The organism is Paraburkholderia sediminicola, assembly GCF_046026855.1.
Taxonomy (GTDB): Bacteria; Pseudomonadota; Gammaproteobacteria; order Burkholderiales; family Burkholderiaceae; genus Paraburkholderia; species Paraburkholderia sediminicola_A.
The window spans coordinates 1-115,112 of the sequence record NZ_JAQQET010000029.1 but is presented as its reverse complement, the minus strand read 5'-3'; the positions used below and the strand labels follow the sequence as shown (position 1 = coordinate 115,112).

Here is a 115,112-nt window from a genome sequence, read left to right as displayed (position 1 = left end):
ATCGTAGACGCGCGCGGTCAGGATTTTCTTCAGGTAGTCGTGGCGCAACGCCACGCTGTCTGCGGGTTCCGCAACCTGATTGAGTTCGTGTAACGACAAGGCAAGCTCCTGTGCGGCAAGGGCAAATCAACAGAGAGAGATCACCAGGAGGCAGGCAGAAAGCGGACATAAAAAAACCCGCCTCGTGGGGCGGGTTGATGTCGCTGCTATCAGACGCGCGCTAACCCACCATTCGATGAATGGTGCTAATAATCAGCGCAATACGGATGTCGAGGCAGTTCATGCGTTTGATCATCGTTGACTTGGCGGCCTTTGTCAATCCCTGTTCGTTACATCGGGCAACGCCGCCAGTGAGCCGCGTGGCTCGGCGATATCTCGGGGTATGGCTAACCGCTGCAGCAAACGGTGTAGCGACCCCAGCGGTAAAAAAGGAGCCGCGAAGGGAGCCGCAAACTCATGGTTGCGGCACTTCCGCGACCCGCAAACCGGGATTCGGCGCGACGGTTTCACGCCGCGGACTCAGCACTCTTTCGCGCAGAAACACGTCGAACTGTGCCATCACCGCATCACGGGCAGCGCGGGAAAAGAGCGCGTGATCCACCTTGCCGACCACCTTCGCGGTGATGTTCCTCAGCTTGCCAAGCTGACTGCCGTTCGGTCCGAAATGAATCTCCAGCTCGTCCAACCCCTCGTCGAGCGGACCGTACATCAGCGAGGTTTGCACTCCCTTGCGCTCGAGTTCCAGCGCGATTCTGCGGACGGCGCCCCCTGGCGTCGACTGCCCGAAAAGCCGTTCGACCGCCGTGCTGGCGCGCGCAGTGATACGCGCGCATAGACGACGCGTGAGTTCGGCAGTGATCGCGCGGCCGTTCACCTGCCCGGTCAACAGCCGCAGCCATTTGCGTGGATTGCGCATTGCACGCCGGTAGACGACACTCGACGCCACGTGCTGCGCGCCGGGCCGCGTCCGCGCCCCACCCCACACGAACAGTGGTGGATTGACGGCGGCGCAACCCACCACGCCGGGATGGGTGAGCGCCGTATGAATGCTGACATACGCACCCGTGCAAACGCCGAACATGACGGTTTTCGGATAACCGGCCCCCGCCAGCCAGTCGACGCCCGAGCGGGCATCCGAGACGGCATATTGGGCGTACACCCTATCGAGCGTCAGCGCTTCGTCGCGACGCAGACTATCGCCGAGACCGCTAAGGTCCATGCGCAGCGATGCGATGCCCTGGGCCGCGAGATGCCGCGCCATCAGCACCGTGAAGCGGCCGTCGCCGATCCGGTGCACGCCGCCCGTGTTGACGAACAGTACCGCCGGCGCCCCTTCAAGCGCGCGCAATGGCTGACAGAACACCCCTGCGTAGCACCCATCATCGAACACGACGGGCACCTCATGACCGTGCGCGAACTCGATCCGCGCCGCCGCTGCGCAGCCCAGCAGTTCCACCGCCGGCCCCGTCGCCATGGCTGCCCTTGCGCCCAACCATTCGAGCACACTGCCAAACGCCTCGGCCGGCGGCTCGCTATAGCTGGGATCGAGCAGAAACCTGCTGTACTCGCTGAAAATCTGCAGGCCAATCTGAGCGCCCTGAGCCTGATAATGCCTGGCCAGCCGCTTCAGACGCGCACTTTCGCTCAGATCGTGCAGCAGCACACGCCGCGCGGGACATTGCATGCTCTGTTCGAGGTCGACCTTCGCGAGCATCTCGAGCGAGTCCGGATAGAGACGGAAGCCGTGCGCACCGATCGTTTCCGCGGCCTCGGCATCGAGGCTGACCCCGAGCGCTTTTTGCGCACTGAGCCAGCTTTGATGCTGAATTTCCAACTCGCGGATGTAGTTCTTGCCCGAACTCAGCGGCATGAGCAGCACGAGATTCTCGACGTCGCCTAACTCTTCGGCGGCCAACGCCGCGAGCGTAGCGCCCAGGCGGAGCCCACATAGGCTCAGCCGCGTCACACCGGTTTCGGCGCGCAGCCACGCTGCGGCCGCCTTGATGCTGTCGAGCCACACGCGCAAGCGCTGCGGGTCTTCCTCGCTACCGCTCGAATCGCCCGTGCCAGGGTAGTCGAAGCGCAGCGTGGGCGTACCGCGCGCAGCGAGCGCCTCGGCAAATTCCCGCCAGCCACGATAGGTGCACAGTGCTTCGTAGCCGAACGGATTGCATAGCACCACACCCATTTCCGCCTGAGCGCCGGCCGGTCGGTGCAGCCATCCGAAACAACCGTTGAACGTTACCGGCGTCATGGTGGACGGATTCGTCATGATCGGTCGCTGCAACGCCGCTTCAAATTCGCGGCGCAAGCGATTCCTCCGGCACGAGGTGCGCAATCGTGCGCGCGAGAGATTCGATGCTCTGAAACAGTTCGTGGGTAATCTGCGCGGCTGGAATTTCGATGGCGAGTTGTTCTTCGATGGCCATCATGACGCGAACCGAGCCGAGCGACGACAAACCTGCCGCATAGAGATCGTCGTGATCACCCAGCGAGTTGACGGGTACGTCGAGACAGGCGGCCTCTTGAAGAATGCTGCGCACGTATGTTTTCATTTGATACCCCGAAAATCTGAATTTTTTGGCTACAGCATCAATGCATCGATTCATCAAGAGCGCACGCGGATGCGCCATCATCAATAACCTGGTCTGGAACAAACGCTAACGCGAGAAAATCGTCGGCACTTTAAAATAATATTTCGTTATACAGATCATGCTTGTCTACGAAAATCAGGCGATCGCATTGCTGCCTGCACAGCATTCGGCGAGCGCCTTCCTGTCGATCTTGCCGTTCACATTGAGCGGCAACGCTTCGAGCATCACGATTCGCTGTGGTACTGCATACACGGGCAATCGCTGACGGCACGCCTGCAGAACGTGCAGCGCGCTGCCTTGCGCGTTGGTCACGAAGGCAATCAGGCCACCGGCACGGCCCGCATCGTCGACGGGCCAGGCGATCACCGCGCAGAGCGCCGCATGGCTGCATGCCTGCACAACATGCTCGACTTCTTCGAGCTCGATCCGATTGCCACGAATCTTGATCTGCGTGTCCAGCCGCCCTTGAAACACGATGCCCTGCCCGGGCACTTCGCGTGCGGCGTCCGAGCTTCGATACCAGCGCTGCGAGGTATGGCCCGGATAGGCCATGGAAACGAAGTGGCGATTGCCCGCTTCGTCCGGCGACAGATAACCCTCGGCCAACTGAGGGCCGCCGATCAGCAGTTCGCCGCTTTCGCCGGACGCGACCGGCGCGAGCGCGGCGTCGACGATCAAGAGTTCCATCCCCGGCAATGCGCCCCCGAGTGGCATGACCGCATGCTGCGGATCGTCGGCAAATTCTGGCGTGACTTCGAAAGCAGCACAGGCCACCGTGGTTTCGGTTGGTCCGTACATATTCAACACCCGGCTGTTCGGCGCGGCGCGCAACCACGCCTGTACCAGCAAACGCGGCAGCGGCTCGCCGCCGAACTGGGTGACACGCACGCTCGGAAATTCGTTCGACCCCAGTTTGCGAAACTGCTGCATGAAGCCGGCCGCCGAAGGCACGCTGCTCCAGTGCGTGATCGCGTGTTCCTGAATGAACGCCGCGTTGTAGATCGGCTCGACGGTCTTCGGCACGTACAGACATCCGCCGTTTGCCCAGCACACGAACATGTCGTGTACCGACGGATCGAAGGTGAGCTCGCACAATTGCACGTAGCGCGCGCGATGCACGCTGCCCAGCAATTGCAGTTGTCCTGTCACGTAAGCGTCCGCGTTGGCGTGCGAGATCGGTACGCCTTTGGGTGCACCGGTCGAACCGGACGTGAAGAGAATGTAGGCCAGATCGTGCGACGCGCGTAATGCCGGGGCTTCTGTGACGGATGATTCCGGATGGAGCCCGACCTGGTCACCGGCGGCAGAGACTGAAGCCGCGCGCGTGCGCTGAGCATTTTCAGCGTCTTGCACGCCTTCACCGCCTGCCTCATCGAGCAGCAAAATCCGTGGGCAGTCGTCGAGCAGCGACAACGCTTCTTCGAGCAACGCCGTGCAACGCCGATCGACCAGCAGCAGCGGCGCGCCCGACTGCTCGATCACGGCCGCAATGCGCGCGGCGGGCACATTGGGATTGAGCGGCACGTAAGCGAAACCAGCCTTCAGGATCCCCAACAGGCCGGCGTAGGCGGCCACGCTGCGATGCGCGAACAGCAGGCAGCGCCCGGGCCGGCCGGCCGGCATTGCATCTGCCAACCCGGCTGCAATCCGGCGCGCCCGCGATGCAATCTCACCGTAGTCATAGAGGCGTTCATCGACCCATAGCGCAGGACTATCCGGCTCGCTCGCGGCAGTATCGAAGAAGAAGGAGTCCAGCATTGACAGCCTCGGTCCATTGGGCACTAAACCGGCGCGCGCATCGGCTAACCCGAACAAGCGCGAGAGCAACTGCCGGTCATGCCGAAAGCACGCCGCGAGGCAGCAGAGCTACCCGGTGGCGCGCTGCGTTGCAGCAGAAGAGTTTCAAGAAAGATCCGCGGACGACACCGAGGAGTAGCAGTGTTCTCACACAATTTTGCGTAAGAACACTGTCATCCAGGGCTTCGTAAGAATCATAGAATCCGGCAGGGCCGGTATATGTGCGATACCGCTCTCAACAGACGAATGAGGGTATGCAGGGCAGGCGCGCCGCGGCTCCGGCGACGCGCTTCAAACAGATGCTCTAATCACGCACGCCGCTTTGCTTCCTGAAGGCGTCCAGAATGCGGCGCTCCAGCGCGTTGTAATCGCCGCCGAAGTGATGATCGCCCGACGTGCGAATCACCGTGATGCCGGTGTTGGTGAGCGCCGGACACAGGGTGTCTTTCTCGTTCCCACCGTAGAAGCATTGCACGATCGCGGGCGGTATGCGCGTCAATTCCGGCTGCACCTTCAAGGCTTTATCGCTCGCCGGCATACCGAGCCAGCCACCCACGCGGATCTGGAAATCGGCATCCGGCGCGAAGCCGAGCAGCGCAATCAGCGACACTTTCGCGCGCAGCGCGTCAGGCAGCCGGTTATAAGCGAACGGCATCACGTCGGCGCCAAACGAATAGCCGACGAGCGCAATGTGTTCCGCATGCCAGCGCGCCCCGTAGGTTTGCATAATGCGCGCCAGATCGCGGCTCGTCTGCGCCGGCGTCTTCTCGCTCCAGAAATAGCGCAGGCTATCCACGCCGATCACCGAGATGCCGTCTTTCTGCAAGGCGAGAGAGATGGTCTTGTCGAGATCGCGCCAGCCGCCGTCGCCGGAAATCACGATCGCCATGAGGCCGTTCGGATGCGCCGCCGGCAATTCGATCAGCGGCAGATCGGAGACGTCGTCATCGTTCGTCGACGCCGTTTGCAAATGCGGCGTGATCATGGCAACGAGTCGCGTGCGATCGCCGTTGCCAGGCGTCGTCTTTTCGACGAAGCCCGGCACCTTGTCGCGAATGATCGTCGGGTCCGGCGGGCACGGTTGAAAGCGCGGATCCAGATTGCGCTCGGCATCCACCGAGACCGCGCCGGCAACCGTATTCGACGGCGCCTGTTCAAGCACACGCATTGCGAGCGTTGCGCCCTGCCCCGTACCGGCGACGATCGGCGCGAAATAGCGGCTCGACTGTGATTGCCGTTCGAGTTGATGACTCAAGGCTTCAGCATCGCCCACCAGTTGATGGCAGGTTTCTTTTTTCGCGCTCAGGTTGGCCGCATAGCGCGCCGTATCCACACCGACGGTCAACGCGCCGGCTCTCGCGAGCGCATCGGCGGTTTGCTGGTCGGCGGCGCTCCAGCCGGTGGCCGGCGAGTAAAGCACCACGAAGCCGCGCAAGGGGCCGGCCGGTTGCGTCACCGTCACGTCGCCATAACGGCCGCCGGGCACGGTGGTGGTTGCGGCAAAGGCGGCCACGCTGCAAACAACGAGGCTCGCCACTGCGGCGAGCTTGAAAAACGGATGCAATGTCATGAACGCCGGCCTCCTGCCAGCAATGACAGGTCCGCGAGCGTGAAGAACACGCCCACCGAACCCGACGCCGCGAGATAGCGCGGCTCCCAATGCGGCTGGAACTTGCTCTTGAAAGCGCGCAGTCCGCGGAAGTTATAAAAGCGGCCGCCGAAGCGCCACACGATCCCCGCCAGCCGATGCCAGCGCGACGCGAGTGGCGTCGACTGCATGCCGGAGAGCGGCGCGATGCCGAGACTCAGCGAGCGGAAACCCGCCTGCTTCAGATGCAACGCCAGTTGGGTGAACAGATATTCCATCGCATACGGCGACGCGCTTTCCACGTGCCGCATCACCCCGACCGTCGCTTCGGTATTCATATCGGTCGTCATGAAAGTCACAAAAGCGGCCGGTTCGCCGTTCTGGCGCACCAGCATCACGGATTGTGCCGCAAGGTACTCGTCGGTAAACGCGGCCACCGAAAAGCTCTTTTCGCGCGCGTCGCGGCTATCGAGCCAGCCGTCGGAAATCTCGCGCAGCGTTTCGAGCGACGCCGGCACATCGGCCTGATCGATCACTTCGACGGTAAAGCCGTCACGCTCGCCACGCTTGAGCGCATAGCGAAGATGCGCGCGATGCGAGCCCTTCAGGTCGAAATCGTCGAGCACCACGTGCGCTTCTTCGCCGAGCTTCATCAACGTGAGGCCGGCGTCCAGATAGAGCGGCAACGCGTTGGCGCGCACCTGATAGAACGCCGCACGGCCGCCATGCGCATGCGCGAGCGCGACGAACTTGCTGATCAAGCCGGCCCACTCCTCGCGCGGACCGACCGGATCGTGAAGCGCGGCCCACGTGCGGCCATTTTTCGCGTACATCAGGAAGGCTTGACGCGACGCGGAAAACAGAAAGCTCTTGTCACCCATCAGTGCGAGACCGGCGTCGCTACGCTCCTGGGCGCGCACGATGCGCGCCGCGTCCTGCAGATCCTGGGCAGGGGGCATGACGAATCGCCCCGCCGCCGGGCGCAGCAACTGCCAGAAAGAGAACGTGGCGGCGAACAGACTGGCGGCCAGCGTCGCGCGCAGCGCACGCGGCGCGCGTTCGTCGAAAGCGAATTGCCACCACAGGTCTTGCGTATACGGTACGTCGCGGAACGCAAACAGCATGACCCACACGGCCAGCATCAGCACCATTGCCACCGACACCAGCCAGCCCGCCGTAAAGCGCTCGGCGAACAGCGACGAATGACGGTTGAAACGGCGACGCGTGGACAGCAGCAACGCGATCAGCGTACCGAGCACGCCTGCTTCCACGAACGCAAGACCTTTGGTCAGCGAGAGCGCGAGGCTCAACACCGCCAGCAGCAAGGTCACCCACCACGCGGCATCCAGACGCCGCAGCAAACCGCGCGCGACGAACAACAGCAACACGCCGAGCACGCTGCACAACATCTGCGAGCTCTCGAGCACCCATAGCGGCAGCACGTCGCGCAGAATCAGAATGCGTTGCCAGAACGCCGGCGTCGCGCTGGAAATCACCAGCATGCCGCCGACCACGAAGGTGACGAGGCTCAGAAACAGCGGCGCGAGTTTATACGCGCCCGCCGCATGACGCAGCGGCAAACGGCTTCTCAGCGCGCGGCCTTCGAAGCCGGCGAGCAGTGCCGCCGAGACGATCAGCGGGACGCCGAAGTAAATCGCGCGATAGGCGAGCAGCGCCGCGACCATCTGATGCGTTTGCACGCTGCCGTTCAGCGTGAACACCATCGCTGCTTCGAACACGCCGACGCCACCCGGCGTGTGGCCGATCATGCCGAGCAGCATCGCGGCGGCATAGACGGTGATGAAGGTCACGAAACCGACGTCCGCATGCGGCAGCAGCGCCCACAACGCGAGGCCCGCAGCCACCACGTCGAGCACGGCGAGAGCCACTTGCGCGACCAGGTCGCGACGCGCCGGAATATCGAACGACAGCCACTGCCAGCGCGCGCGGATCGGGCGCGTGTCGCGACGGCAGGCGGCCGCCGCGAGTCCGAGCGCGACGAGCAGCGCCGCGCCGCTCCAACGCAACGTGGGCGGCGCGAGATGCAGCATCGTCGCAAGACGGTCGGCGAGGCACACCATGCCGAACGCCGTCATCAGCACCAGCGCGAGCGCCAGCGAAACGCTCGTGAACACGGTCATGCGGCCGATCTGTGCGGGTGACACGTTCGACACCCCGTACACGCGTGCGCGCACGGCGCCGCCCGTCAGCGCGCCGAAGCCGGTCGCATTGCCGAGCGCCGAGCCTGCGGTCGCGCCGATCCACAGCGCCGCGCGCGGCACCGCAGCGCCCAGGTAGCGCAAGCCGACAGCGTCGCGGCCGATCAGCGCGATATAGCTGAGCGCAGTCGCACCGAGCGCCGCGGCCCACTCGCCCCCCGTCAGGTGACGCAGTTGGCGCATGACCGAGCGATAGTCGACCGCTTGCGAGAGATGTTGCAAGACGACCAGCAACAGCCCGCAAATGACGAGCGCGAGCACGGGCGAGAGGACGCTTCGCTTGCCAAGTGTCTTCGATGCACGGTCGAACATCGCGCCTAGCAGGTCGAATTTATTGTTATAGCGGTGGAACATGGTCAATGCAGGCCTTGCGTAGAGCTGTCGCGGCGACGGGTCGTCTGCCACGGCGTCGCCTTGCTTCGGCGATTACAAATGGATAACGGCAAAGCGTAAAAAAGGTTGACAGTGTTAGCGAAGGCCAATCAATTTGTCGGGTTTTAACCTAGGCCGGCAGTTGAAGTGGAACGCGCTTCGTGACGTGGCAGAGCAATATGCGTCGATAAAACGGTCGATATTGCCGATTGACTTGCCGCGCTGATGAGGACCGCTGCGCTCGGCAAGGGCTCGAATTTTAAACGTTTATTGAAGATTGCGAGATAAAGATTCGGTATCGCGTGAGGCCTGCCCGATCGCGCACCGTTTTAAAGGACGATGGACTCCATCAAGGTTTCTGCTTTGCGTGCCGTAATCGAGAGCAATGGCATGGCGAAATGTTGAATTCTCGCCGCGCGAAAACCGCTACTTGAAGGGGAACGATGATGACAGATCAGGATTGGGTGATGGCCGGTATCTATCTGGTGGGCTTGGTGTCGACAGCGCTTCTGATGAGCGCGTTATCCGCACGCGCGGCCAAAGTACAGCGCGCAGTGGCGTCACGTATCCGCGAATAACGCACAGACGCTGCGGGTCGGCGGACGCTGCGCAACTCGGCGATCCAGAGGTGGCCCTCCAGCGCCCTGAAGCGGTTTGATGCTCTAATCGATGACGATGCATCGATTCCGAAGCATGCATGCCTCAGGACAGGAGACACGGATTGACGAACGAACAACAACTCGAACGCTGGCTCGCACGCGAGCAGGAAGTATTGGCGACACTTAAAGCCGGCCCGGGCCCGGGCGTCGCGCGCCCAGAACAGGTGGCAGGCAAGAGCGGCCTGGAAGTCATGCAGGCGATGTTGAACGCGGAACTGCCCTACGCAGCGATCGCGCGCACACTTGACTTCACGATTGTCGAAATCAGCGCGGGGCATGCGGTGTTTCAGGGCACCCCGCTCGCGCAGCATCTGAATCCGCTGGGCACCGTGCACGGGGGCTGGATCGCCACCCTGCTCGATTCCGCGCTAGGCTGCTCGGTGCATACGATGATGCCGCCGGGTCGTGGCTACACCACGGCCGAGCTGAGCGTGAATTACGTGAAAGCTGTGACGCCGCGCGTGCAACGCGTGCGTGCCGAGGGCAAGGTGATTCATTGCGGACGGCAACTGGCGACAGCGGAAGCTCGCTTGGTCGGCCCCGACGGCACGCTCTACGCGCATGCCACGACGACCTGTCTGGTGTTCGAGATTCCCAGCCGATGAGGATACGGCCAATACTGTCGGTTGCTCGCCACGACTGGCGCCCCGGTAACAATCCGGCGCTAATCTGGCAACACGAGCGGACCACCAGGCAGGTAGCCCGGCGCATGCGCGCCTCGGCTTTGCCGTACAGCGCCTGCGCCGACTCTGGTACCTGCTAACCCGTTACTAGCGCGCTTACTGCGGGCGGCGATGCGCTTCAGCGATCACCGCGCAGTTTTGCAGATGCAGATTGAGTGCATGCAGGGCCAGGGCGCGGATCTTGCCCAGCCACGTGGTGTTAGCTGCGGTAGCAGTGCGGGCGGTAGCGACGTTGGAAGCAGTGTTCATGGTGGACTCCTGTATAGGGTTTATACCTAGGCAATAACCCGATTATAGTCCTCTCATGCCGCGCCGCAACAAATATCAATAATGTCGTTGAGGTGTTGTGCGAGGGTCACATCCGGAACTTGAGCAATTCAGAAAAAGGGAAGCATCAGACGCAGCGCTATTAACCATCCGCACCGTACAGGTGCAATAATGGCCCCTTTGTCTGCGACCATCCGCCGCAGACCGATCGCCCGCCTGCTCCCATGACTGTCGTCCAGAAAGCCCTGATTGCGCCTCTCATCGTCGCGTGCGCGATGTTCATGGAAAGCGTCGATGCGAACGTGATCGTCACCGCGTTGCCCGCCATGGCGCGCGACTTCGGGCGCGATCCGGTCACGCTGAAAATCGCGGTGACGAGCTATGTACTCGGTCTTGGCGTGTTCATCCCGGTATGCGGCTGGCTCGCGGATCGCTTTGGCGCGCGGACAATTTTTCGCACCGCGATCGGCATCTTCGTGACTGGCTCACTCTTGTGCGCTGCATCGAACTCGCTGGCCACCTTCACCCTCGCCCGTTTCGTGCAGGGCGTTGGCGGCGCGATGATGGTCCCGGTTGGGCGAATCATCATCTTCCGCGTGGTCCACAAATCCGACTTCATTCGCGCGATGAACTATCTGAGTGTCCCCGCGATGCTCGGACCGGCCGCCGGGCCGCTGCTCGGCGGCTTCATCACGACCTATCTGCACTGGCGCCTGATCTTCTTCATCAACGTGCCGATCGGCATTCTCGGCATCTATCTGACCAACCGGCACATCGCCAATACACGCGAACCGGACCCCGGGCCGCTCGACTGGATCGGGTTTTTTCTGTCGGCGGCGGGCGCGGTGTTGCTTCTGCTCGGACTGTCGCTAGTTGGCGGTGAACTCATTTCGAATCGGGACGCGTTCGGCATGTGCGCGAGCGGCGCAGTGCTGCTCGTGGGCTACGTCCTGTACGCCCAGCGCGTCAAACTGCCCTTGCTCGATCTGAGCTTTTTCAAGGTACCGACATTTCAGGCGAGCGTGCTCGGTGGCTCGCTGTTTCGCATCGGTCTCGGTGCACTGCCGTTTCTGCTGCCGCTGATGCTGCAGGAGGGACACGGCATGAGCGCGTTCGAGTCCGGCCTGATCACCTGCGCGTCCGCGTTCGGCGGCATGTTCATGCGCACGATCGCCTCGCGCGTGCTGCATCGCTTCGGTTTCCGTTCGGTGCTGGTGGTGAACGCGGCGCTGTCAGGTATTTCAATCGCGGCATGCGGACTGTTTTTCCCCGGCACGCCGACCTGGATCATCTGGTTCGTCGTGTTGCTCGGCGGCTTCTTCCCGGCGCTGCAATTCACGAGTCTCAACTCGCTGACTTACGCGGAAATCGCCAGCCGCGATGTGGGACGCGCGACGAGTCTCGGCAGTGTCGTGCAGCAGATGTCGCTCGGCCTGGGCGTGACCGTGGGCGGTATCGTGCTGCAGATTTCGCGCGTGCTGCACGGACATCCAAGCATCACGTGGTCGGATTTCTGGCCCGCGTTTCTGGTGGTGGGCTTGTGCTCGTTCGCGTCGATCCCCGTGACGCTGCGCATGCCGCATCGCGCCGGTGAAGAGATCGCGCGAGGCGGTCGCGGGTAAAGTACCGCCCCCCCTCAATCGATTTACCGGACCAGCGCCAGGCATCAAGCGGGCTAATGACGCCGCGCTTCCGCCTGCTCCAGCAACGCGTCGAACAATGCGAGTTCTACTGGCTTGACGAGATGAGTGTCAAAACCGGCCACTCGCGTCTGTTCGCGATCGCTTGCATGACCGAAACCGGTCATAGCGGCGAACACGGTGCCGGCCAGCGCGGGCATTTCGCGCAACGCCGCCAGCGTGGCGTAACCGTCCATTTTGGGCATCGCAAGGTCGATCAATGCAAGGTGGGGCGCGAGGCGCGGTGCGACCTCGAGCGCCTGTGGGCCGTCGTAGGCAATGCGGACCTCGTGGCCTTTGAGTTGGAGCAGCATGGCGAGGCTGTCGGCGGAGTCCCGATTGTCGTCCACCAGCAGGATACGCAGCGGCGACACCTCGCTTGCCGCAGCGCCAGCCTCATCAACCCGCTTTTCGGCGGGCGCCGCGGCCAACGGCAGACTGAGCGTGAACGAACTGCCACACCCCTCTCCCGCGCTGCTCGCGATGATGCTGCCGCCGTGCAGTCCAATCAGCGATTTGCACAACGTGAGGCCGATGCCGAGGCCGCCTTCGCCGGAGCTTTGCTTGTCCTTTTCCTGGACGAACAACTCGAAGATCGCATCGAGCGAACGTACGGGAATGCCGCGGCCGTGGTCGCGCACTTCCAGCACAGCCATGTGATGATCGAGACGCCCGAAGATCTCGATGCGGCTGCTGAACGGCGAAAACTTCGATGCGTTATGCAACAGGTTTTGCAGTACCTGCACAAGTCGCGTCGTGTCGCCGTCGACGATAAGCGGCTCGGCCGGCATGTGCTGCGCCACACTCTGCTCCCGCGCATCGGTAAACGGCCGCGCAGCTTCGATCGCGCGCACCACCACTTCGGCCAGATCGACGCGTGCAAGGCGCAACTCGACCTTGTCCGACATGATGCGGCCGACGTCGAGCAGATCGTCGACGAGGCGCGTGATGTGAGTCACCTGGCGGTCGATCAGATCGCGTGAACGCGCCAACGTGGGACTCAGACCCGCTTCGAGTTGCATCACCCCAACCGCATTGCGCACCGGCGCGAGCGGATTGCGCAGCTCGTGAGCGAGGGTCGCGAGAAACTTGCGCATGTGCTCGCCGGAGCGCTCCAGTTCTTCGCGTTCACGGCGCTCGGTCAGATCGCGCGTGACCTTCGCGAAGCCGCGCAACTGGTTCGATTCGTCATACATGGCGGTGATGTTGACGTTGGCCCAGAAGGTCGTGCCGTCCTTACGCACGCGCCAGCCTTCGTCTTCGACATGGCCGATCTGCTTCGCGATCGCGAGTTCGCGCACCGGCTTGCCGGCCGCCACGTCTTCGCGCGGGTAGAAAGTCGAAAAATGCCGGCCGATGATTTCGTCGCGCGTATACCCTTTGATGCGCGCGGCGCCAGCATTCCAACTCACAATATAACCATCCGGATCGAGCATGAAAATCGCGTAGTCTTTCACGCTGTCGACCAGCAGACGGAAACGCTCCTCGCTTCGCCGCAATGCGTCCATATACTCGCGCTGCGCGGTCAGATCGCGGGTAATCTTGGCGAAACCGGTCAGTAGCCCAGCTTCGTTGCGCACCGCCGTGATGACCACGTTCGACCAGAAGGTCGTGCCGTCTTTGCGAACCCGCCAGCCTTCGTCCTCGAAGCGGCCGGTAAGTGCGGCCTGTTGCAACTCATAACCCGGCCAGCCACGCTCCACGGCTTCGGCAGTGTAGAAACGGGAGAAGTGCGCGCCGATGATCTCGTGCGCCGCGTAGCCGTTCAGCTTCTGCGCGCCGGCATTCCAGCTGACGATACGCCCGGCCGGGTCCAGCAGGAAGATTGCGTAATCTTCGATCGACTGGACTAGTGCCCAGTAGTCGACCTCGAAGGGCGTGTTCGCACGGAGCGCAGGCGGCTCGTGGGCGGACTCGCCGTGACCGCTTGCGGAAGCGGCGTCAGTCTCGTTCATAGCAGGAGGACTTAGATGGTTTGCCCAAAAGCATACACCGGCCCGTCTTCATATCCTGTTTGTTGTCCAACGTTACCGCTTCGACAACTGAAAACGCCACCTTGCCGCCGTGTGTGCAGCAAACTCGGTACCTGGAGGGACCCTTAACCCGCCGCTCCGACCTTTTCCGCCAGCTTCGCGTCGTAACTCGAATGGACATGGACCCGCTTTTTCTCCGGAAACGCGTACGTGTATGCCTTGCGCAGCGCTAGCGATGCCTCATGAAAGCCGGACAGAATCAGCTTCTGCTTGTTCGGATAGTTGGCGATGTCGCCAACCGCGAAAATGCCGGGCCGCGAGCTTTCGTAGTTGGAGGTATCCACATCGACGCGACCGCCGTGGGTCGACAGATTCCATTGTGCGATCGGCCCAAGATCGGCGACCAACCCGTACAGCACGACGAGTTGCTCCGTTTCGAGCTGCGTTTCGCCTTCGATATGCCGCAGCGCGATCGATTTCAACGCATCGCCCTCAACGCCGAGCCCTGAAATCGCGCCGACAATAAAGTCCATCTCCCCCGCCTCGACCGCCCGGCGCATCGACTCCACACTCGAATCCGCCGCACTAAAGCCGTTGCGACGATGCACCAGCGTCACGCGCCGCGCGACCTGGCGCAATGCCAGCGCCCAGTCGAGCGCGGAGTCGCCGCCGCCGGCCACCACCACGGTCTTGTCGGCGAAATCGGCGAGGCGTTGCACGCTGTAGTGCACATGGCGCGATTCCAGCGGCACGGCTTCAGCCAGCGCCAGTTTTTGCGGGACGAACGCACCGTTCCCGGCGGCAAGCAGAATCGCCGCCACGTCGAATACGAGACCGCGGTCGGTGCGCACAGTCCAGCGCCCGTCGTCGCGCTGCTCGACCGACTCGACTCTCTGCTCAAGATGGATCGGCACATCGAACGGCTTGCATTGCGCCATCAAACGCTCGACCAGCTCGCGCGCGGTACATGACGGAATGGCGGGAATGTCGTAGATCGGCTTGTCCGGATAGAGCTCCGTGCACTGCCCGCCGATCTTGTCGAGCGCGTCGACAATCTGGCATGACAGGCCGATCACGCCCGCTTCGAAAGCGGCAAAGAGACCCACGGGGCCGGCGCCGATGATCAGGATATCGGAGCGAACCGGTTGCGGAAGCTGGTCTGCGGGGAGCGTCATTCGGGATCTCATCGGGTAGGTGAATGACCCACCATACAGAATCGACCGAAACCCGGCAACGATGCCATTACAAGCGGTAAGGATAGTGTTCTGTAGGTCTGGAACGAGGAAGGCTGTGCCACCGGACGTTGGCGCCGTTTCCAGGACTATCGACTCGGCACCGGAGTTCCGACGACCCCGCCGATTTCTTTGTAATGGTAAAAATGCGCCTGCATGGCAGACGCAGTAATGGGAACCGCGACAGACGCGAGCACAACTACAGTTGAATGGCCGAGCGAAAAGAAGAAACTGGACTGTCACTTCCGAGTCTCAGCAAGCTATCTAATAAGGATAACTATGCTTGAGCCAAACAGGTAGTCTACAGCCGTCAACTTGACAAAGCCATCGGTCAGGATCCTCGACAACGGACATTTACATGCGTTAGTGATTTGCCTCCCTAAGCACGTCTATGAACGCCCGCAGACCAGCAGGCACGTGGCGATGCCCAGGGTAGTACAGGCAGAGCCCCGGGATGAACGGGCACCAGTCCTCCAGCACGGTAACCAGCCGGCCGTCGTCCAGCCAGTCGTGGGCCGTGGACTCCGGTACATACGCGAGGCCCAACCCATCGGACGCGGCCTCAACCATCAGACCGTTGTGATCCAGCGTGAGCACCCCGGAAACATCGATTGCCACTTCCTGCCCGTGCTTGCGGAACTCCCAGCGGTAGCGTTTGCCGCTCGGCAGACGTTGACGAATACAGTCGTGGCTACGAAGGTCGTCGGGCGTGATGAGTGGTGTGCGACCCGCCAGATACGAAGGCGCTGCAACGACTACGAAGCGAAGATCATCGCTGATGCGCACCGCCACCATGTCGCGCGGGATCGACTCGCCAAGCCGTACTCCGGCATCGAAACCTTGCTCGACGATATCGACGAGCCGTCCCTCCGCGACCAGGTCGAGCGCCATGCCCGGAAAGCGCTTCAGAAAAAGCGGCACCACTGTTTTCAATAACAGCCGCGCCGCACTCTCATTTGCATTGATCCTGAGCGTGCCGCTCGGATTGCCGCGCGCATCGGCGACGGCATCCAGTGCGTCGTCGAGATCGCGGAGCACGGGCGCAAGCCGAGCGAGCAATGCTTCGCCGGCTTCTGTCGGCGCTACGCTACGTGTCGTGCGATTGAGCAGGCGCACGCCCAATTCGCGCTCCAGTGCGAGCATGGCGTGACTAAGCGAGGAGCGCGAAACGCCGAGTGTATCGGCGGCACGGCGGAAACTCCGATGCGCTGCGACAGTGGAAAACGCGGTCAGATCGGCAAGTGTCGGCTTGGTCATTGGTGGCGAATTTTCACGGGGTCATACGCACTATAGAGACTTCTCTGACCAACGACGGGTACCTAGACTGGTAATCAGGCAATGCCATTCCATACACTTTGTGGAGAGACACACCATGATGAAGACCTGGTTTATCACCGGCACGTCGTCAGGCCTCGGTCGACTACTCGCTGAGCGCCTGCTGCAACGCGGCGATCGGGTCGTCGCGACGCTGCGGCGCGAGGGGGCGCTCGATGAGCTGAAAAAACAGTACGAAAACCGGTTGCATGTGCTGACACTCGATGTCACCGACATCCGCGCGGTGCACTCGAATATCGCTGCCGCATTCGAAGCGATGGGCCGTATCGACGTGGTCGTGAACAACGCGGGCTACGGGTTGTTCGGCGCGGCCGAGGAAGTGACTGATGAACAGATAGTCAGGCAGATCGCTACCAATCTCACTGGATCGATTCAGATCATCCGTGCCGCGCTGCCTCACCTGCGCCGCCAGGGCGGCGGCCGGATCGTCCAGGTCTCGTCCGAAGGTGGACAGATCGCTTACCCAAATTTCAGCCTCTATCACGCTACGAAATGGGGCATCGAAGGTTTCGTCGAGTCAGTAGCGAAGGAGGTTGCACCATTCGGCATCGACTTCGTGATCGTGGAGCCGGGGCCGACGAGCACGCAGTTCGGTGCCGGTCTCGATCACGCAGTGCCGATGCCTGAGTACGACGATACCCCGGCAGGCAACGTCAGGCGGGCGATTGCGTCCAACAGCTTTGCAATTCGGGGCGATGCAGGCAAGACAGTCGCCGCAATGATCGTTGCGGCGGACTCGGTGCATCCGCCGTTACGCCTGACGCTTGGCGGCGGTGCCTACGACTCGATCAGGGCTGCGTTGGCTGAGCGCCTGAGGGTGCTTGAAGCACAGAAGGACATCGCGTTTTCAGTCGACTCGATAAGCTAGGCGGACCGGCACAGAGGGGCGCGATGCTCAAGTGCCGGGAGCGTTCGTGCAGCCGCACCTGCTCCCGGAGAAGTCGGTTACCTGGGCGGTGGCAGCGAAGGATCGAGCTTCGCCGATTGCCTGACGAGCTGATCCGTCATCGCGGCCGCGACCGGGTTCGAGCCCGTGCCTGGCTTCGAGCTACGTTGGTCCATGGCGGTGCGAGCAGCGGACATATCCGGCGGAGGCAATGATGGATCGAGCTTCGCCGATTCCCTGACCAGTTCGTCCGTCTCCGGTGTCGAGCCTTGAGTCGTTATCGCGCGACGGTCCGGACCATCTCCTCCACGCTGGGCGCGCTGCGCCGGAACCACCTTCGGCGCTCCCGAGTCCTGCACGTTCACCGACGCGACTGCCGTCGACGGCGCCTGCTTCGGTTGTGCCTCCGGTTTCGGTTGCCCGGTGACTTGTGAGGCGGCCGGACTGGATGCGCGCGCGGCCGTCATGGGCGCAGGTGCCGCTGCCAGAGCGGGAGCCGGAGCGGGAACCACCGGCTGCTGCGCGTTGGCAGTACTTTTCGTGATTGTGCCGGATGACGGCTTCGACTGGCCGATGCTGCCGTCCGTCACGTGATCGCCGACGCGCGAATCCACGACCGGAGGGCGTGCGGATTTATCCATGGCGGCCGTGACTTCTGCCATTGAGCGGCGGTCCGCCTGAAGGAGCATCAGGTACGTGATCCCTGCTGCTCCGAGCAGGAGCCCTCCAATAATCATCAAAATCTTTCGGGTATTCATCATACTTACTGACGGATCCTGCAAATGATGCGAGCCAGCCGTGATAAACGACTGATCCCGGTTTTAATCAGACAAATGACGGCATTGGCGGACCTGACGAGCAGGAACGGGCGAGCGATATCCAGAGAATTGCCGGGTCGTCCGTCCGTGCTGTAGAAACGGGCATTCGCTCAGGCTGGCTGTTCTGATCGGTCTAACGACTGCGAACGCCATCCGACGCACAGAGCCACGCGAGTGACCGACGCTCGAGCAGTAAGCGACGGTCAAATGCCTTCAAAGACGCACGGACGTTTGGCCGCCGCCTGACGCCTGACGCCTGACGCCTGACGCCTGACGCCTGACGCCTGACGCCTGACGCCTGACGCCTGACGCCAATGGTACCGAAAGTGTTTCACTAAAAAACCATCGGATCATTTTGTTACACCTCTTACCGAGGCCCCAACCGGCAAGTTACAAAAACCTTTCGGTGGGCGGTTATACTCGGCGCCGTCCCAAAAACTAAAGACCTTTTATGTCGAAGAAAATCTTCCAGATTGTTGCCATTGCAGCGCTCGCCACTGCAACGTCGTTACCGGCGGTGGCCGGCGACATGAACAATGCCCTTGGCGGCGCGCTCGGCGGCGTAGCCGGCGCTGCCCTGGGTGGCGCGATAGGCGGCAGCACAGGTTCGGTCATTGGCGGTGCAGTCGGCGGCGGCGCCGGCGGCGCAGTCACGTCAAACCGCAGGGAACGCACGGGCGCCATCATCGGTGGCGCGCTCGGGGGCGGTACCGGCACAGCGGCAGGCAATGCGATGGGCGGCCGCACGGGCGGCCTCGTCGGCGCGGCCGTGGGCGGCGGCGCGGGTTCAGCGCTTGGCGGTAACATTTCGCGGTCCAATTCGTACGCGGACGACTATGCCCGCGGCTACCGACCGAACAAGCGCCATCACAAGCATCGCCACTATGACTGAACGTTGAGCAAAAAACAGCGTGGTTCAATCAAAGGTTAAGCCCGAAACGCCGAATACCTTTCGCAGCGCTGCACGGGCGATTCTCATGTGGGCCAGAACCGGCGCTTGATGAACCACGCCAGCCTCTTCAATCGCCATAGCGGCGCAAAACTCCGACCGCAGCGAACGACTCCGCGATTCCCTCCATCGCGCCTTGTCTGACGCCAGCCCGCATTACCAAATTCCTCGTCATAGCCTCCGGCGCACCACCAGATAACGGCTCCGGACGGTTCACACCACTTTTACACGGGTAAGGGCAAGGACGCTTGCGCTGCGGCCGTCCCCATGTTTCGCCGATGGCCGGCCAAGGCCCATTGAATAGATTAAATTTATGGAACTATAAAAAAACAACATTATTTTTATAGTCGACGACTTCGTATAGTCGAGCCCAGTTTGAATGCGCCCTACGCTCGGTGCCCTCCTTTCCCGCTACTGGACCACGATGAAACTACTCAAGTTCGCCCCTCTCGCGATCGCCGGCGCGCTCTCCAGCGCCGCCCATGCGCAAAGCAGCGTGACGCTGTACGGCCTGATTTCGGCGGGCGTCGGCTATGCGACGAATCAGGGCGGCAAAAACGCGTGGCAGGCGCTCTCGGGGACCAACCAGAATCCGCGCTGGGGGCTGAAGGGCATTGAAGATCTGGGTGGCGGCACGACCGCGATCTTCCAGCTGGAAAACGGCTTTAACGTGATGAGCGGCACCGCGTCGCAAAACGGCCGCGAATTCGGCCGCCAGGCGTTTGTCGGACTCGCCAGCAAGACGTTCGGTACGCTGACGTTCGGTCGTCAGTACGACACGGTGCACGACTACGTCGGTCCGGTGATCATTGCGAGCAACGGCGTGAACATCGGCGACAACGACAACGGCTATAACGACATCCGCGTGCAAAACGCGGTGAAATACGTGACACCCGACTATCGCGGCCTGAAGGCCACGGCCGAGTACGGTTTCAGCAATGCCACCGGATTCGCCAATAACAATGCGTACAGCTTCGGCGCCGGTTACGAGAACGGCCCGCTGAAGTGGAGCGTGGTCTACGCGCAGTACAACAACCCGTTTAGCGCGACCAACCCGGACGGCGCGATTTCGAACGACTATGCCTCGTCGCTGCTGATCTTCGCGAAGAGCGCGCTGCATCCGGCTGCGTATGCGAGCAAGCAGCGCATCTTCGGCACGGGTGGCTTCTATACGGTAGGCCCCGCGCAATTTGCAGCGCTCTTCACCGATGTCCGCTACGATTATCTCGACGGTTCCCATCTGCATTTGCAGAACTACAATCTGAACCTGAACTACCACGTGACGCCCGCGTTCATTCTCGGCGCAGCGTATGCGTTCACGGACGGCAAATACGATGTGATCAACACGAGCCCCAAATGGCATCAGGTCAATCTGCAAGCCGACTATTTCCTGTCGAAACGCACCGACGTCGCGTTGACGGTGATCGCGCAGCAAGCCGCCGGCGACGCGCAACATGCGCAGATTTTTGCCTACGCTCAATCCACCGGCATACGTCAGATGATCGCGACGGTCGGCATGCGCCACGTGTTCTGACAATGACGAATTCATTCGATTCAACGCAAGACCGGCGCGCGTTTTTGCGCACGGCCATGGGACTGGCTGCGGGTGCATCGGCCTGGCCGATGCTGGCCGCCGCGTCGGGTGCTGCCGGGGCGGATAGCGCGACAAGTGGCACGTCATCTTCGAGCGCTCCCGCTTTGCAAAGCGGCGCGCGCCGCAGCGTGATCATCGATTGCGATCCCGGTCAGGATGACGCGATTGCCATCCTGTTCGCCCTCGGCGCGAGCGACCGGCTCGATGTGCGTGCGATCACGGCGGTCGCGGGCAACGTGCCGCTCAATCTCACCGAACGCAATGCGCGCATCGTGCGGGACTGGGCCGAGCGTACGCAATCTCTGCCGGTGTATGCGGGCTGTCCACGCCCACTCACGCGCGAACTGATCACGGCCGCCACCGTGCATGGCAAGACCGGCCTCGAAGGCGTGCCGCTGCATGAACCGCTCGCGCCTCTCGCGCCGCAGCACGCGGTTGCTTTTCTGATCGACGCCTTGCGCGCGGCGCCGCCGCATAGCGTGACGCTGTGCGCGCTCGGCCCGTTAACCAATCTCGCCACCGCGCTCATCGAGGCACCGGAGATTCGCAACAGCATCCGCGAAATCGTGCTGATGGGTGGCGCGTTCTTTGAACGCGGCAACATCACGCCCGCGGCCGAATTCAATATCTACGTCGATCCGCAGGCCGCGCAAGTCGTGTTTGCCAGCGGTGTGTCGATCGTCGTGCTGCCGCGCGACGTCGCCGTGAAAGCGCCGATCACGCCGGCACGGATCGCGCCGATTCGCGCGCTCGGCAATCGCTGCGGCACGATGGCCGCCGATATCATGGCTGCGGAAGTCGCGTATCAGAAGGGACGCCGGGGCGTTGAAGAAGCCCCGATGTACGACCCCTGCGCCACTGGCTACCTGATCGAGCCGTCTCTATTCAAAGGACGTGAGGTCAACGTGATGATCGAGACAGTCGGCGAATGGACGCTCGGTGAAACCGTGGTGGACTGGAGCGGACACAGCGGCCGTAAGCCGAACGCGACCTGGATCACCGAAGTCGACGCGGACGGTTTTTACGCCACCTTGCGCGCCCGGCTCGCCACACTGCCCTGAGTCCGTGAAAGACTCGACAACGCTCATGCATTCAGCACACGTTGCGTCAGATATGCGCGGCGATCCACTCGCGGCAAGCCCGCACGTGCGGACCGCGATCGTCGCCGGCGAGCGAAATCAGCGCGATCGAACGGGTGACAGGCGGTTTGTCGAGGCGCAACGCGACCAGTTCCGCGTCATGCAGATGCATGGTGTAGAGACTGGGCAGCACCGCAATTGCCAGACCGTTGCGCACCAATTCGTACAAAGGCTCCGTGTACTCGACGCGGTATGCGACCGTCAGTTGCAAACCTTCGGCTCCGCCGGTGCGCCGCAATGCATCGCTGACGCTGCCGCGCACGAACACCGCCAGATCGCGGCCTACCAGCTTTGCCCACGCAAGGCTCTTCTTCTGCGCGAGCGGATCGTCACGGCGCACCACCCCCACGATCTGATCCTCGAACAGATCCTGGTAGCGCAGCGCGGCTTCGCCGTCGTTGTCCGCCGCGATCGCATCGGGTTCGTGCACGCCGACGCCGAAATCGACCGCGCCCTGGCGCACGGCATCGATCAAGGCGGTGTTCGGCATGTCGTTCAGCGTGAAGCGCAACGAGGGTTTTTGTGCACGCAACAAGGCGAGCGCGGGCAACAGGCGTGCCGCAGCCGATGGAATCAATCCGATGCGCACCGTCTGCACACGTTCGGCGAAGGTGCTCGCCATATCGTCGAAGGTGCCGCGCGCCTGATTGAGCAGCCGTTCCGCGAGCGGCAGCACGCTGGCGCCCGCATGCGTCAGCGTCAGCCGGTGCGCGGAACGCGCGAACAGCGGGCCGCCGAGCAGAAATTCGATCTGCCGGATCGCTGCGGTCAGCGCCGGCTGCGTCAAGGCGAGCGATTGCGCGGCCTGCGTGAAACTGCGTGCATGCGCAAGCGTGACGAAGTACTGGATTTGCCGCAGCGTGAGCGCGGGCAGCAGGGACGAACGGTCGGTCATGGAGTGCAATGCATCGACGCAATGCGCAGCAGTATAAATGGCGTAGTAACAGGATGAATCAATTGATCAATAACGAATCTTCAATGCCGACAACAAACAACCCGGCCAGGCTTGCGCACAGCGGGTGGCTCGAACGGCGTTTCGCGCTCACCGCGCGCAAGACCAGCGTGCGTATCGAAACAATCGCCGGCATCACGTCGTTTCTCGCGGCCGCCTATCTGCTGGTGGTCATTCCGTCGCTGCTGTCGGCGGGCGGCATGGATCGCGGCGCGGCGACTACCGCAACGATTCTCGTGTTCGTGCTGAGCACGGTATTGATGGCGCTGTATGCGAACCTGCCGTTTCTCGTGGGACCCGGCATCGGCGGCTCTGTGATTCTGGGCATCACGCTCGCGGGCGAGCACGTCGCATGGCAAACGGGTCTGGGCATTGCGTTCGTGTCCGGCGTGCTGTTCCTGATCCTGACGCTGGTGGGCGCGCGCAGTCTCGTGGTGCGCCTGATTCCGGCGCAGATCAAGCTCGGGCTCGGGGCATCGATCGGTTTGTTCATCGCGGTGCTCGGCTTCCGTAACGCCGGGATGGTGATTGCCAACGCGAAGACCAATGCGCTGGCACTCGGCGATTTCTCGCGTCCCGGCACCCTGGTTGCATTGATCGGTCTCGGCGCGGCTGTCGTGCTGCAAGGCCGCCGCGTCCCCGGCGCGATTTTGTGGGCAATCCTGATTGCGGCCGGCGCCGGTGTGCCGCTCGGCGTCACGCATATGCCCACGTCGTTTCTGTCATGGCCACATAGCATTGCGCCGATCGCGTTCAAGCTCGACATTGCGAGTGCATTGAGCGTGGCTGCAATTCCGTATCTGTTCGTGTTCTTCGCGGCAGAGTTTTTCTCGACGCTCGGCACCACGCTCGCGGTCGGCGCCAAAGCGGATCTGCTCGACGAAAATGCGAATCTGCCGAACATCAATCGCCCGTTTCTCGTCGATTCGATTGCCGCAACGCTCGGTCCGATGCTCGGTATTCCGGCGCTCACCGCGCTGGTGGAATCGGCGGCAGGCGTTGAAGCGGGTGGGCGTACCGGCCTCTCCTCGCTCGCTGCGGCCGCGATGTTCGCGCTGATGCTGTTGTTCGTGCCGGTCGCGCTGGCCATTCCGAAAGAAGCGACTGCCCCGGCGTTGATCCTGATCGGGCTGTCGATGTTCAGCACGATTCGCCATACCCATTTCGACGACTTCAGCGACTCGCTGCCCGTTCTTTCGATGGTGCTGCTCACGCTGATGTCGAACAGTTTCGGCACCGGCATCGCGGGCGGCCTGCTCTGCTATGTCCTCGTCAAGCTGCTCGCCGGACGTTTCCGTGAAGTACCGTGGGGCCTCTACGTGCTGGCCGTGCCGCTCGGCTATTACTTCTATACCGTGGTCAAGCCGCATTGAGCTCTTCATTTTAGTGACCCAGCGTAGCTGCACGTTTCATCCTGCATTTGCACTAAACTGAATTTTCGTCGAGTCTTACGCACTACCGAAAACCATACCGACATGAAAGAGACATTGGGCAACGTGCCCGCATCGCGCCTCGGCATTACGCTCACCGACGCCCATCGCGCCTTCTTCACCGCCCTGCCGAAGGTCGAGTTGCATTGCCACCTGCTGGGCGCGGTGCGTCACGAGACTTTCATCGCGCTCGCCGAAAAGAGCAACGCGCCGATCGATCGCGAAGAGATCGACGCGTTCTATACGCGCGGCGAAAAACCCGTCGGTGTGCTGCGCGTGCTGCGTGCGCTCGACGAGCATCTGCTTACGCATGCAGACGACCTGCATCGCATCGCGTATGAATATCTCGCCGATGCCGCCTCGCATCAGGTGCGCCATAGCGAATTCTTCTGGAATCCTACCGGCACCGTACGTGTCTCGAAGATTCCCTATGCGGATGCGCAAGCGGCCATCGTCACCGCAATTCGCGACGCCGCGCGCGACTTCGGCATCAGCGCGCGACTGATCCCGAGCATCGACCGCGAAGCCGATCCTGACGAAGCGGTCGCACTGGTCGACTGGATGTGCGCGCATCGCGCGGACGAAGTGGCTGGCCTCGGCATCGACTACCGCGAGAATGACAGACCGCCTGAGTTGTTCTGGAAGGCGTACCGCAATGCACGTAACGCCGGCTTCAAAACCACCGCGCATGCGGGCGAATTCGGCATGCCATGGCGCAATGTCGAGACGGCCGTCGACCTGCTGCAATGCGACCGGATCGATCATGGCTACACGATCGTCGGCAACCCGCAGTTGGCGGCTCGCTATGCGGAGCGCGGCATCGTGTTCACCGTAGTGCCGACCAACTCCTACTATTTGCGCATGCTCGCCCCGGAAGTCTGGGCCGAACAGCATCCGATGAGACGCATGCCGGGCCTGGGCCTGAAAATCCACCCGAACACCGACGACCCGACGCTACACAAAGTAACGCCGAGCGAAGCATGGCAATTGATGCATAGCCACTTCGGCTTCAGCATCGCCGAGTTGCGGCAGTTCATGCTGAACGGTATCGACGGTGCATGGGTCGACGAAACAACACGCCACGCATGGCGCGCAGCGTGGGGCGCGGAGTTCGACGTGTTGGCGGCGGCCCTGCCCGCTTAAGCGGAACAGCACCTCGGGTTAAGCGACTCGCTCAGGCGCCGCCCACGCGGCGTCATTCACCAATCCACGAACCGCGCAAATCGCTATCGTGCAGCAATTGCAGCAACGTGCCCGCCGGACGGCTCAGCCGTTTGGCGGCAAGCGCGATGAATTCCACCGAGGGCAGCGTCGGCAGACTGGCCGCATTAAGCGGCGGCGCCAGGCCCCGCGCGGCCAGATACTGCGGACGAACCGTTATGCCAAGCCCGCCCCGCGCGGCCGCGATGCAGCCCGCGTGACTGCTGCTCGTGCACACCACCTGCCAGCTGAAACCGGCTTCGGCGAGTGCATCGAGCACCACGGCCCGTGTCACACTCGGCTCGGCGACCAGAATGAGCGGCAAGGGCTGGCTGAGATCGACCAGCGTACCGGTGCGCGCCAGCCACTCCAGCCGCCCCGTGAAAAGCGGTACGCCGCGGCGGTCGCCCAGACGCCGCTTACCGACCAGCAAATCGATCGAACCGGCGTCCAGCAACTCATACAGCTTGCCGGTCATACCGATGGTGATTTCCAGTTCGACGTCGGGGTGCGCGTCGCGAAACGCCGCCAGCACCGTGGGCAGCGGCCCGAGCGCGACGTCGTCCGATGAGCCGAGCCGCACGCGCCCTTTCAGACGCGGCGCGCGAAACTGCGATTCGGCCCGCGCGAGCGCCTGGAGGATCACGCTGGCGTGCGCGAGCATGGCCTCGCCGTCCGGGGTCACGGCGAGCGAATGGGTGTCGCGCACGAACAGGCGCCGCCCGACGCTCTGTTCGAGCCGGCGGATATGTTCGCTGACGCTGGACTGCGTGAGATCGAGTCGCCGCCCCGCCTCGGTGAAGCTATGGCAGGCCGCGACTGTCGCGAAGGTCTTGAGCCAGATGGGATTGAGCATGCGCCATTGTCGCCCTGGTTATCGGCAAAGTCGATAACAGTCAATGTCCCTAGTGGGGTTCCCGATTGACGGTAATGTCAATATCATGACGGAATCCCCCCAACGACTGCTTCGAGCACGGCCCGCCGGTCTGTCCGCCCCCGCCGCCCCGTAGCTCAATTGAACAATGAACAAGGATTCCGCCCAGACAGCGCTACTCTGGATCGTCGCCGCCGGCTTTTTCATGCAGTCGCTCGACACGACGATTGTCAACACGGCGTTGCCGTCGATTGCGAACAGCCTGCACGTCGCGCCCCTCGCAATGCAGCCGATCGTGGTCGCCTACACGCTGACAATGGCGATGCTCACGCCCGCTTCGGGCTGGCTCGCCGACCGCTTCGGCACGCGGCGCGTCTATTTCGTGGCGATCCTCGTGTTCGTACTTGGTTCGATCTGCTGCGCGAGCGCGCATACGCTCGGTCAACTGGTGATGGCGCGGGTCCTGCAAGGGCTGGGCGGCTCGATGCTGCTGCCGATCGGACGGCTCGCCGTCCTGCGCAGCGTCTCGAGTGAGCAATACGTGTCGGCGCTTGCGTTCATTTCGATTGCCGGCCAGTTGGGGCCCATCGCCGGGCCGACGCTCGGCGGCTGGTTCGTGCAGGCCATTACATGGCACTGGATTTTTCTGATCAACGTGCCGATCGGCGCATTGGGGCTCTACGCGGTACAGCGGTATTTACCGGCGCATGGCGAAACTCAGGCGCCGCCGTTCGACTTCGTCGGTTGCGGGCTGTTGTCGCTGTGCATGATCACATTTTCGCTGGCCTTCGAAGCACCGGTCGAGACGCACCGCGCGGCATGGTCGGCGGGTCTCTTCGCGCTCGCCGTGGTCAGTGCGCTCGCCTACATTCCACACGCCAGGCGCCGCAGCAATCCGCTCTTCAAACTCTCGCTCTTCAGCGAGCCGAATTTCAGCGTCGGTCTGATCGGCAACCTGGTGTGCCGCATCGGCTCGAGCGCCGTGCCGTTCCTTGTGCCCTTACTGCTGCAATTGCAACTGGGTTACTCACCGCTGCATTCCGGCCTGATGATGCTGCCCGCCGCACTGGCCGGCACCCTCACCAAACGCTGGATTGCGCCGCTCGTGCGCCGCTATGGCTACGACACGTTCCTGCTCGTCAACACGGTGATCGTGGGGTCGGCGATCGTTGCGTTCGCATTGATTACGCGTGGTACGCCCCTCATCGTCGAGATCGTGATTCTGGCTGTGTTCGGCGGCGCCAACTCCATGCAATTCGCGGCGATGAACAGCGTCACGCTCAAAGGCCTCTCGCATGAAGATGCCGGCAGCGGCAACAGCCTCTTTTCGATGGTGCAGATGCTCGCGATCGGGTTGGGTGTTTCCATCGGCGGCGGGCTGGTGAATCTGTTCACGGCGCAATGGGGATCGGCGGCGCTTGGGTTCCGCCTGAGCTTCGTATGCGTGGGTGTCATCACGCTGGTGTCCGCCTGGGTATTTCGTCATCTCGACGAGGCGCCAGTCACGCGCGAGGTGCCTGGCCAGGCAACCCAGGGCTGATATGCCTGACGCATGACGAGCAGCGCAGTCCATCCATGCACCAGGTGAGATCATCCGGATTAGCGCCTAAGCGGGCACCTGACGCGATAGCGTGACTGCCGTTCCACTCATGATGCAGCGTCATCGATCCGCTCGGACAGATGGCCTTTCCCAACGTCGACACATGAATTCAAACGGCGTTTCGCGTTAGCATGTCACGCATTAATGCGTAACAAGGGAATATCACATGCCATTTGACGAGCGCATGCTGAACGGCATGGGCGTGCTGACGGCGATCGTCGACTGCGGGAGTTTTGCGGCAGCCGGCGAAGCGCTCGACATGTCGCAATCCGGGGTCAGCCGTTCGGTTGCCCGGCTCGAAGCGCGTCTCGGTATCCGGCTATTCGACCGCACTACCCGCTCGGTCACACTGACGGATGAAGGCCGGCACTTTTACGAACAGATCGTGCCGCTGCTCGGCGGACTCGAGGAAGCCGCGGCTTCGGCGGTTCTGGGCGCCACTGCGGTTCGCGGACGGTTGCGCGTGAACATGGACCCGTTCTTTTCGCGTCTCGTGCTGGGGCCGAGGCTGGGTAGCTTCATCGATAAGCATGCCGATCTGCAACTCGAGTTGGTTACGCGTGACCAGTTAGGCGATATGGTCGCGGACGGCTTCGATCTGGCGATCCGTTTCGGCGACCCGCCGGTTTCGACGCTGATTGCACGCAAGCTGCTCGACACGCGGATTCTGACCGTGGCTGCGCCGTCGTATCTGAAGAAACACGGACATCCAGCGAGCCCGGCCGAACTCGAAAGTGGCAAACACGTGTGCATCAAGTTCCGTGATCCGCTAACGGGTTACCCGTTCAGTTGGGAGTTTCACCGCGGACGCAAGAGAATCGTGATTACGCCGCAAGGCCGCTTGACCGTGAACGACGTCGGCACCTTGCATAGCGTGTGCGCCGCGGGCCAGGGTGTCGCGCAGATTCTCGCGCTCGGCGCCGAGCCCTTGCTCGCCAATGGCAAACTGGTCGAACTGTTTCCGGACTGGGGCGACGAGGTTTATCCGCTGTATGCGCTCTACCCTTCCCGACATCATCCGCCGGCCAAGGTGCGGGCATTCTTCGACTTTATCGTTTCGCTGACGGGGGGCCCGATACGCGAAACGGTTGCTTGAGTTGCGGTGGGCTGAGCGCGATGCGCTACCGAAAACCACCGATCGCCGACCACGCGTCTGTCAGCGCAGAGGGCGCCACTTCGCATCCTGTACGGTAGCGTGCAGACATAAAGCCGCCCCGCGCGCACGCTAGGTGAAGGTACTCACAGCGCGTACGGACGATCTATGTCGAACTACCCATTTGAGAGCGAGCTTGCTCATCTCGAACAGATTATTCCATTTCTCATGACAGCCCCACCGCTGGGTTTGCCCTATTGGCGGCGGCGGATTCTCGCCTTGTCACCCCTTGAAGGACAACTGCCGCGTGACAGCGCCCAACGTATAGGCAGATTGATGGACGTATTCGAAAAGATCGAACGCAAGGCGTTAATGGACTCAACGGCAACGGCGGTAGCGACGGCAACGGCGCGGTAGCGCGCCCACGGCGCGGCGATGCATTGATCTGCGAAAACGGCGCAAGCATTCGTTCCGCTGCAACGGTAATGATGGGTCGCGCGCTGCAGGCACGGAATCGGGTAAAGCGCGACTGTGCTGCGACCGGAAGCGCAACTGGGCACGGCACAAATAGAAAAACCGGCTTTACGCCGGTTATTTTCGTTCCGCACGTTTAAAGAGCGGCGGGTTTCTTCTTGAGTATCAATGGGCGACGCGCTTGCATCAGCGTACGCTTCGCGCCCAGCCACTTCGTCACGTGCTTGACCCATTGCTTTGGTGCGGGCTCATTGCCCTCACCTTGCGGTTCGTTTGCCGTGGTTGTGGCCGTTTTTTCGCTTTCAGCGAGACGTGCTGCTTCACGCTGCCGTTTGCTATCGGCGATTTCTTCTAGGTTGACCTGGTCATCATCCATGCTGGAACTCCCGCGACAAAACAAGGCGAGGCGCCGGTAGGCGCCGCACTGCTTCGGCTGTGGAACAAGGCGGCGAACGGCAGGTCCGGTTGGACGTGCCGCGCCGCGCTGCGTCAAGCAATCGTATAGCGGTTTTGCGGACCGCCGACATACAGACCGCGAGCGAGCGTGAGGATTTGCTCGCGATGACGGTCGAAAGCCGCCAGCACTGCCGGTTCGTCGGAGCCCGCACTCGGGCTCAGATTCGAAATGACCGAATCGTTGACAGTGAAGGCGATTTCGCGCGCGTTGTCATAGCCCCAGAAATTGACGCAGTGACGGAAGGCGTCATAGCTGCGGCTCGGGTTCGGGAAGTTGAGAGACATGTCACGCTCCCGTGGTTTTGCCTTCTTCACGGTGCGCCGAATGTGGGGCGCGGTCAAGGTGTTGTTTGTAAGTGTCAGGGTTTGGCCCTGCGGGGCGCTTTGGTTGTCTGTATGCCTGCGGTGGTGGGCTTTTCTTGATCTGTTTGCCTGCGCAGCGCTTATTATTGTGTGCCTATGGCGTTGGCCTTTCCTTGAATTCTTATTGGTTTATTAGCGTTGCCCCTGTGCGGGGCGGCACTTACTTCTCTTTGCCGCCGCAAAGAGAAGTAAGCAAGAGAAAGCGGCTCACACCGCTAATTCTTAAGCGGGTCCCTCGCACAGTCGCGGTAGTGGTGCATCTGGAATCCGTGTTCCCGCACATTCAGCCCTGTGACAAGGCAGTCATACTTCCCGCCTCGCACTACGTGCTCGCCGGAAGGGTCCATCAGGAAACATGGGCTTCGTTTGGGCATTGTGGGGGCCAGCGGCTTCACCTTGGCGACGGCGGAATTGCATGAGAAAGCTGGGCTTCGTTTCGGCGCGGAGGGAGCCATCGGCTTCGTCTCGGTGAAATGCCGATTAAGCGTGAGTGCTAAAACACAGCAATGTTTTAAGAAGTGCGCTTCGGCGCGCGCAGCGCCGCCGGAAGTATGACGGCCTTGTCACTCACGCCGAATGTGCGAGAACACGGATTCCAGATGCACCACTACCGCGACTGTGCGAGGGACCCGCTTAAGAACTAGCGGTGTGAGCCGCTTTCTCTTGCTTACTTCTCTTTGCGGCGGCAAAGAGAAGTAAGTGCCTGCCCCGCACAGGGGCGACGCTAATAAACCAATAACAAAACAAGGAAAGGCCAACGCCATAGGCAACCAGACAAGCAAGCGCCGCGCAGGCAAAAAACCCCCATCACTTAACTTCATCCAGCAACGCCTTCACCGCCCCCCGAGCCTCTCGCGCAAGCTCCTTTAGATCGACACCTTCAATCTGATCATCAACAACAACCCGCTTCCCAGCAGAGAAAAGCGCCGCCAGCGAAGGCCTCCCACCGGAGGCAACCGGTCCAATCGCCGGATCATGCAATCCAAAATACCTCGGATCATCGAGCCGATAAACCGCAAGGTCCGCGGCATAACCCACGGCAACCTTCCCGATTTCATCCAGGCCCATAATCCGGGCGCCACCCGCCGTCCCCCAATGAATCACATCGGCCACACTCGCCGCATCCGCTCCGCCTTCGAAGCTGCCGCCGCGATACTTCGGCTGCGCCAGCATGCCGCGCCGCGCGCGCTGCGCAAGCCACGTCATGTGCACTTCGGAAATCATATCGGCCGCTTCGTTCGAAGCCGCTCCGTCGACGCCGATCGACACCGGCACACCCGCATCCGCCATCTCCCGCACCGGGCAAATACCGCTGCCCAGCCGCCCGTTGCTCTGCGGACAATGCGCGACGCCCGTGCCTGTCTGCGCTAGCAGCGCGATTTCGTCGGCGTCGACTTTGACGAGATGCGCGTACCACACATCGCTGCCGAGCCAGTCGTGCTCGCCGCAGAACGCGACCGGCGATTGCCGGTACATCGAATGCGCACTGTCCTGATAGCCGACCGTCTCCGATAAGTGACTGTGCAACCGCAAGCCCAGCCGGCGCGCAACCGCCGCCGTCTCACGCATCTCTGCAGGAGAGATCGAATACAACACCGTGGTCGGCGCCATCACGACACGCTGCATCGCTCGCGGTGAAGCATTGTGGTATCGGGCAGCGAGCCGTTCGATATCGGCGACGTAGGCGTCAAGGGTCTCGGGTCGTAACGCCGTCGGCAATTCGGCCTCGAGTTGCCGTGTTTGCGTCGCGCCGCCGCGCAACAGTACGAAACGCAAACCGAGTTTCTCCGCTTCTTCGAACAGAATCGCCGAACTGTCGAACGGCATGCCCGGGTAATACACGTAGTTGTGATCGGCTACCGTCGCGCAGCCCGAACGCGCGAGTTCGATCAGGCCGATGCGCGCCGCGAGCCGGAAGCGCCGCTCGTCGAATAGCGCACGAAAGCGATACGGCGTCGCGGCAAGCCACGGTGTGAGCGTCGCATCGAGTCCGGCCGTGTCGCCCTTGAGCAGAGACTGGAACAGATGGTGATGTGTGTTGACCCACGCCGGATAAATCACGCAATCGGTGGCGTCCACTATCGTCTCGTCAAGCCGCGGCGTGAGCGCGCCGATTGCGTCGATCGTATCGCCGACGATGCGAATGTCGGGACCAGGCACACGCGATGGATCATCTGCCGTACCACGTCCGCCTGTCATGATCGCAGCCGCGTTGCGAATCAGCGTGGAGGGTTGGGTATCGTATGTTGTCATAAGCCTGAGCGTGAAAAATCAAAGTTGGCTATCGTGCCAGCCACGCAAACCGATGCGTGACACCCATGCCGTGATGGCGAACAAGACCACTCCCGTCACGGTGATCAGCAGCAACGCCGCAAAGAGCCGGGGAATATTCAGCTGAAAACCCGCCTGCAGAATCTGATAGGCAAGCCCTGCACCACTGCCCCCCGTTCCCGCGACGAACTCGGCGACCACCGCGCCGATCAGCGACAACCCACTCGAAATCCGCAGGCCCCCGAAGAAATACGGCAACGCGCTCGGAATCCGCAAGCGCACCAACGTCTGCCAACGGGTCGCCCGATTGATCCTGAAGAGGTTGATCAATCCCGGATTCACGCTACGCAAACCGAGCGCCGTGTTCGAGATGATCGGGAACAGGGCCACTAACGTCGCGCACAGCACCAGCGCCACATTCATGTCCTTGACCCAGATGATGATCAGCGGCGCGATCGCCACAACCGGCGTTACCTGCAACAGAATCGCGTACGGAAACAGGCTCGCTTCGATCAGCGGACTCTGCACGAACAGCAAGGCGATAACGACGCCCAGCACGGTGGCAAGCGCAAACGCCAGCAGTGTGATTTTCAACGTCGCCAGCAAGCTGCCGAACAGCAAAGGCGCGTCCTGGACCAGCTCGGTTACGATCGCCGACGGCGACGGCACAAGATACGCCGGCACCTTCATCAGCACGCACCAGCTCTGCCACAACGTCAGCACCACCATCCCGACAACCCACGGCGCAATCGCTTTTGTCACACCTGGACGTTGCAACCACGGTCGACGTTCGGGCTTCGCAGCCGCAGGGCTCCGCGTGCCGTTAGTGTTGGCCGAATGACCCGCAAGCGCTTCGCCTGTCATGATTGCACCCCCGTTTCCTCATTCTCGAACGACGCGCGATGCGCATCGGCAATCAGCTCTGAGAGCGTCTTGCAGTGCTGCATGAACGGCTCACTGACGCGGAATGCGTCGTCGCGTTCGAGCGGACCGTCGATCGGTACTTCAGCGATGATGCGGCCCGGCCGCGCCTGCATCACCACCACGCGACTCGACAGATACACGGCTTCGTAAATGCTGTGTGTGACGAACACCACCGTCATGCCGCGCCGCTGCCACAGCGCGCGCAAATCGCTGTCGAGGCGGTTGCGGGTGAATTCGTCGAGCGCGCCGAATGGTTCGTCGAGCAACAGCAGATCCGGCTCGGTGACGAGCGCACGCGCCAGCGAGGCGCGCATCTGCATGCCGCCCGACAACTCGCGCGGCAGCACCTTACCGAACTTCGCGAGCCCCACGCCGTCGAGTGCCTCGGCGACACGCGCATCGGCTTCAGTGCGCGGCACGTGCGCGAGATCCAGCGGCAAGCGCACGTTATCGGTAACGGTTGCCCACGGCATCAGGGTCGCTTCCTGAAACACCATCGACATGCGCCGCCCTGTCGAGCCGACCGTGTCGAACGGCTGACCCCACCAGCGCATATGGCCGTGCGTCGGCGTTTCGATGCCGGCGAACATCTTCAGCAAGGTGCTCTTGCCGCAACCGGACGGCCCGAGCAAGGAGATGAATTCGCCGGGTTCGATCGAAAGCCGCACGTCTTCGAGCGCGACTGTGCCGTTCGGATAGCGCTTGTCGACGCGCTGCACCGACAGCAACGGTACAGGCGGCCTCGGGGAATAAGTTTCGGTCGACGCCATGATCATTCCTCCACGTTGATGGGGAACACTTCGCGAAATACTTCAGACTCGCCGTTATCGTTCAACAACTTCAGTAACATGCGGCGCATCAGCAAACCGGGCTGATCCGATTCCATATGACATTCCTGCTGACGGCGTACGTCGACGCAGGCGTCGTAGTCCGTGGCTTCGAGAATGTCGCGGTCTTCGTCGGTGATCGGACGGTCCCAGTCGATCAGTTCCTGCGTCGAGCACGCGTCTTCGGTGTCGTTGCGATAGAGCCACTGCGACAGCATCAGCGTGTGGTCGTCGATCGGCGTCGCGCAGTTATAGATGATGTGATGGATGCCGCTCGCCGGATACACGCAGCCGAAGCGGCGTGCAAACGGCATATACCAGCGGTTGATCAGATGGCGTTCGGTAATTTCCTCGGTCGTGCCGGTGATGCGATAGCTCGCGGGTGGATTGCGCACGGGCACATGCGTCTCAGCTTCGAAGCCCCACGCGTTCGGCCGGAATTCGTACTTCGACGGCTTCGGGTTGTCGAACAGGCCAAAGTTGCCTTTGTGCACGAAGCTGAAGTGCGAGTTGTCGAATGAGTTTTCCATCATGCGCAGCGGGCTCGTTTCCCAACGCTCGTAGAACTGCAGGATGCGGCGACAGCCAGGCGCGCCTTCTTCTGGAAACTCGGGAATCGGCTGCAGCGGATCTTCGAGTGCAACCCACGCGTAACCGTAGCGTTCTTCGCAGTGATACGACGGCACGATCGCGCGCGACGGAATCGCGCTGCCGTTGTTCTGCGGAATCTTCACGCATTGACCCGTGCAGTCGTAAGTCCAGCCGTGATAACCGCAGGCAATATTGCCGTCGCTGTCGACAAAACCTTTCGACAGTTTTGCCGTGCGATGACAACAGCGATCGCGCAGCGCATGCGGCTTGCCGCCTGCGCCCTTCCATAGCACGATCGGCTCACCCAGCAAAGTGAACGGCTGCGGACCGGCATCGAGTTGCGTCATCGGCATGATTGCGTACCAGAAGCGGCGCAAGACTTTTTGTCGGGTGACCAGCATAGTGAAACTCCTTCTTTGAGCGTTCAGGCGTATAAGCGGCACAGGCGTTAAGGAACCCTTAGGGCATAACCTTGGCGTTCTGGATGTATTGAAGCGTGTAGGCCGCGTGATAGTCGGTCGCGGGCTTGAGCAGCTTCGCCCCAACCATGTAATCGAAGGTCTTCTTCCAGCGCGCGTCAGTCATCGTGCCAATGCCTTGCGTGGCTGCATCGCCGCCCGTCACGAGCTTGAGCTTCTTCAACTGGGCGACGCCGTACGCGAGTTGCGCGTCGCTCATCTGCGGGTTGTCTTTCTTGATCAGCGCATTAGCGGGCGCCGGATCGTTCAGATAGCTCTTCCAGCCTTCCATCGATGCCTTCACGAAACGCGCCACCATGTCCGGCTTGTTCTTCATCGTGTCGCGCATCGTCACGATGGTCGAGTTGTACGGCGGATAGCCGTCGTCGGCGAACAGGAAGAAGTGCGCGTTCGCATGCGCCTGCTCGGCCTGAAACGTTTCCGACGACGGATACGCCTGCATCGCCACATTCGGATCGGCGAAGAACGGTTGCAGGTTGAAGGTGTACGGACGTGCCTGCGCTTCCGTGTAGCCGTACTTCGCTTTGAGCCACGGCCACCAGGTCGTGCGGCCCGAGCCCGCGACCAGAATCGTCTTGTTCTTCAGACCCGCGAGGCTCGTCACGTCGGCGTGGGTCATCATGCCTTGCGGGTCGAACTGGAAAGCCGCGGCGACCGTCGTTACGGGAATGCCGGCTTCGACGCTGGAGAGGACCTGGAAGTCGTAGCCCATCAGGAAATCCGCCTGGCCCCCGGCGAGCAATTGCATGCCATTGACTTGCGGACCGCCCATTTTGATCGTGACATCCAGCCCGTACTTCTTGTAGATACCCGTCGCGACGGCCTGATAGAAACCACCGTGTTCGGCTTGCGCGTACCAACTGGTCAGCAGCGTCACGTGATCGTCGGCGTGGGCCGACGGTACGGCGAGCGTGACACTGGCAAGCACCGCGGCGCTTGCCGCGCGTGCGACTAACAAGCGAGACGGGGAACGAAGCGAGCGGCCACCCAAGGCAAGTCGGGCAATGCGGGAAAGAAAACGCGTAACGCGCATGACTGAACTCCGTGTGAACGTGGGGATAGTTGGGATCGTAAGAAAGCAATGCGATAAAGAGCGCTCGACGTGACCCATACGACGTGCGTGAACGACACCACGCGCGAACGAACGCAGATCGCCTCGCGCAATAGCGATGGCGCACAAAAGCCGGGTAAAAATTTGGGGCAACTGCATCGCACGCTCCTTGTTGGCGGAACCGGACGGTTCCGTTCAAACGCCGAATCGCTTCGACGTGGGCGCACGATGCGCCCCAAGAGCAATGCCCCACGATGACCGGCATATATCCATGCCGGTTCGCTAGCCGCTTCTACTCTGGTTTCCTGTTAAGCGAATGTTGTGCCAGTTGTGGCGAACTACCCCATGACGTGGCGATTCAGGCCTTTGGTGTGCGGCACCTCGACCAACGCGCCGGAATTTTGCACTCGCGCGAAGCGACTCAGCACCGCATGGGTGCATCCCGTGCGCTTTTGACGCCCGCCCGGCGCAGGGCGAGGCGTGAGAACAGCAGCCTCGGGTCCACGCCTTGCTGCGGCACAGGTGTTCTCGAACCAGGAGCACATCATGAACGAAACGAAAGGAAGCAAAGCCACCAAACCAGCCGACATCGAGCATCCACAACCGGCCATTCACAACGACAACGAAAAGAGCAAGCTGCCGGAGCGCCACGATGAGGGGCGCAAACAGTCACCGGCGGACCGGCCGGGGAAAAAACCCGGCGAGGGTGAGCCGTCAGTAAGTTGAAACATATTGAGCGTAAGCCCACAAGCGGCTTTGCTGCGTTTTTGCACCAAAGTCGCACAATTTTTCCCCTTCGGAGCGCTTTCAGAAAAAAGACATTTTTTCCGACTTATTACCAATTATTTTTTTTGCGTAATGGACTATTTTCCTGCTTGCAGCGACGTGTGCGCCAAGCGAACCGGCTGCCGCCCCTCAACAGATAAGAAAGGCGAAGCTCATGTCCAACGCATCTACCGCCCCCATTCCCCCCATCCCGCGGGTTTCCATTTGCCTGCCCACCTGCAATCGCCCTGATCTCCTCGTCGAGTGCATCGACTCCTGCCTCGCGCAAAGCTACGGCAATCTGGAAATCGTGATCGGTGATGATTCGAAGGACACGCGCACGCAACAATTGATGGCGACGCGCTATGCGAATGAGCCACGCATCCGCTACGCGATGAACCAGCCACCACTCGGGCAGGCGCGCAATGTCGCGAGCCTGTTCGAGCGCGCCCGCGGCGACAAGATCCTGCTGATTCACGACGACGATCTGCTCACCACCGACGGGGTCGAAAAGCTCGTCTCGCTATGGGCGCTTCATCCGCAACTGGAGGTGGCGTTCGCCGATCAGTACGAAGCCGATCACAGCGGCGCAGTCGACTTCGACGAGAGCACGCGCCTGAACACCGCGTTTCGCCGCACGAAGGACGCCGAAGGCTTGCAGCCTTTGCCAGGCAGAACCGGGCTGGTCCAGATGTTCCCGAACAACGGCTGGATGGCCAACGCGGACCTCGTCAAGCGGATCGGCTACAAGGATCAGTACGGCATGTGCTGCGATTTCGTGTTCGGCACCGAACTCTGTCTCGCGGCACGCGAGGTGTTCTATCTGCACGAATACGTGTCGGTGTATCGGAAGACGGCAACCTCGATCTCGCATAGCACGCGCGGCACGGCGATTGCCGCGACCGTCAGCGCGTATGCGTTCGTCAAGGCGCTGAACCTGTCGCCGCAACTGGAACCCTCACGCAAGCTGGCGTTGCGCCGGCTCGCGCCGATCGTCGTGTCGGTTCATGCGAAGAATCACCAGGCGGCGCTCGGGTTGAAGATCGCGCTCACGCATCTCTTCGCCTACAACTATGGTTTCAGCATGCGGCTCTATTACCACCTGCTCATGCTCTCACGTGCGGCCGTGAGCGTGCGGCAGCGCGCAGCGGTGGCCGCCGTGGTCGCGGCAGCGCCTGCTGTCGTCGCCGAGCCGGTCGCCGCCGTGACAGAACTCGTCACGGACCTCGTGAGCGATCGATCCGAACTGATCTGACGCTGCGGTAGCTTGACGCGACCGCCGATTCCTTCGCCGCTGCCTGGTTCAGAGCCCGATTACCGGGCAAACATCGCCGCGGCTTTATCGTTAGCCGGTCAGTCGCCTGACAAGGCCTGAGCGCTGGCCTGTGCGAGAGGTCGCGCGATGCGCCTGCGCCGCGTCAACGCATACGTGGCGACGCGGTCAAGCGCCGTGCACAACACAAGATAGATCAAGCCGACGAACAAAAAGATCTGCGCGGGATAAACCATCAGCCGGTTGCTGACCTGCGTCGCGACGAACGACAACTCGCCGACGCCGACGATATACGCGAGCGAGGTGTCCTTCACCAGCGACACCCACTGATTCACAAACGAAGGCGCCATGATGCGCTTCGCTTGAGGCAACAACACATAGCGCAGCGTTTGCATCCGCGTGAGGCCGAGCGACAGCCCGGCTTGCCACTGACCGTCCCCGACTGCGCGAATGCCCGCGTGCACCGAATGTGCAAGGTACGCACCGCCGATCAGTGAGAGCGCACAGACGACCGTTGCGAGTCCGGGCACATCGATCTGGAAGACCACCGGCAACAGGAAATACGTCCAGAAAATCAGCATCAACACGGGAATCGCGCGGAAAAAACCGATCACGAGTAGCAAGGGCACCCGGGTAACGCGCCCCGCCATCGTCAACGCGATGCCGCCCGCGACACCGAGCACCGCCGACGCAAGCGCGGAACACAATGCAAGCACCAGCGTGAGCGCCGCGCCACCGAGCGGTCCCTGCGGAAATGCGCCGATCAGCAGATACGGCAGGTTATTGGCGAACAGCGTCCATGTCATGCTCAGCGCCTCGCGAATGAGCGATCGCGCACATGCGCCACCGCATGCGCGACGGCTTCGATCAACGCGACAGCGGCGATATACAACATGGTTGCCACGCCGAACGCCTCGAACGTCTTGAAGGTTTCAGTTTCGACCTGACGCGACGCGTACGACAGTTCAGCAAGACCGATCGCCATGGTCAGCGATGAATTTTTCACGAGATTCATGTATTGGCCGAAGAGTGTCGGCAGCGAAATACGCACCGCCTGCGGCAAAACGACGTAAAGGAACGCCTGCAACGGCGTGAGACCAAGAGCCGCGGCCGCAGCATGCTGACCAGGCGGCACGCCGCGCAAACCCGCCTGGAACTCTTCGGCGATGAAAGCCGCCGTATAACACGTGAGCCCGACCCACCCGGCGACAAATTCGAACGACGGCCAGCGCAATGCGTACGCGCCGACGTGCACACCATGCGGCGCGTTCAGCCATTGCATCAACGTGTCCGGCATCAGTGTGGCCGCGCCGAAATACCAGAAGAACAGTTGCACCAGCAACGGCGTGTTGCGAAACACAAGCACATACGTGGCCGTCGCGCGACGCAGCCAGCCGTATCGGGCATGACGCAAGATCGCCAGCACAAAGCCGAACAAGGTGGCCGCGAGCGCTGCCGTCACCGCGAGTCCGACGGTTACGCCGAAGCCTTGCCACAGCCACATCAGATACTTTGGAGCGAGCCACGCTTGCATCTTTAAACCTGCTTCTTTAAACCGCTTCTTTCAAAAATGCCGACGGGCACGTTGCCAACGTGCCCGTTCATTCCAGGGTGCTATCGCGACACGGAGATCAGGTCTTGTCGCCGATCCTGAAGATGCGCGCGAGCGGCGTCTTCGTTTGCGGACCGAACCAGCGGTTGTAGATCTTCGCGGCCGAGCCGTCGGCTTCCAGCCCCTTCAGCGTGTCGTTCACGAAGCCGACAAGGCGTGTCTCGCCCTTCGGGATGCCGACGCCCATGTAGTCGTTCGAAATCGTGAACGCCGGAATCTCGTAGTTCTGCTTGTCCGGGACGTTGGCGAGCAGGCCGACCAGCTTCGGACCGTCCTGCGTAATCGCCTGCACGTTGCCCGCGCGCAAAGCCGCAAACGCGAAAGGCGTGTCGTCGTACGCGACGATTGTGGCTTGCGGGAATTTCTCGCGCAGCGTGATCTCGTTGGTGGTGCCCTTGTCGGCGCCCACCCGCAGGCTGTTGATCTGATCCGCCGACTTCAGCACCCCCTTCTTCGCCAGAAACTGCTGACCCGACGAGAAATACGGAGTGCTGAAATCGACCTGTTTGGCGCGCTCGTCGGTGATCGTGAAGTTGGCGAGCACCAGGTCTACTTTCTTCGACGTGAGGAACGGAATGCGATTGGCCGGATTGGTCGGCTGCAGTTCGAGTTTCACGCCGAGCTTGTCCGCAAGTGCCTTCGCGTAGTCGACGTCGAGGCCGACGATGTGGTTGCTTGTTGCGTCGACGTAACCGAACGGTGGGTTGCTGTCGAAGGTCGCGACGCGCAGTACGCCGGCCTTCCTGATGTCGTCGAGGCGGTCGGCGTGGGCGAGCCCCGATACCGTCATCGTCAGTCCCGTCATTGTCATTAACCAGGCAGCGAGTATTTTTGACTTCATTTTTATGGATCTCTTTGATTGTGTGCGATGCGTATGCGATGTTTCAGAAACGGTTGCGTGGCGGCGATATCCGTCACAACCGCAAGGTGCAACCGATAGCCACGCATGGGCGCCACATTAGCAGCGGCGCAACGCGTACCGAACCAAGAAATGCTCCTGTAATAAGCGTGTTTTCTGCTAAGCATCCGCTCATTAGCAAACGTGTATTTGTCGGTTGGTCCTGGGCCTGCGGCTGATTACGATGAATCTCGTACCGTCATCATTCAAGGTGATTCGCCATGTCCGACAGTGCCTGTTTCAAGCCGCGCGTCATCGAACCGGTCGCCGTCAATCAGCCGGAAGGATTGGGGCTAGCTGTGGAGTTATGGCTCGCGCATCCCGTCGATGGGATCGCGGGGCGCGCGCTGCAGATTTATCTGCGCAGCGACGCGAAGATGGCGCAAGCCGAGGCGCTGCGCGATCTGCTGCATGCATTGGGGACGGAGATTGTGGTGGCTTGAGCGCGAGCTCCTCCGCAGGCTTGCCGTGCTTGCCGATGAGATAAAAAAACGGCGGCCGGGTTGCCCCGGGCCGCCGTTCTCAAGCAGCGCTTACGCATGCTGTTCGAGCGTGTTGCTCACGCTCAGGGTTCGTGACGCAGGTACCCTTCTTTCGAAGGATCGCGCATGCGCAGCGACACGATGCCGGCGATCGCGCACAGCGCGGTCACATACCAGTAGAACATCGACTCGTTGCCCACTGACTTCAACCACAGCGCGACATATTCCGCCGAGCCGCCGAAGATCGCATTGGCCACGGCATACGACAAACCCACACCGAGCGCGCGCACTTCAGGCGGGAACATTTCGGCCTTGATCAGGCCGCTGATCGACGTATAGAAACTGACGATCGCCAGCGCCACCACGACCAGGCCGAAGGCCGCATACGGACTCGTCACGTCTTTCAATGCGTGCAGCAGCGGCACGGTACCGATGGTCGCGAAGAAGCCGAAGAACAGCATCGAACGACGGCGGCCGATACGGTCCGACAAAGCGCCGAACGCCGGTTGCATCAACATGTAGACGAACAGCGCCGCGGTCATCACGTTGCTGGCCGTCTTGGCGTGCATACCGGCAGTGTTGACCAGGTACTTCTGCATGTACGTGGTGAACGTATAGAAAATCAGCGAGCCGCCGGCCGTGAAACCGAGCACCGTCACAAATGCGCCCTTGTGCAGCCACAAGCCGCGCAGCGTGCCGGCTTCCTTGCGCTGGCGCGTTTCAGCCGTGGTCGTTTCTTCGAGCGATTTACGCAGATACAGCGCGACCAGTGCCGCCAGCGCACCGATCACGAACGGCACGCGCCATCCCCATGCTTTCAGTTCTTCGGTAGAGAGCGTTTGTTGCAGGATCACCAGCACCAGCAACGCGCACAACTGTCCGCCGATCAGCGTGACGTACTGGAACGATGCAAAGAAACCGCGGCGGCCTTTGAGCGCGACTTCACTCATATAGGTGGCGCTGGTGCCGTACTCGCCGCCTACGGACAAGCCCTGGAACAGGCGCGCGGCCAGCAGCAGCGCCGGCGCCAACGCGCCGATTTGAGCGTAAGTGGGTAGCACCGCGATCACGAGTGAGCCGCCGCACATCATGAACACCGACACCATCATCGCGGTCTTGCGCCCGTGCTTGTCGGCGAGCCGGCCGAAGAACCAGCCGCCGATTGGACGCATCAGGAAGCCCGCGGCAAAGACGCCCGCGGTGTTGAGCAACTGCGTGGTGGTGTTGCCGCTCGGGAAGAATGCCGGCGCGAAGTACAGCGCGCAGAACGAGTACACGTAGAAGTCGAACCACTCGACTAGATTGCCCGATGAAGCGCCAACGATCGCGAAGATGCGGCGCCGGGTGTCGTGGGCGTCGTGAGCCGTGGCCACGGTTTGATCGGATAGGTCGGTCATGCTGTTGTCTTTCCTTGTCTTTAAACGGAGATGGCGGTCGTGGCGCCGCCTTCACAACGCGCGCATCGAGGTGCCGCAGTGGCATCCATCGCGCGCGTGCGCGAATTTTACAGAATTGCAAGGAGAAGATGGGGATTTGTTAGGTGGCGAGGGCGCTGCCCGGTGCGATGCTGCGACGCGGCAGCGGTTATGCCTTATCGGCTTTCAGCGCGTACCAACCTGCACATTGCTGCCTGATCAATGCCTCGACGCTGCCCACGCTCGCGATCAGGTCTTCGACAGCTTTTACCGACGGTGGCGGAGCAGGCGATTCATAGATTTTCTCGTTACGCTGCCGCGTCGCGTATTCAATCTCCGAGCGGTCGTCGAGGTCGAGGTCGAGGTCCGGTTTGACATGATCGAGCAAGGTTCCGATTACCTTAATACGGTGGCCGTCCCCGCCTCCTGGCGCCAAGCCATGAATGTAAATAAATCCTACTGCCAACGCGTGCACCGCTTCATAGGCATTGGCATAGCGAACGATGGGCGGATGCTTGCCGTCCTTCGCCGCCAGGAGAAAGGACGCCGCGTTCCGACGGAACTGCACAGCGTTCGCCGCAGTGAACGGCGTTTTACGGACATAGCCGGCGTTGAGCATGCCGGTTAGTTTTTCAGTCAGTTGAAGTGGAAACATCGAGCACGATTTTTGGCCCTTGATCAATTGACTCTAGCACGGGATCCGAACAGCGCTTTTGCTCCCACTCATGTTCCGAGTACACGTTCACGTGGACTTCCCTGCCAAGCACCTCACCTGCTGCGTCGAGTTCGCGTTGCACGCGGCCGAGCCGCGCGTCACCGATCACCATGATGTCGATATCGCTAGCGGGCCCCGCCGTTCCGGCTGCCATCGAACCGAAGATGAACGCATGTTTTATTTTGTCACCGATCACCGCCAACGCGCGCTCGATCGGCTCCTTCAGACCGAAGCTCTTGACCGCGATTTGTCGTAGCTCCGGGTAAAGCGGATGCTGGGTGTTCGCCTGGTAGAGCGCACGTCCACCGGGCTGCTGAAGGATCACGTCGCCGTTAAGCAACTTCGCGACAAAGTCCTGAGTGGAGCTTCGGCCACCGCCGCTCAACTCGAACAGTTCAGACAGCGAATATGCACGCTCCGGGTTCAGAACGAGCGCGCCCAGGATACGCTGCTGTTTAGGCGTGAGAAGAAAATCTGCGAGCATCAAATACCCTTCTTTGGCACCTTGTTACCGGAAACCGGCATTCTAAATTTAATACCGGAAACCGGTAAAATAGTACCGCTTTCCGGTAATTGATGCAACGTGACGTCGGCAGCGCCATGGTCAAAAAAAGCCAGCTCGAAAGCTGGCTTTTCCATCGAATCGATCGTGTTGCGCGCGAACCGCTCAAACCCTCACCGCCGGCGGCACATACTTACACTCATACCGCTTCCTCACCGTGCCATTCTCATCGACGCTTTCCAGGTAAACATCAAACTGCCACAACCGCGCCATGTGCTTGAGCACCTCATCGCTGTCGCCGGACAGATGCCGGTTGTCGCTCATGAAATGCCGCAACGTCAGACTCCGGTCGCCACGCGTGTTCACCGCCCACACCTGAATATTCGGCTCCCGATGATGCATGTCGTACTGCCGCGATAACGCTTGACGCACGTACTGATACCCACTGTCGTCATGAATCGCGGACACTTCGAGCGCATCGCGCATATCGTCATCCAGCACCGAGAACAGACGCATTTCCCGGATCAGATGCGGCGACAGATACTGCGCGACGAAACTCTCGTCCTTGAAGTTGCGCATCGCGTAGTGCATCGCGGGTAGCCACGGACTGCCGGCCAGTTCCGGGAACCACTTGCGATCCTCCTCCGTCGGCGCTTCGCAGATCCGGCGGATGTCGCTCATCATCGAAAAACCGAGCGCATAGGGATTGATCCCGCTGTAGTACGGTTTCGTGACCGGCGGCTGGTAGACCACATTGCTGTGCGAATGGAGAAACTCCATCATGAAACCGTCTTCCAGCTTGCCCTGCGCGTACATCGTGTTGAGCAAGGTGTAGTGCCAGAACGTGGCCCAGCCTTCGTTCATGACTTGCGTTTGCCGTTGCGGATAGAAATACTGACCGACCTTGCGCACGATGCGGATCACTTCCCGCTCCCACGGCTCGAGTAACGGGGCATTCTTCTCTGCAAAATACAGCAGGTTTTCCTGCGGCTCCGGTGGATAACGCTCCTCGGTTTCCTCCGGCAACGGCGTATGCCGGGTCGGCAAGGTGCGCCACAGTTCGTTGACCTGCGATTGCAGATAGGCCTCACGTTCGCGGCGCGCCGCGAACTCCTTTTCCAACGAAAGTTTCTGCGGCCGCTTATAACGGTCCACGCCGTAATTCATCAACGCATGGCACGAGTCGAGCAATTCCTCCACCCGGTCGAGCCCGAAGCGCTCTTCGCACTCCGCGATGTAGTTCTTCGCGTAGACGAGGTAATCGATGATTGCGTGCGCATCCGTCCACAGCTTGAACAGATAGTTGCCCTTGAAGAACGAGTTGTGACCATAGGCCGCGTGCGCGATGACGAGCGCCTGCATCGTCATCGTGTTCTCTTCCATCAGGTACGCGATGCAAGGGTTCGAATTGATGACGATCTCATACGCCAGCCCCATCTGCCCACGACGGTAGCTTTTTTCGGTCGAGAGAAAGTGTTTGCCGAACGACCAGTGACGGTAGTTCACCGGCATGCCGACGGACGCGTAGGCGTCCATCATCTGTTCGGCACTGATGAGTTCGAGCTGGATCGGATACACGTCGAGTTCATATTGCTCCGCAACACGGGCAATATGCGAGTCGTACTCTTCGATCAATTCGAAGGTCCAGTCGGACGGGCACGGCAGAGGCCGTCTATCGGCTACGTTCATACGGACTTCCCTTTGCCCCTCAGTGGGCGTTCCGGTGTGTCCCCGTGCTGCAGCGGCATCGACTGCTCCGGCTGCGGCGGCTCCCGTATCGTCCGCCTTCGCCTCGGCATGCCCCGACTGTTGCTGCTGCGGCACGCCTTTCCCGCGCGCCGGCTGCTTGCCGCGCGCTTCGTTGGGCAGGTGCTTTGCCGTCATGACGACGCCACCTGCTTTTCAAACAACTCCCGAAACACCGGATAAATGTCAGCCGCGGTTTCGACCTTCTTCATCGCCATGTGCGGCTGGCTCAGCGCCAACTGTGCATATTCGAGCCACAAGTTCTGCTCTTCCGGCGTGACCTGGATATATGCAAAATAGCGCACCTTCTCCAGGATGTCATCCGAAAGTATCTTGCGGCACTTGGGCGAATCGTCGGTCCAATTGTCGCCGTCGGAAGCCTGAGCGCCGTAAATATTCCATTCAGTCGGCGAATACCGCTCGTCCATCACCTTCTGCATCAGCTCCAGCGCGCTCGACACCACTGTGCCGCCGCTTTCCGTCGAATGAAAGAACGTGTCTTCGTCGACCTCCTCGGCGCGGGTGTGATGACGAATGAACACCACTTCGATCTTTTCGTAGTTGCGCTTGAGGAACAGATACAGCAGGATGAAAAAGCGCTTGGCGAGATCCTTGCGCTGCTCGTCCATGGAACCCGACACATCCATCAGACAGAACATCACCGCCTGGCTGGACGGCGTGGGTTGCTTCACACGATTCACATAGCGCAAATCGAACGGATCGATAAATGGAATGCGCCAGATGCGTCCGCGTAAATGGTGGATTTCCTCTTCGAGCAGTTTGATCTCGTCGCGACGGTCGTCCGGATCGGCTTTCATCACTTCGAGTTGCCGTTCCATCTCGTGCAACTGATTGACGAGCGGCGCACCGAGCGCAATACGGCGGCCGAGCGCGCTGCGCAGCGAACGGACCACGTCGATATTATTCGGCGTACCCTCGGCCGCCCAGCCGGCGCGGATGCTTTTCCACGTAGGCACGGCCATCAGATGGGTTTTGACGAGGCGCGGGAGTTCGAGGTCGTCGAAGAAATACTGCATGAACTCTTCGCGGCTCAGCTCGAATACGAAGTCGTCCTGACCCTCGCCCTCATTGCTGGCCTGGTTGCCCCCGCCTCCGCCACCGCCCCCTTGCGGGCGCTGGATCTTGTCGCCGCGGATGTAGTCCGAGTTGCCCGGATGCACCATTTCCCGCTTGCCGCCGGGGCCATGCCGGAACGACGGTTCCGCGATGTCCTTGCGCGGGATGGTGATGCTCTGGGTGTTCTGAATATCCTTGATGCTGCGGTCGCGAACCGCTTCCGAAACGGCTCGCCGAATGTAGTTCTTAACGCGGCGCAGAAAGCGCTCGCGGTTTGCAATGCTCTTGTTCTTGCCTGCTAACCTGCGGTCGATGATTTGATGAAGCACGCCCGGTCTCCCGTGTCGACCAGAATTTGCGCTTTAGCTGTCAATCGGAGTTTGCGCTTTAGCACTTACTCCGATCCCATGCAAAGCACTTACTCTGATCCCATGCAGCTGCACTATTTCAGGTGCGCGAGACGCACGTTGCATTCGCATGGCTACAAACGCAACGCTATGTCCATGCAGCTCGCGCCTCGCAAGGTGCCCGCGCGGTCGGACCGCGCGGGCGGCACGCAGTGCGTATCATGACGACTTGCGCACGCGCAGATACCAGTCACACAGCAAGCGCACCTGCTTCGGCGTATAGCCCTTCGTCACCATCCGGTTGACGAAGTCTTCGTGCTTGCGTTGCTCTTCCGCCGAGCCTTTCGCGTTGAACGAGATCACTGGGAGCAGTTCTTCCGTGTTCGAGAACATCTTCTTTTCGATCACCACGCGCAGCTTCTCGTAGCTGATCCAGGCAGGATTTTTCCCCGCATTGGCAGCACGCGCACGCAGCACGAAGTTGACGATCTCGTTGCGGAAGTCCTTCGGGTTGCTGATACCCGCAGGTTTCTCGATCTTCTCCAGTTCGGCGTTCAGCGCCGCGCGGTCGAAACTCTCGCCGGTGTCGTGGTCGCGGAACTCCTGATCCTGAATCCAGAAGTCCGCATACGTCACGTAGCGATCGAAAATATTCTGACCATACTCGGAATACGACTCCAGATACGCGGTCTGAATCTCCTTGCCGATGAACTCGGCATAGCGCGACGCCAGCACGTCCTTGATGAACGACAGATACTTCTGCTCGGTTTCCGGTGGGAACTGCTCGCGCTCGATCTGCTGTTCGAGCACGTACATCAGGTGCACCGGATTGGCCGCGACTTCGGTCGAATCGAAGTTGAATACACGCGAGAGGATCTTGAACGCGAAGCGGGTCGACACGCCGGTCATCCCTTCATCCACGCCCGCGAAGTCGCGGTACTCCTGATACGACTTGGCCTTAGGATCGGTGTCCTTGAGATTTTCACCGTCGTACACCTGCATCTTCGAAAAGAGGCTGGAGTTTTCCGGCTCCTGCAAGCGCGTGAGCACCGACATCTGCGCCATCATCTTCAGCGTACCCGGCGCGCATATCGCATTGGCCAGCGACGAGTTACGCAGCAGCTTGTCGTAGATCTTGACCTCTTCGCCGTAGCGCAGGCAGTACGGCACCTTCACCACGAAGATCCGGTCGAGTAGTGCTTCGTTATTGCGGTTGTTGCGGAACGCCTTCCATTCCGACTCGTTCGAGTGGGCGAGAATCACGCCGTCGAACGGGATCGCGCCGAATCCTTCCGTGCCCTTGAAGTTGCCTTCCTGAGTGGCGGTCAGCAGCGGGTGCAAGACCTTGATCGGCGCCTTGAACATTTCGACGAACTCGAGCAAGCCCTGATTCGCGAGGCACAGGCCACCGGAGTAGCTATATGCGTCCGCATCGTCTTGTGCGTACTGTTCGAGCTTGCGGATGTCGACCTTACCGACCAACGACGAAATGTCCTGATTGTTTTCGTCACCCGGCTCGGTCTTGGCAATGCCGATCTGGCGAAGGATCGACGGGTAGCGGCGCACCACGCGGAATTTGCGGATGTCGCCGTTGTATTCGTGCAGGCGTTTCACCGCCCACGGGCTAAGAATGTTTTTCAGGTAGCGGCGTGGAATACCATACTGCTCTTCGAGGATCGGACCGTCCTCGTCGTAATCGAACAGACCGAGAGGCGACTCGTTCACGGGCGAGCCCTTGATCGAGTAGAACGGCACGCGTTCCATGAGTTGCTTCAGACGTTCCGCGATCGACGATTTACCGCCGCCGACCGGTCCCAACAGATACAGAATCTGCTTCCTTTCTTCGAGCCCCTGGGCCGAGTGCCGGAAGTAGGCGACCACCTGCTCGATCACCTCTTCCATTCCGTAGAACTCACGGAATGCGGGGTATACCTTGATGACCTTGTTCGCGAAGATACGTGACATGCGCGGATCGTTGCGAGTGTCGATCTGTTCTGGTTCGCCGATTGCCGTCAACATGCGTTCGCCAGCTGTGGCGTACGCGGCGGGATTGTCTTTGCAGAGCGCGAGATACTCCTCGAGCGAGAGTTCATCTTCTCGCGTTTTCTCGAAGCGGGTCGCGAAACTGCTGTAGATATCCATGCTACCTCCTCGCCGAAGTCTAGACCGATGTCGTGCGCGGCGCGCTATTCGGAAACGACATCGCTCGAATTCATCCTAAACCCTTTTAAATTTTTTTTCCATGAACTACGTTGCGAAAATCGCGCCGCATGCGCCTCCCGACATTCCTCACTTGGAAACACAGATTCGCTCACCTACAATTTTGCGCTCGCATCACAGCTATTGCGTAACGATTGCAGACCCACGTTGCTGCCTCTCCACTGCCATTGCGCTCTGAGCGCACCCCCGCTTGCAGTGCTGTTCAGCACAGATCGCCATGCGCCGTTACACGAATCATCCCGTTCATCGAACAATCTCACTGTTACACCGGACAGCCTGTCTGCGCGCGCACGTTTTGTCGCATCGAGCGCGGACGTCATGCGTTTTCCCGTGCCCCGGTACCTTTTTCAACAACGCGCGGCACCGCCATTCCGTCTACAACGACAGGCACTGTGTTACATGTTCGTTCACCGTGCTGAGCTGGCGGCGCTCCTCACCGGCGCGCCGTCAAGCGATTCGTCAATGCGCGAGCGGTTTTGTTCCACACTGTTTAACATCAGTCACGGAAGGCCGCTGGCGTTACCGCACTTGCCTGCCCCCAGTATTAACCGCATCAGCGGCATGGTTAGTCGCGCGTATAACTGAATCACGGCAGCGCATCGGGTCGCTTCATAGGTGTATACGGCAAAGCGCCCAATGCAGATGCGGCAAATGTAAAACGGCCGCCCGCGGGCAGCCGTTTGCTTGATGCTTCCTGATGCCTCCCGAGGTCCTGAGGCTTCGTAATCGACGATTACAGTCGAGCCGTTACCAGCGCGCCGTTACAACTACGCGGTGACACGCTCAGGTCAGTTCAACTTCCACTTCCCCGAGACCGTCGATGTGGCCGCGCACAACCCCCGGTTTGTCCACATTGTGCGCACCAACGTACGATCCGGTGGTAAGGGTCCATTCCGGCTCGATGGTGATGCCCATGGCGGCGCAATGGTTGACGAACCACACCAGCAGTTCGCGCGGATCACCGGCCGGATTACCGGTGGCTTCCGGCACCAGCGAGGTGCCGTCGAAACTCAGCTCCAGTTCAGGCGATACAAAATCGAAGCCGCGTGCGATGCCAGCATAGGCAACCGGATGACCGGTGATCAATGCGCCGTTGTTCTGCGCGTCGGCCAGTTGCGCGAGCGGCGCGACATTGGGCCACTCGGCAAAGCGGCTATCGACGATCTCGATGGTCGGCAGCACAACGCCGACCTTCGACAGGACCTCGTCGCGCGCATAAGCCCGGCCACGCGGCTCGATCGCCTCGGCGAAACGAAAGGCGATCTCCAGTTCGACCAGCACCCGGAAGAAGCCGGTATGGGCCACCCGCGCCGGCGAAGGCAGCACCAGCGAAGCCGGAATGGGCGCGCCTCCGGCGGCCCCGCCGGGCGCTCTGGCGCCGATCTTCCATGCGCCCGTCGAGTCGCCGAGGCCCGCAATGACAGCCTGCTGGATCGCGTAGGCGGTTGCCGCGTCAGGCGGCAGGCTGTCGGGAGGGGGCGCATCGATCGGGCGATGCTGCCGGCGGGCTTCGACGAGGCGGTGCGCGAGGTCGTATTGCGTCATGTCGGTCCTTTATGGCTGGCGCGTTGCGCGTTGGGTTGCCGCGCTGAGTTGCAGCAGTTGAAAACAGCGGGCTAACGGTCCGCGCGCTGACTGCCTGAAGCGGCGACGTTGCCGATGCAGGCCGTAGTCGCGTCCGTCAATGTACCGGATCACGACGCTCGCCAGGGCGCGGACAACACTTGTGAACGTTACTTAGTGCGCAGACCGTAAAAAAAGACCGCGGTTGCATGCGCAATCGCGATCTTTATCGTCATGCGGTCAATCCGCATAAGCACGCTTTTCGTCTAATGCTCCAGCGGGAACGAATGTTGCAACGTCGTGGCTGTCGCATGACCGATCGGAGGCCATGGCGTCGCGTTCAAAACGCGGCGCTGACGTCGCACGTCCCTAAATATTGCCGCGCATTAGCGTGCCGCGCTGGTCGTACGCTCCCGATCAGAAGGTTTCCCAATCCTGATCGCTGCCCGCGCTTGCTATGGCCTTCGCCGGCGTCCTCGCCGGCGTGGCGGCAACCGGTGCCGCAGCGGGTGCAGCAGAGGCCCTGGCGACCGTGGCGGCCTGCGCACCGGATTGTGACAAGGGTCGTGACACTTTACGCGGCGCCGCCGTGCGGGCCGGCGCGGCCGCGCGCTTCGGTGCCGCGCTGACCGGCGCCTTGACGCCGCTTTCGTCGAGGTGGAACACCGCAACCGCGGTACGCAGCTTGCCGGCCTGATCTTCGAGCGAAGACGCCGCGGCGGCCGCTTCTTCAACCAGCGCGGCATTCTGCTGTGTCACCTCGTCCATCTGCGTGACCGCGCGTGCTACCTGGTCGATACCGCTGCTTTGCTCTTCCGAGGCCGCCGCGATCTCACCCATGATGTCGGTCACGCGCTGCACCGCGCCGATGATCTCGGTCATCGTACGGCCAGCTTCGTCGACCAGGGCCGAGCCGGACTGCACGCGTTCCACCGAGGTGTCGATCAGTTCCTTGATTTCCTTGGCCGCCGCCGACGAACGCTGCGCCAGGCTGCGCACTTCGCCTGCCACCACCGCGAACCCGCGCCCTTCTTCACCGGCCCGCGCCGCTTCCACGGCGGCGTTCAGGGCCAGGATGTTGGTCTGGAACGCAATCCCTTCGATGATCGAAATGATGTCGGCAATCTTCGCCGAGCTCTGGTTGATGTCGCCCATCGTGCCGACCACCTGGCTGACCACCGAACTGCCTTTATTGGCAATCTCCGATGCATTGGCGGCCAGCGCGCTCGCCTGGCGGGCGTTGTCGGCATTCTGCTTAACCGTGCCGGTCAATTCTTCCATGCTGGACGCGGTTTCCTGCAGCGCTGACGCCTGCTCTTCCGTTCGCGAGGACAGATCGATATTGCCGGCCGCGATCTGGCGCGTGGCCGTCGCAATGGATTCACTGCCGCTGCGCACAGCGCGCACCGTTTCGGTGAGACTGCGCTGCATCCTGGCGATGCCTTCAAGCAACTGCCCCATTTCGTTACGCGAGGTGACCATGATCGGACGGCGCAGGTCGCCTGCGGCGATTGCGTCGAAATGGCCAAGGGCCTGATCGAGCGGACGGCCAATTGCGCGACTCAGCGTCAGATAGGACAGCACGGCCGCAAGCACGCCGACCAGCAGAGCACCGGCGCTCACGATGCGGAACACTTCAAAGTTGTTCTGTGCGGAGTCGTAACCTTGCTTGGCCGATACAAACTGGTACTTGCGCAACGCGTCGTCGGCATTGCCGAGATCGTTGTACGCGACCTGCATGCTTTTGGCACCGTCGACGATCTTGCTCGGGGCGTTCTCCGTGATAATCGCCGCAAACGCGTCCATTTGCTGATGCAGTGCGTCGCGTTTAGCAATGACGTTCTGCGCAAGACGGTCTTCCTCGGCGTCGCGCGGCAGATCCATATACTTTTTCCACCACGCGTCAGACGTAATCCGCATCGAACGCGCGCGCTCGAGCGTCGGCGCCGCTTCCGGCGTGCCCATCATGAACGCCGCCCGGTCGAGCGCCATCCGCTCGCGCGCCGCATAGATCTCGGCGTTGCCGATATCGACCGCGCTCGGCATGGCGTTAGTGAACGTGTCCTGATAAGCGCCGTTCGAACGGCTCATGCCGAACAGACCGAAAACGCCGATAGCGATCAGCAGTGCAGCGAGAAAAGCCGTCGTGAGGCCAATCCGTGCCTTGATCGTAATGCCTTTGTTCAACATGCTTGTTCCTGTACCTGGCAAATGAGAGGCTGTGTGCGCAGCGCGAGATAGCGTGAGGCGTCTGCGTGCAGGGCGCTTTTTGATATGGCGCTCTAATACTCTCGTTTACGGCACTCGATCCGCATACTTGAAGGATTTATATGGTACGAAGAAAGACGTTGTAAGGAATTGGACAGAATTACAAAGCACTGACAGGCAGCGCCGGCGCGGAAGTCGCGCAGCGCTTCTGGGTATTCAGGGAATGGATTTCAGGCTGAAGCTGTACGAAAAAGCCGAACGCGAAGTCGAAAGACCGGACACGAAGTCTTTTGGTTCGGGTCCGGCAACGCGGCGCGGGATGCCCGCCAACCCAGTGCTGGATCAGGCGGCCAGATCGCGCCTCGCCGAGCCGGCCCAGGTCGCGGTGGATTCGCGCACGATCAGCCGCGGCGACACGACGCGCCGGCGGGCCGGCGCACGCACGGTGCCGGCCGAAGTCCCGGCGATCCGTTCGATCAACGTCTGCGCGGCCATATCGCCGAGCGCGCGGACCGATTGCCCGACGGTCGAGAGCGCGGGATAGGTGAAACGTCCCAGTTCGATATCGTCGAAACCGATGATCGAGCAATCGCGCGGCACGCTGATATTGCGCTCCGCGGCGGCGCGCAGCGCGCCGATACCCATCATGTCGTTGCCGGCAAAAATCGCCGACGGCTTCACGGTGTCGAGCAGTTGCCCAGCCGCGCGATGGCCGCCCGTCCCCGAAAAATCGCTTTCGACAATCGCACCGGCTGGAATCTCGATGCCGCGCTCCGCCATGGCGCGAATGAAACCGTGCACCCGCATGGCGCTCACCGCCGTTTTCACCGGCCCGGTGATGCAGCCGATCCGCACATGCCCCAGTTCGAGCAGATGACGCGTGGCGAGATAACCGCCCTTCTCGTGGTCGATCTGCACCAGATCCGCATTCACGCCTTCAATATTGCGGTCCACGACGACCAGCGGCTCACGGGCGTCGGCGAGGGCCTGCGCCAGCACCGCGTCGTCGCCCGCGGAGGCGACAATCAGTCCGTCGATACGTTTTTCCTGCAGCACGCGCAGATAGTTACGCTGCTTGGCCGGATCGTCGTCCGAATTGCAGAAGAACAGGCAGTAGCCGTTGCGCGAGCAACCATCCTCGATACCACGCGCCATCTCCGCGAAATACGGGTTCGTACTGTTCGGCACCACCAGACCGATCGTCGCCGTCGCCCGCGCCTTGAGCGAGCGGGCCACCGCCGACGGTACATAGTGAAGCTGACGGATCGCGTGTTCGACCTTCGCGCGAACGTTGGCCGACACCGGCCGTGAATTGTTCACCACGTGCGATACCGTCGTGAACGACACGCCCGCCACGGCCGCTACATCCTTGATCGTCGCCATAACCTGTTGCTCTCCTGCCTGTTGTTCCCGCCGGCCACGCCACCTGGCGACCTACCGGACGTCTTCATCGAAGACAGACCAAACCCATGGATACTTACGCTTTACCGCTTTACCTGCTTCGACTGCTCCTGATACGCTGCGCGGCTGACACCCGGCATCGGCTTCATGCGCGCTAACGGCGGCTGCGATAGGTATCCAGCACCGCTGACAGACAGTACGACAAGCAAGGCGCGTGATCAGTTGAATCCATCGCAATCCCGGTTCCGTGACTCCCGGCGCGGCTTCATGCGAATCGCTCGAATGAGGCAGCCAACGACAGCCACGTGTCATGCCGGCCCAATGCGCCGAATGTGCAGGTGCTGTCGGCCACACCCGCTCCCGCCGCGCAGCCACCGTCATGACGCTTACCTCTGGAATTAACGGCGGCGCAGCAGGTTTCTTGAGCGTTTATTGAATTGGCGCGGATTCGCGTGTTTTTGCCGTGCATTCAGCATGCAGCGGCGTCGGTGCGAACCCGCGTGCCCTGGCGTGTTGCGGTGCTTCCCGTCGTGCTTCCTGCGGTTGCGGTGCTTCCGGTACTTACTGCCCGGCGCTTATTTGGTCACCAGATCACACGGCGTTTCCACCACACCGGACAACTGCGACTGCTTTTTGTGCTCGCTGATCGCCTTCAGCGCGGTGTCGATGCCGAACACGGCCTGCTTGGCGGCGTACTGGTCGGCGGTGGCGAGCACGCGGCCGTCCTTGAGCATCGGCTTGATCGCGCCGATGTTGTCGTAGCCGACCACCATCACCTTGCCCTGCTTGCCCGCCGCGCGCACAGCCGAGACTGCGCCGATCGCCATGTTGTCGTTGCCGGCCAGCAGCGCCTTCAGGTTCGGATACTCATTGAGCATGGCCGACGCCACCGCGTTGCCCTTGTCGATTTCCCATTCGCCCGATTGCACCGACACGACCTTGGCGCCGACGGTCTGCATGGCGTCCTTGAAACCCGCGGTGCGCTGCTGCGCGTTGGTGGTGGTCGACACGCCTTCGATAATGCCGACTTCGTCGCCCGCCTTCAGCTTTTTGGCCAGGTAATCGCCGACCTTCTGCGCGCCCTTGCGGTTATCCGGGCCGACGAACGGCACGTTCAGGTCCTTCGACTTGAGCACGTCCGGGTCGAGCCGGTTGTCGATGTTCACGACGATGATGCCTGCGTCGATAGCTTTCTTGACGACCGGCACCAGCGCCTTCGAATCAGCCGGGGCCAGCACGATTGCATCGACCTTCGAGACGATCATCTGCTCGACGATGCGGATCTGGTTCGCGGTATCGGTTTCGTCCTTGATACCGTTGGTGATCAGGTCGAACTGGGAGGCATTGTGTTTCTGATAGTCCTTGGCGCCGGTTTCCATGGTCAGGAAGAACTCGTTCGCGAGCGACTTCATCACCAGCGCGACCTTCGGCTTATGAGCGGCTGTGGTTTGCGCGTAAGCGGAGGAAAACGGCAAAGCGGCGGTGGCAGTGACGAGAACTGCGGCCGCCAGCATGCGGCGGCGAATGCGATGGCTCATGCATATCTCCAGGGTTTGTCGGGCTCGCGGTCGAGCCGTATTTTTAGTTGCGAGCAAACGTTTGCGAGGGCCTATTCTCAGCGTGCCCTGTTCGGATTGTCAACGAATCGCGGCGTTACTGTGCACCGGCACGCAAAAAGTGCGTCGATGCTGCGCGCTCGATGGGGTCGACCCAGCGCGGCGCCTAAGCGTGCCGGCAAGCTGCGTCTTGGCAAAGGTCCCTCGCTTGGTCCGTGCGTGGCGAATTTGCCACCGGCTGCAAACTCAGCAGCCGGCGGGCCGCTTATGCTGGACTTTTATTGCGTACGGTGCAAGCGGGAACAACGCAGGGAGATGGGGCGCGGCTTGTCAAAGCCAGCCAGCCTTGCGGAAGCGCCAGTACAGGATGATGTCCACGGTGAGCATCACAGCCAGACAGACCGGATAGCCAAACCGGTAATGCAGTTCAGGGATACTCTGGAAGTTCATCCCGTAGATGCCGGCGATCATGGTCGGCACCGCGAACAAGGCGGCAAACGAGCCGAGCCGCTTGGTCACCTCGCTCTCGGCAAGCGAGATCATCCCCAGATTGACCTGCACTGCGGTAACGACCATTTCGCGCCGGCCGTCGATGATTTTAACGATCCGTTCGAGATGGTCGTAGACGTCGCGAAAATAGGCTTGCATGCCTTCGCAGATGCTCGGAATGCGCCCGCCCGTCAATTTGCTGATCGCTTCCTGCAACGGCGCGATGTGGTGCTGCAGGATCACAAGGCGGCGTTTCAACGAGTACAGATCTTCGATGATCACGCGCGACGCCGCCGAATTGTTGCGTTCGAAGATGCGGTCTTCGAGTGCTTCGATCTCGGTATTCATCGCCTCGACGATCGGAAAATAGCGATCGACGATGTCGTCCGCCAACGCGTACAGCACGAACGCCGAGCCCTCCTTGAGCAATTGCGGCTCGCGTTCGCAACGGGCGCGAACGTTCTGGAACCCGGCGCGCGTGCCGCGGCGTACCGACAACACATAGTTGTGCCCGACGAACACGTCGACCTCGCCGATCAGCAGTTCGCCCTCTTCGTCCATTTCCACGGTATGCATGACCGCGAAAAGCGACTCGCCGTACTCCTCGATTTTTGGACGCTGATGGCCATTTTGCGCATCCTCGATCGCGAGTTCGTGCAGGCCGAACTCGTGTTTCATCACCGCCAGCTCCTCCGGCCCCGGGTCTTTCAGCGCGACCCAGACAAAGCACTCGGGCCGCGCTACATAGTCGCTGATGCTATCGATATCGATGTCAGCCAGCTTCCGGCCGTCCTGATAGGCGGCGCAATTGATCAGCATGTTGGATTACCTTGAAAACGAAACAGTCCGGCCGGCTTCGCACCGCGCGTAAGCCCGGCGGCGGATCTGCATGAACGAATACACGACAGCCGCCATGTTAAAGGCTGCGCGTGACCGTCATGTATCCAATTGTTAAAGCGCTCCGCTATCGCGCAACCCTGCGCAAAGCGACGCGGTGATCTTCCCCGAAGATGATCGACGCACGGTTCGTATAGCGGGTATCGGCCGTGACTGTAAAGCGCATTTCCACGACCGGGTCGAATTGCGTGGAGACGCCGATGCGGTGCACGCCCGTGCTCAGATAGAAGACCACATGTTCGCCGTTCATCAGATCGGTGACCTGCTCGCCGTCGATATACACCAGGGCATCGCGAAACCGGACGATAACGTCGCGGGAACGTTCGCGCCGCACATCCACCGCAACGAGGCCGGTTCCGGGCTGCGTATAACCGGGCTGGACGATGCGCGCTTGCGGCACCTCCTTGAACGGGACGGGTTCGGCAGGTGTGGCGGCGCAACCGGCGAACAACGCGATGGCAAGCGCAAGCAACGCGGCTTTGCAATGGAAGTGCTGGCGCATCGGCATGCTGGGTCTCCCGTGTTATTGCTGGTATTGCTCTTGTTATAGGCGCATTGCGCCATCCCGGCCGAACGGCCAGACTCCGCGTCCCCTCTTGCACAGGACCGTATTCTTCTTCATGATCGCTGCAAAGCGCTGCGTTGTGGGCGCTGCGCGCTGCGGATTTACCCTCAGATCCTCCGCGTGCCACTTTTGTCTGCCAGCAGGTGCTTCTCTGTGCCGGCTATGCGCCACGCTTCATCGCCGGCCTCGCCGGACATACGATCAAGGAGACTGCAATGTGGTATTTCACCTGGATTCTCGGCATCGGTGTGGCATTGGGCTTCGGCATCATCAATGTGATGTGGCTGGAAGCGAGCGGCAAATTCGCGCGTGACCCGCAGCATGCCGGCACGCCGCCCGAGGACACGTCTGCGTGACGCATCTGGTTTTCTTCTGCGGTCACGCAGGCACCGGCAAAACCACCCTGGCGAAGAAGCTGATCGGCCCGCTCATGCAGGCGAGCGCGTCGCCCTTCTGCCTGCTCGATAAAGATACGCTGTTCGGCGGCTACAGCGCGGCCGCCATGGCCATGCTGACCGGCGATCCGAACGACCGCGACAGCCCGCTTTTCCTGCAGCACCTGCGCGATCCCGAATACCGCGGCCTGCTCGATACGGCGCGCGACAATCTCGAGCTCGGCATCAGCGCGCTGGTGGTCGGGCCCCTATCGCGCGAAGTACGCGAGCGGCGCCTGTTCGATCGCGCCTGGCTGGGTATCGGCGCGCACGTGGCGCTGCGGGTGGTGTGGGTCACCACATCGGAAGAGATGGCGCATCAGCGAATTGTCGATCGCGGCAATCCGAACGACACCTACAAACTCGCGCATTGGGACGAGTACCGGCAGCGCCGCTTCCTGCCGGGCGATGATATTTGCGAAGACCTGTTGATGTTCGACAACACAGCGCCAACGCACGCGGATTACGAAGCGTTGCTCACACGCATCGTAGGCGACCCGTATGCGTCGTCTGCGATGTTGCCGCCGCTGCCTGTGTAGCACGGGCGTTTCAAACGCAAAAACGCAAAACGCCCCGCATGGCGGGGCGTTCATAAGACGGCCTTCTGCGAGGCCTGCTTCATTACTCGCGGCAGCCATTGCCACGTCGTCGCACGGCCCCCGGTTTTGAGCCTCAACGCGACAGCCGCGGCCTACACCGTCGCCATCGCATCCAGTGACTGCCCTTCATACAACTGGCCAAAGCGGTTCGCGAGGAAATCGCGCAGCGATACTTGCTCCTGACGCACGAAGCCGCTTTGCGGCAGTTTCTGCTCGCGGAACAGATCGAGCACCGCGCACATCGCGCCGGCCGTGGTGATCTGGATCGCACTCATCGCCACGCCACACACCGTCTTCGCGAATATCTTGCGGGTGAAGACTTCCTGCACCAGTTGGCCGTCGCGCATGCCGCTCACGGTGATGAACACCAGCACGACATCTTGCGCAGTCGCGGGCACCGAGCGGCGCATGATGGTCTTGAGCGTATCGCGGTCGCTCGAAAGACGCAGGTCTTCCAGCAGGAATTGCATCAGGTTACGGTGGCCCGGATAGCGCACCGACTTGTAGTCGAGCGATTCGACACGGCCCGACAGGGTTTCACATAGCGTACCCAGCCCGCCGGAAGTATTGAACGCCTCGTACTCGGTACCGTCGAGCGAGAAATGCTCCAGGCCTTCGAGCGGCTGCACCCATTGCGTGCGGCTGTCGCGGATCGCTTCGCACGGTTGACAGTACTCGTTGATCAGACCGTCGACACTCCACGTCAGGTTGTACTTCAGCGCATTGGTCGGGAACTCCGGCAGCGCGCCGACGCGCATCTTGACGTCGCGGATTTCAGTGAAACGGTTTGCCAGTTCGTGCGCGGCGATGCCGATGAAGCCCGGCGCGAGACCGCACTGCGGCATGAAGGCGTGATCGGCGTCGTCGGCGATCGCGCGGATCGCGCTGGTGGCGCGCACGTCCTCGGTCAGATCGAAATAATGGACGCCCGCGCCCTTGGCCGCCGCGGCCACGTTCACCGCGAGGTAATACGGCAGCGCGTTGACGAGCGCGTCGAAGCCCTGAATGGCGGCGCGCAGCGCGGCGGCGTCGGCGGAATCGACACGGCGGGTCGGGATGCCCTGGGCGGCGAGATTATCGAGCGCGTGCTGATCGCGGTCAAACGCGACGACGTCGTAGTCGCCGGTTTCACGCAGCATGTGGGCGATGGTGTGACCGATCAAACCTGCGCCAACAATGGCTACTTTCATGCGCTTCTCCTTGTTCTGTGTGCTGTCTCCAGCTTGGAAAGTGCGCGGCGCTTAGGCGCTGCGCCCGGCGGGCTGAACCCTTGAGACACAGTTTAGGGAGAAGCAAAAACAGTTCATACACGCAAAATGCTGCGCTATGACCATAAACTTCGACATTATGACGACCTGATTAGTCGATAAGTCGAAAATATATAAAAATAGCGTAAAAACTGGGCAGCGGAATTACGTCATGCCGCGGTCGACCTTGCGCGCAAGAATGATCGATGTCGTGGTCCGCTCCACCCCTTCCAGCCCACCGATCTCATCGAGCAGATCGTTGAGGCGGTCGGGCGAATCGGCACGCAACCATGCGACATAGTCGAAATCACCACTCACCGCGCATAGCAACTGCACCTCGGGCATCTTGCCGAGACGCTTCTGCACGGCCGGCCCGTACTTCGGCGCGATGATGATGCCGACGTACGCCTGGATGCTCGAGTCGAGCACGTCCTGACCGAGCCGTACGCTATAGCCGCCGATCACGTTGCTGCGCTCGAGCCGCGCAATCCGGGCGATCACCGTAGTGCGCGCCACGCCCAGTTGGCGCGCGAGATTGGCGACGCTCTCACGAGCGTTGGCTTGCAGCAGCGCAACGAGGTTGCGGTCGAGATCGTCGAGTTGGTCGAGGCGCGGAGGTCTCATCAAGGGCGAAAGAAGTTGGTCAGCAATGGGCGGATTATCGCGCGTCTTTGGCATCGGGCGGCAGGCAGCAGGCGGGAACGCCGAAAGATCACACCCCGAACCGCCCGATGACGAAATCGATGAAACTGGTGAGCTTGGGCGTGGCACGGCGATCGCGCGGATAGACCAGATGGACCGGCGCGCCCTCGGGAAGATAGTCTTCCAGCACCGACACCAGTTCGCCGCTCGCGATCTCTCTCGCAAGCAGCGCCTCCGGCTGCAAGACCAGCCCGAAGCCGCTCAAGGCGGCAACCTTGAGCGCCTGGCCGTTGTTCGCCCGGAACCGTCCGGCGCGCAGCTGGTTTTCGTTCGCGTTCTCGCCGCCTAGCCGCCACAACCCTTCGCGGCCCCAGTGCAGAAAACCCAGACATTCGTGCTGCATGAGATCGGCCGGCGTGCGCGGCGTGCCGGCCCGTTCCAGATAGGCAGGCGACGCACACGCGCGCATCCGGTAAGGCTTCAACGGCCGCGCGACGAAACTGGAATCCGGCAAATGGCCGATTCGCACCGACGCGTCGAAGCCCTCTTCCACCAGGTCGATCATGCGATTCGACAGATCCAGTTCGAGGCTCACGTCTGGCCACGCGCTCAGGTAGTCGGTCATCGCCGGGGCAAAAACTTCGACACCGTACGTCAACGGCACCGTCACCTTCAGCACGCCACGCGGCGCAGTTGCCATTGCTTCGGCGAGCGACTCCGCCTCCTTGACGTCTGTCAGAATGCGCCGGCACTGCTCGTAATATTGCCGGCCGATTTCAGTCAGACTCTGACGGCGCGTGCTGCGCGTCAGAAGCCGCGTCGCAAGCGAGCGGATGTGCTTGCCCACCATCGCCGACGAAATGTCAAAACGCTCGGCAGCCGCTGTGAGACTGCCCGCCTCAACCACGGCAACGAAGATTTCCATGCTGACGAATTTGTCCATCCGCTATTTCCTGTTCGTTTCGGTTGTAAGCGTTTGTCGCACTGCAGCCGCATTGTAGGGATATCGTGATACAAATAGCGGCGACGGCGAAGTGGGCAGCCGGCCGCCTTGCGTCGCCATGGCGCCGCGCATTGGGCCGCTCGCCATGCTCGCCTTGTCATAATTCGAACAGACATCAGGAGTTTCGATGAAAAAAGCACTCGTAATGCTGGCCACAGCAGTCGCCATGAGCGGCGCATTCGCACAAACTTCCGCACCGGCTTCGGCACCGGTTGCCGCCGCAGCTTCGGCGCCTGCCGCAAAAGCTGGCCACGAGCGCAACGTCGAAGACCGCATTACCTACCTGCACAAACAGCTGAAGATCACTTCGGCGCAGGAATCGCAATGGAGCGCGTTCGCCGACGTCATGCGCAACAATGGCGAGACGATGGGGCAGTTGTTCCAGCAGCGCAAGGCTGATACGAACCTGTCGGCGCTCGACGACATGAAGCAATACGCGACGATCGCGCAAGCGCATGCGGACGGCATGAAGAAACTGGTCGATGCGTTCGATCCGCTGTATAGCAGCTTCTCGCCGGAGCAGAAGAAGCTGGCCGACGTGACGTTCCATCAGGGCGGCCCTGAAGGCGGCCATCGCCACCATGGCAAGGGCAGCAGCAAGAAGGCGCCGGCCGCAGCCGCCGAGTAAGTGATGCAGTTGTGAAGCCTTAAGAGCTTAATTGCGCGATTGATTGCGTAGCTGATTGCACGCGGCGCGGGTTCCCGTGCTGCGCGCCCGGTTCTTGTGCCGCCGCCAGTGGCAAAAGAAGCCGATCTTCACATGCGTCTGGCATGATGCGAGTACGTCGGGACGTAACGTTCTGGCGCGGTTGTCAATATCTCCACACCGACTCGCTTCATGACCGAACTCAAAAATCTCGACCTGAGTAAAGATGCAAACGCCCGGCGCGTCGTCAAAAACGAAACCGTGAGCGTTGAATTCGCCGCCGCCGAAGGCGAACTGATGAGCCTGGAAGGCCCGAACCGCTATGCCAGCGGGGACGCGCTGATCACCGGATCGACCGGCGACCGCTGGGTCGTCTCACGTGCACGGTTCGACGCCAAATACCTCCCGGAAGACACCGCTCTCGCTCACGGCGAACCCGGTGCATACCGCAACCGTCCGGCCGTCGTGCTAGCCAAACAGATGAATGAAGCGTTTTCACTCGCCCGCTCAGCGAGTGGTGGCGACGTGCTGCACGGCGCGGCCGGCGACTGGATCATGCAGTACGCCCCCGGCGACTACGGCGTGGTGCAGGCCGCACGCTTCGCGAAGGTCTATCGGCTCGCCGATTGATTCGCAGCCGGTGGCTGACGGCCTGTGACTGACGGCCTGTGACTCATGGCCGATGAGTGGTGGCCGCCCCGGCGGGTGAGCCCTGCCCCATTCGGGCCCGCCTTCCAGCCAATGGCCTGAAGGTCTTGAATCAACCGTTTCAGGCAAACTCGTCGCCGAGATCCACCGTCACATCGCGCGCCACCGCCTCGCCGTTCGCATACTGCTCTTCGAGCGAGCCGATGCTTGCTTCGACATACGCCCGCAGCACCGCGAAACTCCGGCCACGCAAGCGCGCCGGCAACGCGCGATAACGCGCCAATGCCGTCGGCGCAATCACCACGGTCATCACGATACGGCGCGCGGCCGCACCGAAACGCATTGCAACCCAACGAATCGCCAGCGTCGGCGTGCCATCTTCGCCCGCCTGCTGGATGAACTGCGTCTGCTCGGGAAACAGATCGCTGATGACGCGCGCCAATTCCTCGAACTCGGGATTCGCGCAGTCGTATTGGTAAGCTTCTTCCATGAGGTGCGCCGAAAGGATGAGCCTGAACGGTGTACCGAAAGGGTACGCCGAAAGTTAGTGAATCACGGATGGTCTGTGTAACAAGCGGCTCACAACAGGCTTACGCGGCAACCGCCGGGCGACGGAACACTCTGAACAGCCAGCCCGCGACAATCAGCGCCCCCAGCGCATACATACCGTCCACTGCGGCGAGCGGCATGAGCTGCGCCTGAAACAACGCAGCCGGCACGTCGACCAGCGCGTGCAGCGCAATCGCGAGCGGCAGGATGCCCCGCCAGCCCGCCCGCACGCCGCGCCACATCAACACCGACAAGCCGATCTGGAACACCAGCGCGGCCACCCGTTCGAGCGCGAAAATGCCGGCCGTCTGCGGCGTCAGGCTGGCAAGAATCAGGTGGATGCGCATCACCGAGTCGGTCGGCAGATTGCTCAGGTAGCCATCCAGCTCGCCGCGATTTTCGAAGACGGCAAACAGGATCCATTGAATCTGCACCAGCACGCCGACGAGCCAGGCTTCAGCGCCGCCGTGGCCAAGGCCATAAGTCAGTGCTGTGCCGTCGCCCTGGCCCGCCACGGCAGACGCGGACTTCGCTGCCGCGCGCCTGAGCAACAGGCGCATCCCGATGAAACGCCCCACTTCCTCGCAGATACCCGCGACCAGCGCGCCGTACACGACGAAGGCCAGCGGCTTGGACAGGAAGGTGGCCGTCGCTTCGTTCCGATGCAGCACGTAGTCGTTCAGCGCGCGCTCGATCACCATGGCGAACAGCGCGAATATGGCGATGCCGATGATCGCGTCGCGGGGATTCAGCGCGAGCGGCCGGCGCAGACGACGGTAGATCAGGAACGGTAAGGCGGCGACGAACAGGGTCGCGACGGCGAGGCTCGAGAGAGTAATCGGTGCAACAACCATGAGTTTCCTTGCGATAACCGGCGCGCACCCGCTGCGCGCCGCAGCCCGAATGATCGCAGATCAGCGCGAAGTTGACGCGCGGACGATCAATTCGCCCGGCAAGAGGCAGTCGCGTGCTGTGGTTTGAATCCCTTCGATGCGCTCATGGAGGAACTCGACCGCGCGGTAGCCGATCTCGTAGGTCGGCTGACGGATCGTGGTGACACCGGTCAATTCGGCCCATTCGGGATCGTCGATCGACAGCAGCGCGACGCGCGCCTGCCAATCCGCGCCGTAGCGCGCTTTCAGATGCAAGGCGAGGCACAGCGCGACGGGCGCGTTCGCCGCGAACAAGGCGATGCGCGTGGTTTTGCCAGTGGCACTAGCCGAGGCATTGCGCGCGGCGTCGGCTGCGGCATTGCCTGTGGTGTCATCTGCGGCATTGCTTGTAGCGCCATCCAGGGTGTTGCGCGCGGCGCTACCTGTCGCCCTGGCCATGGCCCTGGCGCCGCCAGGATCGCCGACTGCATCGATTGCGCGGTCCAGTTCGGCGAGGGCGCGCTCAACCGCCGCAGGCTCCGCAAGATTCAGCACCAGCGTGTGCCCACGCGCGCCGCCCTTGCTGCCTTCACCCTTTCCGCCGTTTGTACCGCCTTCGCCTTTCCCGCTAATCCTGCCTTCGTGGCCCTCGCCGCTCATCACCTCGCGAAACGCCGCCTCACGCAGTTGCCGCGAACTGACCTGCTCGAAGGGCTGCACGACAAACCAGATATCGTCGAAGCCATTTTCGAGCAGATGCCGCGTGCCGAGCTCAGCGGCCGCCCGGTTGTCCAGCCCGACCATATCGGCGACGAGCCCATCCACCGAACGGTCGACCAGCACCGCCGGAATCCCCCCGCCGCCTACCGGCCGCAATGTTTCCTCGCGCACGCCGAGCGCGTTCACGATCACGCCTTCCACGCGATACGTGGTCAGCAGTTGCAGATAGCGCCGCTCCATTTCGACTTCGTTGGCCGCGTGGCAGATCAGCGGCATCAGCCCGAGCGCGTGGCAAGCGGCCTCCACGCCCTGCAGCACTTCGACGGTGTACGGGTTCGTCAAGTCGGCGAGCAGCATGCCGATCAGGCGATTGCGGCCACGCTTGAGGCCGCGCGCCATCTGGTTCGGCTGATAGTCGAGCCGCTCGATGGCAGCCTCGATGCGCGCGCGCAATTCCGGCGACAGCACGCTCATCTCGCCATTCAGGTAGCGCGAGATGCTGGTCTTGCCGGTGCCGGCTTCGCGCGCGACGTCGGTGATCGTCGCGCGCCGGGCCGCGGCAAGCGGCGGCGTGCTCATTTCTTCAACACTTCGCGGTTGACGATGTTCGTCGCGAGCGTACCCTCGAGCGCGGCGACGAGATTTTCCGCCGCATTGCGCGCCATCGCATGACGGGTCTCGTGCGTCGCCGAACCGATATGCGGCAGCGCGACCACGTTGGCCATTTTCAGCAGCGGCGAATCGGCCGGCAGCGGTTCGGTCTCGAACACGTCGAGACCCGCGCCGTGAATCGTGCCGTTTTGCAGTGCGTCGATCAGCGCCTGTTCGTCAACCGTGGCGCCGCGCGACGCGTTGATCAGGATCGCGCTCTTCTTCATCGACCTGAACTCTGCCGCGCCGATCATGTGCTTCGTTTCAGGCGTAAGCGGCACCTGCAGACAGACGAAGTCAGCAGTGGCCAGCAGCTCCGCCAACTCGACGCGGCGCGCGCCGTACGCCTGTTCCGCCTGCGCGTTTGCGCTGCGATTCGTGTACAGCACCTTCATGTTGAAGCCGAGCGCCGCGCGCCGCGCGACCGCACCGCCGATCCGTCCCAGCCCGACAATGCCGAGTGTCTTGCCTTGCACGTCGACGCCGAAATGCGCCGGCCCGATGCTGTGCTTCCACTGGCCGGCCTTCACCCATTCCGCCAGTTCGACCACCCGCCGCGCCGACGCGAGAATCAGCGAAAACACCGTATCCGCCGTGGACTCGGTCAGCACGTCCGGCGTGTGCGCGAGCACAATGCCGCGGCGCGTGAGGTCGGCAACATCGAATTGGTCGAAACCCACCGAGATGGTCGACAAAGCCTTCAGCCGGCTCGCGCCCTCGAGCATCGCCGGTGTGATTTTTACGCTCGAACCGATGCCGCCGTCCGCATCCTTCAATGCGGCGACGAACGTGTCGTGCTGTGCGGGGTCGACCTGCACGACTTCCGCATGCTGTTGCAGATACGCGAGCACATCCTCAGGCAGCGACTTCCAGGCGACGATCTTCTTCATCAGCTTATTTTCCTTGCAACGGTGTAGCGAGCGTGGCGGCCTGGGTCTGCGCTTGCTGCTGTGGTTTGACGATCAGCGTCAGAATCACGGCAGCGACCAATGCCACGCTCATGAAAGCATACGATGCCGCAGGCGAGCCGGTCGCGCCGTTCAGATAGCCGACCACGTACGAGCCGACGAACGAACCGAGCGCACCCATGCTGTTGATCAGCGCCATCGCGCCGCCCGCGACGTTCTTCGGCAGCAGTTCCGGCACGATCGCGAAGAACGGGCCATACGGCGCATACATCGCGCCGCCGGCAATCACCAGCAACGCGTACGAAATCCAGAAGTGCGTGGAGCCGAGCGCGTACGACGCGGCGAATGCAACCGCGCCGACCAGCAGGAACGGCCACACGAACACTTTGCGGCGGTTGAGTTTATCCGATGCCCACGAAGCCGCAAGCATCGCAATGGTGGCGGCCAGATAGGGCAGCGCCGAAAGCCAGCCGGTTTCGACCATGCCGAGCGTGGAACCGTTCTTCAGGATCGAAGGCAGCCACAGCACGAAACCATACACGCCGATGCTCCAGCAAAAGTACTGCGCGCACAACTTGATCACGGCGGGCGTGCGGAATGCTTCGCTGTAATTACGCATCGGCTTGATCGCGGCCTGTTCGGCGCGCAAGGTTTCGGCGAGCTCGTCCTTTTGCTGCTGCGTGAGCCACGACACCTGCTGCGGCTTGTCCTGCACGATGAACCACCAGCACACCGCCCAGATGATCGCGGGCGCGCCTTCGGCGATGAACATGTGACGCCAGCCGAACGAATGCACCAGATAGCCCGACACCACCGACATCCACAGCACCGTCACCGGATTGCCGAGAATCAGGAAGGTGTTGGCGCGTGAGCGCTCGCTCTTCGTGAACCAGTTGCTGATGAAGATCAGCATCGCCGGCATGACCGCGGCTTCGACTACGCCGAGCAGGAAGCGGATCACCATCAGCGAGGGAATATTGCTGACCATGCCGGTCAGCGCCGCGCAACCGCCCCACAGGACCAGGCTCCAGAACACGAGCTTCTTCACGCTGCGGCGTTCCGCGTAAATCGCGCCGGGAATCTGGAAGAAGAAATAGCCAAGGAAGAACAATGCGCCGATCAGCGACGACAGCCCTTTGCTGATGCCGAGATCCTGGTTGATGCCGGCGGCCGATGCGAAACCGAAGTTCGCGCGGTCGAGATAAGCGAGGCTGTACGTGATGAATACGATCGGCATGATCGTCCACCAACGGCGAATCGCGAGCGATGAAGTCATGAGAGTCTCCTTTGTCGACCAGAGTTAGCGCTTTAGCGCTTACTCTGGTCCCATGCAAAGCGGTCGACCAGAGTTGGCGCTTTAGCGCTTACTCTGGCCTCATGCAAAGCGGTCGACCAGAGCTGGTGCTTTAGCACTTACTCCGGTCTCATGCAAGATAGTTGCTAACGGCTTCCCGAAAACAATGATGGGCTGTCATGGGGCGCTGTTCGAGCGCTCTTGCTGTTATCGAGCTAGCTGATGCTGAACGGCGGAATGCCTGAATACGCTGGGCGCCGCTCACGCGCACTCAGGCCACGCTTGCAACGCGCAGCACATCGGTGCGTTCCAGCGCGTCGAGTTCGGCGCGGCTCGGCAAACCTTCCGAATCGCCGATCACCTGGATCGCCAGTGCGCCGATGCGATTGCCGCGCGCGACCGCTTGCGCGAACGGCTTGCCTTCGAGCAGCGCGCTGACCACGCCCACGGCGAAGCCATCGCCCGCGCCGACCGTGTCGACCACCTTCGCGACCGGCTGACCCGCGATCACGGCGGCATCGTCGGCGGTGCGGAAGTACGCACCTTGCGCGCCGAGCTTGATGATCACGCCGCACGCACCCTGGTCGAGATAAAACTTTGCAATGTCGTCCGGCTGCGTGTAACCAGTCAGGAGTTCGCCTTCGCCGATGCCGGGCAGCACCCAGTCGGCCAATGCGGCGAGCGCATTCAAGCCTTCGACCATCGCGGCGCGCGACGGCCACAGCGTCGGGCGCAGATTCGGATCGAACGAGATGGTCTTGCCGGCGGCACGCATTTCACGCGCCAGATGGAATGCGAGTTCGCGCGAGCTCGCGGAGATTGCCGGCGCCACACCCGTCAGATGGAGATGGCGCGCGGACAGCACATAGTCGGCCGCGTAGTCGGCCAACGAGAGGTAGCTCGCCGCCGACCCTTTGCGGAAGTACTCGATGGCTGGATCGCTGCCGTCATCGTTCTTCGACTTCAGCTGGAAACCGGTCGGGTAGCGTTCGTCGGTGGTGACGCAGCGCTGGTCGATGCCTTCTTTCGTCAGCGTGTCGCGCACGTACTGGCCGAACGAATCGTTGCCAACCCGGCTCATCCAGCCCACCTTGAAACCCAATCGCGAGAGGCCGATCGCCACATTCAGATCGGCGCCCGCGACGCGCCTGGTGAATTGCCCGACGCCGGCGAGCGCGCCGGGTTCGGCGGCCACGAACATGGCCATCGCTTCGCCGTAGGTGATGATGTCGAGTGCTGCGGTTGGGTTGCTCATCCTTCGCTCCTGCATGTTTCTGCGTGTTCCCGTTTGCTGCCTGTTCTTGCCTGTTCTTGCCTGTGCTGCCTTGCCTGCGCTTCCACCGATCTGCGTGTACTTCTGCACACGAGTTTCCGGCTGCGCGTTTCTTTGACTACTGCTCTCTCAGGTCCTGCACGCCGCTTACGCGGCGGCCAGCCATGCGACGTAGTGCGCCGCGTCCTCATCGATACGGTTTGCATCGAACGGAAATTCAATGCCGCGCGGCACGTGGCGCGGCAGCTTGTCGAGCACCGCGGCGAACTTCGTGTCGCCAGCGGCCGGCGCTGCGGGAAAGCGTCGTGCGCCCTCGCCCACCGTCGTCTTGCAATGGATGTATTCGACGTGGGCAGCCAGTAGCCCGGCGGCATCGAGCGGCGCGACATTGCGCCATGCCCAGTTGCCGATGTCGAAAGTCATGCCGAGCACGCCGGCGCGGCCTTCGCGCGCCAACGCGTCGAACAGGCCGACGAATTGCGCGAGCGAGCCGCCCTCGGCCAGTTGGCCGTTTTCGACGACAAGCCGCGGGTTCGCACTGCACAGGTGGTTAGCAATCGCCGCGCCATTGGCCTCGGCGGCGAACCCGCCGAGTTGCAGCTTCACGAATCGCGCGCCGAGCGCCGTCGCTTCGTCGAGCGCGAGACGCAGTGCGTCGGCGTCGAGGTGTCCGTCGGACGTGTAGAGCGATGCAGGGGTCGAATACACCGACCACAAGCCCAGTTCGGCGATCGACTTGCCGAGCGCGCTCAATGCCTGCGGTGCCGCCTCGGTTTCGTTGGCGAACAGCTCGCGGCGCACTTCGAACGCTGCCGCGCCAGCCTGCCTGCTCGCGTCGGCCCACTTCAAATGACCGCCTGTGCGAACCGCGTCCATCCCGAATGCGCTTGCGACGATCACTACATCAACTGCGTCAGCCATGTCGAATTTACTCAAACCTGTCTCTTGATCGGCAACTGGAACCGGTTCCAAGCACATTTCGAAAAAAAGCGCCGAAGCGCCTTGGATGACCGAATAGTGCGCCGAGCCCGCCGTCGCGCACCATAGTGGAAATCCCCAGGAGATCCCGATCAGGGCCCATCCGCGAGACATAACGCGAGGAACTGCTCGACTACCCGCGACGGGGCACTCGCGTGGGGCACCAGAATCGACAGACGCCGCGTCAGCGGCTCGGGGCTCAACGAGAACCGGCACAGCGCGCCGTCCTCATGCCGCATCGACATCGCCGAGACGAAACCGATGCCCATTCCCGCCCGCACCGCCTCCTTGACGCCTTCGACGCCGGCAATCTCCAGGGCCACGCGCATCGGCACACCCGCCCGGGCAAAGGCACGCTCGACAATCTGCCGCACGCCCGACCCGGCTTCGCGCAACACCAGCGGATGCGGGCCGAACGCCGCCAGTTCCGCCCGCCCGCCATTGATGTGCAGCCCGTCCGTCATGCCCGGCCCGCCTGCGCCCCCCGCCTGCGCGAGCGGATGCGTGCCCGGCATGATCGCGACGATCTCGTCCTCGCGCCACGCATGCACCGCGGTGTCCGGCGGCAAATCCGCGCCGACCGGCCCTTCGATCATGGCGATATCCACCGAGCCCAGCGCGCCGACGATGTCCGTGGTGTTGCCGTCGGCGGTATGCAGCGTCACGTCGGGATAGCGGCGATGAAAGTCGGCGATCAGGTACGGCAGCAGATAGCTCGCGGGCGTCGTGCTGGCGCCGATGCGTAAGGTGCCCTGCTCAAGGCCGCGCAGCGCGTCGCGGTACGCATGCGCCTGCCGCCATGTATCGCGCAGCCGCGTGGCGTAGCTGGCGAGTTGCTCGCCGGCGGGCGTCAGGCGCACGCCGCGGCCATCGCGCAGGTAAAGCGGTTCGCCGAATTCGTCCTGGAGTTGCCGCAATTGGCCGGACACCGCCGGCTGCGATAAATGCAGCGCCACCGCCGCCCGGCTGATGTTGCGATGTTCGGCGACGGCAGCAAACGTTATAAGTTGATCCGGGGTCATGGCGGTCGAAGTATCCGTAGAGCCGATACCTTACATCCTAAATCATGATTTTTCATATCGATATATCTAATTTAGGATTAGACCTATCGAATCAAGACAGTCATAGGAAGGCACTACGCCATGCCCACCGCTCATCTCACTGCTTCTGCCACACCTGCCGGGTCTTCGGGATCCTCCACCCGCGGCCAGCTCAACGGCATTCTGTTCGTTGCGCTGTTTGCCGCAGCCGTGACGCGCATCGCTGCGATTCCGGCCATCGCCGGTTTGGGTTTGAGCCCACTGATCGTCGGCATCGTAGCGGGCGCCATTTACGGCAACGCGCTGCGCGACGGCATGCCCGAAAGCTGGGCGGCCGGCGTCAACTTCTCGGCGCGCAAGCTTCTGCGCATCGCCGTGGCGTTTTTCGGGCTGCGCGTCAGTCTGCAGGAAATCGCTCAGGTCGGTTTGCCCGGACTTGCTGAATCGGTGCTGATCGTCGCGAGCACACTGGTGATCGGCACATGGGCCGGCATGAAGATCATGAAGCTCGACCGCGACACGGCCTTGCTCACGGCTGCGGGCAGCGCGATCTGCGGCGCGGCTGCGGTACTCGCGTTCGAGTCGACGCTGCAATCGAAGCCGCATAAAAGCGCCATGGCCGTGGGCAGCGTGGTGCTGTTCGGCACCCTCTCGATGTTCCTGTACCCGGTGCTATTCAAGGCGGGCTGGCTGCATCTCGACACGGTTGGCGCGGGCCTGTTCTTCGGCGGCACGATTCATGAAGTGGCGCAGGTGGTGGGCGCGGCGAGCAATGTCAGCCCCGAAGCGACCCACATCGCGACCATCGTCAAAATGACCCGTGTGATGCTGCTGGTGCCGGTGCTGCTGATCGTCGGCATGTGGGTGAGCCGCTCGCCACGCAGTGCCGCTACGACTGAAGACGGCAAGCAACACGCTCGGCGCAAGCTGGCGATTCCCTGGTTCGCGCTCGGCTTCCTTGCCTTCGTCGTGATCAACTCGCTGCACGTCCTGCCCGAAAACGCGACCAGCACGCTGAACATGCTCGACACCTTCGCGCTCACCATGGCCATGACCGCGCTCGGTATCGAAACCCGCATCTCGCAGATCCGTCAGGCCGGCCCGCGCGCATTGACCACCGGCTTCATTCTGTATGTGTGGTTGATTGCCGGCGGACTGGGTATCACATGGACCGTCCAGCACCTGTTCGGCTAAAGCGCCCTCGCCTCCCCACCCACCCCGCCGCGCGCGGGGTTTTGTGCGTTCAGGAGACCCATCCGGCACGCATGCGCGGCATACTGGTTGCTGACGTAACCAGTTCATGCAAACCCGTTCATGCAAGCGGAATGAGGATCGATCGATGAGCCTGGAACTTTACTATTGGGACGGCCTGCAAGGCCGCGGCGAATTCGTGCGGCTGGCGCTGGAGGAAGCCGGCGCGGATTATGTGGAAGTGGCGCGCGGCGAGCCGTCAGACGGCCTGGGTACGAGCGCGATGATGAGCGTGATGAAAAGCCGCGACGAGCCCTACCCGCCATTCGCGCCGCCGTTTCTGAAGGACGGCGATCTGGTGATCGCGCAGACCGCGAACATCCTGTTCTACCTCGGCCCGAAGCTCAATCTCGCGCCCTCGGTTGAAAGCCTGCGCTACGTGGCCAACGGACTGCAATTGACGATCGCGGATATGGTGACCGAAGCGCACGATACGCATCATCCGCTTGCTAGCGCCCTATACTACGAAGACCAGAAAGACGCCGCCAAAGTGCGCGCGCACGACTTCATCGACAACCGGATTCCGAAGTTCATGACGTACTTCGAGCGCGTGCTGAAACAGAACCCGGCCGGCGATGCGTTCATGGTGGGCGACGCGCTCACCTACGTCGACTTGTCGATGTTCCAGCTGATCGACGGTCTGCTGTACGCGTTTCCGCACGCGCTCAAGCGTTTCGGCGAGCACTATCCGCGCCTCGCGGCGCTGCACGACGCGGTGATCGAGCGGCCGAACATCGCTGCTTATCTCCAGTCCGAGCGGCGCATCGAGCATAACGAGGCCTGCATCTTCCGGCACTACCCGGAACTCGACAAGGCGGGGACTTGATCCACACCGCCCTCCTTCGCGAACCCTCCGCATCGCGCCCGCTTCCGACAGCGGGCGCGATGCTGTTACCGTACGCACATTTCATCCACCCATCACGCCCTCTCCTGCCGACGTGCTTTCATTCCTGCTGAAGCTGCGCACCCGCGCCCAAACCCTGTTCCGTCTGTCCGACGCCCATACGATGCTGGTCTGGTCGGTGGTAGTCGGCGTCGCGGGCGCGTTCGCGACGATTGCCTTTCGCGAGGGCATCGCGTTGCTGCAACTGGCGGTTGTCGGCAAGTCCGGCAGTTTCGTCGAAATGGCGCGTGGCTTGCCGTGGACGGTACGTGTGTGGTTGCCTGCCGCGGGCGGCCTGATCGCCGGCTTCTTCCTGCTGATCGCGCAGCGTCACCTCGACAAGGGCAACCACATCGACTACATGGAAGCGGTCGCCATCGGCGATGGTGTGGTGCCGGTCAAGCTGAGCCTCTGGCGCAGCGTGTCGTCGCTGTTCACGATTTCGAGCGGCGGCTCGATCGGCCGTGAAGGGCCGATGGTGCAACTCGCGGCGCTGGCTGCGTCGCTGATCGGCCGCTGGGTGCATTTCGATCCGCCGCGTCTGCGCCTGCTCGTCGCATGCGGGGCCGCGGCCGGGATTACCGCTGCGTACAGTGCGCCGATTGCCGGCGCGTTTTTTGTCACTGAAATCGTGCTCGGCTCGATCGTGATGGAAAGCTTCGGCCCCGTGGTGGTCTCGGCGGTGGTCGCCAACATCACGATGCGCGAGTTCACCAGCTACAAGCCGCCATACGAAATGCCGGTGTTTCCGCCGGTGGCGGGTGCTGAAGTTCTGCTGTTCGTCGCGCTCGGGCTGCTGTGCGGAGCGGCCGCGCCGCAGTTTCTGCGGCTGATGGACTTTTCGAAAGCAAACTTTCGCAAGCTACCTGTGCCGCTGCCCATCCGGCTGGCGTTAGGCGGTCTGATCGTCGGCATTCTGTCGGTGTGGACGCCCGAGGTGTGGGGCAACGGCTACAGCGTCGTCAACTCCATTCTGCATTCGCCGTGGACGTGGACCGCACTCGTCCTCGTGCTGGTGTTCAAGATCGTCGCGACGTCGGCAACCGTGGGTTCGGGCGCGATCGGCGGGGTGTTCACGCCGACGCTCTTCGTCGGCGCGGTAGTTGGCTCGCTGTTCGGCCTCGGCATGCACGCCTTGTGGCCGCACGGCACCTCGGCGCCGTTCGCCTATGCGATGGTCGGCATGGGCGCGTTTCTCGCCGGCGCTACACAGGCGCCGCTGATGGCGATCCTGATGATCTTCGAAATGACCCTCAGCTATCAGGTGGTGCTGCCGCTCATGCTGTCATGCGTAGTCGCGTATTTCGTGTCGCGCGCGATCGGCAAAACGTCGATGTACGAAATCACATTGCGACGCAACCAGGAGGAACAGGAGCGCACCCGTCTGCGCGCCACGCAGATGCGCGAGCTGATCCGCCCCGCCGAAACCGTCGTGGCACCGAACGCGACCGTGCAGGACATGACGCGCGTGTTCCTCGAATATCCGGTGAAGTATCTGTACGTGGCCAACGAGTCCGGCGCGTTTCTCGGCGTGGTCGCACTCAAGGACATCACCTCCGATCTGCTCGACAAGCGCGACACCGCCACGAAAACCGCCGCGGATTATCTGCAGCCGCATTTCGATGTGCTCACGCCGGATATGCCGCTCGGCGTTGCGTTGCAGCACTTCATGGCATTCCAGGGGGAGCGGCTGCCGGTAGTCGAGAGCACGGCGGATCCGAAGCTGGCGGGCGTGGTCTACAAGACATCGCTGCTCGACGCGTATTTCCGGATGAATCCGACGCGCTAGGCCGGGGCTTGGGCTTTCGGGCTTTCGGGCTTTCGGGCTTTCGGGCTTTCGAGCTTTCGAGCTTTCGAGCTTTCGAGCAATTGAGTCGCTTAATCGCCATACCGTTCGTCGAGTCCGGACGGCATGGCGCCGCGGCTCCCCCCTCCTTCTCAGCCGTGCAAAGCGCGGCAGATTCTCTACAATGAGGAGACCGCTGCAGCGATTGTGAGCAGCGCGCGTTACGCCAAGACGGGCGCACCGAGACGCCCGCCCTTCGATCGGAGCGAAGATGAGCGAACCGTCCCTCGATGCCGTACGCCGCGATCAGGCGGGCTGGATTTTTCTGCATATCGAAGGCGAGCCGTACGATCGCGGCGAGCAGCACGGCCAGTTGCTCGCCACTGAAATCCAGAACGCGATCCACACTGCCCGCTACCTTGCGAAATGGGACACCGGCGAAGACTTCGACACCTTCGTCAACGCCGCCGTCGCCCAGTTCGCCAACAAACTCGACACTGAATTCGCCGACGAAATCCAGGGCATCGCCGACGGCGCGAAGCTGCCGTTCGCCGAAGTGCTGGCGTGGAACGGCTACATGGATCTGCTGCAAAGCTGGTGGCCGAGCCACGCGGCGGCCCAGCAACCGCAGCTCGGCCTGAAACCGTGGCGCGGGCGCCGTGGCCATCACTGCAGCGCGTTCATCGCCACCGGCAATGCCACCCGGGACGGCCGCATCGTGATGGCGCACAACTCGTGGGACCGCTACGCCGCGGGCGACGCGTTCAATGTGGTGTTCGACATCGTGCCGGATCGCGGCAATCGCATCCTGATGCAGGGCCTGCCCGGCTGCATCTCCAGCCTCACCGATTTCTGGGTCACCCAGGCCGGCCTGATGGTCACCGAAACCACCATCTCTAACTTTGTCGGCTACAACGTAGCGGGTGCGCCGGAGTTCTACCGGTCGCGGCGCGCGTCGCAATATGCGAACAACATCGGCGAATGGTGCGAGATGTTCGCGGTCGACAATAACGGCGGCTATGCGAACAGCTGGCTGCTCGGTGACACCAAAACGGGCGAGATCGCGCGCTACGAACTGGGGCTGCACTATTCCGGCTTCGAAAGCACGAAAGACGGGTTCTATAGCGGCTACAACACCGCGACCGATCTGAAGATCCGCAATCAGGAATGCATCGGCGAAGGCGAAGACTATACGGACGTGCGCAAGAACGGCGCGCGCCGCTTGCGCTTCATGCAGCTCGAAGAAATGCATCACGGCAAGATCGACGTCGAACTTGCGAAAGCGATGATCGCCGATCATCACGACGTCTATCTCGACCGCAACGACAACCCGTGCTCGCGCACTATCTGCGGGCATCTGGAACTGGACGACGCGCGCTTCGGCGGTTCCGATCAAGGGCCGTTCAATCCGTGGGGGGCCAACGATGGCAAGGTGGTCGACAGCGACATGGCGCGCAATATGGCGTTCACCGCCCGCTGGGGACATCCGTGCGGCCGCCCATTCGACGCGCAGGCGTTCATGAAGCGCCATCCCCAGTGGAACTGGCTCAACGGCTATATGCGTGACCGGCCATCGTGGCCGTGGACACGGTTCGACGTGCTGCGCTAGACGAAACATTTATTGCAGCGCAATATAAACGTGATACGACCGTTCGCGACCGTGTTGCCTTTTTCCTGCCATCATGCGAAATCTACAATCAGGTTTTGTCTCTTTTGCGCGCGCGCCGCAGCGGATTGCCATCTAAGATGGTAAATGCACGCTGCTTGCATAGCGCAACGCCGCGTGTAGTTGCGCCCTCCCTCCGACGCGGGGACGGCACAGCACTTGCTCAACTGTCAGCGCCGCATGAGCTTAGGAGGTCGGGCGATGAAAACCTCGACACTGTTGACCATGGTGACGCTGTCAGCCTCGTGTTTCGCCGCGCCGGTCCATACCGCGCCGGACGGCACGGCCGCCAATAGCCTTGCCGAACGCGCCGACGCCGCACCCGTCGCCCCCGCGGCGCCGGACGTCGCTGTCACGGATCAGAATCGTCCGCAACAATGGCAATTTATCGCGCTGCCCAAGTCGCGGCATCTGGAGCGAAGCTTCACGGGCCAGAACGAGCACTTGCAGACCTGAAAACACCCTCCCTCGGAGCGCTTGCATGACCGCATCGGCTATTCCCGGCGAATCGATTGATCTGCAGATCGCCGACGTTTTGCGCGAAGTCAGTTTCCCGACATACAAGGACGCGCTAGTCGACGCCGCGCGCGAAGCCGGCGCAAGCAACGAAGTCATATCGATGCTCGACGGTTTGCCGGAGCAGGATTACGCCGACGTGACGTCGGTGACGCGCCTGGTTGGCGGCAATTACGGGCCGGGTCTTGGAGCATGAGCGGAAAGCAGGTGCTGAGACTGAACGCGCTTTCCTCCGATCTGAAGCCTGCTGCAGACTGGATCCACCGCTCTCCACATTCGGGCGGCGCGAGCGGCATCGAGCGAATCGAAGCCTTCTTTCATCATGCCGGCTATGCCATGCACCGGCACGATACCTATGCGATCGGCCGCACGCTGGCAGGCGTACAGAGCTTCCGCTATCGCGGCAGCACGCGTAACAGCTTGCCCGGCGGCACGATGGTGCTGCATCCCGATGAACCGCATGACGGCCAGGCCGGCACCCGCGAAGGCTTTCATTACCGGATGATCTATGTCGACCCGGCACTGTTCCAGCAGGTGCTCGGCGGCAAGCCGCTGCCATTTCTCGAAGGCGGCCTGTCGAACGATCCGCGTCTCTTTGCGGCCACCGAAAGCCTGTTACGCGCCATGGACTGCGCAATCGACTCGCTCGAACAGGACGACGCGCTCTACGAACTGGCGGTCGCGCTCGACGCCGTGGCTGGTGTGGCGGCGACGCGCCGGCCGGTGGATTACCTCGCGGCGGAGCGGGCGCGCGAGTATATGCTTGGCTCGCTCGACAGCGCAGTGACACTCGACGAACTGGCGGCAGCCGCTGGCCGCGACCGCTGGAGTCTGTCGCGGGATTTTCGTGCGTTGTTCGGCACGAGTCCGCACCGTTATCTGACCATGCGCCGGCTCGATCTCGTACGCCGCCTCGCGGTTCAGGGCGTGTCGCTCGCCGACGCATCGGCGGCGGCCGGCTTTACCGACCAGAGCCATATGACGCGGCACTTCAAGCGCGCATGGGGCGTTGCGCCGGCGCATTGGCTCAAGATGCTGGGGCCGTCGACACGCGGCACGCGTTAAGCGGCAACTCGACGGATATTCCGCTGTCTGGCGGCCGCGCACACAAACGTACAAGACCCGATAGCGCCTTCCGCCGTACGCTGGTGCCTGACACTACCGCTCAGGAGGAGCACCGCGATGTCCACCCATCAAACGATTCAACAGCTTCACCGCGCCATCAACTTCGCTGAAAAGCTGCAGCTCATCAACGACCAATGGCAACCACGCGTCGTCGCGGAAATGAACGACTACCAGTTCAAGCTGGTGCGTATCGAAGGCGACTTTGTCTGGCACGAACATGAGGATACCGACGAAACGTTTATCGTGCTCGAGGGCCAGTTGCGCATCGACATGCGCGATGGGTCTGTCCTGCTCTCGGCAGGAGAAATGTTCATTGTGCCCAAAGGCACGGAGCACAAACCGTATGCCGAACGCGAGGTCAAGCTGCTGCTGATCGAACCGCGTGGCGTGAAGAACACCGGCGAAGAACACAACGAACGCACTGCGGCGAATGACGTGTGGATCTAGACAGGCTTGCTGTTCGCCTCAGACACGTGCTTGCCGCACGTAGTAAATATCCCATTCGCTTTCCGCGGTTTTAACGAAACCATGGTGTAGGTAAAAGCGATTCAAAGGTGTGCTTCAGGTTCCTACGATCCGCCCGTTCGTCAAAGCGGCGACGAAACCAGGCTTCGCGCGCGCGAGACCTGGTGCTTCGGCCGCGTCGCGTCGCCCGGCAAGGCGGACACCGGCAGGTCGTCGGCATAAACCGGTGAGCTGGCAACGGCACGCCGCGCCATCGTGTCGCGTGGATCGCGCGCGTGCTCGTCGGTTCGCTGGAAATGCGCGACCAGGTGATCGATAAAGGTGCGCACCTTGGCCGGCAAATGAAGGCGGCTGGGATAAGCAATCGTAATTTCGACTTGCGGCAGGCGGTAATCGCCGAGCAACGGCACAAGGCGCCCGGACGCCAGATCCCGGCCGATCAGATAGCTCGGCAAAATCGCTACGCCCATGCCCAGCAGGGCGAACTGTCTCAGCATCTCGGTGTTGTTCGCCGCAATCGCGTTGGCGGGCCTCACACGGACTTCACCGTGCGGTCCGGTGAACACCTTTTCGTCGCCGCCCTGCTCGGCTGGCCGGCTCAGACACGGATGCGCCAACAGATCCTGCGGGCGAACCGGCGTACCGTGCCGCGCCAGATAAGCGGGCGTCGCGCAGACCGTCATGTAGCCGGTGGTCAAACGCCGCGTGACGATGCTCGCGCTGCGCATCTGCCGCGCAACCAGGATGCCGACGTCGAAACCCTCCTCCACCAGATCGACATGGCGGTCCGCCAGCGTGACATCGGGCACCACATCCGGATAACACGCGGCATACGACTGCACCACCGGCGCGAGGCTATGCAGCCCGAACACGACCGGCGCGACGATGCGCAAGGTGCCGACCGGTTCGTGATTGCGTGCCACCACCATCTGCTCGACGCCTTCCAGGTCGTCGAGAATGTGGCGTACACGTTCCAGATAGGTCGTGCCGGATTCGGTCAGCGAGAGGCGCCGCGTCGTGCGATTGAGCAGCCGCGTGCCGAGGCGTGCTTCCAGATCGGCGACATGGCGCGTGACGACGGCAGTGGAAAGATCCAGCGCGCCTGCCGCGCGAACGAAACTGCCAAGGTCGGCCACCTTGACGAATACGCGCATCGACTGCAATTGATTCATGGGACGACTCCTGCCTCGGTAAAGCCGGGCCGGCGCAACGCTGCCGCCTGTGTCGATCCGCACGACAAGGCGCGCGCGGATTTGCCCAACGATTCGATTGTATCGACCCGACCATGTCCCAACCCTGACCTGAAGATGACAATCCGGTCAGGTTTCTGAGGCGCTCGCGACACTATTGCGAGGCTTATTGTGGATATTAGATAGGTATAAACCCTTAGATGCTGGTAACATAGCGCCCGAAAGGAACATATCGCTATGCCACATCGTTTTCAGCTTCTCGAAAAAATCGCGTTTTCACTGGTTTGCTGGTCTGCCGCAGCCTGTTCGGCCTTCATCGCTTACGAGCGGTGCCCCGAGATCAAGGTCGTCCTGCATGTCGGTGAAGAAGTCCTGCGCTACAGCGGGCAGTATTCGTTCGTCTGCGCCACGCCGGTTGCGGACGCCTGCGCGCAATTGCCGGCGAGCTGATTCGCCGGCATTCGTCAGACTATTACGCCTCGCGCCCGAACACCACGCGCGCGAAAAATCCCGCTAGCACCTTTTCAGTCATCTCCGACGGCACGTTCTGCGGATCGACCGTGTGAAAGAACTGCACGCCGTCGCACAACCCCATCAAACCCATCGCCAGCGTCTCCGCCGGCAACGGCAGCGGCGTGCCGACCCGCGTCGAAAATTCGCGGATGTACGCGCTCAACTGTTCGAGCTTCTCGTGCATGAACGCGTTAAAGCGTATGCGGAAGCGGCCGTCGCGCACGGCGAGCAGCTTCGCCTCCACCCACAACAGGAAGCACTTGTTCTCGCGATGCAGGTTGCTGTAGTAGCGCAGCACGCTCTCTTCCATTTCCTCGCGCGAACTTGCATCTTCGAAGATGGCATGCAAACCCGCCTGCATGGTCTCGTGATCGCGCCGCAGTAGTTCGAGGAACAACTCGTTCTTGCTGCGGAAGTTCGAATAGAACGCGCCGCGTGTATAACCCGCCGCCGCTGCGATGTCTTCGACACTCGCCGCAACAAAGCCTTTCTTCATAAAAATTGCTTGCGCAGCGTCGAGCAGACGCAGACGCGTCTGGTCTTTACTCTGCTCGCGTGTAAGTCGTTGCCGTTTCATGGGCGCAAGTCTAGCACCGAAAAGAATTCCAATTCACTACAACATTCAAATACAGGTGTGTATTAGAATGCATCCAATCATTCGAAGTCAGACGCGTATGCCGGTTGCATGTTTTCGGCCGCGGGTCTTCGCTGGCGGGCCGTTGCGGCTTGCCGTGTTCGTTCGCTGTCTCCAGTTGGGGTAATTGTGAAGCGTCCCGATTCTCCCGCATCGTCTGCGATGCGCCAGCAGTTCCATCGGTATGCCCGCCCCGCGCACTTGCGCCGCGCAGCATTCGCCCTCGCTCTCGCCGGTATCGTCACGCTCGCCGCGTGCTCGAAGAAAGAAGTTGCCGCGCCCGCACCGCGTCCGGTGGTCGCCGTCGCCGTGCATGCGGACGGCAGCGCAATGGCTGCGGCATCGTTGCCGGGCGAAGTGCAGGCGCGCTATTCCACCCCGCTATCGTTTCGCGTCGGCGGCAAAATCGTCGAGCGGCGGGTACGTTTGGGCGACGTGGTGAAGAACGGGCAGATACTCGCCCGGCTCGATCCGGCGGATGCGCAAAAGAATGCCGCCAGCGCGCAGGCTCAACTCGAAGCCGCGCAACACAGTCTCGTCTATGCAAAGCAGCAACTCGATCGTGACCAGGCACAGGCCAGGGAAAACCTGATCGCGCCCGCGCAGCTCGAACAGACCACCAATGCCTACGCGTCAGCCGCCGCGCAGCGCGACCAGGCCGCGCAGCAGACGGCGTTATCGAAAGATCAGTTGCAATACACCACGCTCATTGCCGACCATGCAGGCGTAATCACGGCCGAACAGGCCGACACCGGTCAGAATGTGTCCGCGGGCCAAGCCGTCTACAACCTCGCATGGAGCGGCGATATCGACGTGGTCTGCGACGTGCCGGAAAGCGCGCTGGCCGCGCTCTCGGTCGGGCAAACCGCGAAGGTCACGTTAGCCGCGCTGCCGGGCCGCAGCTTCAACGCGCGCGTGCGCGAACTGTCGCCCGCCGCCGATCCGCAAAGCCGCACTTACCGCGCCAAGCTCACACTCGACAATCCCGGCCCGGACGTGCGCCTCGGCATGACCGCCGACATCGCGCTTTCCGCGCCTTCCTCTGCAAATTCAGCAGATCAGGGCAGTGCCTTCACCGTGCCTGCCACCGCTCTGTTCCACGACGGCACGCAGCCGGCCGTGTGGGTCGTGCGTGCCGCGGATAACGCGTTAGAACTGCGCCGCGTGACGGTAACCCGCTATAACGAACGCACGATCGTGATCGGTCAGGGGCTCAAGGACGGTGAACGCGTCGTATTGCAAGGCGTGCACACCGTGACCGCCGGCGAAAAAGTCCATGTGATCCCGCCGCTGCATCCCGAGGACTTCGCTTCATGAGCACCACGCATGAAGAAGGACGCTTCAACCTGTCCGCATGGGCGCTGCGCCATCAGGCGCTGGTCGTCTTCCTGATCGCGCTCTCGACCGCATTCGGCATCCTCGCCTATACCCGTCTCGCTCAATCTGAAGACCCGCCTTTCACGTTCCGCGTGATGGTGATCCGTACCTTCTGGCCCGGCGCGACCGCGCGCCAGGTGCAGGAGCAGGTCACCGACCGCATCGGCCGGAAATTACAGGAAACGCCTGCGATCGATTTCGTACGCAGCTACTCGCGCCCCGGCGAATCGCTGATGTTCTTCTCGATGAAAGACTCGGCGCCGGTCAAGGACGTGCCCGAAACCTGGTATCAGGTGCGCAAGAAAGTCGGCGATATCGCAGCGACCTTGCCGCCAGGCATTCAGGGCCCGTTCTTCAACGACGAATTCGGCGACGTCTACACCAACATCTGGACGCTCGAAGGCGACGGTTTTTCCGCCGCGCAACTGCACGACTACGCGGACCAGTTGCGCACGGTGCTGCTGCGTGTGCCGGGCGTCGGCAAGGTCGATTATTTCGGCGATCCGGATCAGCACATTTACATCGAGATCGCCAACACGCAACTCACGCGTCTCGGCATCTCGCCGCAGCAACTCGGTCAGGCGATCAATTCGCAGAACAGCGTCTCGCCAGCGGGCACGCTGACTACCACCGACGACCGCGTGTTCGTGCGCCCCACCGGCCAGTTCAAGGACGTCAATGCGCTCGCCGACACGCTGATCCGCATTAATAACCGCTCGTTCCGTCTCGGCGATATTGCGACCATCAAGCGCGGTTACGACGATCCGGTCGCCACGCAAATGCGCGCCGGCGGCAAGGCCGTGCTCGGCATAGGTGTAACGATGCAGCCGGGCGGCGATGTGATCCGTCTGGGCAAGGCGCTCGATCAGGAGACGGTCAAGCTGCGGGCCGCCCTGCCCGCCGGTTTACACCTGGTCGAAGTGTCAAGCATGCCGAACGCGGTGGCCCATTCGGTCGACGATTTTCTCGAAGCCGTCGCTGAGGCGATTGCGATCGTGCTAGTCGTCAGCCTGCTGTCGTTGGGCGTGCGCACCGGCATGGTGGTCGTGATCTCGATCCCTGTCGTGCTCGCCGTCACGGCACTGTGCATGTATCTGTTCGACATCGGGCTGCACAAGGTGTCGTTGGGCACGCTGGTGCTTGCCTTAGGACTCCTGGTCGACGACGCGATCATCGCGGTCGAAATGATGTCGGTGAAACTGGAGCAAGGCTGGAACCGTACGCGCGCCGCAGCCTTTGCGTACACCAGTACCGCTTTTCCGATGCTGACCGGGACGCTCGTGACCGTATCCGGCTTCCTGCCGATTGCGTTGGCGAAGTCGAGCACCGGCGAATACACGCGCTCGATCTTCGAAGTGTCGGCGATCGCGCTGATCGCGTCGTGGCTTGCGGCCGTCGTGCTGATTCCACTACTCGGCTATCACTTGCTGCCGGAGCGCAAACGTCAGGAACACGAAGCGGACGATCACGAGCACGACATCTACGACACCCGCTTTTACAAGCGGCTGCGTGGCTGGATCAGTTGGTGCATCGAGCGGCGCTTCGTCGTGCTGGCGATCACCGTCGTGCTGTTCATTCTGGCCATGGCAGGCTTCACGCTGGTGCCGCAGCAATTCTTCCCGAGCTCGGACCGCCCCGAGTTGCTGGTGGATGTGCGCTTGCCCGAAGGCGCGTCGTTCGAAGCGACGTTGCGGCAAGCGGAGCGGCTGGAGAAAGTGCTGGTGGGCCGTCCGGAAATCGATCATACGGTGAATTTCGTCGGCACCGGTGCGCCGCGTTTCTACCTGCCGCTCGATCAGCAATTGCCGCAGCCGAATTTCGCGCAGTTCGTCATCACGGCGAAATCCGTGAAAGATCGTGAGAAGCTCGCGCAGTGGCTCGAACCGGAATTGCGCAACAACTTTCCGGCGATCCGCACTCGCCTGTCGCGCCTCGAAAATGGGCCGCCAGTCGGCTATCCCGTCCAGTTCCGCGTAAGCGGCGACGATATCGCCACTGTGCGTTCGATCGCCGAGCGCGTCGCCGCGACCATGCGCGCCGACCGCGGCACCAGCAACGTCCAGTTCGACTGGGACGAGCCCGCCGAGCGCTCGGTGCGCTTCGAAGTCGATCAGAAGAAAGCGCGCGAACTCGGCGTGAGCTCGGAAGACATTTCGAGCTTCCTCGCCATGACGCTCTCTGGCTACACCGTCACGCAGTATCGCGAGCGCGACAAGCTGATCAGCGTCGATCTGCGCGCACCTAAAGCGGAACGCGTCGACCCCGCGAAGCTCGTCACGCTGGCCATGCCGACGCCGAACGGCCCGGTGCCGCTCGGCACGCTCGGCCATCTGCGCAACGACCTCGAATACGGTGTGATCTGGGAACGCGACCGGCAACCCACCATCACCGTGCAGTCCGACGTCGCGCCCGGCTCACAAGGCATCGACGTCACGCATGCGGTCGATAAAGCCCTCAGCCAGATTCGCAGCACGCTGCCGGTCGGCTACCGGATCGAAATCGGCGGTTCGGTCGAGGAAAGCGGCAAGGGGCAGACATCGATCAACGCGCAGATGCCGATCATGGTTATCGCCGTGCTGGTGCTCCTGATGGTCCAGTTGCAGAGTTTCGCGCGCGTGCTGATGGTCGTGATGACCGCTCCGCTCGGCCTGATCGGTGTAGTGATCACACTGCTGCTGTTCGGCCAGCCATTTGGCTTCGTCGCGATGCTCGGTGTGATCGCCATGTTCGGCATCATCATGCGCAACTCCGTGATTCTGGTCGATCAGATCGAGCAGGACATTGCTGCGGGACACAAGCGCTTCGACGCGATCGTCGGCGCTACAGTGCGGCGTTTCCGGCCGATCACGCTAACTGCGGCAGCCGCCGTGCTCGCGCTGATTCCGCTGTTACGCTCCAACTTCTTCGGCCCGATGGCAACCGCGCTGATGGGCGGCATTACGAGCGCGACCATCCTCACGCTGTTTTATCTGCCGGCCCTGTACGCCACATCGTTCAGAGTACGCACCGATGAACGCGAGCCACCGGCGCCGTCCGGTACGACGCATTCGGGAAACTGAGATCATGGCTACCTTTGCATTCCCTCGACACCTGCGCCTCATGCTTCCCGGCGCCGCCGCGCTTGTGCTGGCCGCCTGCTCGTTCGGGCCGAACGGCAAGCCGCCTGCGATGCCGCAACCGGCTCATTACGGCGCCGAGGCGCAACCGACGCAAACTGTGCCTGCGCAAGGCATCACCCAGCAATTCGTGGCCGGCGCGAAGCCCGTGCCCGAATGGTGGAAGCTGTATCAATCGGATGCGTTGAACGCACTGGTGAACGAAGGTTTGCGCAACAGCCCGACGCTCGCCGCCACGGACAAGAGCCTTGCCGCCGCACGAGAGCAATTGCGTGCACAGATCGGCAGTTCCATGCTCCCGACCATCGACGCGGGCGGCCAGGCCACCCGCAACCGTGCGCTGGCGATTCCCGAGGCCGGTCCGAATACGTTCCTGTACAACGACTTCGTTGGTCAATTGCAGGCGCACTACACGTTCGACCTGTTTGGCGCCTCGCGCCTCGCCGATGCTGCGCTCGCGGCTCGCGTGAATGTGCAGGCGTATCAGTTCGATGCCGCGCGCCGGGCACTGGCCGCGAACATCGTGACGGCGGCGATCACGAGCGCCGCGTTGCATGCGCAGATCGACACGACCGAGCGTCTCGTGACGATTGCCAACGATCAGGCGCGCGACACGCAACGGCGCTACGCATTGGGTGCCGTTTCGCATGCCGACCAGTTGAGCGCGCAACAAAGTGCGGCGAGCCTGTCTGCGAGTTTGCCGGGTTTGAAGCAGCAATGGCTGACAACGCGCCACGCTTTGGCAGTCCTACTCGGCCGCACACCGGACGCGGCCCCGGACGACCTCGATCTTGCGCAACTGCATGTGCCTGAACAGGTGCCAGTGGTGGTGCCGTCCGAGTTGCTGCGCTCCCGGCCCGACATTCAGGCCGCGGACGCCGCCTTGAAGGCCGCGGCGGCCGACGTCGGCGTCGCGACCGCGCAGATGTTCCCGAGTCTCTCGCTGAGTGCGTCGATGGGACAGGGCGGTTTTAGCTGGCCAGTGGCGCTATCCGGCGCGGGGGCGATATGGAGTATTGGCGCATCCCTGTCACAACCGTTGTTCCATGGCGGCGCCCTGTTCGCGCAGCGCCGTGCGGCGGTCGACACCTATGACGCCACGGTTTCGCAGTACAAGCAAACCGTGCTAGCCGCGTTCCAGAACGTCGCCGATACGCTCGCAGCGCTGCAGCACGACGCACAGGCGCTCGACGCCGCGAACATAGCAGCGCGCTCGGCTCAGGGAATTTTCGACGAAACGTCGGGACGTTACCGGCTGGGTGCGTTACCCATCGCGTCGACGCGATCGAGCGAGCAGCAGTTTCGCAACGCGCAGCTTGATGAGATCCGCTATACGAGCGCGCGCCTGACGGATACGGCGGCCTTGTTCCAGGCCATGGGAAATCCACCATTGGAGTCGGAGCCGTCCGCAGCGGCGGTACCGCCAGGTCCCGCGACAAATGTGGGCGCATCTAACTAAACCTGGGATTCCGTACTGACGGGAGCGGACTTATCCCCAGTTTATGTTGACAGGGTTGTTGATAACCATGGGGCTACGCGCTTAAGTGCTTGATGCAGATCGGTTTGTTGCGTGCGGCGCGAGTGGATGCAAAGGTGACCAGCTACGCACTTCGCGAGGAGGGGCGTATGCGGCGGGACATCTTATCCACAGATTTTGTTGACAGGCATGTTGATAACACCTGGACATCCGGTCTAAGTGCTTGAGCGCGCAACGAAATCAGACTGAGGCATAAGTAGCGCAGCCCACGAGACGAGACGAGCGACTCTTTGAAGTACCGCCTCGGCGTGCGCAGCGCCGCCGGAGGTATGACGGCTTTGTCACTAGCGCGCAATGTGCGAGAACACGGATTCCAGATGCACCACTACCGAGGCTGCGCGGGGGACCCGCTTATGAGCTAGTGGTGTGAGCCGCTTTCTTTTGCCTACTTTTCTTTGCGGCGGCGGGCAAAGAAAAGTAGGTGCCTGCCCCGCACAGGGGCGACGCTAATAGACCAATAAGACTTCAAGGAAAGGCCAACACCGTAGGTATACAGACGACAAACCGCGCCGCAAAAGGCAAAAGGCAAAAAGACAAAACCCCACCCAGCCGCCACGCGCAAAAAAAACCGTCAATAAACCCCAGCCTCCCCGACAGGCCGATTCTTAAACCTCTTATGCACCCAATAATATTGATCAGGAATCCGCCGCACCTGCGTCTCGAGGAATTCAGTGATCCGTCGTGCATCGACAGAAACATCATCCGAAGGAAAATCAGCTAACGCGTCAAAAATAGTCAGCTTATAGCCGCGATAGTCCGGCAAGACTTCAGTCACAAACGGCACCACCCGCGCATTCCCAGCCTTCGCCATCCGCGAAACAGACGTCAGCGTACAAGCCGGCACACCAAAAAACGGCACAAACACCGAATCCCGCAGCCCAAAATCCATATCCGCAGCCAGCATCACCGGCTTGCCGCCACGCAAAACACGCAACGCTCGCCGCACACTATCGCTACGCGGAATCATCTCCGTACCGAAGCGCCCGCGCTGCCGCTTGGCCATCGCATCGAGCAACAGATTCGACATCGGCGTATACAGCGAAGCAACCGGATGCCGCGTCGAATACATCATGCAACCCGCCTCGATACCGACAAAATGGAAGCCCACAAAAATCGTCGGCTTACCCTCCATGTCGGTAAGGTCGATCGCGCTCTCCACTTCGACAAGGCGTGCCAGCGCCTGCGCATTGCCGAACCATTGCGGGCCGCGCTCGACATAACTGCGGATCACATGACAGAAATGCGCGCGCGCGAGACGCTCGCGCGCTTCGTCGCTCATGTCGGGGAAACACAGTTTCAGATTGGTATGCACGACGCGCCGGCGCGCGCTAGGAATCCGGTACAGTAATGCACCGATGCCGGTGCCGATGCGCGCGACAACACCATATGGCAGGAAAGCAAACGCGCGTAGCAGACCTGTCATCAGACAGATGAGTATTCGACTTTTCACGAGGCAACGACCCGGTGGATGCTGAGTGACAAACACTCCAGCCGCGACAACCTGGCAGTTGCCCACGGGTGGAAGTGGCATGCGCGCGCGTTAAACGGGTCTCGCGCGGCGCGACTTTTGAGGATGGGCATCTCGCTCGCGGCGAAACGCAGCGGTGCTGGAGGCCGAAACCGCTTAGGAATCGAGCGTCCGTATAGGACCCAATATAAAAGCACCGTAGACGTGATTAAAACACACTGCGGAGGGCAGGCACAAAAACTGCTGAAAGGGCCTGCCTCCGTGGCGCGACAAAATCCTCGCCAGGCAACGATCGCCCTGCCCGTTCAAAAACACTTGCGTGTGCGGCCCGCGCAGCTGCACGCACTCGCTACGCCCCCAGGCGACTCCCCGAAGGAAGTCATCCTTGGGGGCATCAAGGCTTGTTCGTCTCGAACAAATCCATGATCTGCTTCTTTTCGTTCGACGAGACATTCGGCGGAGGCACCGCCGGCGGCGTCATACCCGCAGGCCCCACACCGCCGACCGCATCGCTCGCACCGGCGGTCGGATTCGCCGAATCGAGACCGATGCTGGCCACGAAACCATTGCCCGGCGTCATGTCCGTATAGAACAGTTCGCCGTCGACCGAAGTCACGCCGTCAGGCTGCGCCGGTTCGCTCTGCGGCACACCGCGCAGCGCGCGCTGCATGTACTCGACCCAGATCGGCAACGCGAGTTGTGCACCGAACTCACGGCTACCGAGACTCTTCGGCTGGTCGTAACCCATCCACGCCACCGCAACCAGCGATTGCTGATAACCGGCGAACCAGCCGTCCTTTGCGTCGTTGGTCGTACCCGTCTTGCCCTGCAAGTCCGAACGATGCAGCACGTTGGTGCCCGCGCCCGTGCCGGCCGTGGCCACCGAATGCAGCAGGCTGTTCATGATGTACGCGTTACGCGGTTCGAGCGTACGCGGCGCGTCCTGGCCCGCCGTCAGGGGTTGCGCTTTCGAGAGCGGCTCACCGCGCGCGTCGGTAACTTCATTGATCAGATACGGATTGATGCGGTAGCCGCCGTTCGCGAACACCGAGTATGCGCCCGCCGATTGCAACGGCGTGACGAGGCCCGCGCCGAGCGCCATGGGCAGATACGGCGGGGTCTTGTCGGCGTCGAAACCAAAACGCTGCGTCACGAAATCTTGCGCGTACTTGGTGCCGATGAACGACAGGATGCGGATCGACACCAGGTTCTTCGACTTCTGCAACGCGAGGCGCAACGGCATCGGACCGTCCGGCTGGTCGTCGTCCTTCGGCTCCCACGCATCACCGCCCGGTGTGCTCGGCGGGAAGTACAGCGGCGCGTCGTTGATGATCGTGGCCGGTCCGAGACCCTTGTCGAGCGCCGCCGAATAGATGAACGGCTTAAAGCTCGAACCCGGCTGACGCCACGCCTGCGTGATGTGGTTGAACTTGTTCTTGTTGAAGTCGAAGCCGCCCACCAGTGCGCGAATCGCGCCGTCCTGCGGTGTCAGCGAAACCAGCGCGCCTTCTACTTGCGGAAGCTGCGTGATCTGCCAGTTACCTTTGTCGTCGGCGACGAGGCGCACGATCGAGCCCGGCTTGATCTTCGTGGCCGCGGCTGCACGCGCGCTCAGCGCGCCGGCTGCAAAGCGCAGGCCGTCGCCACTGATCGTCACGTCGGTGCCGTCGACCAGTTGCGCCTTCACCTGCTTCGGATTCGCGTCTGTCACCACGCCGGCGATGATTTCACCGTTGTCGGGGTGATCGGTGAGTGCGTCGTCGATAGCCTGATCGCGGTCGTCGCCCGGTGCGGGCAGTTGCACGAAGCCTTCCGGCCCGCGATAGCCGTGGCGCCGCTCATAGTCCATCACGCCCTTGCGCACCGCGCGATAGGCGGCGTCCTGATCGGCGGAATCGATCGTGGTAGTGACGTTCAGGCCGCGCGTATAGGTTTCGTCCTTGTACTGCGCGTACATCATCTGGCGAACCATTTCGGCGATGTACTCAGCATGCACGCTGTATTCGTTGCCCGGATTCTTGGTGTGAATCTCTTCCTTGATGGCCTGATCGTACTGGTCCTGGGTGATGTATTTCAGCTCGAGCATGCGCTTCAGAATGTATTCCTGACGGATCTTCGCACGCTTCGGATTGACCACCGGGTTATACGCGGACGGCGCCTTGGGCAAGCCCGCCAGCATCGCGGCTTCGGCCAGCGTGATGTCTTTCAGATCCTTGCCGAAATACACGCGTGCGGCCGCGGCAAAACCGTACGAACGCTCTCCCAGATAAATCTGGTTCATGTAGACCTCAAGGATCTGATCCTTGGTCAGCGCGCGCTCGATCTTGTACGCCAGCATCATTTCGTAGATCTTGCGCGTGTAGGTCTTCTCGCTCGAGAGGAAGAAGTTGCGCGCCACCTGCATCGTGATCGTGCTCGCACCCTGCGAGGCGCCGCCGTGCATGATGTCGGAAACACCCGCACGCAGAATGCCGACGAAGTCGACGCCGCCGTGCTCGTAGAAGCGATAGTCTTCGATCGCGAGCACCGCCTTCTTCATCTGGTCCGGAATGTCCTGGAAGCGCACGATGCTACGCCGCTCTTCGCCGAACTCGCCGATCAGCACATGATCCGCGGTGTAGACCCGCAACGGCACCTTCGGGCGATAGTCGGTCAGCGCGTCGAGCGACGGCAGTTGCGGCCCCATCACCACGAGCGCGTAACCGGCAATCAGCGCGCCCACCACGGCGATAGTCGCCAGCAGACTGACAAACCAGATGGCGATGGTCGCACCGATCGAACGGCGGCCGGCCTCCCCGTCGCGCGAAGCAGCATTGCGTCCTGGAGTGCGGTGGTAGGAGTCCCGGTCTTCACCAGCCGGAGAATTTGAAGAATGCGGTCGTTTGATGATTGGCATGACTGGAATAGTGGGCGCGTAACTGAACGCCTTTCTGCACACGCTCCTGGCGTGTGCATGGATCGTGGTCGTAGCGCGAGCGCCGTTGCCGCACGCCAGGCCCGACAGTAGCCCAAGGCTCACAGCAACGGCAGATCAGGCGGCAGAACACACGACAATAGCAAACGGACTGCATGAGGCGCAAAACACCGCGCGGCCCTACGCCCCCGGGCAGCCGCACGGCACGCCTGGGACATCGTCCGGCGCAACGTAACAGCGCATTTTAAAGAAATCAAGCGCCGTCCAAGACAGTTTTTTTGTAAGAATTCCCTTCGCGCGGCGTCCCGGCGGCAGATCGCGTCAGTCATACAAGCGTCTGGTGCCGCCTGCGGGCGGTTATCAACAGAAAATGTTGAAAGGCCTGTGGACAAGGCCGCCGGAAGCGCTACAACTCATTGATGTCACGGGATTTTCATGTCGCGCCCGTTCCGCATCGGTGCAACTCGTCATATGATGGACTCGGCGCGCGAGTCGTTACCGACGCGCGCGACGGCGTACGCCAAATACACGCCTTGAACCGCCAATGCCAACAAGTATGCGAGCCGACCATGAACAAGCCCAGCGAACGCATCGTCGTATTCGTCACGACCGCGCAGAAACGCGCGATCGCCGCCACCGCCGAAGAACTGGGTATTAGCGTCAGCGAACTGATGCGGCGTGCGGTGTTGAGCTTCGGCGCGACCAGCGAGCAGGTGAAAGCGGCCAGCATTGTCGACCGGTTGAATGCACCACGCGCACCGGACGCGCTCGACGCGGCGCTGCAGCGCGTTGCGCGCGGCACACGCCATGCACGGGCGGCGCTTCCGGCGGCCTTGCAGACCCACGGCAACAACGAATCCGCTGCGCCGGCAGCAGGCGCGGCCGCAGCGCATGCGGATGAATTGTTGGGCACACCCGCGGGTGGAAGCCCGGCACCGTTGCTGCCGGCCGGCGTATTGGCCGCGCTTACCGCGACAGACGAGGAAATAGAAGCCGCCGAAGCCGTGGGGCGCGTCGCTGCGGCCAAGGCGGCATCGATTGCGGGCTCAGCGCAGAACCCGGCCGACGTGGAAACGCCGTTGCGCACCGTGCTCAAGCGTCCGCGTCTCGACGCCGCGCGCGACGAAGACGATCCGGGCAGCGATCCGAGCACGGAAGGCGGCCGCTTCGCCTGAATCGAAAGTGGCACGGTCAAACGACGCGACCCATCACGCATCGACGTGTTGCGGGTGAAGAAGCGCGGGCACGCCGCGCACGCGCCACGCCTATTCACATCCACGACACCGGCCACGCGCAGAGTTGGCGATTACGTCGTCACGCCCTGCCCGCCGTGCGTAAAGTTGGCGATTACGTCATCGTGCCCTTTAAGGCGGTTTTAAGAGAATGCGTGGTGTAATATCCGCGAGCGGCTGAATGACACGCCGCGCGTTTTCAGGCTGTTTGCAATTCGTTTCAAAACCGTAAATTTACGGCGCCGCTATTGCAATTGGCGTGTGCGCCCCGAACTCCGGTCCGAACGCTGCGCAGCTTTGCGCGCAGCGGCGTAAAGTAGCATTGGAAAGCAGTTAAAGCGCGTAGGTTTATTCAGCACCGATTTCATTCTTTGGAGGTTTTCATGTCGCTTTTTGACAGCATTTCGCGCACGCTTAAAGGTCTCCTTAACGACGCAGCCGATTCCGTGCAAGACCCGTCGCGCGATTCGCGCCAGATCGTGCGCGAACTCGACGAGAGCATCGCTAAAGCCGAGAACTCGCTGATCGAGATTCAGGCGCAGGTCGCCACGCAGCAAAGCAAGCGCGATGTTGCAGCCGACAAGGCGAAGAAGTACGAAGACGGCGCGAAGCGCGCCCTGCAATCCGGCGACGAAGCACTCGCACGTGAAGCCCTCGGCGCGCAAGCCACAGCCGAAGCCGAGCGCGATGCGCTGGCCAAGGAGCTGACCACGCTGGAGCCGTCGGTTGCGCAACTGAAGAGCCAGATCGACGACATGCGTGGCCGTCGTAACGACCTGAACGCGCGCTCGAACATTCTGCAAGCCAAACAGCAGATCGCTCAGGCTAAAGATGTTGCAGCCACGGCGTTGGGCGGTATCGGCGGCAAGAATCTGTCCGAAGACTTCCAGAAGCTGGAAGACAAGGTTGCGTTGTCGAATGCCCGTTCGGACGCGCGCCTGAATTCGGCCGACGTGAAGAGCGGCAAGGCGCTCGACGACAAGCTCTCGGATCTTAACCGCGGGCCGTCCGTCGAAGATCGTCTCGAAGCATTGAAGAAGCAGATCAACACGCCGGCTCAGTAATTGCGTCAGCAGTAAATACCGGCTGCCGTTACGAGTGCAGCAGGAATCGACTGAAGGAGACGGGTGCCTCGCACCCGGTCCGTAAATGAAAAAATTTCTCGCAAGCGCATTCGCCTCACTAATGTTCGTGTCGGCCGCGGCGTTCGCTCTGCCGACGGTTCAGCAGATCGAATCCGCCATGTCGCAAGGCAACTGGCAACAGGCCGATGCCGGTTTGAGCGAAGTGCTGCAGGCGCATCCGAACAACGCGCGCGCGCACTACCTGTACAGCCAGGTGCTCGATCGCGAAGGCCGTTATGCCGACGCCCTCGCCCAGGTGCAACAGGCCAAGACGCTCGACCCGCAAATCCGCTTCACCGACCCGACCCGTTTCGCGCAAACCGAAGCGCGTATCCGCAAGAACGCGGAACGTGCCGGTGCCGCCGGCGGCAACACCACGAGCCGCGCGGCCAACCCGTTCGTGCAGCAGAATTCGCCGGCGGTGCAGCAACAGTCGGCGATGGTATCGCAAGCGCCGCAACGGCATGGCCCCGGCATGGGCATGTGGGTCGGCATCATCCTCCTGATCGGTGTGATCGCGCTGGTGTTGCGCTGGACATTGCGCCGTGCCCGCACGCAAGACGATTCGCGTGCCGACGACGATCGTCGCGTGCAGCTCAAGCGCGCGACCGAGATGCTCAACGCCGTGCGCTCATTGAAACTCGACGTGAAGCTCTCCACCGCACAAGGTCATGAGGCGCTCGAGAAGGAAGTCGAATCGACCGAAGACCAATTGCGCGGTGTGGTCGAAACCTTGTCGAACGGCAAGAATCCCGTGCCGCCGTATCAGCTCGACGAACTGGAGCAGCGCATTGGCAGCATGCGCGCCCGTGCCGACGGGCGGCCCGATCCCTATGCCGCGCCTGCCGCCGGCACGCAACAGTCGCCGTATGCACAGGAAGCCGAGCGTTTCGGCAACCCGCCGCAAGCGCCGTATCCGCAGCAAGGACCGTATCAACAGCAGCCGCAGGTCATCGTGCAGCAAGGTGGTGGCGGTTTCGGCGGCGGCATGGGTGGTCTGCTGACTGGCGTGCTGCTCGGCGAGGCGCTGAATTCCGGGCGTGAACGCGTCGTGGAGCGCGACGTGATTGTCGATGATGAAACGCGTCGCCGAGGCGGTGACGGCGGTAATGGCGGCGGCCTCGACTTCGGCCAGGGCTCGAATGACTGGAGCGACAACAGCGGCGGTGGCGTCGACCTGGGCAGCAACGACGATTCCGGCGGCTGGAGCGATACCTGAGAAACACGGCGCTGCTTGAGATGCAGTCAAGCAAACGCTAACCAATCAGGCTGCAACGAAAACAGGCTCCTGCACGGAGCCTGTTTTTTTATGCCAGCGCCCTTTTTAAGCCCCCGCTGACGCTGGCGCCCTCACCGGCTCATGCTGCGCCAGCAGTACCGAACCCGCGAACAGCCGGACGATGAAACGCTCCGCGTACGCGACCAGCGCTTCCCGGCGCGCGGCATCCCCATCGATGTACTCCGCCGACAAATGAAACAGCTGCAACACGATCTGCGTGCAGACTTCGTCGACGGTTGCGCGGGCGAGCGTCGGCATCAGTTCCAGTTGCACGACGTCGTCCGCCATTTCCGCCGACACCTCGTGAAGGTTCGCCCGCACCGCTTCACGCAGCGCCGGCGACGTGCCGTGATACTCCACCAGCGCGCTCAGAAACGCCTCACGGTTCTCCAATGCAAACGCAAAGAACGCCATGCACGCGCGACGCGGCACGCTCTGCGGCTCGTCGTGCGCGGCCAGCCAGCGCTCGCGCCGCAACATCGGCCGCAGGCGGCGGCTCACCGATTCGACTGCCTCGCGCGCCAGGTCGTCGAGCGTGTCGAAATGACGGTAGAACGTGTTGGGATTCAGCCCCGCCTCGCGCGCCAGTTCGCGCAGGCCCAAGCTTGCAAAGCTACGCCCGCCCGCGGTCAGACGCAACGCGGCTTCGATCAGCTTGCGCTTGCCTGGCGGGAGATCCTGCCCGGAAAAAGCGCCATGGTCGGCGGCGGACGCCGCTTCGGGTACAAGTTTCATGAGCTTTCAGTCAGAGCCTGGCTCGTGCGTTTAATAGTCGTACTCTAAACGATCTTGACGCGAAGTGTACAGTTGTCTACTCTGCGCGTTATGCTGGTGTAGACATATGTAGACACCCGAATTTTGCCTGCCCCCGGAGACCCCTCGTGACGCCTGCCCCGTCTGCCCAACCCGCCACGCCACGCATCGCCATTGTCGGCAGCGGATTTGCGGGCATCGGCATGGCGATCCGCCTCCTGCAGATGGGCATCACGTCGTTCACGATTTACGAGGCCGCCGGCGATATCGGCGGCACGTGGCGCGACAACACCTATCCCGGTGCGGCCTGCGATGTGCCGTCGCATCTGTATTCGTTTTCATTCGAGCCGAATCCGGCGTGGTCGCGTGCGTTCGGCGGCCAGGCGGAGATCTTCGCTTACCTCAAGCATTGCGCGCGCAAATACGGCGTTGATCGCTATGTGCGCTGCAATGCGAGCGTGGCCGCAACGCGTTTCGATCAAGCGCGGCAAACGTGGCAAGTCGAAATCGATTCGAACGGCGCACGCGAAACCATCGAGGCCGATGTAGTGATCGCGGCGAGCGGTCCGCTGTCGCGCCCGGCCATGCCGCAAATCCAGGGGCTCGATCGTTTCGAAGGCAAGCTGTTTCATTCGGCGCGCTGGGACCATGACTATCCGCTCGAGGGCAAGCGCGTCGCGGTGATCGGCACCGGCGCCAGCGCGATCCAGTTCGTGCCGCGGATCCAGCCGCGCGTCGCGCAACTCGAACTGTTCCAGCGCACCGCGCCGTGGATCATGCCCAAGCCCGACAAGCCGATCGGTCCGCGTGCGCATTGGCTATTCCGGCATTTGCCGTTTACGCAGCGCTTCGTGCGCAATGCGATCTACTGGCAGCTCGAATCGCGTGCGATTGCGTTCGTCGTCAATCCAAAGCTAATGAAGTTGCCGATGAAATTCGGCATGAGCTACCTCGAACGGCGCGTCAAGGACCCCGCACTGCGTACCAAGCTGACGCCGAACTACCGGCTCGGTTGCAAGCGCGTGCTGCTATCGAGCGATTACTTTCCTGCGCTCGGCCAGCCGAACGTCGACGTGGTGACGACCGGCATCCGCGAAATCGTCGCCGACGGCATCGTCACCGACGACGGCACGCATCATCAGGCCGATACGATTATCTGCGGCACGGGCTTTCAGGTGAATGACGTGGGCGCGCCGTTCGACGTGACCGGCCTCGACGGCGCCGATCTCGGCGCGATGTGGCTACGCGATGGGCCGGAGGCCTACCTCGGCACCAGCGTCGCCAACTTCCCGAACTTCTTCATGATCGTCGGCCCGAACACCGGGCTGGGTCACAACTCGATGATCTACATGATCGAGTCACAAGTGCGGTATATCGCCGATTGCCTGCGCGTATTGCGCCGACGCAAGGCGCGCACGATGAACTTGCGGCCCGACGTCCAGCGCGATTTCAATCAGCGTCTGCAGAAGGAAATGCAGCACTCCGTGTGGGTCAGCGGTTGCCATAGCTGGTATCAGACGAAGAGCGGTAAGGTCACTGCGCTGTGGCCAGGCTTCACATTTAGCTTTCGCAAACGCACGCGGCGTGTGCGGCCGCACGATTATCACTTCGCGCCTTAGAGTGGCGTGCGGCGGCCGAGGGGCCGCACGCGATGCGGTGCTGAGGCTGAGGCTGAGGCTGAGGCTGAGGCTGAGGCTGAGGCTGAGCAGAGACGATCTAACTCGAATTAAAGGGAGACAACAACCATGGCAAGCATCGAATCCGCGACGCCCGCATCAACAGCGCCACTACCGCCCCGCTCGCTCGCCGCGCGCCTCGGCATCACCAGCGTGCCGCGTGCCGAATTGCAGCGGCGCTACACACAAAGTGGTTCGAAATTCGTCAAGATTATGGGCGCCGACGTGCACTACGTCGATGAAGGCAGCGGCGACACGATCGTGATGATTCACGGTTTCGCGTCTTCGTTGCATACGTGGAATCGCGTCGCCGACGAGCTCAAGCGCGAGCATCGCGTGATTCGTCTCGATCTACCGCCCTTCGGCGTGACCGGACCGTTGCGCTCGAGTTCCGGTGAAATCGAGACGATGAATCTGCCGACCTACCGGCGTTTCATCGATACGTTCATGCAGGCGCTCGGCATTTCGCGCGCGACGCTGATCGGCAACTCGCTCGGCGGCCTGATTTCGTGGGATTACGCGGTACGCCATCGCGAGGCCGTCGAACGGCTCGTCTTGATCGACTCGGCCGGTTTCCCGATGAAACTGCCGATTTATATCGGCCTCTTCAATAGCGCACTGGTGCGGGTCAGTTCGCCCTGGTGGCTGCCCGAAGTCATTATCAAGAGCGCAGTGCGCAACGTGTATGGCGATCCGCGCAAGATCGATGCGGTGACGCTGCGACGTTACGTCGAATTCTTCCACGGCGAGGGCACGCGTGAGGCGATCGGCAAGATGGTGCCGACGCTCGACTTCAAGGACGTCGATACCGACGTATTGAAGACGCTGAACGTACCGTCGCTGGTCCTGTGGGGTGCGAAGGATCGCTGGATTCCGACTGCACACGCAGCCGAATTTGCGAGCCGCATTCCTGGTGCGAAATCGGTGATGTACCCGGGGCTCGGTCACATTCCGATGGAAGAAGCGCCTGAGCGCGTGATGGCCGATCTGCAGGCGTTTCTCGGCGCGAGCACCATGGGTGCCTCGAATGCTCCCGTTGTCGAGGGTACGCGCAGCGCGCCCGGCTGACCCTGGCTTTTTCCAGCTGATTCACCTGTACGCGCGCACGCGGCGCGCGTCCTTCCAGCACGTCCTCGTAGCACTTCCTCGTAGCACTTCTTCCCAGCGCACGCGCTTCAGACACCTCATCCCGGCATCCTCACCCTCCCCCTAGCAGGCGCAGCAAGCTCCAGAGAAACTTGCAGAGCATCACGATCAGCTCCCACAGGTGATAGAGCTGTTGCCAGCCCGAAACGCGCGCGAAAGAGTCGATCATGGATTGCCGGTGGCAGAAAAGAATGGCTGCGAAGTTGCAGGCTGAACGCACATGATAACGACTGGCTGGGGGATACTCCGTATCAAGTCCCTGGCAAGCTTGCCGTAAACGTGTCGAGAAGACGCGACATCCACAGTGGGTGATCACGCCAATTGACTGCGCCAACCGCGCCATCATGGAGACCAGCATGACGCGTTTCAGCTTTCGCCGGGCCGGCCGTTCACAAACGGTCGTTGGCGATATTGCCGCGCAAGCCGGCAAACTGGGAATTGAAATCTGCGACGTATCGGGTCACGTCGAGGAAGTTGCCGCGCGCGTGCAGCGCCAGGCGCAGGTTTGCCGCGCACTGCGCGAGTCTGCCGCACAGACGCTCGCGGGCAATCATCGCATTGCCACTGCCGCACGCGAAATGCGTAGCGTGTCGGCCGAGGCCGCGACTGGTGTGCGGGCGTCGCAGCAGACGCTAGAGGCGTCGCTCGCCGACATCCACGGACTGGTGGAAGGCGTGACGGTGATCGAGAGCCAGATTGGCGCGTTACGCAGCGCATTGGCGCATGTGAGCCGCGTCTCCGAGGAAATTTCGCTGATCGCCCGCCAGACGCATTTGCTGGCGCTGAACGCCGCGATCGAAGCCGCGCGCGCCGGCGACTCCGGCAAGAGTTTCGCGGTGGTGGCCGCCGAGGTAAAGAACCTGTCGGCGAAGACGGCCCAGGCGACTGGCCAGATCGAGACCACGCTCGCGCAACTCACCCGGCAGACCGAGCAGTTGATCAACGAGGGTTCGGTGAACACGGCGCGCGCACATCGGGTACGCGAAGGCACCCGCAAGATCGGCGACGTCGTGCATGCGACGGGCGATGCGATCACGCAGCTCAACGACGAGGCTGGGCAGATCGCCACGTTGACTGGCGAGATCGAAACCCAATGCAACGGACTCGAAGCGCAGGTGCTGGAAATGGCGAGCGGCGTCGAGGATTCCAGCGAAAACTTCGCGCAGGCGAAGAACCGGTTGGGGAATTTGCTCGGTGTGTCCGAGACGTTGATCGAGTTGACTGCGGCAACGGGGGTCGAGACGACGGATACGCCGTTTATCGAAGCCGTGCAGCAGGCCGCGGCTGCGGTGTGCAAGCTATTCGAAACTGCTGTCGCTCGGGGCGAGGTGTCGATTGAGGATCTGTTCGATCAGCATTATTTGCCCGTTGCAGGAAGCAATCCGGCTCAGTTCGTTACCCGGTTTACTGCTTTTACTGATCGGGTTTTGCCCGCTATTCAGGAGCCGTTACTCGGGCTCGATCCGCGCGTGGCGTTCTGCGCCGCCGTCGATGTGCGTGGTTATCTTCCGACTCACAATCTGAAGTTTTCTTTGCAGCAACGCGAGGATGTGGTCTGGAATACGGCTAATTGCCGGAACCGGCGAATGTTCGACGATCGCACCGGGATTGCGGCTGCGTCGCATACCAAGAAGTTTCTGTTGCAGACTTATCGTCGAGATATGGGTGGTAGGCAGTTTGTTTTGATGAAGGACGCGTCAGCGCCTGTGTTTGTTGCCGGCAGGCATTGGGGTGGGGTTCGGATTGGATATAAGGTTTGAGGTTTTCTTTTTTGCCTGTGCGGCGCTTGTTTGTCTGTTTGCCTGCGGCGTTTGTATTTCGGTGATCTGGGTTCTTTGGCCTTTCCTTGCTTTCTTAATGGTCTATTAGCGTCGCCCCTGTGCGGGGCAGGCACCTACTTTTCTTTGCCTGCTGCAAAGAAAAGTAGGCAAAAGAAAGCAGCTCAAACCGCTAGCTCATAAGCAGGTCCCCTGGCTTGGAGGGGGTAGTGACGCATCTGGAATCTGTGCCCTCGCACACTCCACGTTCGTGACAAGGCAGTCATCCTTCCGGCGGCGCTGCGCGCGCCGACGCGCACTTCTGAAAACCGATTGCTGTGTTTTCGTACCCACGCTTCATCCGGCATTTCCCCGAGGCGAAGCCGATGGCCCCGCCGCCACCCAACGAAGCCCCAAGTCTCAAAACCGATTGCTGTGTTTTCGCGCCCACGCTTCATCCGGCATTTCGCCGAGGCGAAGCCGATGGCCCCGCCGCCGCCCAACGAAGCCCCGGGTTTCCCAGGTATACCCATCCACGACGCACGCAGTGCGGAGTGGGCGCTGATGAGTGCTTTGTCACTACGGTTGAAGGTGCGAGGGCACGGATTCCAGATGCGCCACTGCCCCCTCCAAGCCGGGGGACCCGCTTAAGAATTAGCGGTTTGAGCCGCTTTCTCTTGCTTACTTCTCTTTGCGGCAGGCAAAGAGAAGTAAGTGCCCGCCCCGCACAGGGGCGACGCTAATAGACCACCAAGAAAGCAAGGAAAGGCCAAAGAACCCAGATCACCAAAATACCAACACCACAGACAAACAGACAAACAAGCGCCGCGAAGGCAAAAACCCCACTTACACCGCCATCACAGCCCTCTTCCTCTCCGCCCGCTGCATAAAATAATTAGCAACCACAACACCAACAGTAACAACAGCAATAAAAAGCGTAGCCAACGCATTCATCTCAGGATTCAACCCAAGCCGAACGCGAGAGAAAACAACCAGCGGCAGTGTCGTCGACCCAGGTCCGGACAAAAACGCCGACAAAACCAGATCGTCGATCGACAAGGTAAACGACAACAGCCACCCAGAAACCAGAGCCTGCGAAATCAACGGCAACGTAATGAAGAAAAACACCCTAAGCGGCGTGGCCCCAAGATCCAGCGCGGCTTCCTCAAGCGAAGGATGCAACTCCTTCACACGTGACTGCACGATGATGGCCACGTAAGAAATACACAACATCACGTGCCCGATCCAGATCGTGAAAATGCCACGCCCGGCGGGCCATCCCAACCACTTGGCCATTTCGATGAACAACAGCAGCAACGAGATCCCCTGAATCACCTCGGGAATCACCAGCGGCGCATTGATCATCCCGGTGTAGAGGGTAAAACCACGAAACCGCCCCATGCGGGCCAAAACAAACCCGGCCCATGTACCGATAATCACCGAAGCAAACGCCGTCAGCAACGCCACGCGCAACGACAACCACGCAGCCGCGATCAGCTCATCGTCCTGCAACAACGCCGCATACCAGCGTGTAGAAAACCGCGTCCATACTGTGACCAGTTGCGATTCGTTGAACGAATACACAATCAGACTCACGATCGGAATGTAGAGAAACAGAAACCCGATCCCCAAGGCAATGAACTGCAAAATCCGGTTCGGCTTCATCAGCGCCTTTCCTCCATCGCCTTCGCCTGCGCATACTGGAAAAACGCCATCGGCACCAATAACAACAACACCATCGCGCACGTCACGGCAGACGCCATCGGCCAATCGGCATTGTCGAAGAACTCATTCCACATCACGCGGCCGATCATCAGCGTGTTCGCGCCACCCAGCAATTCCGGAATCACGTACTCGCCTACCGCCGGAATGAACACCAGCAAACAACCGGCAATGATGCCGTTCTTCGACAACGGCAAGGTGATCTGCCAGAACGCCCGCCACGGCTTCGCGCCAAGGTCATAAGCGGCTTCCAGCAGAGTCATGTCCATCTTCACCAGATGCGCATACAGCGGCATCACGAGGAACGGCAGATACGAATACACCATGCCGATATAAACCGCGGCGTTCGTGTGATAAAGCTCGATCGGCGTATGGATCAGCCCGATCGACATCAGGAAATTGTTCAGCAAACCATTGTTCTTCAGGATGCCGATCCATGCATACACGCGAATCAGAAACGACGTCCAGAACGGCAGCATCACAGCCATCATCAGCAGATTGCGGCTCGCCGGATTCGATCGCGCAATGTAGTACGCCATCGGATAACCGATCAGCAAACACAGCAACGTGGAGATGCCCGCGACCACCACCGAATTCACATAAGTCGCGAAGTACAGGCTGTCGGTCAACAGAAACGCGTAATGCGACAGGTCCAGCGCGACGTGAATCACACCATCTGTGTACGTGGTGAGTTCCGTATAGGGCGGAATGCCAAGCTGCAAATCCGCGAAGCTGATCTTCACGACCAGCAGGAACGGCACGAGGAAAAACAGCAGCAGCCAGATGAACGGCCCGGCCACCACCGCGGTGCGGCCGGTCAGATTGAAACGGCGCACCGGCCACGACGCGAGAGAACTGATCGAGCGCTTCATGAGGTCAGTACCACGCCGGCCGATGCGCTCCAGCGCACATATACTTCGTCGCCCCAGGTGGGCGGATCGATCTCCGTCAACGCCAGGCTCGTTACGTTGGCGATCACCGTTTTGCCGGCGTCGAGCTTCACGTGATACAGCGAATAGCCGCCCATGTATGCGATATTCGTGACGACACCCTTGCCCCAGTTGTACGCACCTTCAGGCGGCTTGCGCGTGAGCGCGATGCGCTCGGGCCGCACCGAGATCGTCACCGGCATGCCGAGCGGCCCGGTAATGCCGTGGCTCACGTACAGACGCACCGGCAGATCGGACGTTTCGATGAACACGTGATCAGGTTCGTCTTCAACGACGTTGCCGTCGAACAGATTGGTCGAGCCGATGAACTCGGCCGAAAAGCGGCTGTTCGGATATTCGTACACTTCGTGTGGCGTGCCGAGCTGGATGATCTCGCCTTCGCTCATCACCGCGAGGCGGTCCGCCATGGTCATGGCCTCTTCCTGGTCGTGCGTCACCATCATGCAGGTCACGCCGACCCTGTCGAGAATGTTGACCAGTTCGATCTGCGTGCGCTGGCGGATCTGCTTGTCGAGCGCGGACATCGGCTCGTCGAGCAACAACAGCTTCGGCCGCTTGACGAGCGAGCGCGCGAGCGCCACACGCTGCTGCTGGCCGCCGGAGAGCTGATGAGGCTTGCGCTTCGCAAAGCGGCCCATCTGCACGAGATCGAGCGCAGTCTGCACGCGGTCTTTCAGTTCCGCCTTCGGCACGCCTTCCTGCTTCAGGCCGAAGGCGACGTTGGCCTCGACCGTCATGTGCGGAAACAGCGCGTACGACTGGAACATCATGTTGACCGGCCGGCGATAAGGCGGCAATTGCGCGAGGTCTTCGCCGTCGATCAATATCTTGCCCGACGTGATCGATTCGAGGCCGGCCAGCATGCGCAACAAGGTCGATTTACCACAGCCGGAACTGCCGAGCAGCGCGAACAGCTCGCCCTTTTTCACCGACAGGTTGACCCCTTTGACCGCTACGGTCTCGCCGAACTTCTTCACGATGTCGACGATCTGGACGAAATTCGCTCCTGCGTCGTCCACTTCGACGTTCAGACCCGGGGACGGTACGGCGTCCCCGGCCAGCGCGCCCGACTGATCACTACTCATCACAATGCTTTACTCCGGCGTTTGACGAACAAAGCCCCCGGTGGGCACCGAGGGCTTCATGTTGAACCATACCCATTCACTCTGGCCGCGGATCAGCGGCCGGACTTGAATTCAGTCCACAGCCGCGTTTGCAGCCGCTGGATTTCCGGCGGCAGCGGCTTCAGCAGGAACAGCGTCTTGATGACTTCGGGCGACGGGTACACGGCCGGATCGTTCGCCACGTCCTTATCCACATACTTGCGCGCTTCGACGTTGGCACTCGGGTAGTAGACAGCGTTGGTAATCGCGGCGTGAACCTGCGGCGTTTCGATGTAGTTGATCCACTCGAGCGCGGCTTCCTTGTTCTTCGCGTCCTTCGGAATCGCCATCACGTCGAACCAAACCGGCGCACCGCCCTTCGGAATGTAGTACTCGACCTTGTACGGCTTTTTCGCTTCGGCCGTGCGATGCTTGGCGATCACGACGTCGCCCGACCAGCCGTACGCGAAGCACACGTCGCCGCCGACCAGATCGTTGATGTAGCCCGACGAATTGAACTGCGTGATGTACGGGCGGATCTTCTTCATCATCTCGAGCGCGGCGCGGTAGTCGGCCGGGTTCGTGCTCATCGGATCGCGGCCGATGTAATGCAGCGCGGCGGCGAACATCTGGTCCGGCGCGTCGAGCACGGACACGCCGCAGGCTTTCAGCTTCGAAATGTTTTCCGGCTTGAAGAGGACGTCCCAACTGTCGAGCGGCACGTTCTTGCCGAGGAGCTGCTGCGCCTTGGTGACGTTGTAGCCGAGGCCGGTCGTGCCGTATGCCCAGGGTACCGTGTACTTGTTGCCCGGATCGGCGCCCGCCACGAGGGCCATCAGCGACGGATCGAGGTACTTCAGGTTCGGCAGCTTCGATTTGTCGAGCGGCGCGAAGATGCCGGCGGCGATCTGCTTGCCGGCGTAATTGCTGGTCGGCACGACGATGTCGTAGCCGGAATTGCCGGTGAGGAGCTTGGCTTGCAGCGTGTCGTCGCTATCGTAGTTGTCGTATTTGACCTGGACGCCCGTCTGCTTGGCAAAGTTCGGAATAGTGTCCTTGGCGATGTAATCGGACCAGTTATATACGTTCAGCTGCGTATCTTTTGCAGCGGCCGTCAACCACGGCGTTGCGCACAAGACCAGCGCCGCCACCTGCCCCACTACCCGTCTTTTCATCCCGTTCTCCGATCCTGACCGGTCCGAGCCGATCGTCTTCACTCATGCCGCAGCACACCGCACGCGGCTCCCCTGAAAAACCCGAAAACTACCATTAATTATTGCGCGCACCCAAAAAAACGCCGGGCTGTCGCGCAAACGGTACAGCGTAAGCCGTGCCGCTACAAAATGGGCGCAATTTTAGCGGGTTATCGGCGCCTGTCTACCCGAAAAAAACACCAGTGGCGGCCTTGCCGTTATCCCGTTGTCAAGTTGCACCGGTCTCGCCGCAGCCGGTTCGCATCGGGGCGGGAGCAGGAGGCTATTTTTCGCGAATTTTATGCCGTACGGCTAAGCTTCGATGCGACCGTAAGCCACTCGTCGCGCCACGGTGCACAATAGCTCTGAAAGACTCGAAGACGGCGCGGCGCGAATCATGCAGGCGTGCTTTGGCCTCACTGCGTCGCGTGCCGGATCCGCTGCGGGCACGTCGCTTGCAAGCGGGCGCAGTCTTAAACCTGCAGGCATCGATGAACACGAATCCGTCCGCGTTGCGACCCAACAGCCGCCGGCGTCTACCCGGAGACGGGCCGGCGCGCCCGGCACACTGGTTTTCGTTCGTCGGCGCCGGGGCGCTGATCGCGGTCGGCTATATCGACCCGGGCAACTGGGCGACAGCACTCGGCGCCGGCGCGGGCTACGGTTATCAGTTGCTAAGCATCGTGCTGCTGGCGAGCCTGATGGCGATGCTGCTGCAGTGGCTGTCGTCGCGGCTGGGCGTCGTCACCGGCCGAGACCTGGCGCAGGTCTGCCGTGAACGCTCGAGCCGCCGCGTCACCCTCTTCCTGTGGCTGACCAGCGAGGTCGCGATCATTGCGTGCGACGTCGCCGAGGTGGTCGGCAGCGCCGTCGCATTGCAATTGCTGCTCGGTGTCTCGCTGACGGTCGGCGTGCTGATGTCGGCTGTCTGCACCTTCGCGCTGCTGGCGCTCCAGCAGAAAGGCGGCCGCAAGCTCGAGGCAGTGATCGCGGCGCTGATCGGCTTTGTCGGGCTGTGCTTCGTGATCGAGCTGGCGCTGGCGCGGCCCGACTGGCATGCCGCGCTGGCCGGCACCGCGCCGAGCCTCGACCTGCTGCGCAACGTGGGCATGGTGTGGCTGGCGGCGGGCATTGTCGGTGCGACAGTGATGCCGCACAACCTGTATCTGCACTCCGCGCTCGTCAAGCACCATGCGCCGGAAGGCAGCGACGCCGAGATCAAGGCCGCGTTGCACGTTGTGAATCTGGACACCTTCGGCTCGCTGTCATTTGCCTTCGTCATCAACGCGGCGCTGCTAATCGTGGCGGCGGCGGTGTTTTACGCGAGCGGCCATCGCGACGTCACCGATCTCGCCGACGCCCACCGTCTGATCGCGCCGCTCGTCGGCACGCATTGGGCCGGCATCCTGTTTGCGGCGGCGCTGCTCGCATGCGGCCTGAGCGCGACCGTCACGGGCACGCTGGCCGGTCAGGCGGTGATGGAAGGATTTCTGCGCCTGCGCCTGCCGCGCTGGAAACGCGCGCTGCTCACCCGGGCGCTGGCGATCGGGCCGGCACTCCTTGCGGTGGCACTGTTCGGCCAGCACGGTTCCAATCAACTGCTGGTGGCAAGCCAGGTGGTGCTGAGCCTGCAATTGCCGCTCGCGGTCGTGCCGCTGATCCGCTATACGTCGGACGCCAGCCTGATGCGCGGCTGGCATGTGCGCGGCGTGCCACTCGCGCTGGCGTGGCTCTCGGCTGCGTTCATCGTCATGCTCAACGGCGCGCTGTTGTGGCAGTTGGCGTTCGGTGGATGAGGCGGTTTTCCGGCTGCTCCTTGCATTCAGTTTGCGGATGAAGCCGGTTTGTAAGTATTCTCTGAGTAATTTCCGATAATAAGCGATGCCGCTCGACGCCCCTGCTGGCCGTCTCGCTCGCGCTTCTGCTCTCTGGACGACAGCCCATGCGCTTTCACGCTTCGCTTGCCCGCCTCGCCCCCAACACATCGCCTCAAAGTCACCACGCCATCCCGCGCATTTCATGCGCCTCGCTCCTGTCCACGTTCGTCGCCGTCGCCGCCTTCGCCTCCTTCCCAGGTGAGGCCCGTGCAACGGTCGCGATGCTGCAACCCGCGCGCGTCGCTGCGGCTAACGAGCCGTTGCAAATCACGCTGCTCTACTCCGCCGACGACGCCAGGGCCCTCACCATCACCGTCCCGCCGACTATCCGCGTAACCGTGAACGGCGCCGAACAGTCGCCGCAGCCGCTCGACCTGCAGCGCGAGCCGGGCGTGCCCGACACGCTGCATCTGCGGCCGGGACAGTTCCGCAAGGTGCGTTTCTCGGCGCCCTGGCCGCAGTCGGCACGCGGCGAAGTGCGGATCGATCCGGTGGGCTTCGACGCGTCGCCGGCGCTCGTCGCGATCAATCGCGGGCCGCAACAGGACGCCGTCGCCCAGGCAGAACAGGCGGAAAGCCAGGCAAGCACGCCGGCACAGGCCGCCGAAACGGCCGCGGCAGTCGGTGGTCCAACGGGCGACGCAATGTCGCCTCCCGGCGATTCGCTCTCGACGACCGGACGCGGTGTGCTCTCGCACGTCTCCTACTACGAGCCGATGTACTTCGCTGCCGGCCACAATGGCGACACGAACGCACGGCTGCAATTGAGCTTCAAATACCGCATCCTGATGCCGGACGATCTGCGCTCGAAAGCTTTCCTCGACAACCTGTACTTTGCCTACACGCAGACCTCGATCTGGGATCTGTCCGCCGATTCGCGGCCGTTCCGTGACACCACCTACTCACCGCAGCTGTTCTACTACGTGCCTGACACGGGATGGCACAGCCCGTTTTTCACGCGTATGGGTTTTGCGGCGGGCATCGCGCATGAATCGAACGGCAAGGCGGGCACTGACTCACGCAGCATCAACATGCCCTTTATCCGCCCGACATGGGAATTCGGCGATCTGACGGGCAACCATCTGACCATCTCGCCGAAAATCTATTACTACCTCGGCACGAGCAACAATCCTGATATCGCCGACTATCGGGGCTACGTCGATCTGCTGGTCAAATACGGCAGCCCGGACGGCTGGCAACTCGCGACCACGCTGCGCAAAGGCACCAAACACTGGTACGGCAGCATCGATTCGCAATTCACCTATCCGCTCGCCAGGCTGCTCGGCAGCAAGTGGGGCGGCTATATCTGGGTGGGGTATTTCAACGGCTATGGCGAGGATCTGCTTGACTACAACAACCGGCAACACTGGATGGCGCGGATCGGGTACAGCATTGCGCGCTGAGGGAAAGGATTCAGATCGCGGCGAAGTCGGCAACGGATACTGCCAACCGACCATGCATTTGTGCCACGGCAAGCGCAACGCCGAGGCGCGATCGCCGCATCGGTTAACATAGCGGAACTTCGCTTCTCCGCCCCAAGGTTTCCGATGGCTTCGAATCTCCACGATCTTCCTGACAGCCCGTGTATCGGTGTCTGTTCCACGCTTTTCGACGAGGTCTGCAAAGGCTGCGGCCGCACCGCCACCGAAGTGTCCAACTGGGTGTTTCTGAGCGACGAAGAAAAGCGCGCCGTATGGGTACGCATCGAGCAGGACGGCACTGCCATGCGTTTCAGGAACGACAAACTGTAGTCTCACGGCTGCGCGGCCGCCCGTATCGGCCCTGCTGCCGGAAAACCCTTTTCCCTATTGGGATTGCAATAAAAAAACGCCGGACATCCCGGCGTTTTTCGTTGTGAGCGCTGTTTCTCAGGTACGGAATTCAGAACCGCATACCGACACCTAAACCGACCACAACCGGATCGATATTCAGCCGGCCGAGCGACTGACCGCCAAGCGAAGCGTCGGTATGCATCCAGATCTTCTTGATGTCCGCGTTGACGAACAGCGACTTGGTCACCTGCACGTCCACACCGGCCTGCAACGCGGGGCCAAAGCTGTGGTTGGTGATCGAAATCGGCTGACCGCCTGCGTTCAGGCCGTTGTTGTAGAACAACGTGTAGTTCAAACCTGCCCCGACGTACGGACGGATGCGCCCCGCGTGGTTGAAGTGATATTGCAACAGCAGCGTGGGCGGTAACACGTTCACACCACCAAGACTACCGAGACTCGAAGTCAATTGATGGCGCGACGTGCCGAGAATCAGCTCGACGCCGAGGTAATCGCGGATCATGTAGGTCAGATCCAGCTCCGGCACGGTGGCGTTGTTGACGCCCACGTTGAGCGCCGACAACGACTGGTTGGTCCCCACGTTCGGCATGATGCTGATTGCGCGCAGACGCACCAGTACGTCGCCGGCGTGTATGCCGTTCATCGGGTCCTCGCCGGCAGCCTGCGCCTGCGGAGCCAGCGCGCCCGCGCATAGCAGGCACGCGGCGATGGCGGTGGTCTTGATCCTGTTCCTTAACGAGTGCTTCATGTGCTTCCCCGAGTGTTTGTTTGCCTGCGGGGATTGTCGAAGGTCTCGCCAGGCTTCACGTTGACCCGTATCAACCAAGCGAGAACGCCCATCGCCCTGCGACAGCGGGTCGCGTCGCGCCGGTCAGGAGCAGTTCAATCAGATCGTGAACGCTGCGAATCGCCGTGCCGAACGGCAAGGCTTCGCGGCCACGGAAGAACAGGCCGTTGGCCACGTCGCCGCGCAATGCCGCGGCAAGCCGCGTATCGATACAGAAGTGGCCGAATTTCTCCACACCGTCGCGCCATCCACAGACGCTGAGACATTCGAGCGCGGTCGGACAAACGTGTTTGAGCGCGCCAATCTTCTCGCGGATTCTCGTTTCATGACGCAAGTAACGCATCAGCCACGGCGTCTTGACGGCGCGCGCGGGCAACCCTGTCACGCTGACGAACTCGACGATGTCGTCGGGCGTCGCTTCGGCCAGCACGCGCTTGAAGTTGGGATGCGCATCGCCTTCTTCGGTGACGGCGAACGGCGTGCCGAGTTGCACACCGCCGGCACCGGCGGTCAGTAACGCGCGCACGGCTTCGTGGCTATTGATGCCGCCCGCGACGATCAGCGGCACGTCTTTGTGGCTCAAACCGAGCGACGTAAATACCGCTTCGAGCTCCTCAAGCACACGCAGGAAATCGAAGCGCGGGTCGTGCAGATCGGCGATGTTGGTTACGCCAAGATGGCCGCCTGCGTGGGCCGGATGCTCGATCACGACGGCGTCGGGCAAACGGCCTTTTTTCATCCATTTCTTCAGCACCAACGCGACGCCGCGGCTATCCGACAGGATCGGGATCAGCGCGATGTCGTGGCCCTGGGTCATGTCAGGCAAATCGAGCGGCAGGCCCGCACCCATGACAATGGCATCGGCGCCGTTTTCGCAGGCGACGCGCACGTAATCTGCTTGCGCGTTGACGGCTTTCATCACATTCACGGCGATCATGCCGCGGCCGTCGCTGAGTACTTTGGCGGCGTGGATTTCACGCGCCAGTGCGGTCAGGTTCGCCTGTTCGAGCGTAGCCCGATCAGGGGACTGCCGGCAGAGTTCGATCAGATCCTGGTGATGATGGCGCAGGTCAATGCTGGCGATAGTGCCGAGTGCGCCCTCGCGGGCGACGCTGCCTGCCAGCCGATGGGCCGAAATGCCGACGCCCATGCCGCCTTGCACGATCGGAAGCAGCGAGCGGCCACGGATAACGAGCGGCGGGAAAGAATGAGAGGTGTGCATTGACGACCCGATGGATAGACTATCGAAACGGTGATAATCGATCGTTGAGCGCAGCTTGGGTTGCTTTGGGTCAATGAACCTGTCGACCGGTTTGGTTTTCAGTCTGACCAGTTGATGTTGGTCACTTCACAGTGAGATTTATGATTCTTTCCTTGCGGCACCGGGGAGTCTGCAGGTCTGCGGCGAACGGACGGACAAACCAGAGCGGGTATTGAAGTCGCGCACCCATGAAAAAAGCCCGCTTCGAAGAAGCGGGCTTTGTTTTTGCTTTACGCTACACCGTGAAGTGAGGAACGTTTACTGCACACCCTGGCTCGTCAGGAACTCTTCGTAGTTGCCGCCGAAGTCGTTCAACGTGCCGTTGGTCTTCACTTCGATGATCCGGTTCGCGAGGCCGCTCACAAACTCACGGTCGTGCGATACGAAAATCAGCGTGCCTTCGTACTTGTCGAGCGCGATCTGCAGCGATTCGATCGATTCCATGTCCATGTGGTTGGTCGGCTCGTCCATCAGCATCACGTTGTGGCGGCCCAGCATCAGCTTGCCCCAGATCATGCGGCCCTTCTCACCACCGGAGAGCACCTTGACCGACTTGCGGATGTCGTCGGCATTGAACAGCAGACGGCCGAGCGTGCCGCGCACCATCTGCTCGTCGTCGCCTTCCTGGCGGTAGCCGTCGATCCAGTCCATCAGCGTGAGGTCGTCCGGAAACTCTTCGTACGTATCCTGCGGCATGTAACCGATGTTCGCATTTTCGGCCCACTTCACCGTGCCGTGATCGAGCGCAAGCTTGCCGAGCAGCGAGCGCAGCAGCGTGGTTTTACCCGCGCCGTTCTCGCCGATGATCGCGATACGCTCACCCGGCTGCACGCTGATGCTGAAATCGTTGAAGATCGAGCGCTCGTACTTCTTCGAGATCTTGTCCGCCACCACCGCGATGTTATGCAGCTTCTTCTCGTATTCGAAACGGATGAACGGGTTCTGCCGCGACGACGGCTTGAATTCCTCGATCTTGATCTTGTCGATCATCTTCATACGACTGGTAGCCTGGCGCGCCTTCGACTTGTTCGCCGAGAAGCGGCGCACGAAGTCCTGCAGGTCGGCGACGCGTTCCTTCGCCTTGGCGTTGGCGTTCTGCTGACGCTCGCGCGCCTGCGTGCTAGCCAGCATGTAGTCGTCGTAATTGCCCGGATAGACCTTCAGCGTGCCGAAGTCCATGTCGGCCATGTGCGTGCAGACCTGGTTCAAAAAGTGACGATCGTGCGAGATGATGATCATCGTCGAGTTGTACTGGTTGAGCACGTCTTCCAGCCAACGGATCGAGTTGATGTCCAGGTTGTTGGTCGGCTCGTCCAGCAGCAGCACGTCCGGCTTTGAGAACAGTGCCTGCGCGAGCAGCACGCGCAGTTTCCAGCCCGGTGCGACGTTGCTCATCGGGCCGTTGTGGTCTTCGATCGCGATGCCGATACCGAGCAGCAGTTCGCCCGCGCGCGCTTCGGCGGTGTAGCCGTCGTACTCGGCGAACTTCGCTTCGAGTTCGGCGGCGTGCATATAGTCGTCGTCAGTCGCGTCGGGGTTCGCGTAGATCGCGTCGCGCTCGTTCATGGCGGCCCACATTTCGGCGTGGCCCATCATCACGACGTCGAGCACGCGCACGTCTTCGTACGCGAACTGATCCTGGCGCAGCTTGCCGAGGCGCACATTCGGTTCGAGCATCACGGTGCCGGAGCTCGGTTCCAGATCGCTACCCAGAATCTTCATGAAGGTCGACTTGCCGCAACCGTTCGCACCGATCAGGCCATAGCGGTTCCCTCCCCCGAATTTGACAGAGATATTCTCGAAGAGGGGCTTTGGCCCGAATTGCATGGTGATATTGGCGGTAGACAGCACGACACGTCCTTTGAATGTGATATCGGCGAACAACCTAACATTTTAGCAGGTTATCGCGAATTCAACCCACGCACGCGCCGTGCTCCCGCGTTTTGACGCCGCTTTCACGCTGCGTTCACACGCGGCTCACTTCTTCAGGGCGCCTTCTAGCCGCCGCGCGGCGTCTGCAAAACGTCGATGAAGGCCGACAGATCGGCTTCTGCAAACCCCATCGCCGCACCGAGTCGCAGCAGTTGCTGGACCGTCGACGAGACCGGCATCGGCGTGCCAGTCTCGTGCGCTGTCGCGGCGACCGTGTCGACGTCCTTCTGGAACGTACGGAATGCGCCGATCGGTGTGAGGCCGCTTTGCGTCATGCGCGGCACGAAAATCTGCAGCAGTACGGAATCCGCCCAGCCGCCGGCGAGCCCTTCAGTCAATTTGGAAGCGTCGATGCCGCTGCGTTGCGCCAGGCTCACCGCCTCGGCGATCGCCGCCACGGTCGCGGTGACGATGGTCTGATTGCAGAGCTTGGTAGTCTGCCCCGCACCGACCTCGCCCATATGCGTGACGCGGGCTGAATACGCACCGAGGAGCGGCGTGACCGCCTCGACGTCCACTGCCGCGCCACCGGCCATGATCGCGAGCGTCCCTGCGGTCGCGCCCGCTACACCACCGGATACCGGTGCATCGATCCAGCCGACGTTTGTGGTGCCTGTGCCTGTGCCTGTGCCTGTGCCTGTGCCTGTGCCTGTGCCTGTGCCATTAGGTTGTCGCCCTGGCCCACCCTCGCCCGTAGCCGCAATCGCACCTTCCACCGCGGCCGTAGCCACCGGCGCCGCACGTTGCGCGAACGCGCGCGTCGCGGCCGGCGGAATGCTCGAGTGATCGACGATCCAGCGCACGCGTCTCGGCGCAACGGCATCCACACTCAGTAGTCCCTCGGCACCGAACACCGTTTCTTCAACCGCCGCCGCATCCGCGACGCACAGCAGCACCGCCTCGCATCGCGAGGCCAGTTCGCGCGGTGTATCGACCACCTTGGCACCGTCCGCCAACAACGCTTCCGCCTTGGCCCGTGTGCGATTCCAGACATGCACGGTATGCCCCGCGCGCAGCAGATGCCGGATCATGGGCGCGCCCATCAGGCCAGGACCGCAAAAACCAATTTCCACTTTCAAGCCTCATCAGGTTTCAGATTGAGTTGCGCGGACATCATAACGGCCTCGCCTCATCTCGCATATCGGGCACGCGATGTGCGAGATGACTAACCCATACGAGCGACGTCAACGGCAATCCATTGCCTATACTTTTTTCACACCAACGAAGATCAAAGGAGGAAGTCCATGTCAGAACACGTCTACAAGCAAATCGAACTGACCGGCTCATCGACCAAATCGATCGACGACGCAATCAGCACCGCAATTACAAAAGCGTCGAAGACGCTGCGCAATTTGCATTGGTTCGAGGTAACGGAAACGCGGGGCCAGATCGAAAACGACAAGGTCGCCTACTGGCAAGTGACCATCAAGGTCGGCCTGCGCATCGACTAGCGCTTCGCCTGAGACATATTCAACACATCATCTG

The 115,112-nt window shown here is 61.7% G+C and carries 100 protein-coding genes and 1 pseudogene; 41 read left to right on the top strand and 60 right to left on the bottom strand.

Annotated elements, in window-relative coordinates:
• Positions 1-454 precede the first annotated feature (454 nt).
• The 5 genes from PQR40_RS27990 to mprF form a co-directional block, all read right to left on the bottom strand.
• Positions 455-2,311 (bottom strand): serine aminopeptidase domain-containing protein, encoded by a 1,857-nt coding sequence (locus PQR40_RS27990; protein WP_408510284.1) that lies wholly within the window; start codon positions 2,309-2,311, stop codon positions 455-457.
• Positions 2,295-2,555 carry an acyl carrier protein gene (locus PQR40_RS27985; protein ID WP_408394423.1) on the bottom strand — a complete coding sequence of 87 codons (261 nt, stop codon included), beginning with the start codon at positions 2,553-2,555 and terminating at the stop codon, positions 2,295-2,297. Before PQR40_RS27985 ends, PQR40_RS27990 begins: the two co-directional genes overlap by 17 nt.
• Positions 2,556-2,729: 174 nt before the next feature.
• Positions 2,730-4,352 (bottom strand): amino acid adenylation domain-containing protein, encoded by a 1,623-nt coding sequence (locus PQR40_RS27980; RefSeq protein WP_408510283.1) that lies wholly within the window; start codon positions 4,350-4,352, stop codon positions 2,730-2,732.
• 343 nt (positions 4,353-4,695) lie between these two features.
• Positions 4,696-5,961: a virulence factor family protein gene (locus PQR40_RS27975; protein ID WP_408394419.1), complete on the bottom strand. Its 1,266-nt coding sequence runs from the start codon at positions 5,959-5,961 to the stop codon at positions 4,696-4,698.
• Positions 5,958-8,510: a bifunctional lysylphosphatidylglycerol flippase/synthetase MprF gene (gene mprF / locus PQR40_RS27970; protein ID WP_408340423.1), complete on the bottom strand. Its 2,553-nt coding sequence runs from the start codon at positions 8,508-8,510 to the stop codon at positions 5,958-5,960. Before mprF ends, PQR40_RS27975 begins: the two co-directional genes overlap by 4 nt.
• Positions 8,511-9,013: 503 nt before the next feature.
• Between mprF and PQR40_RS27965 the strand changes: the two genes are divergently transcribed.
• The gene (locus PQR40_RS27965) at positions 9,014-9,148 is read left to right on the top strand and encodes a hypothetical protein (protein WP_408340382.1); all 135 of its coding nucleotides are present in this window, start codon (positions 9,014-9,016) and stop codon (positions 9,146-9,148) included.
• 119 nt (positions 9,149-9,267) lie between these two features.
• Complete coding sequence (locus tag PQR40_RS27960; RefSeq protein WP_408394417.1) at positions 9,268-9,834, top strand: PaaI family thioesterase; 567 nt, start codon at positions 9,268-9,270, stop codon at positions 9,832-9,834.
• A gap of 174 nt (positions 9,835-10,008) precedes the next feature.
• On the opposite strand, the gene PQR40_RS27955 is transcribed toward PQR40_RS27960, so the two are convergent.
• Positions 10,009-10,161, bottom strand: coding sequence for a hypothetical protein (locus PQR40_RS27955; RefSeq protein WP_325045863.1), 153 nt, complete (start codon positions 10,159-10,161; stop codon positions 10,009-10,011).
• 242 nt (positions 10,162-10,403) lie between these two features.
• On the opposite strand from PQR40_RS27955, the gene PQR40_RS27950 reads away from it, so the two are divergent.
• A complete protein-coding gene (locus tag PQR40_RS27950) occupies positions 10,404-11,801 on the top strand; it encodes an MFS transporter (protein WP_408510282.1) in 1,398 nt (465 codons plus the stop codon).
• 53 nt (positions 11,802-11,854) lie between these two features.
• Here the strand turns inward: PQR40_RS27950 and PQR40_RS27945 are convergent, their stop codons facing one another.
• The 3 genes from PQR40_RS27945 to PQR40_RS27935 all read right to left on the bottom strand — a co-directional run bounded on the left by PQR40_RS27945 (position 11,855) and on the right by PQR40_RS27935 (position 16,320).
• Entirely contained in the window at positions 11,855-13,813 is a 1,959-nt protein-coding gene (locus tag PQR40_RS27945; protein ID WP_408241575.1) for a PAS domain-containing hybrid sensor histidine kinase/response regulator, read from the bottom strand.
• Positions 13,814-13,956: 143 nt separating this feature from the next.
• Positions 13,957-15,006 carry an NAD(P)/FAD-dependent oxidoreductase gene (locus PQR40_RS27940; protein WP_408241578.1) on the bottom strand — a complete coding sequence of 350 codons (1,050 nt, stop codon included), beginning with the start codon at positions 15,004-15,006 and terminating at the stop codon, positions 13,957-13,959.
• A gap of 420 nt (positions 15,007-15,426) precedes the next feature.
• Positions 15,427-16,320 carry a LysR family transcriptional regulator gene (locus tag PQR40_RS27935; RefSeq protein ID WP_408394415.1) on the bottom strand — a complete coding sequence of 298 codons (894 nt, stop codon included), beginning with the start codon at positions 16,318-16,320 and terminating at the stop codon, positions 15,427-15,429.
• Positions 16,321-16,435: 115 nt separating this feature from the next.
• Here PQR40_RS27935 and PQR40_RS27930 point away from each other — a divergent pair, with 115 nt between their 5' ends.
• Complete coding sequence (locus PQR40_RS27930) at positions 16,436-17,266, top strand: SDR family oxidoreductase (RefSeq protein ID WP_408394413.1); 831 nt, start codon at positions 16,436-16,438, stop codon at positions 17,264-17,266.
• A gap of 77 nt (positions 17,267-17,343) precedes the next feature.
• Here the strand turns inward: PQR40_RS27930 and PQR40_RS27925 are convergent, their stop codons facing one another.
• A complete protein-coding gene (locus PQR40_RS27925; RefSeq protein WP_408394411.1) occupies positions 17,344-17,946 on the bottom strand; it encodes an extensin in 603 nt (200 codons plus the stop codon).
• A 607-nt stretch (positions 17,947-18,553) separates the two neighbouring features.
• On the opposite strand from PQR40_RS27925, the gene PQR40_RS27920 reads away from it, so the two are divergent.
• From PQR40_RS27920 to PQR40_RS27910, 3 genes are all read left to right on the top strand, one after another.
• Complete coding sequence (locus PQR40_RS27920; RefSeq protein ID WP_408241590.1) at positions 18,554-18,994, top strand: hypothetical protein; 441 nt, start codon at positions 18,554-18,556, stop codon at positions 18,992-18,994.
• A 481-nt stretch (positions 18,995-19,475) separates the two neighbouring features.
• Positions 19,476-20,585 (top strand): porin, encoded by a 1,110-nt coding sequence (locus tag PQR40_RS27915; RefSeq protein ID WP_408241593.1) that lies wholly within the window; start codon positions 19,476-19,478, stop codon positions 20,583-20,585.
• Between the two features lie 2 nt (positions 20,586-20,587).
• Complete coding sequence (locus tag PQR40_RS27910) at positions 20,588-21,706, top strand: nucleoside hydrolase (protein WP_408510281.1); 1,119 nt, start codon at positions 20,588-20,590, stop codon at positions 21,704-21,706.
• 46 nt (positions 21,707-21,752) lie between these two features.
• On the opposite strand, the gene PQR40_RS27905 is transcribed toward PQR40_RS27910, so the two are convergent.
• Positions 21,753-22,679: a LysR family transcriptional regulator gene (locus tag PQR40_RS27905; RefSeq protein WP_408510280.1), complete on the bottom strand. Its 927-nt coding sequence runs from the start codon at positions 22,677-22,679 to the stop codon at positions 21,753-21,755.
• A gap of 83 nt (positions 22,680-22,762) precedes the next feature.
• On the opposite strand from PQR40_RS27905, the gene PQR40_RS27900 reads away from it, so the two are divergent.
• Positions 22,763-24,109, top strand: coding sequence for an NCS2 family permease (locus PQR40_RS27900; RefSeq protein ID WP_408340398.1), 1,347 nt, complete (start codon positions 22,763-22,765; stop codon positions 24,107-24,109).
• Between the two features lie 102 nt (positions 24,110-24,211).
• Positions 24,212-25,309, top strand: coding sequence for an adenosine deaminase (gene add, locus PQR40_RS27895; RefSeq protein ID WP_408510279.1), 1,098 nt, complete (start codon positions 24,212-24,214; stop codon positions 25,307-25,309).
• Between the two features lie 52 nt (positions 25,310-25,361).
• Here add and PQR40_RS27890 read toward each other — a convergent pair whose 3' ends face one another.
• Entirely contained in the window at positions 25,362-26,222 is an 861-nt protein-coding gene (locus PQR40_RS27890; RefSeq protein WP_408241608.1) for a LysR family transcriptional regulator, read from the bottom strand.
• 166 nt (positions 26,223-26,388) lie between these two features.
• On the opposite strand from PQR40_RS27890, the gene PQR40_RS27885 reads away from it, so the two are divergent.
• From PQR40_RS27885 to PQR40_RS27875, 3 genes are all read left to right on the top strand, one after another.
• Complete coding sequence (locus PQR40_RS27885; protein ID WP_408485674.1) at positions 26,389-27,780, top strand: DHA2 family efflux MFS transporter permease subunit; 1,392 nt, start codon at positions 26,389-26,391, stop codon at positions 27,778-27,780.
• A 226-nt stretch (positions 27,781-28,006) separates the two neighbouring features.
• Entirely contained in the window at positions 28,007-28,936 is a 930-nt protein-coding gene (locus PQR40_RS27880) for a LysR family transcriptional regulator (protein WP_408340403.1), read from the top strand.
• Between the two features lie 165 nt (positions 28,937-29,101).
• The gene (locus PQR40_RS27875) at positions 29,102-29,350 is read left to right on the top strand and encodes a hypothetical protein (protein ID WP_408394401.1); all 249 of its coding nucleotides are present in this window, start codon (positions 29,102-29,104) and stop codon (positions 29,348-29,350) included.
• A 193-nt stretch (positions 29,351-29,543) separates the two neighbouring features.
• Here PQR40_RS27875 and PQR40_RS27870 read toward each other — a convergent pair whose 3' ends face one another.
• The 7 genes from PQR40_RS27870 to PQR40_RS27840 form a co-directional block, all read right to left on the bottom strand.
• Positions 29,544-29,783, bottom strand: coding sequence for a hypothetical protein (locus tag PQR40_RS27870; protein WP_408241619.1), 240 nt, complete (start codon positions 29,781-29,783; stop codon positions 29,544-29,546).
• Positions 29,784-29,896: 113 nt separating this feature from the next.
• On the bottom strand, positions 29,897-30,148 hold the full coding sequence (locus PQR40_RS27865) for a DUF1488 family protein (protein ID WP_408241622.1): 252 nt from the start codon (positions 30,146-30,148) through the stop codon (positions 29,897-29,899).
• Between the two features lie 885 nt (positions 30,149-31,033).
• The gene (locus PQR40_RS27860; protein ID WP_408340405.1) at positions 31,034-32,479 is read right to left on the bottom strand and encodes an isoxanthopterin deaminase; all 1,446 of its coding nucleotides are present in this window, start codon (positions 32,477-32,479) and stop codon (positions 31,034-31,036) included.
• An 18-nt stretch (positions 32,480-32,497) separates the two neighbouring features.
• Positions 32,498-33,226 carry an ABC transporter permease gene (locus tag PQR40_RS27855; protein ID WP_408510286.1) on the bottom strand — a complete coding sequence of 243 codons (729 nt, stop codon included), beginning with the start codon at positions 33,224-33,226 and terminating at the stop codon, positions 32,498-32,500.
• Between the two features lie 131 nt (positions 33,227-33,357).
• Positions 33,358-34,191, bottom strand: coding sequence for an ABC transporter ATP-binding protein (locus PQR40_RS27850; protein WP_408510278.1), 834 nt, complete (start codon positions 34,189-34,191; stop codon positions 33,358-33,360).
• A gap of 2 nt (positions 34,192-34,193) precedes the next feature.
• The gene (locus PQR40_RS27845) at positions 34,194-35,240 is read right to left on the bottom strand and encodes an aromatic ring-hydroxylating dioxygenase subunit alpha (RefSeq protein ID WP_408223288.1); all 1,047 of its coding nucleotides are present in this window, start codon (positions 35,238-35,240) and stop codon (positions 34,194-34,196) included.
• A 58-nt stretch (positions 35,241-35,298) separates the two neighbouring features.
• Positions 35,299-36,351: an ABC transporter substrate-binding protein gene (locus tag PQR40_RS27840; RefSeq protein ID WP_408340409.1), complete on the bottom strand. Its 1,053-nt coding sequence runs from the start codon at positions 36,349-36,351 to the stop codon at positions 35,299-35,301.
• A gap of 564 nt (positions 36,352-36,915) precedes the next feature.
• On the opposite strand from PQR40_RS27840, the gene PQR40_RS27835 reads away from it, so the two are divergent.
• Together PQR40_RS27835 and PQR40_RS27830 are read left to right on the top strand one after the other, a co-directional pair.
• Entirely contained in the window at positions 36,916-37,095 is a 180-nt protein-coding gene (locus PQR40_RS27835) for a hypothetical protein (protein ID WP_408223292.1), read from the top strand.
• A gap of 214 nt (positions 37,096-37,309) precedes the next feature.
• A complete protein-coding gene (locus PQR40_RS27830) occupies positions 37,310-38,389 on the top strand; it encodes a glycosyltransferase family 2 protein (protein ID WP_408340411.1) in 1,080 nt (359 codons plus the stop codon).
• Positions 38,390-38,487: 98 nt separating this feature from the next.
• Here PQR40_RS27830 and PQR40_RS27825 read toward each other — a convergent pair whose 3' ends face one another.
• The 3 genes from PQR40_RS27825 to PQR40_RS27815 form a co-directional block, all read right to left on the bottom strand.
• Positions 38,488-39,213, bottom strand: coding sequence for an amino acid ABC transporter permease (locus PQR40_RS27825; RefSeq protein ID WP_408389006.1), 726 nt, complete (start codon positions 39,211-39,213; stop codon positions 38,488-38,490).
• Between the two features lie 2 nt (positions 39,214-39,215).
• Positions 39,216-39,941 carry an amino acid ABC transporter permease gene (locus tag PQR40_RS27820; protein ID WP_408510277.1) on the bottom strand — a complete coding sequence of 242 codons (726 nt, stop codon included), beginning with the start codon at positions 39,939-39,941 and terminating at the stop codon, positions 39,216-39,218.
• 97 nt (positions 39,942-40,038) lie between these two features.
• Positions 40,039-40,860 (bottom strand): ABC transporter substrate-binding protein, encoded by an 822-nt coding sequence (locus tag PQR40_RS27815; protein ID WP_408223299.1) that lies wholly within the window; start codon positions 40,858-40,860, stop codon positions 40,039-40,041.
• Positions 40,861-41,138: 278 nt separating this feature from the next.
• Here PQR40_RS27815 and PQR40_RS27810 point away from each other — a divergent pair, with 278 nt between their 5' ends.
• Positions 41,139-41,360: a hypothetical protein gene (locus tag PQR40_RS27810; protein WP_408223301.1), complete on the top strand. Its 222-nt coding sequence runs from the start codon at positions 41,139-41,141 to the stop codon at positions 41,358-41,360.
• Positions 41,361-41,482: 122 nt separating this feature from the next.
• Here PQR40_RS27810 and PQR40_RS27805 read toward each other — a convergent pair whose 3' ends face one another.
• The 13 genes from PQR40_RS27805 to PQR40_RS27745 form a co-directional block, all read right to left on the bottom strand.
• On the bottom strand, positions 41,483-42,796 hold the full coding sequence (locus PQR40_RS27805; RefSeq protein ID WP_408223303.1) for an MFS family transporter: 1,314 nt from the start codon (positions 42,794-42,796) through the stop codon (positions 41,483-41,485).
• Between the two features lie 187 nt (positions 42,797-42,983).
• On the bottom strand, positions 42,984-43,469 hold the full coding sequence (locus PQR40_RS27800) for a hypothetical protein (RefSeq protein WP_408510276.1): 486 nt from the start codon (positions 43,467-43,469) through the stop codon (positions 42,984-42,986).
• Positions 43,447-44,013, bottom strand: coding sequence for a nucleotidyltransferase domain-containing protein (locus PQR40_RS27795; RefSeq protein WP_408510275.1), 567 nt, complete (start codon positions 44,011-44,013; stop codon positions 43,447-43,449). Before PQR40_RS27795 ends, PQR40_RS27800 begins: the two co-directional genes overlap by 23 nt.
• The gene (locus PQR40_RS27790; protein ID WP_408223307.1) at positions 44,013-44,168 is read right to left on the bottom strand and encodes a hypothetical protein; all 156 of its coding nucleotides are present in this window, start codon (positions 44,166-44,168) and stop codon (positions 44,013-44,015) included. Before PQR40_RS27790 ends, PQR40_RS27795 begins: the two co-directional genes overlap by 1 nt.
• 28 nt (positions 44,169-44,196) lie before the next feature.
• A complete protein-coding gene (locus PQR40_RS27785) occupies positions 44,197-45,915 on the bottom strand; it encodes a SpoVR family protein (protein ID WP_408223309.1) in 1,719 nt (572 codons plus the stop codon).
• Positions 45,912-47,183: a YeaH/YhbH family protein gene (locus PQR40_RS27780; RefSeq protein WP_054039600.1), complete on the bottom strand. Its 1,272-nt coding sequence runs from the start codon at positions 47,181-47,183 to the stop codon at positions 45,912-45,914. The genes PQR40_RS27785 and PQR40_RS27780 overlap by 4 nt, the downstream gene beginning before the upstream one ends.
• Positions 47,184-47,420: 237 nt before the next feature.
• Positions 47,421-49,343, bottom strand: a complete 1,923-nt coding sequence (locus PQR40_RS27775) for a PrkA family serine protein kinase (RefSeq protein ID WP_408223311.1) — start codon at positions 49,341-49,343, stop codon at positions 47,421-47,423.
• An 861-nt stretch (positions 49,344-50,204) separates the two neighbouring features.
• Positions 50,205-50,966, bottom strand: coding sequence for a hydratase (locus PQR40_RS27770; RefSeq protein ID WP_408223313.1), 762 nt, complete (start codon positions 50,964-50,966; stop codon positions 50,205-50,207).
• A 435-nt stretch (positions 50,967-51,401) separates the two neighbouring features.
• Entirely contained in the window at positions 51,402-53,174 is a 1,773-nt protein-coding gene (locus PQR40_RS27765; protein WP_408510274.1) for a methyl-accepting chemotaxis protein, read from the bottom strand.
• Between the two features lie 360 nt (positions 53,175-53,534).
• Positions 53,535-54,575 carry a LacI family DNA-binding transcriptional regulator gene (locus tag PQR40_RS27760; RefSeq protein ID WP_408223317.1) on the bottom strand — a complete coding sequence of 347 codons (1,041 nt, stop codon included), beginning with the start codon at positions 54,573-54,575 and terminating at the stop codon, positions 53,535-53,537.
• Between the two features lie 593 nt (positions 54,576-55,168).
• Positions 55,169-56,131 carry a sugar ABC transporter substrate-binding protein gene (locus PQR40_RS27755; RefSeq protein ID WP_408510273.1) on the bottom strand — a complete coding sequence of 321 codons (963 nt, stop codon included), beginning with the start codon at positions 56,129-56,131 and terminating at the stop codon, positions 55,169-55,171.
• Positions 56,132-56,479: 348 nt separating this feature from the next.
• The gene (corA, locus tag PQR40_RS27750) at positions 56,480-57,457 is read right to left on the bottom strand and encodes a magnesium/cobalt transporter CorA (RefSeq protein WP_408223321.1); all 978 of its coding nucleotides are present in this window, start codon (positions 57,455-57,457) and stop codon (positions 56,480-56,482) included.
• A gap of 145 nt (positions 57,458-57,602) precedes the next feature.
• A complete protein-coding gene (locus PQR40_RS27745; RefSeq protein WP_408510272.1) occupies positions 57,603-58,043 on the bottom strand; it encodes a hypothetical protein in 441 nt (146 codons plus the stop codon).
• 272 nt (positions 58,044-58,315) lie between these two features.
• Here PQR40_RS27745 and cydX point away from each other — a divergent pair, with 272 nt between their 5' ends.
• Both cydX and PQR40_RS27735 read left to right on the top strand, forming a co-directional pair.
• Positions 58,316-58,456, top strand: a complete 141-nt coding sequence (cydX, locus tag PQR40_RS27740; RefSeq protein ID WP_408510271.1) for a cytochrome bd-I oxidase subunit CydX — start codon at positions 58,316-58,318, stop codon at positions 58,454-58,456.
• Positions 58,453-59,073: a P-loop nucleotide/nucleoside kinase family protein gene (locus tag PQR40_RS27735; RefSeq protein WP_408223327.1), complete on the top strand. Its 621-nt coding sequence runs from the start codon at positions 58,453-58,455 to the stop codon at positions 59,071-59,073. Before cydX ends, PQR40_RS27735 begins: the two co-directional genes overlap by 4 nt.
• A 152-nt stretch (positions 59,074-59,225) precedes the next feature.
• Here the strand turns inward: PQR40_RS27735 and PQR40_RS27730 are convergent.
• The 3 genes and pseudogenes from PQR40_RS27730 to PQR40_RS27720 form a co-directional block, all read right to left on the bottom strand.
• Positions 59,226-60,344 (bottom strand): annotated as a pseudogene (locus tag PQR40_RS27730) (saccharopine dehydrogenase family protein); the annotation flags it as partial.
• A gap of 201 nt (positions 60,345-60,545) precedes the next feature.
• Complete coding sequence (locus tag PQR40_RS27725; protein ID WP_408223331.1) at positions 60,546-61,004, bottom strand: Lrp/AsnC family transcriptional regulator; 459 nt, start codon at positions 61,002-61,004, stop codon at positions 60,546-60,548.
• Positions 61,005-61,092: 88 nt separating this feature from the next.
• A complete protein-coding gene (locus PQR40_RS27720; RefSeq protein ID WP_408510270.1) occupies positions 61,093-61,965 on the bottom strand; it encodes a LysR family transcriptional regulator in 873 nt (290 codons plus the stop codon).
• Between the two features lie 187 nt (positions 61,966-62,152).
• Between PQR40_RS27720 and PQR40_RS27715 the strand changes: the two genes are divergently transcribed.
• Both PQR40_RS27715 and PQR40_RS27710 read left to right on the top strand, forming a co-directional pair.
• Positions 62,153-62,653, top strand: coding sequence for a Spy/CpxP family protein refolding chaperone (locus tag PQR40_RS27715; RefSeq protein WP_408223335.1), 501 nt, complete (start codon positions 62,153-62,155; stop codon positions 62,651-62,653).
• Positions 62,654-62,863: 210 nt separating this feature from the next.
• On the top strand, positions 62,864-63,301 hold the full coding sequence (locus PQR40_RS27710) for a PGDYG domain-containing protein (protein WP_408510269.1): 438 nt from the start codon (positions 62,864-62,866) through the stop codon (positions 63,299-63,301).
• Between the two features lie 139 nt (positions 63,302-63,440).
• Here the strand turns inward: PQR40_RS27710 and PQR40_RS27705 are convergent, their stop codons facing one another.
• The 8 genes from PQR40_RS27705 to PQR40_RS27670 all read right to left on the bottom strand — a co-directional run bounded on the left by PQR40_RS27705 (position 63,441) and on the right by PQR40_RS27670 (position 71,586).
• Positions 63,441-63,809: a DUF3022 domain-containing protein gene (locus PQR40_RS27705; RefSeq protein WP_408223339.1), complete on the bottom strand. Its 369-nt coding sequence runs from the start codon at positions 63,807-63,809 to the stop codon at positions 63,441-63,443.
• Between the two features lie 100 nt (positions 63,810-63,909).
• Complete coding sequence (locus tag PQR40_RS27700) at positions 63,910-64,722, bottom strand: YhfC family intramembrane metalloprotease (protein ID WP_408223341.1); 813 nt, start codon at positions 64,720-64,722, stop codon at positions 63,910-63,912.
• A 60-nt stretch (positions 64,723-64,782) separates the two neighbouring features.
• Positions 64,783-66,039, bottom strand: coding sequence for a LacI family DNA-binding transcriptional regulator (locus tag PQR40_RS27695; RefSeq protein ID WP_408510268.1), 1,257 nt, complete (start codon positions 66,037-66,039; stop codon positions 64,783-64,785).
• Positions 66,036-67,001, bottom strand: a complete 966-nt coding sequence (locus PQR40_RS27690; protein WP_408510267.1) for a 2-hydroxyacid dehydrogenase — start codon at positions 66,999-67,001, stop codon at positions 66,036-66,038. The genes PQR40_RS27695 and PQR40_RS27690 overlap by 4 nt, the downstream gene beginning before the upstream one ends.
• A 4-nt stretch (positions 67,002-67,005) precedes the next feature.
• Complete coding sequence (locus PQR40_RS27685) at positions 67,006-68,295, bottom strand: MFS transporter (RefSeq protein ID WP_408510266.1); 1,290 nt, start codon at positions 68,293-68,295, stop codon at positions 67,006-67,008.
• A gap of 289 nt (positions 68,296-68,584) precedes the next feature.
• Complete coding sequence (locus PQR40_RS27680) at positions 68,585-69,568, bottom strand: sugar kinase (RefSeq protein ID WP_408510265.1); 984 nt, start codon at positions 69,566-69,568, stop codon at positions 68,585-68,587.
• A 165-nt stretch (positions 69,569-69,733) separates the two neighbouring features.
• Entirely contained in the window at positions 69,734-70,507 is a 774-nt protein-coding gene (locus PQR40_RS27675; protein ID WP_408510285.1) for an IolE/MocC family protein, read from the bottom strand.
• Positions 70,508-70,656: 149 nt separating this feature from the next.
• Complete coding sequence (locus tag PQR40_RS27670; RefSeq protein WP_408510264.1) at positions 70,657-71,586, bottom strand: LysR family transcriptional regulator; 930 nt, start codon at positions 71,584-71,586, stop codon at positions 70,657-70,659.
• 120 nt (positions 71,587-71,706) lie between these two features.
• Here PQR40_RS27670 and PQR40_RS27665 point away from each other — a divergent pair, with 120 nt between their 5' ends.
• From PQR40_RS27665 to PQR40_RS27630, 8 genes are all read left to right on the top strand, one after another.
• The gene (locus PQR40_RS27665) at positions 71,707-72,798 is read left to right on the top strand and encodes a YeiH family protein (protein ID WP_408510263.1); all 1,092 of its coding nucleotides are present in this window, start codon (positions 71,707-71,709) and stop codon (positions 72,796-72,798) included.
• A 145-nt stretch (positions 72,799-72,943) separates the two neighbouring features.
• Positions 72,944-73,681 (top strand): glutathione S-transferase, encoded by a 738-nt coding sequence (locus PQR40_RS27660; protein ID WP_408389028.1) that lies wholly within the window; start codon positions 72,944-72,946, stop codon positions 73,679-73,681.
• 112 nt (positions 73,682-73,793) lie between these two features.
• Positions 73,794-75,527, top strand: a complete 1,734-nt coding sequence (locus tag PQR40_RS27655; RefSeq protein ID WP_408510262.1) for a ClcB-like voltage-gated chloride channel protein — start codon at positions 73,794-73,796, stop codon at positions 75,525-75,527.
• Between the two features lie 268 nt (positions 75,528-75,795).
• On the top strand, positions 75,796-77,133 hold the full coding sequence (locus PQR40_RS27650) for a C45 family autoproteolytic acyltransferase/hydrolase (protein WP_408510261.1): 1,338 nt from the start codon (positions 75,796-75,798) through the stop codon (positions 77,131-77,133).
• Positions 77,134-77,391: 258 nt separating this feature from the next.
• Positions 77,392-77,646, top strand: a complete 255-nt coding sequence (locus PQR40_RS27645) for a hypothetical protein (protein ID WP_408484070.1) — start codon at positions 77,392-77,394, stop codon at positions 77,644-77,646.
• Between the two features lie 25 nt (positions 77,647-77,671).
• A complete protein-coding gene (locus tag PQR40_RS27640) occupies positions 77,672-77,902 on the top strand; it encodes a DUF2795 domain-containing protein (RefSeq protein WP_408223363.1) in 231 nt (76 codons plus the stop codon).
• Between the two features lie 11 nt (positions 77,903-77,913).
• A complete protein-coding gene (locus PQR40_RS27635; protein ID WP_408510260.1) occupies positions 77,914-78,771 on the top strand; it encodes an AraC family transcriptional regulator in 858 nt (285 codons plus the stop codon).
• A 117-nt stretch (positions 78,772-78,888) separates the two neighbouring features.
• On the top strand, positions 78,889-79,278 hold the full coding sequence (locus tag PQR40_RS27630; protein ID WP_408510259.1) for a cupin domain-containing protein: 390 nt from the start codon (positions 78,889-78,891) through the stop codon (positions 79,276-79,278).
• Between the two features lie 140 nt (positions 79,279-79,418).
• Here PQR40_RS27630 and PQR40_RS27625 read toward each other — a convergent pair whose 3' ends face one another.
• Positions 79,419-80,468: a LysR family transcriptional regulator gene (locus PQR40_RS27625; RefSeq protein WP_408510258.1), complete on the bottom strand. Its 1,050-nt coding sequence runs from the start codon at positions 80,466-80,468 to the stop codon at positions 79,419-79,421.
• A gap of 255 nt (positions 80,469-80,723) precedes the next feature.
• Here PQR40_RS27625 and PQR40_RS27620 point away from each other — a divergent pair, with 255 nt between their 5' ends.
• Positions 80,724-80,936 (top strand): hypothetical protein, encoded by a 213-nt coding sequence (locus PQR40_RS27620; RefSeq protein ID WP_120347811.1) that lies wholly within the window; start codon positions 80,724-80,726, stop codon positions 80,934-80,936.
• A gap of 22 nt (positions 80,937-80,958) precedes the next feature.
• On the opposite strand, the gene PQR40_RS27615 is transcribed toward PQR40_RS27620, so the two are convergent.
• On the bottom strand, positions 80,959-81,576 hold the full coding sequence (locus PQR40_RS27615; RefSeq protein ID WP_408223371.1) for a TetR/AcrR family transcriptional regulator: 618 nt from the start codon (positions 81,574-81,576) through the stop codon (positions 80,959-80,961).
• A gap of 219 nt (positions 81,577-81,795) precedes the next feature.
• On the opposite strand from PQR40_RS27615, the gene PQR40_RS27610 reads away from it, so the two are divergent.
• Genes PQR40_RS27610 through PQR40_RS27600 form a run of 3 tightly spaced genes read left to right on the top strand, consistent with a single transcriptional unit; the run spans position 81,796 to position 87,585 of the window.
• Positions 81,796-82,950, top strand: coding sequence for an efflux RND transporter periplasmic adaptor subunit (locus PQR40_RS27610; RefSeq protein ID WP_408223373.1), 1,155 nt, complete (start codon positions 81,796-81,798; stop codon positions 82,948-82,950).
• Positions 82,947-86,069: an efflux RND transporter permease subunit gene (locus PQR40_RS27605; protein WP_408510257.1), complete on the top strand. Its 3,123-nt coding sequence runs from the start codon at positions 82,947-82,949 to the stop codon at positions 86,067-86,069. Before PQR40_RS27610 ends, PQR40_RS27605 begins: the two co-directional genes overlap by 4 nt.
• A 4-nt stretch (positions 86,070-86,073) precedes the next feature.
• On the top strand, positions 86,074-87,585 hold the full coding sequence (locus PQR40_RS27600; protein ID WP_408510256.1) for an efflux transporter outer membrane subunit: 1,512 nt from the start codon (positions 86,074-86,076) through the stop codon (positions 87,583-87,585).
• A gap of 649 nt (positions 87,586-88,234) precedes the next feature.
• On the opposite strand, the gene PQR40_RS27595 is transcribed toward PQR40_RS27600, so the two are convergent.
• A complete protein-coding gene (locus tag PQR40_RS27595) occupies positions 88,235-89,113 on the bottom strand; it encodes a lipid A biosynthesis lauroyl acyltransferase (RefSeq protein ID WP_445569077.1) in 879 nt (292 codons plus the stop codon).
• Between the two features lie 412 nt (positions 89,114-89,525).
• A complete protein-coding gene (locus tag PQR40_RS27590; protein WP_408223379.1) occupies positions 89,526-92,027 on the bottom strand; it encodes a penicillin-binding protein 1A in 2,502 nt (833 codons plus the stop codon).
• Between the two features lie 587 nt (positions 92,028-92,614).
• Here PQR40_RS27590 and PQR40_RS27585 point away from each other — a divergent pair.
• From PQR40_RS27585 to PQR40_RS27575, 3 genes are all read left to right on the top strand, one after another.
• Positions 92,615-93,220 (top strand): hypothetical protein, encoded by a 606-nt coding sequence (locus PQR40_RS27585; protein WP_408510255.1) that lies wholly within the window; start codon positions 92,615-92,617, stop codon positions 93,218-93,220.
• A 440-nt stretch (positions 93,221-93,660) separates the two neighbouring features.
• Positions 93,661-94,341: a PspA/IM30 family protein gene (locus PQR40_RS27580; RefSeq protein ID WP_408203755.1), complete on the top strand. Its 681-nt coding sequence runs from the start codon at positions 93,661-93,663 to the stop codon at positions 94,339-94,341.
• Between the two features lie 85 nt (positions 94,342-94,426).
• Positions 94,427-95,620: a tetratricopeptide repeat protein gene (locus PQR40_RS27575; RefSeq protein WP_408389043.1), complete on the top strand. Its 1,194-nt coding sequence runs from the start codon at positions 94,427-94,429 to the stop codon at positions 95,618-95,620.
• A 105-nt stretch (positions 95,621-95,725) separates the two neighbouring features.
• On the opposite strand, the gene PQR40_RS27570 is transcribed toward PQR40_RS27575, so the two are convergent.
• Positions 95,726-96,415 carry a TetR family transcriptional regulator gene (locus PQR40_RS27570; RefSeq protein ID WP_408510254.1) on the bottom strand — a complete coding sequence of 230 codons (690 nt, stop codon included), beginning with the start codon at positions 96,413-96,415 and terminating at the stop codon, positions 95,726-95,728.
• 146 nt (positions 96,416-96,561) lie between these two features.
• On the opposite strand from PQR40_RS27570, the gene PQR40_RS27565 reads away from it, so the two are divergent.
• On the top strand, positions 96,562-98,052 hold the full coding sequence (locus PQR40_RS27565) for a flavin-containing monooxygenase (RefSeq protein ID WP_408510253.1): 1,491 nt from the start codon (positions 96,562-96,564) through the stop codon (positions 98,050-98,052).
• 126 nt (positions 98,053-98,178) lie between these two features.
• Positions 98,179-99,177, top strand: a complete 999-nt coding sequence (locus tag PQR40_RS27560; protein WP_408389048.1) for an alpha/beta fold hydrolase — start codon at positions 98,179-98,181, stop codon at positions 99,175-99,177.
• A 130-nt stretch (positions 99,178-99,307) separates the two neighbouring features.
• On the opposite strand, the gene PQR40_RS27555 is transcribed toward PQR40_RS27560, so the two are convergent.
• Positions 99,308-99,613, bottom strand: coding sequence for a hypothetical protein (locus PQR40_RS27555; RefSeq protein WP_408389136.1), 306 nt, complete (start codon positions 99,611-99,613; stop codon positions 99,308-99,310).
• Between PQR40_RS27555 and PQR40_RS27550 the strand changes: the two genes are divergently transcribed.
• On the top strand, positions 99,612-101,015 hold the full coding sequence (locus PQR40_RS27550) for a methyl-accepting chemotaxis protein (protein ID WP_408510252.1): 1,404 nt from the start codon (positions 99,612-99,614) through the stop codon (positions 101,013-101,015). The two genes, PQR40_RS27555 and PQR40_RS27550, sit on opposite strands and share 2 nt — an antisense overlap.
• Before the next feature lie 843 nt (positions 101,016-101,858).
• On the opposite strand, the gene PQR40_RS27545 is transcribed toward PQR40_RS27550, so the two are convergent.
• The 4 genes from PQR40_RS27545 to PQR40_RS27530 form a co-directional block, all read right to left on the bottom strand.
• Complete coding sequence (locus tag PQR40_RS27545) at positions 101,859-102,677, bottom strand: ABC transporter permease subunit (RefSeq protein ID WP_408335808.1); 819 nt, start codon at positions 102,675-102,677, stop codon at positions 101,859-101,861.
• Positions 102,677-103,606: an ABC transporter permease subunit gene (locus PQR40_RS27540; protein WP_408335811.1), complete on the bottom strand. Its 930-nt coding sequence runs from the start codon at positions 103,604-103,606 to the stop codon at positions 102,677-102,679. Before PQR40_RS27540 ends, PQR40_RS27545 begins: the two co-directional genes overlap by 1 nt.
• A complete protein-coding gene (locus PQR40_RS27535) occupies positions 103,603-104,769 on the bottom strand; it encodes an ABC transporter ATP-binding protein (protein WP_408335814.1) in 1,167 nt (388 codons plus the stop codon). The genes PQR40_RS27540 and PQR40_RS27535 overlap by 4 nt, the downstream gene beginning before the upstream one ends.
• 92 nt (positions 104,770-104,861) lie before the next feature.
• On the bottom strand, positions 104,862-105,962 hold the full coding sequence (locus PQR40_RS27530) for a polyamine ABC transporter substrate-binding protein (protein ID WP_408223399.1): 1,101 nt from the start codon (positions 105,960-105,962) through the stop codon (positions 104,862-104,864).
• A gap of 509 nt (positions 105,963-106,471) precedes the next feature.
• Here PQR40_RS27530 and PQR40_RS27525 point away from each other — a divergent pair.
• The 3 genes from PQR40_RS27525 (at position 106,472) to PQR40_RS27515 (ending at position 109,608) form a co-directional block, all read left to right on the top strand.
• Positions 106,472-107,776, top strand: a complete 1,305-nt coding sequence (locus tag PQR40_RS27525; RefSeq protein WP_408335820.1) for an Nramp family divalent metal transporter — start codon at positions 106,472-106,474, stop codon at positions 107,774-107,776.
• A 146-nt stretch (positions 107,777-107,922) separates the two neighbouring features.
• Positions 107,923-109,260 (top strand): phospholipase A, encoded by a 1,338-nt coding sequence (locus PQR40_RS27520; RefSeq protein WP_408510251.1) that lies wholly within the window; start codon positions 107,923-107,925, stop codon positions 109,258-109,260.
• Positions 109,261-109,404: 144 nt separating this feature from the next.
• On the top strand, positions 109,405-109,608 hold the full coding sequence (locus tag PQR40_RS27515; RefSeq protein ID WP_408223405.1) for a DUF1289 domain-containing protein: 204 nt from the start codon (positions 109,405-109,407) through the stop codon (positions 109,606-109,608).
• Between the two features lie 130 nt (positions 109,609-109,738).
• On the opposite strand, the gene PQR40_RS27510 is transcribed toward PQR40_RS27515, so the two are convergent.
• From PQR40_RS27510 to PQR40_RS27495, 4 genes are all read right to left on the bottom strand, one after another.
• Complete coding sequence (locus PQR40_RS27510) at positions 109,739-110,395, bottom strand: OmpW/AlkL family protein (protein WP_408223407.1); 657 nt, start codon at positions 110,393-110,395, stop codon at positions 109,739-109,741.
• A gap of 70 nt (positions 110,396-110,465) precedes the next feature.
• Positions 110,466-111,656: an NAD(P)H-dependent flavin oxidoreductase gene (locus PQR40_RS27505; protein WP_408510250.1), complete on the bottom strand. Its 1,191-nt coding sequence runs from the start codon at positions 111,654-111,656 to the stop codon at positions 110,466-110,468.
• 297 nt (positions 111,657-111,953) lie between these two features.
• Positions 111,954-113,546, bottom strand: coding sequence for an ABC-F family ATPase (locus tag PQR40_RS27500; protein ID WP_408335828.1), 1,593 nt, complete (start codon positions 113,544-113,546; stop codon positions 111,954-111,956).
• 146 nt (positions 113,547-113,692) lie between these two features.
• Positions 113,693-114,700: an NAD(P)-dependent oxidoreductase gene (locus PQR40_RS27495; protein ID WP_408510249.1), complete on the bottom strand. Its 1,008-nt coding sequence runs from the start codon at positions 114,698-114,700 to the stop codon at positions 113,693-113,695.
• A gap of 171 nt (positions 114,701-114,871) precedes the next feature.
• On the opposite strand from PQR40_RS27495, the gene PQR40_RS27490 reads away from it, so the two are divergent.
• The gene (locus PQR40_RS27490) at positions 114,872-115,078 is read left to right on the top strand and encodes a dodecin (protein WP_074283352.1); all 207 of its coding nucleotides are present in this window, start codon (positions 114,872-114,874) and stop codon (positions 115,076-115,078) included.
• The last annotated feature ends 34 nt before the right edge of the window (positions 115,079-115,112 follow it).

Bases quoted from the DNA above. Each gene is read 5' to 3' on its own strand.
- PQR40_RS27930 (WP_408394413.1), top strand. From the start codon at position 16,436: ATGATGAAGACCTGGTTTATCACCGGCACGTCGTCAGGCCTCGGTCGA.
- PQR40_RS27580 (WP_408203755.1), top strand. From the start codon at position 93,661: ATGTCGCTTTTTGACAGCATTTCGCGCACGCTTAAAGGTCTCCTTAAC.
- PQR40_RS27980 (WP_408510283.1), bottom strand. From the start codon at position 4,352: ATGCTGGACTCCTTCTTCTTCGATACTGCCGCGAGCGAGCCGGATAGT.
- PQR40_RS27710 (WP_408510269.1), top strand. From the start codon at position 62,864: ATGACCGAACTCAAAAATCTCGACCTGAGTAAAGATGCAAACGCCCGG.
- PQR40_RS27515 (WP_408223405.1), top strand. From the start codon at position 109,405: ATGGCTTCGAATCTCCACGATCTTCCTGACAGCCCGTGTATCGGTGTC.
- PQR40_RS27555 (WP_408389136.1), bottom strand. From the start codon at position 99,613: ATGCTGGTCTCCATGATGGCGCGGTTGGCGCAGTCAATTGGCGTGATC.
- PQR40_RS27620 (WP_120347811.1), top strand. From the start codon at position 80,724: ATGCCACATCGTTTTCAGCTTCTCGAAAAAATCGCGTTTTCACTGGTT.
- PQR40_RS27630 (WP_408510259.1), top strand. From the start codon at position 78,889: ATGTCCACCCATCAAACGATTCAACAGCTTCACCGCGCCATCAACTTC.
- add (WP_408510279.1), top strand. From the start codon at position 24,212: ATGAAAGAGACATTGGGCAACGTGCCCGCATCGCGCCTCGGCATTACG.
- PQR40_RS27950 (WP_408510282.1), top strand. From the start codon at position 10,404: ATGACTGTCGTCCAGAAAGCCCTGATTGCGCCTCTCATCGTCGCGTGC.
- PQR40_RS27765 (WP_408510274.1), bottom strand. From the start codon at position 53,174: ATGTTGAACAAAGGCATTACGATCAAGGCACGGATTGGCCTCACGACG.
- PQR40_RS27615 (WP_408223371.1), bottom strand. From the start codon at position 81,576: ATGAAACGGCAACGACTTACACGCGAGCAGAGTAAAGACCAGACGCGT.
- PQR40_RS27575 (WP_408389043.1), top strand. From the start codon at position 94,427: ATGAAAAAATTTCTCGCAAGCGCATTCGCCTCACTAATGTTCGTGTCG.
- PQR40_RS27545 (WP_408335808.1), bottom strand. From the start codon at position 102,677: ATGAAGCCGAACCGGATTTTGCAGTTCATTGCCTTGGGGATCGGGTTT.
- PQR40_RS27625 (WP_408510258.1), bottom strand. From the start codon at position 80,468: ATGAATCAATTGCAGTCGATGCGCGTATTCGTCAAGGTGGCCGACCTT.
- PQR40_RS27920 (WP_408241590.1), top strand. From the start codon at position 18,554: ATGTCGAAGAAAATCTTCCAGATTGTTGCCATTGCAGCGCTCGCCACT.
- PQR40_RS27985 (WP_408394423.1), bottom strand. From the start codon at position 2,555: ATGAAAACATACGTGCGCAGCATTCTTCAAGAGGCCGCCTGTCTCGAC.
- PQR40_RS27525 (WP_408335820.1), top strand. From the start codon at position 106,472: ATGAACACGAATCCGTCCGCGTTGCGACCCAACAGCCGCCGGCGTCTA.
- PQR40_RS27860 (WP_408340405.1), bottom strand. From the start codon at position 32,479: ATGACAACATACGATACCCAACCCTCCACGCTGATTCGCAACGCGGCT.
- PQR40_RS27725 (WP_408223331.1), bottom strand. From the start codon at position 61,004: ATGAGACCTCCGCGCCTCGACCAACTCGACGATCTCGACCGCAACCTC.
- PQR40_RS27905 (WP_408510280.1), bottom strand. From the start codon at position 22,679: ATGACCGACCGTTCGTCCCTGCTGCCCGCGCTCACGCTGCGGCAAATC.
- PQR40_RS27945 (WP_408241575.1), bottom strand. From the start codon at position 13,813: ATGAACGAGACTGACGCCGCTTCCGCAAGCGGTCACGGCGAGTCCGCC.
- PQR40_RS27695 (WP_408510268.1), bottom strand. From the start codon at position 66,039: ATGAGCACGCCGCCGCTTGCCGCGGCCCGGCGCGCGACGATCACCGAC.
- PQR40_RS27755 (WP_408510273.1), bottom strand. From the start codon at position 56,131: ATGAGCCATCGCATTCGCCGCCGCATGCTGGCGGCCGCAGTTCTCGTC.
- PQR40_RS27490 (WP_074283352.1), top strand. From the start codon at position 114,872: ATGTCAGAACACGTCTACAAGCAAATCGAACTGACCGGCTCATCGACC.
- PQR40_RS27675 (WP_408510285.1), bottom strand. From the start codon at position 70,507: ATGGCTGACGCAGTTGATGTAGTGATCGTCGCAAGCGCATTCGGGATG.
- PQR40_RS27840 (WP_408340409.1), bottom strand. From the start codon at position 36,351: ATGCGCGTTACGCGTTTTCTTTCCCGCATTGCCCGACTTGCCTTGGGT.
- PQR40_RS27680 (WP_408510265.1), bottom strand. From the start codon at position 69,568: ATGAGCAACCCAACCGCAGCACTCGACATCATCACCTACGGCGAAGCG.
- PQR40_RS27850 (WP_408510278.1), bottom strand. From the start codon at position 34,191: ATGGCGTCGACCGAAACTTATTCCCCGAGGCCGCCTGTACCGTTGCTG.
- PQR40_RS27760 (WP_408223317.1), bottom strand. From the start codon at position 54,575: ATGGCGACGATCAAGGATGTAGCGGCCGTGGCGGGCGTGTCGTTCACG.
- PQR40_RS27815 (WP_408223299.1), bottom strand. From the start codon at position 40,860: ATGAAGTCAAAAATACTCGCTGCCTGGTTAATGACAATGACGGGACTG.
- mprF (WP_408340423.1), bottom strand. From the start codon at position 8,510: ATGTTCGACCGTGCATCGAAGACACTTGGCAAGCGAAGCGTCCTCTCG.
- PQR40_RS27885 (WP_408485674.1), top strand. From the start codon at position 26,389: ATGAACAAGGATTCCGCCCAGACAGCGCTACTCTGGATCGTCGCCGCC.
- PQR40_RS27855 (WP_408510286.1), bottom strand. From the start codon at position 33,226: ATGGTGGTGCTGACGTTGTGGCAGAGCTGGTGCGTGCTGATGAAGGTG.
- PQR40_RS27820 (WP_408510277.1), bottom strand. From the start codon at position 39,941: ATGCAAGCGTGGCTCGCTCCAAAGTATCTGATGTGGCTGTGGCAAGGC.
- PQR40_RS27880 (WP_408340403.1), top strand. From the start codon at position 28,007: ATGCCATTTGACGAGCGCATGCTGAACGGCATGGGCGTGCTGACGGCG.
- PQR40_RS27700 (WP_408223341.1), bottom strand. From the start codon at position 64,722: ATGGTTGTTGCACCGATTACTCTCTCGAGCCTCGCCGTCGCGACCCTG.
- PQR40_RS27805 (WP_408223303.1), bottom strand. From the start codon at position 42,796: ATGACCGACCTATCCGATCAAACCGTGGCCACGGCTCACGACGCCCAC.
- PQR40_RS27960 (WP_408394417.1), top strand. From the start codon at position 9,268: ATGCCTCAGGACAGGAGACACGGATTGACGAACGAACAACAACTCGAA.
- PQR40_RS27795 (WP_408510275.1), bottom strand. From the start codon at position 44,013: ATGCTCGCAGATTTTCTTCTCACGCCTAAACAGCAGCGTATCCTGGGC.
- PQR40_RS27715 (WP_408223335.1), top strand. From the start codon at position 62,153: ATGAAAAAAGCACTCGTAATGCTGGCCACAGCAGTCGCCATGAGCGGC.
- PQR40_RS27875 (WP_408394401.1), top strand. From the start codon at position 29,102: ATGTCGAACTACCCATTTGAGAGCGAGCTTGCTCATCTCGAACAGATT.
- PQR40_RS27845 (WP_408223288.1), bottom strand. From the start codon at position 35,240: ATGCTGGTCACCCGACAAAAAGTCTTGCGCCGCTTCTGGTACGCAATC.
- PQR40_RS27505 (WP_408510250.1), bottom strand. From the start codon at position 111,656: ATGCACACCTCTCATTCTTTCCCGCCGCTCGTTATCCGTGGCCGCTCG.
- cydX (WP_408510271.1), top strand. From the start codon at position 58,316: ATGTGGTATTTCACCTGGATTCTCGGCATCGGTGTGGCATTGGGCTTC.
- PQR40_RS27865 (WP_408241622.1), bottom strand. From the start codon at position 30,148: ATGTCTCTCAACTTCCCGAACCCGAGCCGCAGCTATGACGCCTTCCGT.
- PQR40_RS27665 (WP_408510263.1), top strand. From the start codon at position 71,707: ATGCCCACCGCTCATCTCACTGCTTCTGCCACACCTGCCGGGTCTTCG.
- PQR40_RS27800 (WP_408510276.1), bottom strand. From the start codon at position 43,469: ATGTTTCCACTTCAACTGACTGAAAAACTAACCGGCATGCTCAACGCC.
- PQR40_RS27570 (WP_408510254.1), bottom strand. From the start codon at position 96,415: ATGAAACTTGTACCCGAAGCGGCGTCCGCCGCCGACCATGGCGCTTTT.
- PQR40_RS27600 (WP_408510256.1), top strand. From the start codon at position 86,074: ATGGCTACCTTTGCATTCCCTCGACACCTGCGCCTCATGCTTCCCGGC.
- PQR40_RS27705 (WP_408223339.1), bottom strand. From the start codon at position 63,809: ATGGAAGAAGCTTACCAATACGACTGCGCGAATCCCGAGTTCGAGGAA.
- PQR40_RS27520 (WP_408510251.1), top strand. From the start codon at position 107,923: ATGCGCTTTCACGCTTCGCTTGCCCGCCTCGCCCCCAACACATCGCCT.
- PQR40_RS27550 (WP_408510252.1), top strand. From the start codon at position 99,612: ATGACGCGTTTCAGCTTTCGCCGGGCCGGCCGTTCACAAACGGTCGTT.
- PQR40_RS27590 (WP_408223379.1), bottom strand. From the start codon at position 92,027: ATGCCAATCATCAAACGACCGCATTCTTCAAATTCTCCGGCTGGTGAA.
- PQR40_RS27825 (WP_408389006.1), bottom strand. From the start codon at position 39,213: ATGACATGGACGCTGTTCGCCAATAACCTGCCGTATCTGCTGATCGGC.
- PQR40_RS27775 (WP_408223311.1), bottom strand. From the start codon at position 49,343: ATGGATATCTACAGCAGTTTCGCGACCCGCTTCGAGAAAACGCGAGAA.
- PQR40_RS27890 (WP_408241608.1), bottom strand. From the start codon at position 26,222: ATGCTCAATCCCATCTGGCTCAAGACCTTCGCGACAGTCGCGGCCTGC.
- PQR40_RS27790 (WP_408223307.1), bottom strand. From the start codon at position 44,168: ATGGAAAAGCCAGCTTTCGAGCTGGCTTTTTTTGACCATGGCGCTGCC.
- PQR40_RS27690 (WP_408510267.1), bottom strand. From the start codon at position 67,001: ATGAAGAAGATCGTCGCCTGGAAGTCGCTGCCTGAGGATGTGCTCGCG.
- PQR40_RS27645 (WP_408484070.1), top strand. From the start codon at position 77,392: ATGAAAACCTCGACACTGTTGACCATGGTGACGCTGTCAGCCTCGTGT.
- PQR40_RS27560 (WP_408389048.1), top strand. From the start codon at position 98,179: ATGGCAAGCATCGAATCCGCGACGCCCGCATCAACAGCGCCACTACCG.
- PQR40_RS27870 (WP_408241619.1), bottom strand. From the start codon at position 29,783: ATGGATGATGACCAGGTCAACCTAGAAGAAATCGCCGATAGCAAACGG.
- corA (WP_408223321.1), bottom strand. From the start codon at position 57,457: ATGCTGATCAATTGCGCCGCCTATCAGGACGGCCGGAAGCTGGCTGAC.
- PQR40_RS27785 (WP_408223309.1), bottom strand. From the start codon at position 45,915: ATGACGGCAAAGCACCTGCCCAACGAAGCGCGCGGCAAGCAGCCGGCG.
- PQR40_RS27610 (WP_408223373.1), top strand. From the start codon at position 81,796: ATGCGCCAGCAGTTCCATCGGTATGCCCGCCCCGCGCACTTGCGCCGC.
- PQR40_RS27940 (WP_408241578.1), bottom strand. From the start codon at position 15,006: ATGACGCTCCCCGCAGACCAGCTTCCGCAACCGGTTCGCTCCGATATC.
- PQR40_RS27685 (WP_408510266.1), bottom strand. From the start codon at position 68,295: ATGACTTCATCGCTCGCGATTCGCCGTTGGTGGACGATCATGCCGATC.
- PQR40_RS27810 (WP_408223301.1), top strand. From the start codon at position 41,139: ATGTCCGACAGTGCCTGTTTCAAGCCGCGCGTCATCGAACCGGTCGCC.
- PQR40_RS27835 (WP_408223292.1), top strand. From the start codon at position 36,916: ATGAACGAAACGAAAGGAAGCAAAGCCACCAAACCAGCCGACATCGAG.
- PQR40_RS27910 (WP_408510281.1), top strand. From the start codon at position 20,588: ATGACGAATTCATTCGATTCAACGCAAGACCGGCGCGCGTTTTTGCGC.
- PQR40_RS27830 (WP_408340411.1), top strand. From the start codon at position 37,310: ATGTCCAACGCATCTACCGCCCCCATTCCCCCCATCCCGCGGGTTTCC.
- PQR40_RS27605 (WP_408510257.1), top strand. From the start codon at position 82,947: ATGAGCACCACGCATGAAGAAGGACGCTTCAACCTGTCCGCATGGGCG.
- PQR40_RS27745 (WP_408510272.1), bottom strand. From the start codon at position 58,043: ATGCCGATGCGCCAGCACTTCCATTGCAAAGCCGCGTTGCTTGCGCTT.
- PQR40_RS27965 (WP_408340382.1), top strand. From the start codon at position 9,014: ATGATGACAGATCAGGATTGGGTGATGGCCGGTATCTATCTGGTGGGC.
- PQR40_RS27540 (WP_408335811.1), bottom strand. From the start codon at position 103,606: ATGAAGCGCTCGATCAGTTCTCTCGCGTCGTGGCCGGTGCGCCGTTTC.
- PQR40_RS27975 (WP_408394419.1), bottom strand. From the start codon at position 5,961: ATGACATTGCATCCGTTTTTCAAGCTCGCCGCAGTGGCGAGCCTCGTT.
- PQR40_RS27660 (WP_408389028.1), top strand. From the start codon at position 72,944: ATGAGCCTGGAACTTTACTATTGGGACGGCCTGCAAGGCCGCGGCGAA.
- PQR40_RS27925 (WP_408394411.1), bottom strand. From the start codon at position 17,946: ATGGCAGAAGTCACGGCCGCCATGGATAAATCCGCACGCCCTCCGGTC.
- PQR40_RS27650 (WP_408510261.1), top strand. From the start codon at position 75,796: ATGAGCGAACCGTCCCTCGATGCCGTACGCCGCGATCAGGCGGGCTGG.
- PQR40_RS27915 (WP_408241593.1), top strand. From the start codon at position 19,476: ATGAAACTACTCAAGTTCGCCCCTCTCGCGATCGCCGGCGCGCTCTCC.
- PQR40_RS27720 (WP_408510270.1), bottom strand. From the start codon at position 61,965: ATGGACAAATTCGTCAGCATGGAAATCTTCGTTGCCGTGGTTGAGGCG.
- PQR40_RS27770 (WP_408223313.1), bottom strand. From the start codon at position 50,966: ATGACGCAATACGACCTCGCGCACCGCCTCGTCGAAGCCCGCCGGCAG.
- PQR40_RS27935 (WP_408394415.1), bottom strand. From the start codon at position 16,320: ATGACCAAGCCGACACTTGCCGATCTGACCGCGTTTTCCACTGTCGCA.
- PQR40_RS27585 (WP_408510255.1), top strand. From the start codon at position 92,615: ATGAACAAGCCCAGCGAACGCATCGTCGTATTCGTCACGACCGCGCAG.
- PQR40_RS27535 (WP_408335814.1), bottom strand. From the start codon at position 104,769: ATGAGTAGTGATCAGTCGGGCGCGCTGGCCGGGGACGCCGTACCGTCC.
- PQR40_RS27900 (WP_408340398.1), top strand. From the start codon at position 22,763: ATGCCGACAACAAACAACCCGGCCAGGCTTGCGCACAGCGGGTGGCTC.
- PQR40_RS27640 (WP_408223363.1), top strand. From the start codon at position 77,672: ATGACCGCATCGGCTATTCCCGGCGAATCGATTGATCTGCAGATCGCC.
- PQR40_RS27955 (WP_325045863.1), bottom strand. From the start codon at position 10,161: ATGAACACTGCTTCCAACGTCGCTACCGCCCGCACTGCTACCGCAGCT.
- PQR40_RS27510 (WP_408223407.1), bottom strand. From the start codon at position 110,395: ATGAAGCACTCGTTAAGGAACAGGATCAAGACCACCGCCATCGCCGCG.
- PQR40_RS27530 (WP_408223399.1), bottom strand. From the start codon at position 105,962: ATGAAAAGACGGGTAGTGGGGCAGGTGGCGGCGCTGGTCTTGTGCGCA.
- PQR40_RS27670 (WP_408510264.1), bottom strand. From the start codon at position 71,586: ATGACCCCGGATCAACTTATAACGTTTGCTGCCGTCGCCGAACATCGC.